At 66.0% G+C, this 114,757-nt stretch carries 102 protein-coding genes, 1 pseudogene and 2 riboswitches (2 of these 105 running past the window's edge); of the genes and pseudogenes, 40 read left to right on the forward strand and 63 right to left on the reverse strand.

Features of this window, described 5'->3' with window-relative positions; all coding sequences use genetic code 11:
- The 10 genes and pseudogenes from WT24_RS28425 to WT24_RS28465 form a co-directional block, all read right to left on the reverse strand.
- Positions 1-745, reverse strand: the beginning of a protein-coding gene (locus tag WT24_RS28425) for a ShlB/FhaC/HecB family hemolysin secretion/activation protein (protein WP_373557250.1). It extends 1,010 nt beyond the left edge of the window; only the first 745 of its 1,755 coding nucleotides appear in the window; it begins with the start codon at positions 743-745; its stop codon lies off the left edge, out of view.
- Between the two features lie 735 nt (positions 746-1,480).
- Complete coding sequence (locus WT24_RS34730; protein WP_156441877.1) at positions 1,481-2,140, reverse strand: hypothetical protein; 660 nt, start codon at positions 2,138-2,140, stop codon at positions 1,481-1,483.
- A 5-nt stretch (positions 2,141-2,145) separates the two neighbouring features.
- The gene (locus WT24_RS28430; RefSeq protein WP_257127575.1) at positions 2,146-11,469 is read right to left on the reverse strand and encodes a hemagglutinin repeat-containing protein; all 9,324 of its coding nucleotides are present in this window, start codon (positions 11,467-11,469) and stop codon (positions 2,146-2,148) included.
- Positions 11,470-12,022: 553 nt separating this feature from the next.
- Positions 12,023-13,422: pseudogene (locus tag WT24_RS28435) on the reverse strand (amidase family protein).
- Between the two features lie 76 nt (positions 13,423-13,498).
- Complete coding sequence (locus WT24_RS28440; protein WP_060036662.1) at positions 13,499-14,290, reverse strand: alpha/beta fold hydrolase; 792 nt, start codon at positions 14,288-14,290, stop codon at positions 13,499-13,501.
- An 84-nt stretch (positions 14,291-14,374) separates the two neighbouring features.
- Positions 14,375-14,722 (reverse strand): DUF4148 domain-containing protein, encoded by a 348-nt coding sequence (locus WT24_RS28445; RefSeq protein WP_060036534.1) that lies wholly within the window; start codon positions 14,720-14,722, stop codon positions 14,375-14,377.
- A 282-nt stretch (positions 14,723-15,004) separates the two neighbouring features.
- On the reverse strand, positions 15,005-15,547 hold the full coding sequence (locus tag WT24_RS28450; RefSeq protein ID WP_059503882.1) for a cytochrome P460 family protein: 543 nt from the start codon (positions 15,545-15,547) through the stop codon (positions 15,005-15,007).
- Positions 15,547-16,590, reverse strand: a complete 1,044-nt coding sequence (locus WT24_RS28455; protein WP_059503884.1) for an alpha/beta fold hydrolase — start codon at positions 16,588-16,590, stop codon at positions 15,547-15,549. Before WT24_RS28455 ends, WT24_RS28450 begins: the two co-directional genes overlap by 1 nt.
- A gap of 280 nt (positions 16,591-16,870) precedes the next feature.
- Positions 16,871-18,148 (reverse strand): epoxide hydrolase family protein, encoded by a 1,278-nt coding sequence (locus WT24_RS28460; protein ID WP_060036536.1) that lies wholly within the window; start codon positions 18,146-18,148, stop codon positions 16,871-16,873.
- A gap of 209 nt (positions 18,149-18,357) precedes the next feature.
- Positions 18,358-19,062: an SDR family oxidoreductase gene (locus WT24_RS28465; protein WP_060036664.1), complete on the reverse strand. Its 705-nt coding sequence runs from the start codon at positions 19,060-19,062 to the stop codon at positions 18,358-18,360.
- 134 nt (positions 19,063-19,196) lie between these two features.
- On the opposite strand from WT24_RS28465, the gene gcvA reads away from it, so the two are divergent.
- Entirely contained in the window at positions 19,197-20,087 is an 891-nt protein-coding gene (gcvA, locus tag WT24_RS28470) for a transcriptional regulator GcvA (RefSeq protein WP_060036538.1), read from the forward strand.
- A 25-nt stretch (positions 20,088-20,112) separates the two neighbouring features.
- On the opposite strand, the gene WT24_RS28475 is transcribed toward gcvA, so the two are convergent.
- The 7 genes from WT24_RS28475 to WT24_RS28505 form a co-directional block, all read right to left on the reverse strand.
- The gene (locus WT24_RS28475) at positions 20,113-20,700 is read right to left on the reverse strand and encodes a pyridoxamine 5'-phosphate oxidase family protein (RefSeq protein ID WP_059503957.1); all 588 of its coding nucleotides are present in this window, start codon (positions 20,698-20,700) and stop codon (positions 20,113-20,115) included.
- A 94-nt stretch (positions 20,701-20,794) separates the two neighbouring features.
- Positions 20,795-20,986: a hypothetical protein gene (locus WT24_RS28480; RefSeq protein ID WP_060036540.1), complete on the reverse strand. Its 192-nt coding sequence runs from the start codon at positions 20,984-20,986 to the stop codon at positions 20,795-20,797.
- A gap of 12 nt (positions 20,987-20,998) precedes the next feature.
- Positions 20,999-22,198: a PLP-dependent aminotransferase family protein gene (locus WT24_RS28485; RefSeq protein ID WP_060036542.1), complete on the reverse strand. Its 1,200-nt coding sequence runs from the start codon at positions 22,196-22,198 to the stop codon at positions 20,999-21,001.
- A gap of 233 nt (positions 22,199-22,431) precedes the next feature.
- Entirely contained in the window at positions 22,432-23,907 is a 1,476-nt protein-coding gene (locus tag WT24_RS28490) for an NAD(P)/FAD-dependent oxidoreductase (RefSeq protein ID WP_060036543.1), read from the reverse strand.
- Positions 23,894-24,421 carry a pyridoxamine 5'-phosphate oxidase family protein gene (locus WT24_RS28495; protein WP_059503895.1) on the reverse strand — a complete coding sequence of 176 codons (528 nt, stop codon included), beginning with the start codon at positions 24,419-24,421 and terminating at the stop codon, positions 23,894-23,896. Before WT24_RS28495 ends, WT24_RS28490 begins: the two co-directional genes overlap by 14 nt.
- Before the next feature lie 84 nt (positions 24,422-24,505).
- The gene (locus WT24_RS28500; protein WP_060036545.1) at positions 24,506-24,913 is read right to left on the reverse strand and encodes a hypothetical protein; all 408 of its coding nucleotides are present in this window, start codon (positions 24,911-24,913) and stop codon (positions 24,506-24,508) included.
- A gap of 502 nt (positions 24,914-25,415) precedes the next feature.
- The gene (locus WT24_RS28505) at positions 25,416-27,716 is read right to left on the reverse strand and encodes an NADP-dependent malic enzyme (protein WP_060036546.1); all 2,301 of its coding nucleotides are present in this window, start codon (positions 27,714-27,716) and stop codon (positions 25,416-25,418) included.
- A 134-nt stretch (positions 27,717-27,850) separates the two neighbouring features.
- On the opposite strand from WT24_RS28505, the gene WT24_RS28510 reads away from it, so the two are divergent.
- Positions 27,851-28,822: a LysR substrate-binding domain-containing protein gene (locus tag WT24_RS28510; protein WP_060036548.1), complete on the forward strand. Its 972-nt coding sequence runs from the start codon at positions 27,851-27,853 to the stop codon at positions 28,820-28,822.
- A 5-nt stretch (positions 28,823-28,827) separates the two neighbouring features.
- On the opposite strand, the gene WT24_RS28515 is transcribed toward WT24_RS28510, so the two are convergent.
- The 5 genes from WT24_RS28515 to WT24_RS28535 form a co-directional block, all read right to left on the reverse strand.
- Positions 28,828-29,505 (reverse strand): hypothetical protein, encoded by a 678-nt coding sequence (locus WT24_RS28515; protein WP_060036550.1) that lies wholly within the window; start codon positions 29,503-29,505, stop codon positions 28,828-28,830.
- Positions 29,505-29,879, reverse strand: coding sequence for a VOC family protein (locus WT24_RS28520; RefSeq protein ID WP_060036552.1), 375 nt, complete (start codon positions 29,877-29,879; stop codon positions 29,505-29,507). The genes WT24_RS28515 and WT24_RS28520 overlap by 1 nt, the downstream gene beginning before the upstream one ends.
- A gap of 159 nt (positions 29,880-30,038) precedes the next feature.
- Complete coding sequence (locus tag WT24_RS28525) at positions 30,039-30,380, reverse strand: DHCW motif cupin fold protein (RefSeq protein ID WP_060036666.1); 342 nt, start codon at positions 30,378-30,380, stop codon at positions 30,039-30,041.
- A 273-nt stretch (positions 30,381-30,653) separates the two neighbouring features.
- Positions 30,654-31,223, reverse strand: coding sequence for a YdeI family protein (locus WT24_RS28530; RefSeq protein ID WP_060036554.1), 570 nt, complete (start codon positions 31,221-31,223; stop codon positions 30,654-30,656).
- A gap of 96 nt (positions 31,224-31,319) precedes the next feature.
- Positions 31,320-32,447 carry an aminotransferase class V-fold PLP-dependent enzyme gene (locus WT24_RS28535; protein WP_060036556.1) on the reverse strand — a complete coding sequence of 376 codons (1,128 nt, stop codon included), beginning with the start codon at positions 32,445-32,447 and terminating at the stop codon, positions 31,320-31,322.
- 277 nt (positions 32,448-32,724) lie between these two features.
- Here WT24_RS28535 and WT24_RS28540 point away from each other — a divergent pair, with 277 nt between their 5' ends.
- Complete coding sequence (locus tag WT24_RS28540) at positions 32,725-33,906, forward strand: serine hydrolase (protein ID WP_060036669.1); 1,182 nt, start codon at positions 32,725-32,727, stop codon at positions 33,904-33,906.
- A gap of 98 nt (positions 33,907-34,004) precedes the next feature.
- Here WT24_RS28540 and WT24_RS28545 read toward each other — a convergent pair whose 3' ends face one another.
- The 4 genes from WT24_RS28545 to WT24_RS28560 all read right to left on the reverse strand — a co-directional run bounded on the left by WT24_RS28545 (position 34,005) and on the right by WT24_RS28560 (position 38,818).
- Positions 34,005-35,177, reverse strand: coding sequence for an FAD-binding oxidoreductase (locus tag WT24_RS28545; protein WP_059503912.1), 1,173 nt, complete (start codon positions 35,175-35,177; stop codon positions 34,005-34,007).
- Between the two features lie 201 nt (positions 35,178-35,378).
- Entirely contained in the window at positions 35,379-36,530 is a 1,152-nt protein-coding gene (locus tag WT24_RS28550) for a branched-chain amino acid ABC transporter substrate-binding protein (RefSeq protein ID WP_059503914.1), read from the reverse strand.
- A 422-nt stretch (positions 36,531-36,952) separates the two neighbouring features.
- Complete coding sequence (locus WT24_RS28555; protein ID WP_027782241.1) at positions 36,953-37,144, reverse strand: CsbD family protein; 192 nt, start codon at positions 37,142-37,144, stop codon at positions 36,953-36,955.
- A gap of 141 nt (positions 37,145-37,285) precedes the next feature.
- Entirely contained in the window at positions 37,286-38,818 is a 1,533-nt protein-coding gene (locus WT24_RS28560) for a helix-turn-helix transcriptional regulator (RefSeq protein ID WP_034205537.1), read from the reverse strand.
- A 383-nt stretch (positions 38,819-39,201) separates the two neighbouring features.
- Between WT24_RS28560 and WT24_RS35030 the strand changes: the two genes are divergently transcribed.
- The 3 genes from WT24_RS35030 (at position 39,202) to WT24_RS28570 (ending at position 40,037) form a co-directional block, all read left to right on the forward strand.
- Complete coding sequence (locus WT24_RS35030; RefSeq protein WP_179949403.1) at positions 39,202-39,366, forward strand: hypothetical protein; 165 nt, start codon at positions 39,202-39,204, stop codon at positions 39,364-39,366.
- A 69-nt stretch (positions 39,367-39,435) separates the two neighbouring features.
- On the forward strand, positions 39,436-39,786 hold the full coding sequence (locus WT24_RS28565) for a BON domain-containing protein (protein ID WP_059794883.1): 351 nt from the start codon (positions 39,436-39,438) through the stop codon (positions 39,784-39,786).
- Positions 39,787-39,839: 53 nt separating this feature from the next.
- Positions 39,840-40,037 (forward strand): CsbD family protein, encoded by a 198-nt coding sequence (locus WT24_RS28570; RefSeq protein WP_034205539.1) that lies wholly within the window; start codon positions 39,840-39,842, stop codon positions 40,035-40,037.
- 242 nt (positions 40,038-40,279) lie between these two features.
- Here WT24_RS28570 and WT24_RS28575 read toward each other — a convergent pair whose 3' ends face one another.
- Positions 40,280-41,308, reverse strand: coding sequence for a DUF1338 domain-containing protein (locus tag WT24_RS28575; protein WP_059503917.1), 1,029 nt, complete (start codon positions 41,306-41,308; stop codon positions 40,280-40,282).
- A gap of 287 nt (positions 41,309-41,595) precedes the next feature.
- Between WT24_RS28575 and WT24_RS28580 the strand changes: the two genes are divergently transcribed.
- The gene (locus tag WT24_RS28580) at positions 41,596-42,543 is read left to right on the forward strand and encodes a LysR family transcriptional regulator (protein ID WP_059503920.1); all 948 of its coding nucleotides are present in this window, start codon (positions 41,596-41,598) and stop codon (positions 42,541-42,543) included.
- A 69-nt stretch (positions 42,544-42,612) separates the two neighbouring features.
- Here WT24_RS28580 and WT24_RS28585 read toward each other — a convergent pair whose 3' ends face one another.
- A complete protein-coding gene (locus WT24_RS28585) occupies positions 42,613-44,742 on the reverse strand; it encodes a TonB-dependent siderophore receptor (RefSeq protein WP_060036558.1) in 2,130 nt (709 codons plus the stop codon).
- A gap of 933 nt (positions 44,743-45,675) precedes the next feature.
- On the opposite strand from WT24_RS28585, the gene WT24_RS28590 reads away from it, so the two are divergent.
- On the forward strand, positions 45,676-47,304 hold the full coding sequence (locus WT24_RS28590; protein ID WP_059503924.1) for an NADP-dependent glyceraldehyde-3-phosphate dehydrogenase: 1,629 nt from the start codon (positions 45,676-45,678) through the stop codon (positions 47,302-47,304).
- A gap of 72 nt (positions 47,305-47,376) precedes the next feature.
- On the opposite strand, the gene WT24_RS28595 is transcribed toward WT24_RS28590, so the two are convergent.
- Complete coding sequence (locus WT24_RS28595; protein WP_059794898.1) at positions 47,377-48,009, reverse strand: LysE family translocator; 633 nt, start codon at positions 48,007-48,009, stop codon at positions 47,377-47,379.
- A gap of 295 nt (positions 48,010-48,304) precedes the next feature.
- Positions 48,305-48,454 (reverse strand): hypothetical protein, encoded by a 150-nt coding sequence (locus tag WT24_RS35035; protein WP_179949404.1) that lies wholly within the window; start codon positions 48,452-48,454, stop codon positions 48,305-48,307.
- 143 nt (positions 48,455-48,597) lie between these two features.
- Here WT24_RS35035 and WT24_RS28600 point away from each other — a divergent pair, with 143 nt between their 5' ends.
- From WT24_RS28600 to WT24_RS28615, 4 genes are all read left to right on the forward strand, one after another.
- Positions 48,598-48,921, forward strand: coding sequence for a hypothetical protein (locus WT24_RS28600; protein ID WP_034205546.1), 324 nt, complete (start codon positions 48,598-48,600; stop codon positions 48,919-48,921).
- Positions 48,922-49,031: 110 nt separating this feature from the next.
- Positions 49,032-49,517, forward strand: a complete 486-nt coding sequence (locus tag WT24_RS28605) for a DUF2946 family protein (RefSeq protein ID WP_060036560.1) — start codon at positions 49,032-49,034, stop codon at positions 49,515-49,517.
- A gap of 242 nt (positions 49,518-49,759) precedes the next feature.
- Entirely contained in the window at positions 49,760-51,229 is a 1,470-nt protein-coding gene (locus WT24_RS28610) for a PepSY domain-containing protein (protein ID WP_060036562.1), read from the forward strand.
- Positions 51,230-51,269: 40 nt separating this feature from the next.
- On the forward strand, positions 51,270-53,393 hold the full coding sequence (locus tag WT24_RS28615) for a TonB-dependent siderophore receptor (protein WP_060036564.1): 2,124 nt from the start codon (positions 51,270-51,272) through the stop codon (positions 53,391-53,393).
- A 93-nt stretch (positions 53,394-53,486) separates the two neighbouring features.
- Here WT24_RS28615 and WT24_RS28620 read toward each other — a convergent pair whose 3' ends face one another.
- On the reverse strand, positions 53,487-54,719 hold the full coding sequence (locus tag WT24_RS28620) for an NADH:flavin oxidoreductase/NADH oxidase family protein (RefSeq protein WP_059794910.1): 1,233 nt from the start codon (positions 54,717-54,719) through the stop codon (positions 53,487-53,489).
- Positions 54,720-54,797: 78 nt separating this feature from the next.
- Here WT24_RS28620 and WT24_RS28625 point away from each other — a divergent pair, with 78 nt between their 5' ends.
- Positions 54,798-55,256 carry a MerR family transcriptional regulator gene (locus WT24_RS28625; protein ID WP_060036567.1) on the forward strand — a complete coding sequence of 153 codons (459 nt, stop codon included), beginning with the start codon at positions 54,798-54,800 and terminating at the stop codon, positions 55,254-55,256.
- A gap of 176 nt (positions 55,257-55,432) precedes the next feature.
- Complete coding sequence (locus WT24_RS28630) at positions 55,433-55,753, forward strand: DUF1330 domain-containing protein (protein WP_059503937.1); 321 nt, start codon at positions 55,433-55,435, stop codon at positions 55,751-55,753.
- Positions 55,754-55,772: 19 nt separating this feature from the next.
- Here WT24_RS28630 and WT24_RS28635 read toward each other — a convergent pair whose 3' ends face one another.
- Positions 55,773-56,609, reverse strand: coding sequence for an NAD(P)-dependent oxidoreductase (locus tag WT24_RS28635; protein ID WP_059503938.1), 837 nt, complete (start codon positions 56,607-56,609; stop codon positions 55,773-55,775).
- A gap of 70 nt (positions 56,610-56,679) precedes the next feature.
- Here WT24_RS28635 and WT24_RS28640 point away from each other — a divergent pair, with 70 nt between their 5' ends.
- The gene (locus tag WT24_RS28640; protein WP_060036568.1) at positions 56,680-57,783 is read left to right on the forward strand and encodes a LacI family DNA-binding transcriptional regulator; all 1,104 of its coding nucleotides are present in this window, start codon (positions 56,680-56,682) and stop codon (positions 57,781-57,783) included.
- Positions 57,784-57,861: 78 nt separating this feature from the next.
- On the opposite strand, the gene WT24_RS28645 is transcribed toward WT24_RS28640, so the two are convergent.
- On the reverse strand, positions 57,862-59,154 hold the full coding sequence (locus tag WT24_RS28645) for an MFS transporter (protein ID WP_060036671.1): 1,293 nt from the start codon (positions 59,152-59,154) through the stop codon (positions 57,862-57,864).
- A 329-nt stretch (positions 59,155-59,483) separates the two neighbouring features.
- Here WT24_RS28645 and WT24_RS28650 point away from each other — a divergent pair, with 329 nt between their 5' ends.
- Positions 59,484-60,956: a DNA-3-methyladenine glycosylase 2 family protein gene (locus WT24_RS28650; RefSeq protein WP_060036569.1), complete on the forward strand. Its 1,473-nt coding sequence runs from the start codon at positions 59,484-59,486 to the stop codon at positions 60,954-60,956.
- Positions 60,953-61,486 carry a methylated-DNA--[protein]-cysteine S-methyltransferase gene (locus tag WT24_RS28655; RefSeq protein ID WP_060036571.1) on the forward strand — a complete coding sequence of 178 codons (534 nt, stop codon included), beginning with the start codon at positions 60,953-60,955 and terminating at the stop codon, positions 61,484-61,486. The genes WT24_RS28650 and WT24_RS28655 overlap by 4 nt, the downstream gene beginning before the upstream one ends.
- Positions 61,487-61,522: 36 nt before the next feature.
- Here WT24_RS28655 and WT24_RS28660 read toward each other — a convergent pair whose 3' ends face one another.
- Positions 61,523-62,020: an Lrp/AsnC family transcriptional regulator gene (locus tag WT24_RS28660; RefSeq protein WP_060036574.1), complete on the reverse strand. Its 498-nt coding sequence runs from the start codon at positions 62,018-62,020 to the stop codon at positions 61,523-61,525.
- 156 nt (positions 62,021-62,176) lie between these two features.
- Between WT24_RS28660 and glmS the strand changes: the two genes are divergently transcribed.
- From glmS to WT24_RS33830, 3 genes are all read left to right on the forward strand, one after another.
- Positions 62,177-64,006 carry a glutamine--fructose-6-phosphate transaminase (isomerizing) gene (glmS, locus tag WT24_RS28665; protein ID WP_060036576.1) on the forward strand — a complete coding sequence of 610 codons (1,830 nt, stop codon included), beginning with the start codon at positions 62,177-62,179 and terminating at the stop codon, positions 64,004-64,006.
- Positions 64,007-64,541: 535 nt separating this feature from the next.
- Positions 64,542-65,171 (forward strand): hypothetical protein, encoded by a 630-nt coding sequence (locus WT24_RS33825; RefSeq protein ID WP_257127576.1) that lies wholly within the window; start codon positions 64,542-64,544, stop codon positions 65,169-65,171.
- Positions 65,172-65,241: 70 nt separating this feature from the next.
- Positions 65,242-65,493: a PAAR domain-containing protein gene (locus tag WT24_RS33830; RefSeq protein WP_082742310.1), complete on the forward strand. Its 252-nt coding sequence runs from the start codon at positions 65,242-65,244 to the stop codon at positions 65,491-65,493.
- 267 nt (positions 65,494-65,760) lie between these two features.
- Here WT24_RS33830 and WT24_RS35865 read toward each other — a convergent pair whose 3' ends face one another.
- From WT24_RS35865 to WT24_RS28695, 5 genes are all read right to left on the reverse strand, one after another.
- Entirely contained in the window at positions 65,761-65,886 is a 126-nt protein-coding gene (locus WT24_RS35865; RefSeq protein ID WP_373557249.1) for an H-NS family nucleoid-associated regulatory protein, read from the reverse strand.
- A gap of 328 nt (positions 65,887-66,214) precedes the next feature.
- The gene (locus tag WT24_RS34735) at positions 66,215-66,547 is read right to left on the reverse strand and encodes a hypothetical protein (RefSeq protein WP_156441878.1); all 333 of its coding nucleotides are present in this window, start codon (positions 66,545-66,547) and stop codon (positions 66,215-66,217) included.
- 42 nt (positions 66,548-66,589) lie between these two features.
- Positions 66,590-66,693: riboswitch (SAM-I-IV-variant riboswitch) on the reverse strand.
- A 174-nt stretch (positions 66,694-66,867) separates the two neighbouring features.
- On the reverse strand, positions 66,868-68,220 hold the full coding sequence (locus WT24_RS28685; RefSeq protein ID WP_060036581.1) for a cell wall metabolism sensor histidine kinase WalK: 1,353 nt from the start codon (positions 68,218-68,220) through the stop codon (positions 66,868-66,870).
- 50 nt (positions 68,221-68,270) lie between these two features.
- A complete protein-coding gene (locus tag WT24_RS28690; RefSeq protein ID WP_059505539.1) occupies positions 68,271-68,945 on the reverse strand; it encodes a response regulator transcription factor in 675 nt (224 codons plus the stop codon).
- A gap of 8 nt (positions 68,946-68,953) precedes the next feature.
- Positions 68,954-69,769, reverse strand: a complete 816-nt coding sequence (locus WT24_RS28695) for a MipA/OmpV family protein (RefSeq protein WP_060036583.1) — start codon at positions 69,767-69,769, stop codon at positions 68,954-68,956.
- Between the two features lie 329 nt (positions 69,770-70,098).
- Here WT24_RS28695 and WT24_RS28700 point away from each other — a divergent pair, with 329 nt between their 5' ends.
- Positions 70,099-71,577, forward strand: coding sequence for an aminotransferase class V-fold PLP-dependent enzyme (locus WT24_RS28700; RefSeq protein WP_060036586.1), 1,479 nt, complete (start codon positions 70,099-70,101; stop codon positions 71,575-71,577).
- 92 nt (positions 71,578-71,669) lie between these two features.
- Here the strand turns inward: WT24_RS28700 and WT24_RS28705 are convergent, their stop codons facing one another.
- Positions 71,670-72,461 (reverse strand): helix-turn-helix transcriptional regulator, encoded by a 792-nt coding sequence (locus WT24_RS28705; RefSeq protein ID WP_059505544.1) that lies wholly within the window; start codon positions 72,459-72,461, stop codon positions 71,670-71,672.
- 109 nt (positions 72,462-72,570) lie between these two features.
- Here WT24_RS28705 and WT24_RS28710 point away from each other — a divergent pair, with 109 nt between their 5' ends.
- Positions 72,571-73,650: a zinc-binding alcohol dehydrogenase family protein gene (locus WT24_RS28710; protein ID WP_060036588.1), complete on the forward strand. Its 1,080-nt coding sequence runs from the start codon at positions 72,571-72,573 to the stop codon at positions 73,648-73,650.
- A 68-nt stretch (positions 73,651-73,718) separates the two neighbouring features.
- Here WT24_RS28710 and WT24_RS28715 read toward each other — a convergent pair whose 3' ends face one another.
- From WT24_RS28715 to WT24_RS28760, 10 genes are all read right to left on the reverse strand, one after another.
- Positions 73,719-74,111 carry a 2-oxoglutarate dehydrogenase gene (locus tag WT24_RS28715; RefSeq protein WP_227789689.1) on the reverse strand — a complete coding sequence of 131 codons (393 nt, stop codon included), beginning with the start codon at positions 74,109-74,111 and terminating at the stop codon, positions 73,719-73,721.
- Positions 74,112-74,193: 82 nt separating this feature from the next.
- Complete coding sequence (locus WT24_RS28720; RefSeq protein WP_060036590.1) at positions 74,194-76,041, reverse strand: peptidase S10; 1,848 nt, start codon at positions 76,039-76,041, stop codon at positions 74,194-74,196.
- Between the two features lie 697 nt (positions 76,042-76,738).
- A complete protein-coding gene (locus tag WT24_RS28725; protein ID WP_060036592.1) occupies positions 76,739-78,553 on the reverse strand; it encodes an ExeM/NucH family extracellular endonuclease in 1,815 nt (604 codons plus the stop codon).
- Between the two features lie 167 nt (positions 78,554-78,720).
- Entirely contained in the window at positions 78,721-79,662 is a 942-nt protein-coding gene (locus WT24_RS28730; protein WP_060036594.1) for a CopD family protein, read from the reverse strand.
- Positions 79,659-80,039: a copper homeostasis periplasmic binding protein CopC gene (gene copC / locus WT24_RS28735; RefSeq protein ID WP_060036672.1), complete on the reverse strand. Its 381-nt coding sequence runs from the start codon at positions 80,037-80,039 to the stop codon at positions 79,659-79,661. The genes WT24_RS28730 and copC overlap by 4 nt, the downstream gene beginning before the upstream one ends.
- 14 nt (positions 80,040-80,053) lie before the next feature.
- The gene (locus WT24_RS28740) at positions 80,054-80,401 is read right to left on the reverse strand and encodes a copper-binding protein (protein ID WP_060036596.1); all 348 of its coding nucleotides are present in this window, start codon (positions 80,399-80,401) and stop codon (positions 80,054-80,056) included.
- A 66-nt stretch (positions 80,402-80,467) separates the two neighbouring features.
- Positions 80,468-81,763 (reverse strand): copper oxidase, encoded by a 1,296-nt coding sequence (locus WT24_RS28745; RefSeq protein ID WP_060036598.1) that lies wholly within the window; start codon positions 81,761-81,763, stop codon positions 80,468-80,470.
- Position 81,764: 1 nt separating this feature from the next.
- Entirely contained in the window at positions 81,765-83,255 is a 1,491-nt protein-coding gene (locus WT24_RS28750; RefSeq protein WP_060036600.1) for a TolC family protein, read from the reverse strand.
- The gene (locus tag WT24_RS28755; protein ID WP_060036674.1) at positions 83,252-83,533 is read right to left on the reverse strand and encodes a hypothetical protein; all 282 of its coding nucleotides are present in this window, start codon (positions 83,531-83,533) and stop codon (positions 83,252-83,254) included. Before WT24_RS28755 ends, WT24_RS28750 begins: the two co-directional genes overlap by 4 nt.
- A gap of 88 nt (positions 83,534-83,621) precedes the next feature.
- Positions 83,622-83,978 (reverse strand): hypothetical protein, encoded by a 357-nt coding sequence (locus WT24_RS28760; RefSeq protein WP_060036602.1) that lies wholly within the window; start codon positions 83,976-83,978, stop codon positions 83,622-83,624.
- 232 nt (positions 83,979-84,210) lie between these two features.
- Here WT24_RS28760 and WT24_RS28765 point away from each other — a divergent pair, with 232 nt between their 5' ends.
- Both WT24_RS28765 and WT24_RS28770 read left to right on the forward strand, forming a co-directional pair.
- Complete coding sequence (locus WT24_RS28765) at positions 84,211-84,882, forward strand: heavy metal response regulator transcription factor (RefSeq protein WP_059505561.1); 672 nt, start codon at positions 84,211-84,213, stop codon at positions 84,880-84,882.
- A complete protein-coding gene (locus tag WT24_RS28770) occupies positions 84,879-86,288 on the forward strand; it encodes a heavy metal sensor histidine kinase (RefSeq protein ID WP_060036603.1) in 1,410 nt (469 codons plus the stop codon). The genes WT24_RS28765 and WT24_RS28770 overlap by 4 nt, the downstream gene beginning before the upstream one ends.
- Before the next feature lie 23 nt (positions 86,289-86,311).
- Here the strand turns inward: WT24_RS28770 and WT24_RS28775 are convergent, their stop codons facing one another.
- From WT24_RS28775 to WT24_RS28790, 4 genes are all read right to left on the reverse strand, one after another.
- On the reverse strand, positions 86,312-87,520 hold the full coding sequence (locus WT24_RS28775; RefSeq protein WP_060036605.1) for an MFS transporter: 1,209 nt from the start codon (positions 87,518-87,520) through the stop codon (positions 86,312-86,314).
- A gap of 98 nt (positions 87,521-87,618) precedes the next feature.
- Positions 87,619-87,804 carry a DUF1289 domain-containing protein gene (locus WT24_RS28780; protein ID WP_027782197.1) on the reverse strand — a complete coding sequence of 62 codons (186 nt, stop codon included), beginning with the start codon at positions 87,802-87,804 and terminating at the stop codon, positions 87,619-87,621.
- 2 nt (positions 87,805-87,806) lie between these two features.
- Positions 87,807-88,844 (reverse strand): CDF family Co(II)/Ni(II) efflux transporter DmeF, encoded by a 1,038-nt coding sequence (gene dmeF, locus WT24_RS28785; protein WP_060036607.1) that lies wholly within the window; start codon positions 88,842-88,844, stop codon positions 87,807-87,809.
- 12 nt (positions 88,845-88,856) lie between these two features.
- Positions 88,857-89,132 (reverse strand): metal/formaldehyde-sensitive transcriptional repressor, encoded by a 276-nt coding sequence (locus WT24_RS28790; RefSeq protein ID WP_012338822.1) that lies wholly within the window; start codon positions 89,130-89,132, stop codon positions 88,857-88,859.
- A 115-nt stretch (positions 89,133-89,247) separates the two neighbouring features.
- Positions 89,248-89,384, forward strand: a riboswitch (yybP-ykoY riboswitch).
- Positions 89,385-89,484: 100 nt separating this feature from the next.
- On the opposite strand from WT24_RS28790, the gene WT24_RS28795 reads away from it, so the two are divergent.
- Positions 89,485-90,495: a sodium:calcium antiporter gene (locus WT24_RS28795; protein WP_060036609.1), complete on the forward strand. Its 1,011-nt coding sequence runs from the start codon at positions 89,485-89,487 to the stop codon at positions 90,493-90,495.
- A gap of 5 nt (positions 90,496-90,500) precedes the next feature.
- Here the strand turns inward: WT24_RS28795 and gstA are convergent, their stop codons facing one another.
- Entirely contained in the window at positions 90,501-91,139 is a 639-nt protein-coding gene (gene gstA, locus WT24_RS28800; RefSeq protein ID WP_060036611.1) for a glutathione transferase GstA, read from the reverse strand.
- Positions 91,140-91,275: 136 nt separating this feature from the next.
- On the opposite strand from gstA, the gene WT24_RS28805 reads away from it, so the two are divergent.
- The 4 genes from WT24_RS28805 (at position 91,276) to WT24_RS28820 (ending at position 95,115) form a co-directional block, all read left to right on the forward strand.
- Positions 91,276-91,662, forward strand: coding sequence for a helix-turn-helix domain-containing protein (locus tag WT24_RS28805; protein ID WP_060036613.1), 387 nt, complete (start codon positions 91,276-91,278; stop codon positions 91,660-91,662).
- Between the two features lie 22 nt (positions 91,663-91,684).
- Positions 91,685-92,053, forward strand: a complete 369-nt coding sequence (locus tag WT24_RS28810; RefSeq protein ID WP_059505583.1) for a hypothetical protein — start codon at positions 91,685-91,687, stop codon at positions 92,051-92,053.
- A 213-nt stretch (positions 92,054-92,266) separates the two neighbouring features.
- A complete protein-coding gene (locus tag WT24_RS28815) occupies positions 92,267-93,658 on the forward strand; it encodes an MFS transporter (RefSeq protein ID WP_060036615.1) in 1,392 nt (463 codons plus the stop codon).
- A gap of 551 nt (positions 93,659-94,209) precedes the next feature.
- Positions 94,210-95,115 (forward strand): helix-turn-helix transcriptional regulator, encoded by a 906-nt coding sequence (locus WT24_RS28820; protein ID WP_059794990.1) that lies wholly within the window; start codon positions 94,210-94,212, stop codon positions 95,113-95,115.
- Here the strand turns inward: WT24_RS28820 and WT24_RS28825 are convergent.
- The 3 genes from WT24_RS28825 to WT24_RS28835 form a co-directional block, all read right to left on the reverse strand.
- The gene (locus tag WT24_RS28825) at positions 95,102-95,536 is read right to left on the reverse strand and encodes a GNAT family N-acetyltransferase (RefSeq protein ID WP_060036617.1); all 435 of its coding nucleotides are present in this window, start codon (positions 95,534-95,536) and stop codon (positions 95,102-95,104) included. The genes WT24_RS28820 and WT24_RS28825 overlap by 14 nt on opposite strands.
- Positions 95,537-95,731: 195 nt before the next feature.
- Entirely contained in the window at positions 95,732-95,932 is a 201-nt protein-coding gene (locus WT24_RS28830; RefSeq protein WP_059501798.1) for a hypothetical protein, read from the reverse strand.
- Between the two features lie 32 nt (positions 95,933-95,964).
- Positions 95,965-97,284: a DUF3422 family protein gene (locus tag WT24_RS28835; RefSeq protein WP_060036619.1), complete on the reverse strand. Its 1,320-nt coding sequence runs from the start codon at positions 97,282-97,284 to the stop codon at positions 95,965-95,967.
- Between the two features lie 161 nt (positions 97,285-97,445).
- On the opposite strand from WT24_RS28835, the gene WT24_RS28840 reads away from it, so the two are divergent.
- Positions 97,446-98,321, forward strand: coding sequence for a LysR family transcriptional regulator (locus WT24_RS28840; RefSeq protein WP_034205597.1), 876 nt, complete (start codon positions 97,446-97,448; stop codon positions 98,319-98,321).
- A gap of 27 nt (positions 98,322-98,348) precedes the next feature.
- Here WT24_RS28840 and WT24_RS28845 read toward each other — a convergent pair whose 3' ends face one another.
- Positions 98,349-98,915 carry a hypothetical protein gene (locus WT24_RS28845; protein WP_060036621.1) on the reverse strand — a complete coding sequence of 189 codons (567 nt, stop codon included), beginning with the start codon at positions 98,913-98,915 and terminating at the stop codon, positions 98,349-98,351.
- A 378-nt stretch (positions 98,916-99,293) separates the two neighbouring features.
- On the reverse strand, positions 99,294-100,307 hold the full coding sequence (locus tag WT24_RS28850) for a LysR family transcriptional regulator (RefSeq protein WP_257127577.1): 1,014 nt from the start codon (positions 100,305-100,307) through the stop codon (positions 99,294-99,296).
- 326 nt (positions 100,308-100,633) lie between these two features.
- On the opposite strand from WT24_RS28850, the gene fae reads away from it, so the two are divergent.
- From fae to WT24_RS28870, 4 genes are all read left to right on the forward strand, one after another.
- Positions 100,634-101,158 (forward strand): formaldehyde-activating enzyme, encoded by a 525-nt coding sequence (fae, locus tag WT24_RS28855; protein ID WP_059501795.1) that lies wholly within the window; start codon positions 100,634-100,636, stop codon positions 101,156-101,158.
- 49 nt (positions 101,159-101,207) lie between these two features.
- Entirely contained in the window at positions 101,208-102,230 is a 1,023-nt protein-coding gene (locus WT24_RS28860) for an aldo/keto reductase (protein WP_059501793.1), read from the forward strand.
- Between the two features lie 22 nt (positions 102,231-102,252).
- Positions 102,253-103,704, forward strand: coding sequence for an NAD-dependent succinate-semialdehyde dehydrogenase (locus tag WT24_RS28865; protein WP_060036623.1), 1,452 nt, complete (start codon positions 102,253-102,255; stop codon positions 103,702-103,704).
- Between the two features lie 109 nt (positions 103,705-103,813).
- Positions 103,814-105,187 (forward strand): MFS transporter, encoded by a 1,374-nt coding sequence (locus WT24_RS28870; protein ID WP_060036626.1) that lies wholly within the window; start codon positions 103,814-103,816, stop codon positions 105,185-105,187.
- A gap of 128 nt (positions 105,188-105,315) precedes the next feature.
- On the opposite strand, the gene WT24_RS35520 is transcribed toward WT24_RS28870, so the two are convergent.
- A complete protein-coding gene (locus WT24_RS35520) occupies positions 105,316-105,522 on the reverse strand; it encodes a hypothetical protein (RefSeq protein ID WP_257127578.1) in 207 nt (68 codons plus the stop codon).
- 58 nt (positions 105,523-105,580) lie between these two features.
- Positions 105,581-106,486 carry a LysR substrate-binding domain-containing protein gene (locus WT24_RS28880; protein ID WP_060036628.1) on the reverse strand — a complete coding sequence of 302 codons (906 nt, stop codon included), beginning with the start codon at positions 106,484-106,486 and terminating at the stop codon, positions 105,581-105,583.
- Positions 106,487-106,769: 283 nt separating this feature from the next.
- On the opposite strand from WT24_RS28880, the gene WT24_RS28890 reads away from it, so the two are divergent.
- The 6 genes from WT24_RS28890 to WT24_RS28915 all read left to right on the forward strand — a co-directional run bounded on the left by WT24_RS28890 (position 106,770) and on the right by WT24_RS28915 (position 114,483).
- Positions 106,770-107,708, forward strand: coding sequence for a LysR substrate-binding domain-containing protein (locus tag WT24_RS28890; protein WP_059501785.1), 939 nt, complete (start codon positions 106,770-106,772; stop codon positions 107,706-107,708).
- Positions 107,709-108,034: 326 nt separating this feature from the next.
- Positions 108,035-109,459: an aldehyde dehydrogenase gene (gene aldA, locus WT24_RS28895; RefSeq protein ID WP_059795004.1), complete on the forward strand. Its 1,425-nt coding sequence runs from the start codon at positions 108,035-108,037 to the stop codon at positions 109,457-109,459.
- 111 nt (positions 109,460-109,570) lie between these two features.
- Complete coding sequence (locus WT24_RS28900; RefSeq protein WP_179949405.1) at positions 109,571-110,893, forward strand: nitrate/nitrite transporter; 1,323 nt, start codon at positions 109,571-109,573, stop codon at positions 110,891-110,893.
- Entirely contained in the window at positions 110,890-112,107 is a 1,218-nt protein-coding gene (locus tag WT24_RS28905; RefSeq protein WP_059830232.1) for a mandelate racemase/muconate lactonizing enzyme family protein, read from the forward strand. Before WT24_RS28900 ends, WT24_RS28905 begins: the two co-directional genes overlap by 4 nt.
- Before the next feature lie 16 nt (positions 112,108-112,123).
- On the forward strand, positions 112,124-113,791 hold the full coding sequence (locus WT24_RS28910; protein ID WP_060036632.1) for a GMC family oxidoreductase: 1,668 nt from the start codon (positions 112,124-112,126) through the stop codon (positions 113,789-113,791).
- A 104-nt stretch (positions 113,792-113,895) separates the two neighbouring features.
- Positions 113,896-114,483: a class I SAM-dependent methyltransferase gene (locus tag WT24_RS28915; protein ID WP_060036634.1), complete on the forward strand. Its 588-nt coding sequence runs from the start codon at positions 113,896-113,898 to the stop codon at positions 114,481-114,483.
- 159 nt (positions 114,484-114,642) lie between these two features.
- Here the strand turns inward: WT24_RS28915 and WT24_RS28920 are convergent, their stop codons facing one another.
- Positions 114,643-114,757 carry the 3' portion of a glycine betaine/L-proline ABC transporter ATP-binding protein gene (locus WT24_RS28920; RefSeq protein WP_059501775.1) on the reverse strand. Its footprint extends 707 nt past the window's final position, so only the last 115 of its 822 coding nucleotides appear in the window; its start codon lies off the right edge, out of view; it ends in the stop codon at positions 114,643-114,645.

The raw sequence follows: 114,757 nt of genomic DNA on the forward strand, positions 1-114,757 counted from the left end.
ACGCCACGACGGTCCATGGTTTGCCGCGCTTCACGTCGAGGACGACGTCGCTTTCGCCCGGCATGTCGCCCGGTGCGATCCGCATCGACACATCCTGACTTGAAACGCGCTTCATCTGCTCGAGCCCTTGCTCGATGTCGCGCAGGTTCAACACGTCGCCGTCGCGGGTCGGGAAAGCGGTCTTCCACGTTCCGCGTAACTTCTCGTCCTCGAAATGCACGTGGCGGATCACGCCCGGAATCAGGGCAAGCTTCAATGTGCCGGTGGACAAATCCTGCTCTGGAACGAGTACGCGGGTCGTGATGTAGCCGCGTGCGAGGATGGCTTGTGATAGTCCTTTTACGATCAGGTCGACGCCTTGCTTGCCGACGCATTGGCCGGCGTAGTGCGCGAGCCAGTCGCGTGCGAAAGCGAAGCGATCCATCGGCAAGGTTGATGCGCCTTGCGCCTTTGACGCGGCCGGTAACGAGTCGGGCACGTCGAGCGCGAAACGATCGATTCGAAAGCATGGTGTTTCAGTCGGCAATACCGGATAGGCTTCCGGGCGTGGTAAGTCCGAACGCACGCCCGGTGCTTGCACCGTGGCGTCGCGCTGCTGGGCGTCACGGCGCTGTTGAACCTGCTGATTCTGCTCGGCATCGGCACGGGCAGCAGCGGTCTGGTCGTTCAGCGTCGGAGGCTGCTGCGCCTGAGCGGACAGCGTAATCAAGACGATGATTGGCAAGACCGCGACCCGCATCGGCATAGTCATTTTTATTCGGACCAGAAAATATTGCTGCTCAAACACTGATGGTGGTGGGCATGCCCGCTCTCGTTATTCCGAAATTCCCAAATTTGATGGGAGGTCCGTTACGAAGCTCGACCGCGAACCGTATTGCGACGCCAATTCTCGAATACTTTTTCGACAAAGATACCCTTTCACAATTCGACATCTTTTGCAACTCGCCACTGATTTGCTCCAGTAACTCTATGGATGCATCCGGATCGACGGCGATCTCACTAGAGCATTCCAAAAACATCGAAACGCCAACAATTATTCTTGCAAAGTGCTCATTTTTCATTTGACGGGACAACCTTCCATGCAATTCCGGCTATTCCAATGATATGAAACATTTCTTTTATCCCGTGCAAATTATTTCTCATATCGCACGCTCCGTCGCCTAGCAGGTCCATCTTTGCGTAGCCACCCGCGACTGACGACCAGCTTGATCGCAAGCTTTATCCGCTTTAATAGCAGGGTTTTAGATCAATCATCACGTTGCCATCGACGCCATCGGATTTTACGAAGCAAGCCAATCCATCAAGCCAAGCTCCTTTCAGCGCAGGCGCAAACCCGACCAGATCTCTGGATCGGATCCCGTACCAGTGACTGAATCATTGTAAGCGCGCGCCGTTAATTCCACCGTAACGTTCTCGTTTACCCAGCTACCTTCCACTCCCGGCGCTATTTTTAACTTACAACCATCCCACTTAAAAAATCTCAATGATAAGTCCCGCCAGACGTCCAGCCACCCAAAATTCTTTGCAAGAATTGATTCTCCGAAGAAGAAATCACTCGATCATGAAATCTTACCTCGATCTTGCCCGCAACATATTTAACAATTGCACCAGATGGCAAGGCCAAAAATGGGACGACCATTGGAGAATTCACCGCCACCTCAAACAGGGAGGAGAATTTGCCCTCGCCGCCATTATTGCCTCGCTCAACAAAAAACCAACCTGAATCACCTTTCTGCGGCGAATCCCGGTTTATAAAAAATTCTCGACGCGATCCAAACCCGGGAGAAACAATTCCCCTTTCCAATAATGATGGGAAGCTCGGCTCAACATTCATCTGAGCGCACATCTCTCTTTGCAAATACAAATCCCTGAAAGTTTTATCTATCGAAAACACCCAATTTATTGGCATACGACGAAAATCTGGCTCCCACAACTCCAAATCGCCATGACCACTTCCTTTTAACATCAATATCATCCAGCCAAACTGGATAGTCTGACCAGCATTGAACGTCACCCCCTTCTGGATCTCGCCCTCAAAATACTCAAACAGATCATTTATCATGAACTCAAAATCGCCATCCAGCGACGCCACAAAATTTGGATGACCATACCTTTTGTCAAAATTCGATCTAAAAATCATGGCAATCACTTTGGAGGATTTAGAAATGACTTAATCTTATTGTCGATATAGTTCCGAATCACCTCGGCTCGCTCGGAACTGCTCAGTATGTATGCAGGGTCCAGCGGTTGACCTTTGTACGTCGTCCACTCTCCCGGCATCTTAGCTCCCTTTGACGAATTGAAGGTCGCGGGGAGACCTTCTGTATTCACCGGGTCGTTGAGAACAGAACTTTGTTGCTCCAAGGTAAGCTGATCGAACCCCGGTCGCTGCTTGATCCATTTTTGCGGAACAACATGATCGGCTGCCAGAGTACCTTCAGCAGGTACTGTTTCGCCCGTAAGCGGATTGGTGTATGTCCCAGTCGCATTTGCGTTTTCACGCATTGCGGCATTCGGAGAGGTGACTGAGCTTTGCTGCTTCCCACCGCTACTTTCAGCTGATGAAGCCCCTCCACCATTGTTCGACAGAATAGCATTCGAGGGCGGAGTGCGATCAGTTGCACCGAGCGCGGCGTTTGCGGCTTGACTCGTGATCGAATCGACCATTGCCATCCCGGGACCGGCCAGCGGAGGCTCGCCGCCCTTCGAACCCAGGACTGTGTTAACCCCGTTCGCTACGCCCTGTGCGATCAGCTTGTCGGGAGATTGCGAAATCTTATCCTGGGCGTCACGCTTCATCAGCGTGCCGAATTGGCTCGCGGCTGAATCGACTGCGGTGCCGATCGCATCACTGACCGGATTTCGGAGTCCGGCCAAGGAGCCCAATGTGCCGAAGGTCGTCGCTAATGCTTGATTAATCAGCCCCTGAATCCCGGCAGCTTTGGCTTGCGCGTCCTTGTTACCTGAGTCGTTACCGGCATTGTAAAGCTGCACATTCGACGCCATCGCCGCGCCCGCGCTACCGCCAATCAGTGCGCCACCAACCGTCGCCGCGACGTTCGCGGCAATATTGCCGACGAGCGACGAGCCGGTCGTATCGCCGACCGATTTACTGATCTTCTCGGCCTGGTTCGCCAGCAGTGACGACATGCCGGCTCCCGCTGCCCCGCCAATCGCCGTGAGCGCGCTGCCGCCGCCGAGCCCGCCGATCAGCGCACCGCCGCCCATCTGCAGTTCCGCGCGCGACGCACCGCCTTCCATCCAGCCCTTGGCCTCGTTCAACGCCGCCTGTGCGCCCGCCAAATCGCCAGCCTTGTAGGCTTTGTCTGCCGCCTCCAATGCTGCGTCGCGCTTGTGGTCGGCATACAAACCAATCGCCTGCGAAACCGTCTGCCCTGCCGCCTGCGCCGCATTCATCGTATCGGCCTGCTGCGACAGCATCTTTTGTACATCGGGCGTCTTCGAAACCGTCCCGTTCAGATCCGTCGCATCGCGGTTCAGGTTCGCGAGATCCTGCGTCTGCTCGCCCGGCTTCGTGATATTGATCGTACCTGCGCTCACCGCGCTCTTCGTCGTCGCGCTCTGATCCCCACTGTCGTTCTGGAACACCATCGGTGTAACGCCGCCCGAGCCCGATACCGACGAGGGGCCAACTGCCTTGTTGCTCGGCCCGACCGATGCGCCGGCGCTGAAGCCCGCACTGTTCGCGCTGTAGTGCGAGTGGTTTTCGATGTCGCTCGTCGTGAGCGTGCCAGTCGTCAGGCTGTTCTTCGACGGATCGGCCGTGCTGCCGATATACGCGCCTTTCAGGTCGGTGTTGCCCTTCACGGTCACGTCGAACCCGCCCGCACCGGCCTGGATGCCGGCCTGTTCGTTCACGCCAGCATAGTTGCCGTCCGCGTGACCGTTCTGCGCACTGAAGCTCCCACCGACACCGCCCGCCTGACTGATCGAGAAGCCGCCACCCGCGCTCGACTGATGCGCGGCGCTCACGGTCGTATCCTGCACGCTCGCCACGTTCAGGTTGCCGCCCACGTCGGCCACGACCTTGTTCGCGTTGACGTTTGCGCCGATCACGTTCGTGTCGCCGCCGCTTACGATGGTCGCGGTCTGGCTCGCGTTGATGTGCGTGTTGTTCTGGATCGCCGCATCAGAATTCCCGTCGCCATGCGCGCGCTGCATCGACGCGGACACGCCGACGCCGTTCGTGCCAATCGACACGCCAACGCTCGACCCAGACGATGAGTTCGAACTTTGCGTCTTGTCCGTGTCGGTCGTGTTGACGAGATTGACCTGGTTGTTCGCGATCAGCGCAACATTGGCGGCGTTCACGTTCGAACCCGCGATCGTGATGTTGCCGTCCTTCGGCGTGCCGTTGCCCGTTGCGATCAACTTTGCGTTCCCGCCCGCATTGATGCTGGAACCTCGCTGAATCGCCTGATCTTCCGACGACTGCATCGAACTATGGCTCGAACCGACACTGACCTGCACACCGATGCTCGGGGCCTGCGTCCCCTTCGCGCCGTCCAGCAGCTTTGCGGCACCCATACCGCCGAATGCCACGTCGCCGGCCGCCGCGATGCTATGCAGCGCCGATGCGCGGCCGTTGCTGTCCTTCGCCGATTCTCGCGCGGCCTGCGTCTCGCTGATCGCATTGTTGATCGCATCACCCACCGAGCCCGACAGGCCGACCGTCAGTCCGCTCTTGCTCGTCTGCTGCTGCTGCGCCTGGTGCGAGGTATCGGTTGCCGAATCGATGACGATGTTCGCCGCCGTGCCGGTCACATCCTTTCCTGCCACAAGATCGCTGCCCTTCACGTGCAGCGTATTGCCCGCGTTGACGGACAAATTACCGTCGACCGAGCCGACCGTGCTGGCGTTGTTCGTGACGCTCGACGATTGATTCTGCTGTGCGAGCTTGCTGTTGCCCACCGAGAAAGACAGGCCGCCGCCCGACATCAAGCCCGAATGCTGTTCCTGATAGGTGGTCGATGATTGGCTGGTGTCCTGCGACGTCGTGATGTTCACGTCGTGCGCCGCGTTCAGCGCCACATCGTGCGTACCGACGACCGTACTACCCTGAACATTGATGTCCTTGCCGCTGCCGATCGACACGCCGTCCGCCGAAATCAGGCTGCCGTTCGCGATCGTCGAGGTTGCATCCTGCGAGCTGGCGATTTTCGTGCCACTCACGACGCCGCTGCGACTGTGCGTCTCGCGCGAGTTGTACACATGCGTTTCAGTAGCCGCACCGACATTCACGTCGCCGGCCGCCAGCAGATTCGCATCGCCTTTCTTCAGGTCGATCGTACTGCCGATGACATTGATGTCCTTGCCCGACACCACATTGAGCGTATCGCCGCCCTTGACGGTCGTGCCTGTCAGCGCCTGATCCGACCCGTGTCGGGTTTCCGCATAGCTGCGATTCCCTTGGTCGCCCGAGCTGTTGGCGTTGATCGTCGACGTGACACTCGCCGCACCGAAGGTCACGTTGCCCTTGGCCGCGATCGTGCCGCCCTGGCCGAAGTCGAGCTGTGCACCCTGTGCCGTCAGGTCACCGCCCACACCGATGGCCGACTTGCCGCCAACGTTCACGGTGCTGCCGGTCGCGCTGTTGAGGTCCGTATCCGACACGCCGTTCGCGCGCTGCACGATCTTGTGCTCGCCGGTCTGCTGCGCGCCGAGATTCCAGTTCCCGCCGATATTGGCGTTCAGATTCCCGCCGACGTTCAGGTTGCCCGCGTTCTGCTGGAAGTCGCCGCCGGTCTTGATCGACGCGTCGCCTGCCACGTTCAGGTTCGCGGCAGGCCCGAGCGTCGTCTTGTCACTCGTCGCGCCGTCGCGGCTGACCTGGTGCGTCGTCTGCGTCGCGGTATTCAGAATCAGCTTGTTACCTGCGTTCAGGTCAAGGCTACCGGCCTTCACGTTGGCCGACGTGAGGTCCACGTTGCCCGTCGTATCGAGCGACATCAGCCCACCGCTTTGCAGCGCACCGAACGCGTTGTCGATCTGCTTGCCCTGAAGCGCGAGCGTCGTGTCCGCCTTCACGGTGCCGCTGTTCGTGAAGACCTGCGTGTTCTTCAAATCGATATTGCCGGCCGTGATCAACGGACCGTTCGCGTTCTGCCGATCGGCCTTCGCCAGATAGACGACCGGTACCAATACCTGCTGGCCGCCGACCGTCTCGGTCTGCATGATGATCACGTTGGTCGTGAGTGCGGCCACCTGCTGCGCCGACAGGCTCATGCCGAGCGGCAGGTTCAGCGACTTCGACAATTCGGCGCCCGCGAGCATCAGCGACTGATACATGCCTTGCAGGTCCGTATACGGCCCCAGTACCGCCTTGCCCGTCAGTTGCGTGACCTGGTTACGCACGAGCTGCTGCTCGTAGAACCCGTCACCGAGACGCTTTTCGGTCGTCAGCGGATTGACGCCAATCTGCCGAAGGTAGTAATCGCTCGACAGGAAATTGTTCATCCGCGTGAACGCAGGGTTCGTCTCGATGAGATAGGTCGGGTTCGGGGCAGGATTCGGCCGGTACAGCCCGCCTTGCGGAATCGTCAGGTTGTTCAACACGTTCACGGCGGTCGCGCTCGCGATCACCGGATCGACCCAGGTCGGCGTACCGCCCTTGATCGCGGCGGCTCCCGATTGCGTGCCGCTCGCATTGCCGCTCACCGTGCCGATCGTCAACCCCGGCACGGCCTGACCGGGCAGCAGGCCGAGCGACGGAATGGTCGCATTGGCCGCCGTGTTGTTCACGCTCACGCCGTTGCCCGAGATCGTGCCGTTTGCGCCCCACGTCGAACGATAGTTGGGCAAGCTGTATTGCCGCACGTCGGCCGGCGCTGCCTGCGTGTAGCCGCCCGGCCCGCCGACGAATGGCTTGTCGCCGAACGGCAAGGTCCAGTTGTGTTCGGTGTTGTCGTAGTTGTTGTAGTGGTAGTACCCGGAATACGTGACCGTCACACCCGGCGCCTGCTGGCCCGTTGCGCCCCAGCCGTCCATGTCGAGGCTCGCTGGCTGCTTGATGTTGCCGGCCGCCGTCACGCTGCTCCAGTAGTTCTGGAACGTCTTGACCGTCGACGCGTCGAGATCGCCGCCCGACGCGATCTGCGCGCCCGGGCTCAGCTTCGTCACGGTGTTGGCGACCGCCTTGCCCTCGTAGGTCGTGTACTGATAACCGCTGTTCCACTGGCCGCCGTTCGGCGGTACCGTGAAGACGCCACCCGGCTGCGCCTTGAGCGCGGCGATGATCGGCGCGGGATCGTAACTGGGATCGTTCGGGTCGTGAAAGATGTTGACCCAGTGAACGTCTTGACCGCTACAGGCTGCCATGAAGTAAGCGGCGCACCCTGACATGCTGATGCCGAGCTGTTGCAGCAGTGCGGGATCGACCTGACTCGTGTTGCCCGAAGTCTGCATCACGCGCCGCGTGTTCGTGACCTTGTCGGCGTGCAGCTCCATCGCAGCACCCGATTGGATCGCCGCCGACGCATTGTTGATCAACGCCGCGTTCGTATAGTTGCCGCTCGCATCCTTGCCGCCAGCCAAAGCCACTTTGCCGAGCCCGAAGATCGTCGTGGTCGGCATCGAGTCGCCCAGTGTCGTGTCGTCGCGGTTCTCGATGTCGTGCGCAAGAATTTCCAGCAGGCCCGACGTGTCCGATGCGCCGATCAGCGCGACCGGGCCGAGGTTCGACGCCGTGCCGCTGGCCTGGATGGCGACGCTGCCGCCAACCATCGCGCCATAGTTCGTCAGGTCGCCCGAATGCGTGCTGAGCAGGCTGCCGGCAGTGATCGCGCCCGTGTTGACGATGTTGCCGGCGTTGACTGTCAGATTGCGGACCGATTGCAGATTCGCGCTGTTGGCGAACGTACCCGGCAACGTAAAAGTCAGGTCGCGACCAATATTGAACTGCGTTTGCGGCGTCGTCGCGAAGTCGCCTTGCAGATTGATCGCCGCGTCGCGCGCCGCACTGTACGTGCCGCCGCCGAGCAGCGTGGAAGCCGCTACCGACAGGTCGCGCGTCGAGGTGATCGCCCCGTTGGTATTCGTCACCGCGCCCGACATCGCGACGTTCACGTCGCCCGTGGCATCCGCGACGTTGCCTATTTGCCCGCCGGAGTTGTCGAGGCTATTGCCCTGAACACGGAGGTTCGCGCCCATCAACTGGCCGCCTTGCGTGTTCGAGATCGAAGCCGCACCGATCGTCACGTCGCCCTGGCCGGTCATCTGCCCCATGCCGTCGACACCGCCCGCGTGGCTGTTCACGATCTGGCTGCCGCCTTGCACGTTCATCGCGCCGCTGCCGAAGTCGTGCACCGCGCCGTCGGTGTTGTCGATCGACGCAGCCTGAATCGACAGCGTGCTCGTGTCGCCCGCCGTGCCAGCCTCGATGTGCCCTTGCCGGTTCGATAGCGCACCGTTGCTGATGATCGACAGCGCCGCGTTCGAGCGCATCAGGCCCTGAGCGTTGTTCATTGCCCCTGCGATCATGGCTGACAGACCCAATTTCGCTGCAATGACGCCGCTACCATTGTCCAGACTGCCGGCCTTCACGATGGCCTGCCCGTTGGTGCCGATCGTGCCGCCGATATTTTGCAGGGCTCCCGCACCGTTGCCCGGTGCGAGCGTCAGCGTGCCGGTGCCACCATGCGTGATGGTGCCTTTCGAGTTGTCTAGTGCGGCCGGCGCGAGCGTCAGGTCAACGCTGTTGGTCTGGATGACACCGCCATTCGAATTGTCGAGCGTGCCGGAAATGCCGAGCGTGGTCGGCCCGCTCTGCCATTGCGAAATGCGGCCACCCTGGTTTTTCAGATTCGCGGCAGTTAACGAAAGCTGATTGGCTTCGATGTCGCCGTTCTGGCTGTTGTCGATCAAGCCAGCGACGGTTGCTGTCAAAGAGGGGGAAACGATCTTGCCGTCGAGGTTCGACAGCGACGCGCTATGAATCGTTGTCGCTGCCGTCTTCGAACCAAGTTCGCCGCCGTCGTTAATGAGTGCGCCGCCCGCGGTCACGTCGACATCGGCGTTCGACGTGAGTTTGCCGCTCGTATTCGTGATCGAGTCGGCGACATTGACGCTCAGGCCCGTTTGGCCGGACGCCGAACCGGCCGAATTGTCGATCGTCTTGCCTTGCAGGACGGTTCGACCGTTGCTGGCGATGGCGCCCGCCTTATTGCTGACGGTGCCCGACGCGTTGCCGACCGTCAGCGTGCCCGTGCCGACATGTGCGATCGTGCCGCCGTTGTCGTTGATCAGGGTAGCGGGCGTGAGCGACAGGTCCGTGCTGCGCGTCTGGATCAGGCCATCGTTCGAGTTGTCCAGCGTGTCGGTGATCGCGACCGTCATCGGGCCGGTGCCGGTCTGCGTGACCGTCCCGCCGTGGTTCAACAGCGTCGAGCCGTTCAGCGAGACCGTCGCCGCATTGATCGTGCCTTGGGAGTTGTCGAGCGTCGCACCGTTCAACACAGCGCTTTGGCCCTCGACCCGGCCGCCTGCATTCGCAAAATGATTGCCGGCGTCGACGGTGGTGGTCTGTCCGGCATGCAGGATACCGTTGCCGTTGTCGATGCTCTGGCCGATCACGTGCAGGTTCGCGTCGGCCGACATCGAGCCGCTGTTCGTGACCGTGTTGCCCTGTACGGTCACATCCCCCTTGCCGCCGATGACGCCGCCCAGGTCGCCGCTCACGTTCGTGCCGGCAGCGTTCGTGATCGCACCGGTTGCTGTCACCGACAGGCCGTCCGCGTTCAGGGAAATCAGCCGGCCCGCGCCATTGTCGATAGACGTACCAGCAATCGTTTGCTTGCCCGCGCTTTGAATCAACCCGGCATTGTTCTGGATAGCACTCCCGCGAACGTCGGCCGTGCTTTGGGAACTCAGCATGCCGTTTTGGTTCGACACGGCGCCGGCCATCTGCACCGACAGTGGGCCTTGCGAACTGGCGCGGCCGCCCTGGTTCGACAGGTTGCCGCCGCCGAGCGTCATACCCGCGCCGCTGGATAGATTGCCCCGGTCGTTGATGACCGTGCCGCTCGCCTGTGCGTTCACGGCGCCCTTGGTGCTGACGGTCGAGCCGGCCAGATTCACATCGCCCGCCGTCGCGGTCAACGCGAGGTTGCCATTGGCGGCCGTCGCGCTGTTCGACAGATCGACGCCGCTGCCGGCAAAGGTCGCGTTGCCGGCGGCGCTGTTGGTCCCCGTCGCGGTCAACTGGCCGCTGGCCGTGACGCTCAGATCACCACTCGTGCCGATCGTGCTGTCGGCATTGACGCCCGCGCCAAGGGTGCCCGTCGAGTTGAGGTTGCCGACGTTGGCAGTCAGGTTCCGTTGGGCAGTCAACGCACCGCTGTTGGTCAGGTCCGCAGCGCCGGTGTTGACCGTGACCGATTGCTTGCCATACGTGACGCCGCTGTTCTGGATGCCGCCCGAGGCCGACAACGACATGTTGCCGGCCGCATTGGTGTGGCCCGACAGTACAAGGCGGCCGTTTGCTTGCAGCGTCAGATCGCCCGCCTGTGCAGCGATGTCGCCCGCGTTCGCAACGCCGACGCCATTCTCGGAACTCACGAGAAACACCCTGTTCGCGTACATACCACCGAGTTGGCTGACATCGATCGCGATGGTGGGCGCGGGGCCGTTGCCCGCGATCGGCGTAGCGTTCAGGGTGGTGTAGTCGACCTGGTTCGAACCAGCCACCACGTTCAGGCTCTTCGCGTAAGCCTTGGCATTGATCTGTACAGCGCGGGCCAACAAATCCACCTGGTCGACATTGGCCGTGTCGAGCCCCGCGCCGACAACCGAAATCAAGCCCTGGTTGATGTTGAAACCCGTGAGCGCCCCGTCAGGCCCGAAGTTCGGATTGCCGGTTGTCAGCGTGGCTCTGCTCGTATTGATGAAGCCGCCGCCATCGACAACCAAACCGGCCTGATTCGCGATCACGAGTTGCGCGGCTGCGCCTCCAATCTCGACTTTGCCGCGAATAAAGCTCGGGTTGTTGCTGTTGACCTGATTGACGATCAGACGCGCCGCGTCGCCGGCCTGGAAATTCGGGTTACCGCCGATAATGCCGCCCAGTTGAGTCTGGACGTTAATCGGGGAGTTGTTGAGAATAATGCCGGGCTTGGGCACGTCGAACTGGTTATAGGTATTCATCGACACGCCGGACGAGCCTGGGCGGTTGATGTTCACCTGTTGAAGTCCGTTCTGTGTCTGGATCACGGACGGAGCATGCGCACCGCCCGCGACAACCTGGGCATGGGCCCATATCGGCATCACGCCGGCCGCAACCAGTACGGCGAGTGCCACGTGACGAAGCGCGAAGCTGGCGAATGCGTGTGGCGGGTGCATGGCGACACCGACCTCGCCCCGCCTCGCGTTGCCCGATGCACTGGCGGTTTCTTCGACTGCAACCAACATACCGCGCACACGGCTGAATACCAGCCGATAATGTTTTTTATTCATGATCCTGGTCTACTCGCGATTCACCCGATCCGCTCTCACGGACATCGAACATCGCACGAAACCAGATCGATCAGCGTCAACAATTGTCAAGCGTCGTCGATATATGACGAGTATTAGTTTTCCGGGAACCTCTTTCGTATCCGTACCAGCGATCAATACCCCGCCCGACAATCCCGCAGCCCAGGCACCCTATTCGGTCAGCCGCAAAGACGATTGGTATGGGTTACAACAATCCGTTTACTGTTGTTCACTCAACCTCTAAAAACGACCTGTTCGAATTACGAGGGCTCGGTATACCGGCCATATTCGGAATACTTTTAAACCTGTACTGCCACGACGACGGCCAGGGGCGGCCGCTGCGCCGCTGAATGTCCGCACCGGCCCGCCTTCCCCGGGAATCCCCGGAATCCGCGTCCCATACGGCCATGCCGATCTGCTTGGCAGGCTCGTGGTCTAGTCGTGAATTCGGAAGTGGAACGCAGAGACAGGATCCGCCGTTGCGACGCACCGGCGAAGCCCCTGCGGTATCGCCGATGCACGCGCTGTCTGCACGTCACACCACCGGATCGACCACCGTAATCGGCCCCCCACGCGCCTCGATATCGCGCCCGGCAAGCAAACACAGATCCTCGCGATGATGCGCGGCCATCACCTGCACGCCCACCGGCACGCCGTTCGCGAGCGACGTCGTGACGGCCAGCCCGGCAGCCCCATCGCAGGCAGCGCACGCAACGTGAGCTGCGCTTCCCACACGCGGTCGAAGCCGTCCGGCCCTTGCCGGTCGAGATCGTCGGGGAACGGGAGTTCCGACGAAACGGGCAGCAGCAACACCGCATATTCGTCGAGAAACAGCCGCCACTGCCGCGTCAGCGTCGTGCGCCGGACCAGCGCGCGGCTGATCACGTCGGCCGGCAGATCGCGCACCTTGCCGTGCACGGCGGCGATCACCGCGGCCGCGCCCGGATCGCCGTCTTGCTCGACCGCGTTCGCCAGTGCGCCAAACCCATCGCCGAGCCACAGCTGTTCCTGCAACAGCGCGGCCTCGCGCATCGGAGGCGTATCGTCGATCTCGTCGACGGTCCAGCCCGCATCGACCAGCCGGCGCGCGGCATCGCGCAACGCAGCCTCGACTTCGGGCACGACCTCCAGCCCGCGCGGACGCACGCACAGCGCCGCGCGCTTCGGCACCTCGCACCCGTCGAACGGCACCGCGACGTGCCACGGATCGCGCGGGTCCGGCGCGGAGAAAGCACGCAGCGCGAGCGAGAGATCGTCGATCGTGCGCGCGATCGGCCCGGCCGTCGACATCAGTTGCGCGCCGATCGCGCGCTCCGGCGACGACGCGTTGAACGCCGGCACACGGCCGAGCGACGGCCGGATTCCGTGGACGCCGCACGCATAGGCCGGGTAGCGCACCGAGCCGCCGATGTCGGTGCCGAGCGCGAGCGGGCCGATCCCGGCGGCCACGGCCGCCGCCGCGCCGCCGCTCGATCCGCCCGGCGTCAGCGACGGATTGCGCGGATTGCGCGTGCGGCCGTGCACGAGATTCGACGTGAACCAGCGCAATGCGAACGTCGGCGAATTGGTGCGGCCGAGCAGCACCCCGCCGGCTTTCCGAATGTTGGCGACCACCGGGCTGTCGGCGGGCGCGATCAGGTTTTCCTGCAGGCGCGTGCCGTTGGTCGTCGCAAAGCCGGCCTGATCGACGTTGATCTTCACGGTGACGGGTACGCCCGCGAGCGGCCCCGGATCGTCGCCGCGCGCGATTGCGCGATCGACTTCGTCGGCCTGCCGCCGCACGTCGTCGGGGCGGTGTTCGACCACCGCGTTGATCGCCGGATTCACGGCATCGAGACGATCGAGCACGGCGTCCGCCACTTCGCGCGCGGATACGTCGCGCTGCCGCACGCGTTTCGCGAGTTCGGTTGCCGACAGTTGCCAGAGTTGCGTCATGACTTCTCCTTGGTGGAAAGACATCGCCATCACTCGCGCACCGCGCCTCCTCACGAAAGCGCGGCGCCGCATTCGCTCACTGCGTATCCTGCTTCGCGCGCTCGGCGGCGGCGATGATCGCGTCGGCCACGGCCTTCGGCCGGCTCAGCATCGCGACGTGGCTGGCGTTCACGCGCGCGACCGTCGCGCCGATTCGCTTCGCCATCGCTTCCTGCAGCGTCGGGTCGATCATCCGGTCCCGCGTCGCGACGACGAACGTCGACGGCTTCGCGTGCCACGCGGCTTGCGCGACCTTCTCGGAGATGCACCCGCTATACCACGGCCCCTGGGTCGCCGCAACGATGCGCTGCTGCGCGGGCGGCAGATCCGGCGCGAAATCCTGCGCGATCGCCTTGTCCGACAGCCGTGCGAAGCCGCCTGCGTCCTTGCGCAGTTCGCCGGCCCATGGCGGTGCCGGCAGCCCTTGCGTGACGTCGGCGATCGACTGGCCGTTGTCGGGCGCGAACGCCGCGACGTACACGAGCGACTTCACCTTGTCGTCGTTGCCCGCGTCGCTGATCACGACGCCGGCCCACGAATGGCCGACCAGCACGACCGGCCCCTTCTGTTCGTCGATCGTGCGCTTCGTCGCGGCCGCATCGTCGGCGAGCGAGCTCAGCGGATTCTGCACCGACACCACGTGCAGCCCGCGCGCCTCGAGCAGCGGAATCACGCGGTTCCAGCTCGACCCGTCGGCGAACGCGCCGTGCACGAGCACGACGTTGGTGCCCTTCAGGTCTTCCTTCGGCGCGGCCTGCGCCGCGATCGCACCGAACAGTCCGCCGATCATCGCGGCGGATACCAGAACGCGTTTCATCAAACCGGCCATCGTCATGCTCCTTTCCTTGTCGTGTCGTTGAAGTGAAGTACTGCGTGAGCGGCCGCGCCTGCCTGTCGCTGGCGCGGCGCTGAATCACGAATGCGCGTACAGGTCGTCGGCGGCGTTGCGTGCGGTACGCGACTGCGCTGCGTCGCGATGGCCGGCCGGCGTCGACGTGTCGGCCACGTTGTCGCCTTGCGACTTCGACGGGCCGTTCTGGTCCGAACGTGCGACTTGCTCGGCAGCCGCGACGGCGTTCTGTGCGGCCGCGATATCGTCCGGGTAATGCGCTTCGCTGCCGGCCGGGTTGTAGCCGGCCTTCTCGAGACGGACGAGGTCCGCGCGCACTTCCGCACGCGTGAGGCCGTGGCCGGTATCGGCGAACGACAACGCGGGTGCGACAGCGAGGACGGCAACGGCGAGGATTCGAGCGGCTTTCATGAGACTTCTCCTTGAAGGAAGTTGGGGGTGTCGATCACTTGGTGTCCGGTGCGAACGTCTGGCACCGAACGTTTGCTGCATGTCGACAGTAGAACCCGCGCACGTATCCGGCATGTTTCCGGAATGGGGGCTTTCTGCATGCCAGTTTTTCAGGGACGGCCGCAGATACAGTGCGATACAAACCCGCTTGCCGATGCGCGCCACCGTTCCCCGCGCACCATGAAAAAAAGGCGTGCCTCGCCGGGGCACGCCTTTCCGTCACCTTCGCACCGCCGTGTCACGTCACGGCGCGAGCCGCGTGAACACGTAATCGTGGTTCTTCACCCGCGCCTGATGGCACGCAAAGCATGTCTGATGCTGGCCGATGTCGGCCGGCACGCCGTTGATGAAGCGCCCGAACCCCCAGCCGCCCGTCGCGGCGTAGCGGCGCGAGTCCTTCACCATCACCTGCACGGTCGTCGCCTGGCCGGGCACCGTCGCCGGCGCGAACTCGTCGGACTGCTTGCGCTTGTACGCAAGCTTCACGAGGATCGTGCCGTCCGGGAACGGCAGCGTCGCCCGTTCGAGCGCGCGGATCGCGACCGGGTTGCCGAGCACCACGCGCAGTTCGTCGAGCGGTGCGGCCTCTTCGGCCGGCGCAACCATCTCCCACTTCCGGTAGCCGGGCGGAATCGTCACGCCGTAGATCGGCGACGCGGCCGCGGCCGGCTTCGGCTGTTCCGCGAACGCGGCCGGGCCGCTCGCCGACCACGCGCCGGCCAGCAGCGCGCCCGCGACGAGCGCACGGCGCGCGCCGCGCCGCCACACCTCCACGCCGGCCCGCATCACAGATGCTCCACTTGCAGGATCGCCTCGGCGAACGCCTGCGGCGCTTCCTGCGGCAGGTTGTGGCCGATGCCGCCGGTGATGGTCCGGTGCTGATACTTGCCGGTGAACTTCTTCGCGTACGCGGCCGGCTCCGGATGCGGCGCGCCGTTCGCATCGCCTTCCATCGTGATCGTCGGCACGCTGATCGCGGGCCCGGCCGCGAGTCGACGCTCGATGTCGTCGTATTGTGCTTCGCCCTTGGCAAGGCCGAGCCGCCAGCGATAGTTGTGGATCACCACGGCCACGTGATCGGGATTCCGGAACGATGCGGCCGAGCGCGCATAAGTCTCGTCGGAGAACTGCCACTTCGGCGACGCGAGCTGCCAGATCAGCTTGTTGAACGCATCGCGGTTCTGCGCGTAGCCGAGTTCGCCGCGCTCGGTCGTGAAGTAGAACTGATACCACCACTGGAATTCGGCCTGCGGCGGCAGCGGCTTGGCGTTCGCCGCCTGGCTGCCGATCAGGTAGCCGCTCACCGATACCAGCGCCTTCACGCGCTGCGGCCACAGCGCCGCGATGACGTCGGCCGTGCGCGCGCCCCAGTCGTAGCCGCCGAACACCGCGCGGTCGATCTTCAGCGCATCCATCAGCGCGACGATGTCGACGGCCGTCACGGCCTGCTGGCCGTTGCGCACCGTGTCGGCCGAGCGGAACGTCGTCGAGCCGTAGCCGCGCAGGTACGGCACGATCACGCGATAGCCGGCCGCGACGAGCAGCGGCGCGACTTCCGCGTAGCTGTAGATGTCGTACGGCCAGCCATGCAGCAGGAACACGACGGGGCCGTCCTTCGGGCCGAGATCCGCATAACCGACGTTGAGCACGCCCGCATCGATCTGGTGGATCGCGCCCAGCGACGCAACGCCGGCCGGGCGCTTTGCCGGGGGCGAATCGGGCGCCGACTGCGCTTGCGCCAGCGCGCTAAAGCCGAGGTCGGCCAGGCTCAGGCTCGCCAGCGTCGAGCCCAGGATCAGGCGGCGGCGGGTGTTCACGGTATCAGGCATGACTCGTTCTCCAGTGTCGATCGCTAAGGAAAGGGCCCGCGGCACGTGCGGGCAATCGGGGTCGCCGTTCGCAGCGGCGGCGCATGGCACCGCGCCGCCGTGCGAATCGCTTCACCGGTTTTATATCCGAACCATCCGGAGGCTTTGTATCCCAACGTATCCGTGTGCGGATCCGACACACGGCGATTCAAAAAACCACGCGCTGGCATTGCAGTCGGTTGCGTAGAAACGAACACGGGCCGCGCAGCAGGCCGGCCCGTGTTCGTCGTGTACCCTCCGCTTACGCGCGCCGCAACGGCCGGAACCCGGCACGCACTTCACGCGCGAACAATTCCGGCTCCTCCCATGCCGCGAAGTGCCCGCCCTTGTCGACTTCGTTGAAGTAGATCAGGTTGCGATAGCTGCGCTCGGCCCAGCTGCGCGGCGCCTGGTAGATCTCGCCCGGAAACACCGTGATCGCCGCCGGCAGCGAGATGTCCACCGCGTTGAAGTTGTTCGAGTGATCCTCCCAGTAGATCTGCGCGGCCGACGTCGCGGTGTTCGTCAGCCAGTACAGCGAAATGTCGTCGAGAATCTCGTCGCGCGGAATCGAGCGTTCGGGCACGCCGCCGCTATACGTCCACTGCGAGATCTTGTCGTACATCCACGCAGCCTGCCCGGACGGCGAATCCGCAAGCGCATAGCCGACCGTCTGAGGCCGCGTGACCATCATCGCCGAGTAGCCGCAGTTGTCGCGATAGAACGTCGCGAGCTTCTCGTACGCTGCCTTCTCCTTCGGCGACAGCGAAGCCGGCGCGGGCGCATCGGTCGCGAGCAGCGTCGCGATGTCCGGCGGCACCGTTGCCGGCATGTTGACGTGAATCCCGGCCAGGCCCTGCACGCGCTGCATCGCCATTCGATGCGAGATCACCGAGCCGCAGTCGCCGCCCTGCGACACGAAGCGCGTATAGCCGAGCCGCGCCATCAGCTCGCCCCACGCACGCGCGATATGGTCGGAACCCCAGCCGGTCTTCGTCGGCCGGCCCGAAAAACCGAACCCAGGCAGCGACGGCACGACGACGTGGAATGCGTCGTCCGCGCTCGCGCCGTGCGCGGTCGGGTCGGTCAGCGGGCCGATCGCTTTCAGCAGCTCGAAGATCGAACCGGGCCAACCGTGCGTCATGATCATCGGCATCGCGTTCTCGTGCCGCGACCGCACGTGAATGAAATGAATGTCGAGCCCGTCGATTTCCGTGATGAACATCGGGAAACCGTTCAGGCGCGCCTCGCCCTTGCGCCAGTCGTAGTCGGTGCCCCAGTAGCGCAGCAGCGCCTGCATGCGCGCGAGCCGCACGCCCTGCGATTCGTCGGCGACGGTCTCAGGGCCCGGCCAGCGCGTCGCGGCGATACGGCGGCGCAGGTCGGCCACGGCTTCGTCGGGAATGTGCGCGGTGAACGGGCGTATGCCGCTCGCGCCGGCGGCGGCATGCAGCGCGGTGGGCAGCATCGCCGAGACCCCGGCGGCCACGGAAGTGGCCAGCAGGTGGCGACGCATCGGGGAAAACGGTGTGGAAGACATCGTTCGGCATCTCCTTTCGTGAAGTGGAAAGTGAACATGCCGCGCGCGGGATCGCGCCTTGGCTTTCAATCCGGCGCGCCCTCGTCACGCGGCGTCGCCCATTTGAAAGGTCCGATGTATCCCGGATTTGTCTGATTTGTACGCGTTTGTAGCTGCTGCGCGGCGAGCGGACACGCTTGCGCGGCCGCTCGCCCGTGTGAGTGTGACGCTCAGAGCGCCTTGACGATCGCGCCGTCGACGCGAATGTTCTGCCCGGTGATGTAGCCCGCGCCGTCGGACAGCAGGAACGCGACCGTCTTCGCGATCTCGCCGGTCTTGCCGAAGCGGCCGGCCGGAATGCGCGCGACGATCTCCGGCGTTTCCGGCCAGCTGTCGATGAAGCCCGGCAGCACCGCGTTCATCCGGATGTTCTCGGCCGCATAGCGTTCCGCGTACAGGCGCGTCCATGCGCTCAGCGCCGCGCGCAACGCCGACGACACCGGCATCGGCTGCTCGGGCGCGTCCGCCGCGAAGCTCGAGATGTTGACCACCGCGCCGCCGCCCTGCTTCTGGAAGATCGGCGTCACGCGGCGCATCACGCGCACCACGTTCAGCAGGATCAGGTCGAGCCCCGCGTGCCAGTTGTCGTCGGTGATGGCCAGCAGTTCGCCCTTCGGCGGATGGCCGGTGTTGTTCACGACCGCGTCGATTCGGCCGTAGCGCGCAACCGCTTCCTGCACGAGCCGGTCGATATCGGCTTCTTCCGTCACCGAGCCCTCGATGCCGAAGCCGCCCAGTTCCTCGCCGAGCGCCACCGCGCTGCCCGACGGCGACATCAGCGCGACGCGATAGCCGGTCGCCGCCAGTTCCCGCGCGATGGCCGCGCCCATGCCCTTGCCCGCCGCCGTGATCAACGCCACTTTTTCTACAGTCACGATCCGCTCCTTGCTCTCATTCCGCCGTCGCGCAGCCGCCATTCGGCGCGCCATGGTGGTAATGTAGGCGCATCCATTCCGACTGTCGAACCAGTATTTCTGCCGCCAGCCGATAGTTTTTCTACAGCCTGACGATGCCGCCACGCCCCTCCCGCCTGCCGCCGCTGAACGCGCTTCGTGCGTTCGAAGTGTCCGCGCGGCACCTCAATTTCCGCGCCGCCGCCGACGAGATCGGCGTCACGCAGGGCGCCGTCGCGCAGCAGGTGCGCCACCTCGAGGACGTGCTCGGCCTGAAGCTGTTCGAGCGCCTGCCGCGCGGCCTCGCGCTCACGCACGACGGCGCCGCGTATTTCTCCGACGTGCAGCGCGCGCTGCACGCGATCGCCGACGCGACCGACAAGCTCGTGAAACGGCGCGCCGCGCTGACGATCAGCACGACGCCGTCGTTCGCGTCGAAGTGGCTGATCCCGCGGCTCGCGCAGTTCACCGACGCGCACCCCGACTACGACGTGCGCGTGATCGCCGACCCGCAGATCGCGACGTTTCGCCACGACGGCGTCGATCTCGCGATCCGCTATGGCAAGCCGCCGTTCGGCAAGCATCTCGCCACCCATGCGCTGTTCCCGCTCGACGTGTATGCGGTATGCAGCCCTTCGGTGCTGACCGCACCGGCTTCGCCGCGTGCGCTCGCCGGCCAGGTGCTGCTGCACGACGCGCACGACCTGTGGCCCGCGTTCCTCGCGGCGATGCCCGAATCGGTCGACGTCGATCCGCACAAGGGGCTGCGCTTCAACCAGACGTCGCTCGCGATCGATGCGGCCGCCGCCGGCCAGGGCATCGCGCTCGCGACCGAGCCGCTCGTCGAGCGCGACATCGCCGCCGGACGGCTGTGCAAGCCGTTCGACTTCGCGTTTCCGCTGTCGATGGGGTTCTATCTCGTGTATCCGGCCGAGCGCCGCGACGACGACGCGATCGCGGTGATGCGCGAATGGATGATCGGGGCCGCGTCGGACGGGCGGCCTTGATGGGCCCGAGCGCGCCGGGTTCGCGTCAGGGCGCGATCCAGCGGGCTTCGTAGCCGCTTTCGTTCAGGTCGAATACCGCTCGACGATGGCCGGCGCGCGCGAGTTCGAGCCAGTCGATGCGCGTGACCGTCATGTGGATCAGGCAGAAGTTTTCGTAGCCGTCGCCGGTGGGTGCGGCGCCGTCGATATGCGCGACTTCGGGCGACGCGACCGGCGTACCGGGCGGCAACGGCGCGCGATACAGCAGCAACGTATGCGGCCGGCTCGCTCGCCAGATCGCACGCCGTTGCGTTTCGTCGTCGCAGATCGCCGCAACGCCTTCCGCGCGAATCTGCACGAGCGCATCGAGATCATCGGCGACGATCGAGATACGTGGATCGCGACGCAACTCCGCCACCTTCGCCGAACGCACGTCGGTATGAAACGACAGCACGCGCTCGGTGCGATTCACCTGACGCAATACGATCGTCCGGACCTTCGGCGCGCCATCGAGGCCGAGCGTCGCCGCCTGCAACATCGTGAACGGCGAGCGCTGCACGCGCACGCCGGATTCGAGGCAGGACCACAGCCGGTCATAGGTTTGCGCGAGCGATTCGGAAGTCGAGTCGGACATGAGGCAGCGGCGATCGTCGGTGTTTCGATCGCGCAAGCTTAACCGTTCGTGTCGGCGACCGCTCGCATGCGATGCGCCGCCGCGCGTGCGCCGCTCAGTTGTAGCCGAGCACGACCGGCGCCGCATCGCCGCCATCGGTCGCCGGCTCCGCGCCGAAGCGGCCGAGCACGTCGGCCACATATCGCGGCCCCGCGCCGATCTGCGTCGAGCGATGCGTGGCCGGCCGCTCGTCGCCGGCGACCGATGCTGCGCCCGTCGATGTCGTTTCGTTGACGGTGATCGTCATGTCGATGTCTCCTCACGCGGCCAGCGCCGCACCATACGCGCGCACGAGGCGCGCGACGCCTTCCCTGATCGCATCGACGTCCGGCGCGGCGAACGACAGGCGCAGCGACGCTGCGTCGACGTCGTCCGCGAAGAACGCCTTGCCGGGCACGAACACGATCCTGTTGGCGATCGCCTGCTGCAGCAGCACGTCCGACGGCACCGCACCGATCCGCGCCCACACGAACATCCCGCCTTCGGGACGATGGAATGCGATTGCATCGCCGAAACCGTCGCGCAGCGCGTCGCACATCGCGTCGCATTTGCGCCGGTACGCGGCCGCGATGCGCGGCAGATGGCGTTCGAGCGCGCCGTCGGCCAGGTATTCGGCGGCGGTCGCCTGCGTCCACGGCGCGCTGCACAGATCGACCGTCTGCTTCGCGATCACGCAGCGCCGCGCGATTTCGGCCGGCGCGATCGTCCAGCCCACGCGAAGCCCCGGCGCGACGATCTTCGACAGGCTCGCGAAATGCACGATCCAGTCGCGCGCGCCGTCCACTTCGCCGGCCAGCGCGAGCATCGACGGCACGGCTTCGCCCGCGAAACGCAGGTCGCCGTACGGATCGTCCTCGACGATCAGGAAACGGTATTGCACCGCGAGACGCAGCAGCTTCAGCCGGCGTTCGCGCGTGAGCGTCGCACCCGTCGGGTTCGCGAAGGTCGGGACCGTGTAGAGCAGCTTCGGCTGCGCGATCGCGCCGGACGCGAGTCGTTCGCCGAGACGATCGACGTCGAGCCCTTCGCCGTCGACCGGAATCGTCACGATGCGCGCCTGTTGCAAACGCATCGCCTGCAGCGTGGCCGGGTACGCCGGCTGTTCGGTCAGCACGACGTCGCCGGGCGACACCATCACGCGCAGCAGCAGGTCGAGCCCTTGCTGCGACCCGGTCGTGACGAGCAGTTCGGCCGGCGTGCAGGCGACGCCGCGCCGCGCCATCAGCGCGATCAGTTGCTGCTTCAGTTCGGCGAGGCCGTCGGTCGGGCCGTATTGCAGACAGCGAACGGGCTGCGCGTATGCGCGTTCGGCGGCCGCATTCAGGCCGTCGACGTCGAACAGGTCGCTGGCCGGGTAACCGCCCGCGAAGGAAATCATGCCCGGTTCGGACAGGTACTTGAACAACTCGCGGATCGGCGAGCCGGCAGGGTTTTGGAATGAGGGCGTGAACGCGTACATGTCGTCGTGAGCGGGTGGGCACGGCCGGCCAGGATAGCCGTCGCGTGCCGCCGCCAAGGCGCTTCTGGCGCCGCGGCGGTGAATTCGAGCCACGATTGTCGATAGTCATTAAGGGCTCGGCAAACGATATCTATGCACTAGGTCTTGCGGTTTGGTCATCAAATGAGGGCGGCGCGCGGAACGTGGGGCCGATGCGGGGTTCGGACATTGCCCACGGTCACGCGACCCGCCGATCACGCATGCCCGCGCATGTCCTGCATCGCGGCTTCCGCCGCCTGGATGCCGGAGAACATGGCCGTGGGTACGCCATACCCCGGGAACGTCGTTTGTCCTCCGAGATAGAGGCCGCGCAGCCCCGCCCGATGCGGAAAGAACTTGTCGGGCGCCGTACCCGGGGCAATGCCGTACAGCGCGCCTTCGTACACATGCCGTTCGCTTGCGAAATCCTGCGGATCCGCCACGCGGACGCTTTCGACGCACAGGCCGGGAAAATGCGCCTGTATCGCGTGGAGATAGTCGTCGACCGCAGCCTGCGTCATCGCGCGCGTCCATTCCGATACGGAGTGGATACCTGTCGCCGGCGCATACAGTTCCAGCACCGCCTTGCCGCTTGGCGCAAGCTCCGGCAACACCAGCGACGGACAGGTATAGGCGAGCCAGTGCGGTACGCCTGGAGTCGATACATGCAGCGCCGCCTGCTGCCGCATCGAGGGCACATGATTGGTAATGAACGCGCGCGGCAGTCTGGCACCCGAGCAGCCGACCTGAATCGAAATCGCCCGATGCGACAGCGGCGCCGTGCGCGCCCTGTGCGCGAGCCGCGGTGGCACCGCGCGGCTGGGCAACAAATGCCGAACCACTTCGAAACCCGAACAGGTCGCCACGACGCAATCGGTCGAAATGCGCTCGCCGTCATCCAGCACGATGCCACGGACCGCCCCGTTCTCCACGACGATTTCGCGTACATGGGCGCCGAACCGGATCGGCACCGAACGCCTGGACAGCTCGCGCGTCATCGCGGAATGGATGGCGCCCATGCCTGCGCGCGGCAGATGGAACCCCTCCTCCAGCATCGCAATCAGGCCGATGATCTGTGTCGCCGGAAGGCAGTCGGGACCTTGCCCGGTGTAGAGCAGGGTCGACGCAACCGCCGACTGCAGGTCTGCATCGGCAAAGTGCGCTTCGATCAGACGGCCGGCATGCCCGCTCATGCGCGGCAGGTAACGCCATAGTTTGCCCAACGTCCGCAGCAACGAAGGCTCGTGCGGCAACACTTCGTCGACCAGCGTTCGGTAAGCGGGCCCCCATTGCTGCCGGAGCCTGCCGAGGCCCTTACGTAGTTGCCGTGTCCGCGAATCCGCGCGATCGCCTTCCACATACGACGTGTCGGCACTGGACAGATGAACGGCCGTTCCATTGTCCAGATGCGTGACGTGCGGGCGCTCGATGGCCACCATCGGCACCTCGCGATCGAAATCGAGACCGAGGCGCCGGAAAGACGCGCGAATCAGCGACGGCACCGCGACATACATCGCGCCGTTGTTGAACGTGAAGCCGTCAGCCGTCGTGGTCGAACAGCAGCCGCCTGCTTCGCCCGATGCTTCCACGATGACGACAGGCTTGTCACCGCGCGCCAGCATCAGCGCAGCGGCCAGGCCGGCCAGCCCTGCACCGATGACGACGACCGGTTGCTTGTCATTGCTCGTCATACGATCCCTCACGCAACGATTCGCGCATGGCTGGAAACGTGTGATTGACGTGCCAGTTGCCGTCCTTCTGGATCAGCCGAACCGAATTGAGGCCCAGCGGATCGGGCGCGATCCCCCGCATGCGCGACCACATCTCGACCCAGACCGGCGTGCAGGTTACGGCGATCACGTATGGATCGTCCGGCCCATCGGGAAACCACGTCAGCAGCGACTCTTTCCAGATGCGTCGTTTCAACGCAGTGTCGGCGGAAACCGCCGGAACGGTTCCGAGCGTCACGTATCCACGGTCGGCCATGCTGAGGAAGGACAGACTGATCGCACTTCCCCGGCTGATCTCCAGCGCTTTACGCGTTCTCGAATCGGTCATGAAACGAATCGTGAGGTCGCTTCCGATTTCCAGGATCTCGACGACCCTGGAGTTGATCTGACCGGTGGCGTCGCTCGAAGACACGAAACAGAGCGCGCAATGACTGACGATTTCATGGGCCTGTTGAAAGAGCTGGTCGGCATTCATGGTGATGTTGGACAGTGTTTCGTTTCGGGAAACTTCTCTAGAAACCGTGACAATCCGGCAATCGGAAGCGCGCCGACGCTGCCTTCACGAAAGCGGTTGAGCGGATGACCATGCCTCGACACCCACTTTCGTGGAATCGACGTATGTGACCGCATGCAGGCCCGCGCCAAGGGCGAACAAAGCCACGAAAATCCAGCTCAAGCGTGTTCCGGCAAACAGCACCGGTTGCGCAATCGCCCTCAGCAACCAGAATCCGGTTCCCGCCAGCGCAAGCGGGCCTAGGGTTCGCGTTTCAGCCAGGACGAGCGACACCGCATAGACAATGAACACGTAACTCAACATCACGTTGAGGGTCTGGGTGATACCCCGATTGAGTCTCCCGCTTTTCTCGAGAGACCTTGGCCAGTTGAACCAGCGCCAGAAGGTCAGATGGAACAACGCGAAGCCAAGGTCATACATCGCGCTGAACAACAGCGATAGCGTGTGATGCATCAACGTCGCTCCAATGGCGGGTGTTGAACATCGAAGGTCCTGCGCGGCGTCGGCCTGTCATGGCAGTCGGCCGGCTATGCAGGAGACCTCAAGATGCACTATGGGCAACTGTATACGTCGTGCATTATTTTGGCAACACGTGTCGGCGATGTTCTCCCGCTTTTCCATGCAAGCCGTTTCGCCGGACATGACGCGGCCTCACGGTCCTTGCGGCCGTGATAGTGGTTGAAGATGCCTATGGGTATGAGTTGCGACGCGCGGGCAACGGCCACGCGCGAATCCAGGATGTGGGCCGCCCCGCATCAACGCGATGACCGCCCCGGCAATGAGAACGTGCTCAGCGAAGCCAAATCGGAATCATGATCCTGCGAAAGCCGATCAGATATCCATGCCCCGTTACAGCCTCTAGCAGCCGCTCGGATTTTATTTTTCCAACGGCGTTTCATGGCCAAATGCCGACAAACCGAGGGGCGGCCGTGGCCGCCCCACAAGCGTCGATCAATCAGCCCGCCACACCCCGATTAGCCTCGATCACGGTCAAAGCGGCCATATTCACGATCCGCCGCACGGTTGCGCTGGAAGTCAGAATGTTCACCGGCGCATTGACGCCGAGCAAGAACGGCCCCACCGCGACATTGCTCCCCGCTTCCGTCTTGAGCAGGTTGTACGCGATATTGCCGGCATCCACGTTCGGACAGACCAGCAAATTCGCCGCCCCCTTCAACGGCGACATCGGCAGCAGCTTCGCCCGCAGTCCTTCGTCGAGCGCACAGTCGCCATGCATCTCGCCATCCGCCTCGATATCCGGCGCCCGTTCGCGAACGATCTCCAGCGCCCGGCGCATCTTCGCGCCGGAAGCCGCACTCCCCGACCCGAAATTCGAGCGCGACAGCAACGCCACCTTCGGCGTCAGATTCAGCCATTCCATCTGCCGCGCCGCCGCGATCGTGAATTCCGCGATCTGCTCCGCATCGGGGTTGTCGTTCACGTGCGTATCCACCAGCGCGACCGTCCGCTGATCGAGCAACAGGATGTTCATCGCCGCGTAGGTCGACGCACCGGGCTTCTTGCCGATCACTTCGTCCACGAACCGCAGGTGATTGTGATACTCGCCCACCGTCCCGCAGATCATCCCGTCCGCGTCGCCGAGCTGCACCATCATCGCGCCGATCAGCGTCAGGCGGCGGCGCATTTCCACGCGCGCCATTTCCTTCGAAATACCGTCGCGGCACCGCAGTTCCCAATACTTCGTCCAGTACTGCGGGAAGCGCTCGTCGTATTCCGGATTGGTCACTTCGACATCCTGACCGAGCCGCAAGCGCAGGCCGAACCGCTCGATGCGCGCGAGCAGCACCTCCGGACGCCCGACCAGAATCGGCCGCGCCAGCTTCTCGTCGACGATCACCTGCACCGCACGCAGCACGCGCTCGTCTTCGCCTTCGGTGAACACGATCCGCGCCTTGCCGCCGTCGCGCACGAGCTGACGCGCGGTCGCGAACAGCGGCTTCATGAACGCGCCCGAGTGATAGACGAATTGCTGCAACTGCTCGACGTACGCATCGAGATTCGCGAGCGGACGCGTCGCCACGCCGCCTTCCATCGCCGCCTTCGCCACGGCCGGCGCGATCCGCACGATCAGGCGCGGGTCGAACGGCTTCGGAATCAGGTATTGCGGGCCGAACGACACGTCGTATGCACCGTAGGCCGCCGCGACGACTTCGTTCTGCTCTTCCTCGGCCAGCCCCGCGATCGCGTGCACCGCGGCGATTTCCATCTCGCGCGTGATCGTCGTCGCACCCACGTCCAGCGCGCCGCGGAAAATGTACGGGAAGCACAGGACGTTGTTGACCTGGTTCGGGTAGTCCGAGCGGCCCGTCGCGATGACGACGTCGTCGCGCGTCTCGTGCGCCAGTTCGGGGAAGATTTCCGGCGTCGGGTTGGCCAGCGCGAGAATCAGCGGGCGCGCCGCCATTTCCTTCAGCATCTCCGCCGTGAGAATGCCGCCCACCGACAGCCCCAGGAACACATCCGCGCCGCCGATCACTTCGGCGAGCTTGCGCGCATCGGTTTCCTGCGCGAAGCGCGACTTGGCCGGATCCATCAGCGTGGTACGGCCGAGATAGACGACGCCTTCGATGTCGGTCACCCAGACGTTTTCCACCGGCAGCCCGAGGTCGACCAGCAGGTCCAGGCACGCGAGCGCGGCCGCACCGGCGCCCGACGTCACGACCTTCACTTCCTTGATCGACTTCCCGACGACCTTCAGCCCGTTGATGAACGCGGCGGAAACGGTAATGGCCGTGCCGTGCTGATCGTCGTGGAAGACGGGAATCTTCATGCGTTCGCGCAGCTTCTGCTCGACGGTGAAGCATTCCGGCGCCTTGATGTCCTCGAGGTTGATGCCGCCGAACGTGGGCTCGAGGCCGGCAATGATGTCGACCAGTTTGTCCGGATCGGTCTCGTTGATCTCGATGTCGAACACGTCGATCCCGGCGAACGTCTTGAACAGGACGGCCTTGCCCTCCATCACCGGCTTCGACGCGAGCGGGCCGATGTTGCCGAGACCGAGCACGGCGGTGCCGTTCGTGATCACGCCGACGAGGTTGCCGCGGCTCGTGAAGCGGTGCGCCTGCAGCGGATCGGCGGCGATCGACTCGCACACGCTCGCTACGCCGGGCGTATAGGCCAGCGCCAGATCGCGCTGGGTCACCAGCGGCTTGCTCGCCACGACCGAGATTTTCCCGGGGGTCGGAAACTCGTGATAGTCGAACGCGGCCTGCTGCTGTGTCTCTGTCTGTTTCATGTCTGGGTCCCGGCGTGGGCGCCAGGCCAGTCCCGGCGCAATCCATGAAGGTGATTCTAGGGATCCGCCATAACGTGATGATTCTGTTTTAATATCGGTCCATCACTTTTTCCTGATGAATGCATGACCAGTCAATGAATTTTGACGCGAACGACGTGGTCAGGCGGCTCGGCGCTCGTCTGAAGATTCGGCATCTGGTGCTGTTGTTGCAGATCCAGCAGCACGGATCGCTGACGCGCGTCGCCGAGCACATGGCGAGCAGCCAGCCGGCCGTGACGAACGCGCTGTCCGAGCTGGAGAGCATGTTCGGCACGCCGCTGTTCGAGCGCTCGTCGCGCGGCATGCGGCCCACCGCGCTCGGCGCGGTCGTGCTCGAACGGGCCAAGGCGATGATCAAGGATCTCGACCACCTCGCCCGCGAGATGGAGGCCGTCGCCGCCGGGCATGCGGCCCATCTGCACATCGGCGTGATTCCGTTCATCTCCGGCCAGATGCTGTCGGCCGCGCTGAAGCGGCTGCAAGCGCGCATGGAGCGACGCCTGACCGTCACGATTCACGAAGGCACCAGCGATCAGTTGCTGCTGCAACTGCGCGATCACAGTGTCGACATCGTGATCGGGCGCGCGTCGTCGGCGATCGATCTCGGGCAGGTTTCGTTCGAAGTGCTGTATCAGCAGCAGCCGCGCATGATCGCGAGCCGGCGGCTGGCGGCGAAGCTCGCCCGCACGCCGCTGGACTGGCACAAGCTGCACGCGCTCGACTGGATTCTCGGCGCGCCGCATACGCCGATGCGCGAACAGGTGACCGACCTGTTCCTGTCGGCCGGCATCACGCCGCCCGTGCCGATCGTCGAAAGCTACTCGTCGAAGCTGATCGGCGAAATGATCGCGTCGAGCGACGAGGCCGTGTCGATCGTGCCGGCCGATATCGCGGAGGAACTCGTGCGAATCGCCGGCGTGGCGATCGTGCCTTATTCGCTGGTATGGACGCTGCCGCCCATCGCGCTGTTCACGCGCTCCGCCGATTCGCAGTCGCCCGCGCGCGATCTGCTCGTCGACGCGCTGCGTGCGGTGTGCAAGGAGACGTACGGGGACGCGCAGCGATAACCGCGTTACTTGCCCGCTGAAAGCCGACGCAGGATTTCCGCGCGCTCGGCGGCCAGCACGTGGTCCGAACCCTCGCCTCTGTCGTAGCGTTTGCTCGTGCGATAAGAAAAGCGCTTCGCGTATTGATTGGCGGCAGGGTCGAACACCCACACGTCGACTTCGAAGAAGTGCTTGTCGAAATGCACTTCGCCCTCTTGCCACTCGGCGTCCGCGCGGACAAACAGCGGATACGGCGACACCTCCGGCAAGTTCCACATCGCGCGATCGGCCATTTCCGTCTGCGTGACCTTCGGCATCAGGTTCTCGATCTTGCCGTCCGCGCCGACACGCAGCACGGCGACGCGCTCCAGCATCCCGCTGCCGCCGCCCGAGAACATCCCCGAGAAGAACACCCACGAGCCGCCGGACGCGATCGGCAACCGCTCGGACCGTGGATTCAGGCCGAACTGGTACAGCTCCTTCGAGGAATGGGGAAGCGGCGCCGGCGGCATCTCGAAGCACGGCGTACGGTCGGGCAGCACGCAGAGCTTCACGCCGGAGAGCGGAAGCCCGTCGCCGTCGAGCTTGCCTTCCGTCTGAGTGAAGCGCGGGAATGCAGTTTCGCGGGGCGCGGCTTGAACGCAGGCAATGCCGACGAGCGCAATGCTCGCGATCGCCGCGAGCGTTTTACCGATCCCGCGCATCACCCCTCCGCCCGATGGCACACCGCCTCGATATTGTGTCCATCCGGACCGATGACGAACGCCGCGTAGTAGTTCGCGTGATAATGCGGCCGCAGCCCGGGCGCGCCATTGTCTTTCCCACCGGCCTCCAGCGCCGCGCGATGGAACGCATCGACTTGCTGCCGCGTGTCGGCCACGAACGCGATGTGGAGATGCGCCGGTTTCTCGTCGGTCGGGAACAGACACAGCGAAGACTTGCTGGGCAGTCCGATCTCGATCCCGCACGACGGCTCGCGTTCCCCGACGATTTCGGCACCCAGCGGTTCGAGTGCCCTGAGGAAAAACGCCTTGCTGGTGGCGTAGTCGCTGACGCCGAATTTGACGTGGTCGAACATGAATTCCCCCGGGTGGATGGATCAATCAGCATGCTGATGCGATGTAGCGATGACCGCAACGGTGTCGCATGCGATGGTAGTGCGTTACCAGCTCAAACGACCCGTATGAGACCTCCGGGCATCTGAAAGCGGACTGACGAAATCACTCCGACACCTGGGTCAATCGACGATGAAAAGTTTCGCACCCGTCCGGGTGTAGGACTGATGTGGCTCCGCGTTGTCGCCAACCTGGTAGCTCATGCCCGCCGTCAAAACGAACTTCCGCCCGTCCTTGAGCGTTGTTTCCAGTTCGCCTTCCATACAGAAAAGAACATGCCCTTTTTGGCACCAGTGGTCGGCGAGGTAGCCGGGCGTGTATTCCACCATCCGCACACGGATCCGATTCGGCTCCTCACCAAAGAACCGCGTGCGCCAATAAGCGACTCCGGTTTCTCCTCGATGTTCCGTTCGTTCGATTTCGGCCCAGTTGGTCGTGCCAAAGGCAAATGCATTCATTTTCATACTGTCGCTTCCTGTATAGGTGGGGCTTTCGTGCCAGGGTCGATCCGCCGTCGCGATCATGCAATCCATTCGCATCTGATCGCCTTGGGACATCAAAGACTATTCCACAATTGCCGATCAGAATTGCGCGAGCCGCCGGACTGCCGGCTGGCGAAGCCAGTGCGCGCCGACTGAACGCGAAATCGAGTTCGACCGGTGCACGCGTCAGCGCATCCTCGACCGGCACTGTCTCGGATTGCATCGCGCCCGGCACGACGCGTCGACGCCGCAGCCCTACGGATGAAAAGTCTCGCCCCGCTTGAGCATGTCGATGAATTCCGCGATCTTTCGCGCCCGTGTTTCCGGCTTCTTCGCGTTCTGTATCCGAAACAGGATCGCATAGCGATTACGGCTGTTCAGTGTCGCGAAGAACTTCCCGGCTTTCGGATTGGCGTCCAATGCCGCCTGCAAGTCGTCCGGCACGGTCGAGTTGCCGGACGACGTATAGGCCGCCTCCCAGCGGCCGTCCTTCCTCGCCTTCTCGATTTCGCCCATGCCGGCCGCGCGCATTCTGCCGGCGGCGATCAGCGCTTCGGCCTTGTCCTTGTTGAGTTTGGACCAGATGCTTTTCGCCGAGCGCGGGGTGAAACGCTGCAACCAGTATTGCTCGCTCTCGGCCTTCTTTTGGCCATCGATCCAGCCGTGGCAGAGGGCGCTTTCCACCGCTTCTTGATAGGTGACGGTTCTCTGCCCCGCGCCTTTTTTCGCGAGCCGCAGCCATGCTTCGGCCGACGTGCCGCCGTTTTTCCCCAACCAGCTTTCCCATTCGGCTTGACTGGCAAATGTCAGAGCGCCTTCGGTCATGTCACGCCTCTGAATGGTTGAGTGTTCAACGACCCGGAAGCCGCCGTTCGACGAACGCGCGGCGGCCACCGGCGCAACCCGTTGCGCACGACCGCCTCAAAGAATCCGGTTCAACGCATCGGCAAACCGCTTCACCGCGCCATCGACATCGTGCAGCTTGTCGAGACCGAACAACCCGAGCCGGAAAGTCTTGAAATCTTCCGGCTCGTCGCATTGCAACGGCACGCCCGCCGCGATCTGCAAACCGACATCGGCGAATTTCTTCCCGGTGCGAATACCGTCATCGTCCGTGTAGCTCACCACGACACCCGGCGCCTCGAACCCTGCCGCGGCCACGCTCCTGAACCCCTTCTCCGTCAGCAGCGCACGAATGCGCTCGCCGAGCTCGAGCTGTTCCGCCTTCACCTTGTCGAAACCGTATGCGTCGGTTTCCTTCATCACGTCGCGCAGCGTCGCGAGGCTATCCGTGGGCATCGTCGCGTGATACGCGAACCCGCCGCCCTCGTACGCTTCCATGATCTGCAGCCACTTGCGCAGATCGCACGCGAAGCTGGTACTGGTCGTCGCATCGATGCGCTCGCGCGCGAGCGCGCTCAACATGACCATCGCGCAACACGGCGATGCACTCCAGCCCTTTTGCGGCGCGCTGATCAGGATGTCGACGCCGCTCGCCTGCATGTCGACCCACACGGTGCCCGACGCGATGCAATCCAGCACGAACATGCCGCCGACCGCATGCACGGCATCGGCCACCGCGCGCAGGTACGCATCGGGCAGCATCATGCCGGACGCGGTTTCGACGTGCGGCGCGAACACGAGATCGGGTTTGTTTTCCCTGATCGCGGCGACCACTTCGTCGATCGGCGCCGGCGCATAGGCGGCCTGCCTGCCGGCTTCGACCGGACGCGCCTTCAGCACCGTCGTTTCGGACGGGATACTGCCCATGTCGAAAATCTGCGACCAGCGGAAGCTGAACCAGCCGTTGCGGATGACGAGGCACTTCCTGTTCGTCGCGAACTGTCGCGCCACGGCTTCCATGCCGAACGTGCCGCTGCCCGGGACGATCGCGACCGACTTCGCGTTGTAGACTTTTTTCAGCGTGGCGGAGATGTCGCGCATGACGCCCTGGAAGCGCTGCGACATGTGATTGACCGAGCGATCGGTGTACACCACCGAATATTCGAGGAGCCCCTCGCGGTCAACATCGGGAAGTAAACCTGGCATGCTCGCCTCCGGTGAAAGATGAACGATGGAATCGGGACAAGCCGCGTCTTCGATTCGATACTGCTCTGCACCAATGCAAATGCGTCATTTCCTCGACGAAAGCAGATTCTAACGAACGCCGCCGGCCGATTGGCGCATATTTTGTCTGCTGCCGGGCCCGGTGTTCGTCGCCGCCGGCCTGCGCCGCCCACATCGCCCCGCTCCGCGTAAGGGTTAACGACGCATGCGGCAAGCGTCCCATAACATGTCGATCAGCCCTTTCACGACGGATATTTCGATGACCTCCTCTCCCGCATCGTCACTGCAGTCGTCAACCGATCCAGCGCTCGCCGAGCGTATCGACGCGGTCCTGTCCCGCCAGCTCGACACGCAGCGCCTCGTCGGCGCGGTCGTCCTCGTCGCCCGCGACGGCGAACTCGTCTATCGCCGCGCGGCCGGGTTCGCGGACCGCGAATCGCGTACGCCGATGCGCGAGGACACGCTGTTCCGGCTCGCGTCGGTGACGAAGCCGATCGTCTCGGCGGCCGCGATGGCGCTCGTCGCACAACGCAAGCTGTCGCTCGACGAAGACGTCACGCGCTGGCTGCCCGAATTCCGCCCGGCGCTGCCCGACGGCCGCGTGCCGACGATCACGGTGCGCCAGTTGCTCGTGTATACCGCCGGTCTCGACTATCGCTTCAACGAAACCGACGCAAACGGCCCCTATGCGCGTGCGGGCGTCTCCGACGGGCTCGACGGCGCATCGATCACGCTCGCCGAAAACCTGCGCCGGATCGCCAGCGTGCCGCTGCTGTTCGCACCCGGCACCAACTGGAACTATTCGCTGTCGATCGACGTCGTCGGCGCGCTGATCGAGGCCGTCTGCGGCGTGCCGCTCGCCGACGCGGTCGATGCGCTCGTGCTGCGCCCGCTCGGCGCACGCGACACGGCCTTCGTCGCACGCGATCCCGCGCGGCTCGCCACGCCGTACGTCAACGATACGCCGCAGCCACACCGGCTCGCCGAGAACGAGACGGTGCCCATCGTCGAAGGGTTCGTCGGCGTCACGTACTCGCCGTCGCGCGCGCTGAATGCACAAGCGTTCGCATCGGGCGGCGCCGGGATGGTCGGCACCGCCGGCGACGTGCTGACGGTGCTGGACACGCTGCGCGCGGGCGGCGGCGCGATCCTGCCCGCCGAGCTCGTCGACGAGATGGGCCGCGTGCAAACCGGCGATTTCGAATTGCCGGACCTGCCGGGCGCGGGTTTCGGAATCGGCTTCTCGGTGCTGCACGATCCGCAGGCAGCCGCGTCGCCGGAATCCGTCGGCACCTGGCGATGGGGCGGCGTCTACGGTCATTCGTGGTTCGTCGACCGCGCACGCGGGCTCACCGTCGTGTCGCTGTCGAACACGCTCTACGAAGGCATGAACGGGCAGTACACGCTCGATCTGCGGGACGCCGTCTACGGCGCGGGGTAACCGGCCCGCGCGGCAAAAAAAGGCCCGACGGAGTCGGGCCAACGGGTTTGAGACACAAGGAGAATCCCGCCCACCCCATACCGGGCGGTCACGCCGTGCTACACGACGTTCTTCTCGACGATCGGCCGGTTTTCGAGCACGCGCGCCCAGCCGAGCGACGACAGGTCGAGCGTGTCGTAACGCCCGCCCAGAATGAGTTCACTGACGCCACGCCCCGTCGCCGGCCCTTGCTGCAGCCCGTGGCCGCTGTAGCCGTTCGCGAACACGACGTTGTCGAGTTCGGGGTGGTAGCCGATGATCGCGTTGTGATCGAACACGTTGTACTCGTAGTAACCGGACCAGCAATTCTCGACGCGCAGCGCCTCGAATTCCGGCACGCGGTGCGCGAGCGTCGGCCAGATCACGTCGTCGAACAGCGCGTGATCGACTTCGTCGAGCGGCAGGTCGTCCGGGTCGCGATCCGGGCTCGGCGACGTGCCGCAGATATACGTCCGCCCTTCCGGCCGGAAATACACGCCGGTCGGGTCGATCAGCAGCGGGCAATCGGCGAGCTTCGCCGGCGACGATACGTTGAAGATGCTGCGCCGCCGCGCATACACGGGAATGTCGATGCCCATCATCGACGACAGCGTGCGCGTCCACGCGCCGGCCGCGTTGACCAGCGTGTCGCATGCGTAGCGCTCGCCGTCGCCCGTCACGACGTGCGTGATCCTGCGGCCGTCGCGCACGACGTCCTTCACGTCGGCGGCCACGTAGCGCGCGCCGAGCGCCTGCGCCTTCTTGCGCAGCGCCTGCACGAGCCCGTAGCCGTCGAACCAGCCTTCGCCGCTCACGCCGTACGCGCCCGACACGAGATCGTCGACGTTGAGCCACGGAAACTTCGCGCGCAGCGCGGCGCCGTCCATCAGCCGGATATCGGCGCCGAGGCGCGTCTGCAGCGCATGATTCTCGCGCAGCGTCGCGTCGCCGGCCGGCGTCGCGAGGAACAGGTAACCGCCTTCGTGCAGATCGATCGACGGCCGGTTGCCGTCCACTTCGAGCCGTTCGCCGATCGTGCGCAGGAAGTCGATGCCGAACAGCGACATCTCGATCGACAGCGGTGTGGAGAACTGCTGGCGAATCGACGCGGCCGACAGCGCCGACGACGATCTCGCATAGGTGGGATCGCGTTCGATGACGGTCACGGCGACCGTGGGATCGGTGGCGCGCAGGAAATACGCGATCGAGCTGCCGATCACACCACCGCCGACGATGACGACTTGAGAACTCACGACTGACTCCGGTTGCACGTAATAGGCTTGGGGCCGCTCACGCTGATGACGGGCTTGGCGCCGCCCTTCGCCGGCCGGCCGCGCCCGTGGGTGGTTCGTGCCGCGACTCGCGCGGCGTCGCGCGGGCAGGCTTCCTCGACGATCGCTCCGGCTATTTCAGCACGTCCGGCATCGCCGCGAAAGCCCGCTCGCCCGTTGCGTTCAGTCCGCCGATTTCGTCGTGACGGGCTGCCACGCGGCGTTCTTCACTTCATACAGCGTCGAGCTCGGGTTCTTCAGGTCGCCCGTGTTCGTGAATGCGATCGTGCCCGTGATGCCGTCGTAGCGCGTGCCCTTGAGCGCGCCGTTGAAATCGGCCGGCTTCGTCGAGTTCGCCTTCTGCATCGCGTTGATCGCGATCCACGTCGCGTCGTACGCGAACGGCGCATATGCGAGCATGTCGACGCCGTATTTCTGCTTGAATTTCGTTTCGAACAGCTTGCCTTTCGCCAGACGCGACAGCGGCTGCCCGTACTCCCACACCGCCGCGCCTTCGGCCGCGTTGCCGGCCAGCCGGATGAAGTTCGCGTTCATCACGCCGCCGCCCGCGAGGAACTGCGCGCGAATGCCGAGCTGGCGCATGCGCTTCACGAGCATCGCGGCCTGCGCGTCGAGGCCGCCGAAGAACACGAGGTCGGCATTCGTGCTCTTGATCTTCGTGAGCTGCGCGCTGAAGTCGACGGCCTTGTCGTTCGTGAATTCGCGCGCGACGATCGTGCCGCCGTTCGCCTTCACGGCCTTCTCGAACTCATCGGCCTCGCCCTGGCCGAACGCGGTGCGATCGTCGATGATCGCGATGCGCTTCGCCTTCGTCACGCTCGCCGCATACGCACCGGCATTGCCGGCGTTCTGCGTGTCGGTCGCGATCACGCGGTACACGGTATCGAGCCCGGCGCGCGTGATGTCGGGATTGGTCGCCGACGGCGTGATCATCGGAATGCCGGCCTTCGCGTAGATCTTCGACGCGGGCAGCGTCGTGCCCGAATTGAAGTGGCCGATCACGACGGCGACCTGCGCGTCGGCAAGCTGCTGCGCGGCCTGCACGCCGGTGCGCGGATCGCTCTGGTCGTCCTGCGACGCGATGACGAATTTCACCGGCTTGCCGCCGACGGTCGTGCGCGCGGCATTCGCTTCGTCGACCGCCATGCGCACGCCGTTCTCGATGTCCTTGCCGTATGCGGCGCCGCCGCCCGTCAGCGGGCCGGCCACGCCGACCTTGACGATCGTCTCCTGCGCCCGGGCCGCGCCCGTCTGGAACACGAGAAGCGCGGCGGTCAGTGCAACGCCGGAAAGCGAACGAATGCGGAACGTCATGGCAGTCCTTCTTCTGGGGGTCGGGATGCAACGCGCGAGGGTCGCGCGCCGGCAACCTCCTGCGCGTCGGTGATGCCTTTCCGTGCCGAGGGCGGGTGCAATGCGCCGATCCGGGCGGACGATTACCGTGGCTCCGTCTCCGAAGAGCCTTTCATCGCGTAAGAGGTGAATGGATTGTGGGTAGCCAATACCCGTGCAGCAAACGAAATATCGGAACTACGTTGTGAGGATTTGTCATCAAGTTCCGTAGTCGTGGCCGATCCGCGGCCCGCCCGTCGGTGGACCGTGCAGGGAAGCCGTCCATGGCGAAGGGCGGCCGCGCCGCTGGATCAAGGCCGGCCATGGTCATGCCGGCAACGCATCATCGTTGCGACGCCGGCCCGGCCGGCCTTCGCGACGCCGGCAAGGCGCCGCGTCATCGATTAGTGCCGATCGGTGCCCTTGTGGTTGCGCACCGCGTCGGCGGCCTCGCCGGCCTTCTCCTGAAGCTTGCCGGCCTGCTGTTCAGCCACGCCTTCCGCTTCGGTCTCGCGGTCGCCCGTCACCTTGCCGAGTGCTTCCTTGACCGAACCCTTGACCTGCTTGAGCTTGCCCTCGATGCGATTCCTGTCCATGGTCGTCTCCTGCGATGGTTGAGGAAAGCCGGCGATGCCGCGCCCCTGCGCGGCGCCGCCGAGTGGACAGGATCGCAAGCACGCGCCGCGGGCGGCAGATGCGGATGCACCAGTGCGCCTGGTGCATTCGTACCGCCGCGGTCAGTCCTTGCCCTTCGCACCGCCCTTGTCGCCGCGCGCGCCGTTCGCCTCGGCCGCGCCGACGATCCCGCGCTCGCGCGCCCAGACGATCGCCTCGCCGCGGCTGTGCACGTCGAGCTTCGCGTAGATCGTCGCGACGTGGTTGCGCACGGTGTTCGGCGCCAGCCCGAGGCGGCCGGCGATCTCCTTGTCGGCCAGGCCGTGGCACAGCAGGTCGAATACGTCGCGCTCGCGCGCGGTCAGGTCGGACAGTTGCGCACCCGCATCCGGCGCATTCGCGCGCCGCACGTTCGCGAGCTTCTCGATCAGCGTGCGGCTGAACCACGACGCATCCTGCATCGCGGTCTCGATCGCATAGACGAGCTCCATCTCGGTACGCTTGCGGTCGCTGATGTCGAGCAGTGCGACGAGCAGGCAGTCGCGCCCGTGGATCGCGACGGGGTCGGCCGACACGACGCAATCGCGCACGTCGCCGTCGCGCGTGCGGATCTGCACGTCGGCGTTGCGCACGTTGCCGTCGCGCGCGAGCCGGCCTTCGACGCGCGACCACACGCCGCGCTCGGCCCACAGCCCGATCTCGTCGGCGGATTTGCCGAGCAGGTCGCCTTGCGCGTGGCCCGTCAGCGCGGCAAACGCGTCGTTCACGTCGAGCAGCTCGAAACGGTCGGCCGTGACGATCGCGGTCGCGACCGGCGCCATCCGGAATGCCGTCGCGAAGCGCTCCTCGCTTTGCATCAGCGCGCGCTCGGCCTGCTTGCGCGGCTCGAGATCCATGAACGTGAACAGCATGCACGCCTCGCCGTTCATGTCGATAGGCTGCCCGGCGACGACCACCGCCTTGGTGTTGCCGTCGGCAAGCTTCAGCACGGCTTCCATCTGCGGGATCGTCGCGCCTTCGCCGAGCCGCTCGATCGCGAGCTCGCGCCGCTCGGCCTGTTCGAGCACGTCGATCTCGTACACCGAACGGCCGAGCACGTCGTCGCGCGCGTACCCCGTCATGTCGAGAAAGCCCTGGTTGACCTTCACGTAGCGCAAGTCGTCGAGCCGGCAGATCACGGCCGGCGCCGGATTCGCGTTGAAGGTGCGCTCGAAGCGCTCCTCGGCGCTCGCCCATTCGGTCGCGTCGTGCAGCACGAGCGCGAGGCAATCGGGTGCGCCGGCCGCGTTCGTCAGCACCAGGCTGCGGATGCGGTGAACCCAGCTCACCGACTCGTCGGCCGCCGATTCGACCTCGACCGTCACGTCGCTGAACTCTTCGCCGGCGATCACGCGATCCATCGGATAGTGGCCGTCGCGCACCGGATGGTTGTTCCGGTAGCGCAGCCGGAATCGCTCGCGGTATTCGGTGACGTCCGCGCCGAGCGCCTTCAGCTCGGTCACGCCGTGCATCGCGAGCGCGGCCTCGTTCGCCCAGACGATCCGCTGGTCGGGCTCGATCAGGATCACGCCCTCGGTGAGCCCGGCGATGATCTGGTGCAGTTGACGCCGGTCGGTATGCGACTTGAGCGCCTGTTCGTCTACTTGTTCGTTCATCGAATCGTTGTCCCTGTCGTCGACATGAGCGCCGGCCGAGCGCCCGTTGCAGTGGCACGCCCCGGCCGGCGCGTGCGGCGATGATCGCGTGCCGCGCAACGGCCCGACAGGCGCGGATGCACTATCTCGAATAGTACATTCGCACGCCGCTCGCGATCGTGCGGTGCCCCGCCGAACGGCACAATGCGGCCCGCGCGCCCGTCGTGCGGCGTTGCCCGGATCATGGTGCACGTCGCGAGCCCGCCCGTTCATTCCGTCCCCGGTGCAAACGCACTAGCCGATCAGGTGAATTTGCGCGATGTCCGCTCGCGTTCGCGTCGGTACGCTGGTACTGCATCGGCGCTCATGCGCTGCCCTTTCATACCGCAGAGGAGGACACCCGGATGAAACAGCATCAGACACCCGATCCGACGCGGCCCGAACCGCCCCCGGACAATCCGCCCGAACCGGCGCCGGGCACCGACCCGCCGGTGCCGCTGCCGCCCGACGTGCCGCGGCCGGACATGCCGCCGCGCGAGCCCGGCTACGACACGCCGATCGCCCGCTAAGGCCCGGGAACGCACGGGAACGATCCGTGCTCGCCCATTGATTCACCCGCCAATCGAAGGAGAACATCAATGAACAAGACCTCGCACCTTTCGACACTGCTCGCCGTCAGCGCGGCCTTCCTGCTTTCCGCTGCCCCGCTCACGAACGCGCACGCCCAGGCCTCGTCGACCGACAGCGGCATGGCGACCGAATCGAGCCAGCCGGTGACAGACACATGGATCACGACCAAGGTGAAGAGTGAGCTCGCGACCACCGACGGCGTGAAGAGCACCGACATTAGCGTGAAGACGGTGGACGGCGTCGTCACGCTCACGGGCGTGCTGCCGACGAAGACCGCCGTGAAGAAGGCCGTCGCCGTGACGCGCGCCATCAAGGGCGTGAAGCACGTCGACGCGTCCGGCCTGAAAGCGAAGGCCTGAACCATCACGCGGCCGCGTGCCGCACTTTTCTCCCCTTACGAAAGGAGCACACCATGAACGAAGACAAGATCAAGGGCCAGTGGAAGCAGCTCACCGGCAAGCTGAAGGCCAAGTGGGGCAAACTGACCGACGACGATCTCGCGGTCGCGGAAGGCAATCGCGATTATCTGGCCGGCAAGATCCAGGAGCGTTACGGCATTGCCCGCGACGAAGCCGAGAAGCAGTTGAAGGAATTCGACCGCGAGCTGTAACGCGCCAGTCGTCTCACCCCGCCGCGACGCGCGCCGCGTCGCGGCCACGAGGAGGACAACGACATGGGCAAGTATCTGATCGCATGGCTGCTCGGCGTACCGATCGGGCTGCTGGTGCTGTTTTATCTGGTCACGCACCTCTTCTGACGCACGCGACGCCCCGTCGACGAACGAAAACGGGCCGGCGGCTGAAACCCAGCCGCCGGCCCGTCTGCTTTTGCATGCGGCGCGCGACGCGGCGCTTACTTCGCCGCGTTCGCCGTCATCTTGAAGATGCCCTGTGCGTTGCCCGCGTCGAAGCGCAGGTCGGTCACCCAGCGGCGCGCCGTCTGGTCGAACGTGCGCTTGCGCGTGATGAACTCGTAGAACGAACCCGGCACGTTGCGTTTCACCGTGCCGCCGTCGCGGGTGCGGAATTCGCGCTCGACGGTATCCGCGCGATAGGCGGTCTGGAACACGCGGCCCGAGCGCGAGCGTTCGACTTCCGGCTTCATCGGCCGACCCTTCGCCTTCTCGGCGTCGGCCAGCTTGAACACGTCGGCGACGCGGTCGGTCGCGTGGTTGAACGCATTGCCTTCGGTCGCGATCCACGCCATTTCCGCCGATTCCATCAGCAGCGTTTCATAGTCGAGCTCGTTCGGCAGGTCGTGCTGGCGCGCGAACGCGCCGACGATTTCCGGCAGCAACGCATGCGCGTCTTCCAGCGACAGCCAGCCTTCGCGCTCGACTTCCCACAGCAGCGCGACGGCCGCCGGCGACAACGGGTCGCGCGACGAGCTGACGACATTCGTCACGGCCTGCTGGAATTCCTTCGAGAAGCGCTCCGGATGCAGTTCGCTGACGAAGAACTGCGCGATTTCGTCCGGCGCGTCCTCATGCGCGTACGCCCGGCCGGTCATGCCGAGCTTGTCGAGCGGGTAACGGCCGTTCAGGCGGAAGCCGAGCGGACGCAGGATGCGCGTGAACGCGGCCTCGCCCGGCGGCAGCGCGCCCGTGTGCGGCCAGCGCACCGTGCGCAGCGCGCCGTGGTCGAAATAGACCGAACCGCCGCTTTCGATCGTGTCGGCCGTGTACGCGCGGCCGTTCGCCGAACGCTCGAGCAGCCCTTCGAACAGCGCCATGTTCATCGCCTGCGCGATTTCCGCGCGCGTCACGACGCCGTCTTCCCATTCTTCGAGGATGGCCGGCATGTTCAGGGTCGAGAACAGGGCGTCGGTCTTCGCCTGTCCCAGCAGCTTCGTCAGCAAGCTGTCGATATTCGGATTGCGCATCAGGATTCTCGTCTCGGAAGGCCCGCCGGCAAACGTGCCGGCCATTCGTCGGCCGGCCGCCCAGCGGGCGCCTGGCCTTGCACGGGAAGCATTATTCAAAGGGTTGCAGCGGGGCGTAAAGCGAGATTAAATTGATATGTGATGAGTTTTTGGAATTATCGGCCGGTTCTTCGCAGGCGTTTCACCCCGACGCCGCGAGGATCCCTTCGTCAGACAAATCAAGGGTCCGTTTAGAGATGGAATACCCCGTTCCCATGACGTTCCATCTCTAAACGGCCCCCGACATCATGCGCAAATTCAAGATCCCCAACATGGGCGCGCTCGTGGCTTTCGAAGCCGCCGCCCGCCACGAGAGCTTCACGCACGCGGCCAAGGAACTGTTCCTGACCGAAAGCGCGGTGTCGCGGCAGATCGCGACGCTGGAGGCGAGCCTCGGCGTGCGGCTGTTCGCGCGCGTGAAGCAGCGCGTCGTGCTGACGCGGGCCGGCAAGCTGTACGGCACGCAAGTGCGGCGCGCGCTGGAAACGCTCGACCGCGACACGCTGTCGATCATCGCGCACGGCAGCGGCGGCGGTTACCTCGAGCTCGCGGTGCTGCCGACCTTCGCGTCGCACTGGCTGATCCCGCGCATCAAGAGCTTCTACGACCGCACGCCCGACGTGCGCGTGAACATGGGCAGCCGCACCGACCTGTTCTCGTTCGAGGACACGCACTTCGAAGCCGCGATCCACTACGGCAAGCCGACCTGGCCCGGCACGTCGTCCGACTACCTGTTCGGCGAGGAAGTCGTGCCGATCTGCTCGCCGGCGCTGCTGGACGGGCCGGTCGAGCGCGTCGAGGATCTGCTCGCGTATCCGCTGCTGCACTCGACGACGCGCCCCGGCGCGTGGGCGCAGTGGTTCGAGACGCACGGCGTCGAGGACATCCGCACGATGCAGGGCGTGCGCTACGAACTGCACACGATGCTGATCAGCGCGGCCGCGGCCGGGCTCGGCGTCGCGCTCGTGCCGAAGTTCTTCGTCGAGGAACAGTTGCAGCAGCTCGGCCTCGTCGTGCCGTGCGATGCGGCAACCGTCGGCGATTCGGCGTACTACCTCGTGTATCCGACCGAGCTCAGCCACAGCAAGCCGCTGGAATCGTTCCGCAGCTGGCTGCTTGAACAGGCGAGCGCGTATGCGGCGCCGGAGCGCGACGCGCACGACGCCGCTGAGGAAGACGACGAGGACGTCGAGTAACGGCGCCGTCGCGCCGGCGTCATCGCGCGGCTGCGCGGCGGGCAGCCGCATTGTCGCGCACCGCGTGCGTCACATGTGCCACTTCACCGTGGCGGTCAGCGTACGCGGATCGCCGGGCATGTTGTACAGGTCCGCGTTGCCGTGCGCGGCGATGAAGTAGCGGCGATTGAACAGGTTGTCGAGCGTGAGCGTCACGTCGACCTTCTTGCTCCGATAGCCGGCGCCCAGATTGAACACCGTAAACGACGGCAGCGTAACGAGATCGCTCGCCGACGTGTAGCGCGCCGACTGGAACTGCATGCCGGCCGCCGCATAGAAGCCGTACGGCAGCTCGCGCTTGAGCCACAGGTTCGCGCTGTGGCGCGGCATCAGCCCCGGCGTGTTGCTCGACACCGCGAGGCCGGCCGCCGTCGACTGCGCGGATCCGTCCACCGTGCCGTTCAGGTACGCGTAACCCGCATACACCGACCACTTCGGCGCGATCTCGCCGGTGAAGCCGAGCTCCATCCCGCGCACGTGCTGCGTGCCGATCGGCAGCGCATAGCCGGGATTCGCCGGATCGCCGATCTGCTGGTTGGTCTGGCGCATGTCGAACAGCGCGACGCTGGCCGTGGCCTTGCCGCCGAGGTCGAAACGCGAGCCAACCTCATACGCGGTAGTCTTTTGCGGCGCGAGCGCGGCGCCGTTCGAGAACGCGCCGGAGCTGATCAGCGTGTCGGCCAGCGGCGAGAACGACTGGCTGAACGACCCGTACAGCGTGAGCCAGTCGAGCGGTTCGTAGATCAGGCCGACGCGCGGGCTCCACGCATGATCGGTGCGCTCGAGATTGACGTTCGACGACGTGTAGTCGTGGCGGGTCTGGTTCAGGTAGTCGAAGCGCAGGCCCGCGAGCACCTTCCAGTGTTCGGTCAGCGAGATCAGATCCTGCGCGTAGACGCCCGCGAGCCCGACGACGGTCGACGCGTTCGTCTTCGCGCGCGCGCCGGTCGGCACGCCGGGCAGCACGACCGGCTGCGGATTGAAGAAATCGTAGGTCGCGACCTTCGTCACGCTGTAGATCGTGTCGAACTTCTGCTGCTGCGACAGCTCGAGCCCGTACAGCAGCTCGTGACGCATGCCGAACAGCGACGTCTTCTGCGTGAGCTCGAACAGTCCGTCGATGCCGTGATCGGTGCGCTGGCGCGTCGACTGGTCGAGCGTGACGACCGGGTGCGCGGCCGTCTTGATCGGCTCGTACGTCACGTAGTTTTTCCGCTCGAGCGAGAAATCGTACGCGCGGATCGCGCCGTGGAACGACAGCGAATCGTCGAAGCGGTGATCGAGCGACACCGTCGCGCTCTTCGCGGAGACGTCGTTGTAAGAACTGTTCCCCCCGTCGGCCGACCCGTAGTACGTGTTGATCGGCACGTCGACCGGCCGGCCGCGATACGCGGGCAGGCCCTGATCGGACGTGCGGCGGTCGTGCAGGTAGTCGAATTCGACGTTCAGCACCGTGTCGCGGTCGAGCTTGAACTGCGCGGACGGCGCGATCGCCTGCCGGTTGAGCTGAAACCGGTCGCGGAAGCTGTTCGAATTCTCGGCCGCGCCGGTCATCCGAAAGCGCGCGGCGTCGTTCGGGTTCCAGCCGAGGTCGAATTCGCCGCGCCGCTCGCCTCGCGTGCCGAGCGTCACGCCCACGTCGTTCACCGGGGTCGCCTGCGGCCGCTTCAGCACGCGATTCACGATGCCGCCCGCCGAGCCGCGCCCGTACAGCACCGCCGCCGGCCCCTTCAGCACCTCGACACGCTCGACGTTCGACAGGTCGCGGTAGTACAGCGCATCGTCACGAATACCGTCGACGTACTGGTCCGTGATGCTGTTGAAGCCGCGGATCGTGATCTGGTCGCGCTGGCCGTCGCCGACCGAGAAGCCGACGCCCGGCACGTTGCGCAATGCGTCCTGCAGCGACGTCGCGTTCTGATCCTCGATCACCGCGTGCGGCACGACGTTCACGGTCTGCGGCACGTCCATCAGCGACATGTCGGTCTTGGTCGCCGCGCGCGAATGGCCGCCGTCGTACGACGCATGCTCGGCGGCCGCGTTGACGGAAATCGCGGGCAGGGTCGCCGCGGCGTCGGCCGCCTGCGCAAACGAAGTGCGGGCGCCGGCCAGCGACGTGGCAATCAGAAGCGCATGGCACGCGCTCGTGTTGAGTTTCATCGTGAACGTAGAAGGTGGTGAAGAAAACGGCGAACGAGAACGCGCCGGCCCGCGCGCACGTCGCGCGTCGAATCGGCCGGCGACGCCCTTTTCGCGAAAACGACGATGCGCGTGGAGGATTGCCCCGTCGCGCAGTCCGTGCGGCGAGCGGCCGGTACGAATCGCTGCCGGCCGGCTCAGCCGGCACGAAAAAAGCCGTGACGCCCCGTCACGGCTCGTAATGCGGCGAAATAATAAACGAGAATGATTCGTGTTTTTAGTTAATTTTCAACGTGTCGCCTGGCCGCAACGTGAGCGCGCATCGCGCTCTGCATTCCTGACGAATGCCTTTCCGTTTCGGGCCCTTGAGCGGCTTGTTTCGTAATAGAAACGAAAGATTCGAATCGGCCGCCTCATGCGGCAACGATCGATAACACGCGGGAATCGGGATACGACGACGGGGAAACTGGAGAGGATCGCGAAGGACCGGATCGAGCAGACGGAACGGATTCAACGGTCCGGTGTGCGCCGGACCGGGCAACCCCGACCCGGCGCTCCGGGCAGCCGACCTCGTATCGGCAACGCGGCGGATCTTCTTCTGTTCTTCACTACGTCTGCTCTCAGGCTCGCTGCATTTTTTTCCTCGCCGCGCTGCGCCATTATCCACGCAATTCGGCAGAAGTAAAACGTTTGCGTCTGCACCGCGGCCGTTATATCCGGGATTCGGACACATTCTTTCGGAATGCTTTCTGTCATTGCGGCACGTTTCGACCCATGTTGCATTCGTTGCGGCGTTCCTTTTAAATGGAACTGGTTCCATTCGCTGAATCGACGCTATTTGCGCGTGACGCGCCGTCGCGTGCGCGTCATGATGCGGATTCAGGATCGAGGACCGTTCAGCTCAGGATTCGCTTCGCCCGTCCCTTCCCGGACACCCCGTCAAACGAGACCGTCATGCCCGATTCCGCCTCCCTGCAGCACCTGTTTCCCGCCTTACAGGACATCCCCGCCGAATTCCGGCTGGCTTCGCCGATTCACCAGCGCGTGTCGCTCGTCGACGGCGAATTGCGGCCGTGGGACGGCGCAACCAAGACCGTGCTGTCGCCCGTGTGCGTGCGACAGGCGGACGGCAGCGTCGAGCAGGTCGAGATCGGCAGCTACCCGGTGATGGGCGAAACGGAAAGCGACGCGGCGCTCGACGCCGCGGTGCGCGCGTACGACGCCGGCCGCGGCGAATGGCCGACGATGAAGGTCGAGCAGCGCATCGCGTGCATGCAGGACTTCATCAAGCGGATGGTCGCGCAGCGCGAACTCGTCGTGAACCTGATCATGTGGGAGATCGGCAAGAGCCTCGCCGATTCGCAGAAGGAATTCGACCGCACCGTCACCTACATGACGCAGACGATCGACGCGCTGAAGGAGCTCGACAACACGAACTCGCGCTTCGTGATCGCGGAAGGCACGATCGGCCAGATCCGCCGCACGCCGCTGGGCGTCGTGCTCTGCATGGGCCCGTACAACTATCCGTTGAACGAGACGTTCGCGACGCTGATCCCGGCGCTGCTGATGGGCAACACCGTGGTGTTCAAGCCACCGCAGTACGGCACGCTGCTGTTCGAGCCGCTGCTCGAGGCGTTCCGTGACGCATTCCCGAAGGGCGTGATCAACACGATCTACGCGCCGGGCGCGGTGGTCGTGCCGCACATGCTCGCGTCGGGCAAGATCAACGTGCTCGCGCTGATCGGGTCGAGCAAGGTGGCCGATCACCTGAAGAAGCAGCACCCGAAGTCGCACCGGCTGCGCGCGATCCTCGGCCTCGACGCGAAGAACGCGGCGATCGTGCTGCCCGACGCCGATCTCGACCTCACCGTGAAGGAGTGCCTGCTCGGCGCGCTGTCGTTCAACGGCCAGCGCTGCACCGCGCTGAAGATGCTGCTCGTGCATCGCTCGATCGTCGACGAATTCCTGAAGCGCTTCACCGCCGCACTCGAACAGCTGAAAATCGGCATGCCGTGGGAAAAAGGCGTCAGCATCACGCCGCTGCCCGGCATGCATCGCACCGTGTACATGACCGACGCGATCGACGACGCGAAGGCGAAGGGCGCGCAGGTCGTCAATCGTTCGGGCGGCGAATTCAGCAAGACGCTGTTCTACCCGGCCGTCGTGTATCCGGTGTCCGAAGGGATGAAGCTGTATCGCGAGGAGCAGTTCGGGCCGATCATTCCGGTCGCACCGTTCGACGACGTGGAAACCGCGCTCGACTACGTGACGACGTCGGATCACGGCCAGCAGGTCAGCATCTTCGGTTCCGATCCGGCGCAGATCGGCGCGCTCGTCGATCCGCTCGTGAACCAGGTGTGCCGCGTGAACATCAACTGCCAGTGCCAGCGCGGGCCGGACGTGTTCCCGTTCGCGGGGCGCAAGGATTCGGCCGAGGGCACGCTGTCGGTGAGCGATGCGCTGCGCGCGTTCTCGATCCGCTCGATGGTCGCGGCGAAGCAGACCGACGCCAGCAAGCAGCTGCTCGACTCGATCGTGTCGGATCACCACTCGAAGTTCATCAATACGGGCTTCATTTTCTGAAGCCATCCTGATCGATGCCGGGCCCCCGTCGCACGCCGGTGCGGCGGGGCGCTTCCGGCATGCGTCGCCCTGCTAGACGTTCGTCACCAGCAGCCGGACGCCCGCCACGCCGAACACGACGGCCAGGCATGCTTCCATCGCGCGACGGCCGCGCACGTAAAGCCGCCGCGCACCGTCCATCGAGAACACCAGCGCATAGCCGCCGAACACCATGCAGCCGATCGCGAGGCAGCCCGGGACGACGGCGCCGTGCGCCCCGCCCGCGCCGTTCGACGACAGCGCGACGATCGACACCCACACGAGAATCGCCTTCGGATTGGTCAGATGCAGCATCGCGCCGCGCACGTAGAAGCGCGACAGCCGCTGCTCGCGCGCCGCATTCGCCGATGCCGCCGGCGGGCCCGACAGCGCCGTGCGCGCCGACTTGAACGCGAGCCACAGCAGGTACAGCCCGCCGAAGACCTTGATCGCGACCAGCAGCTTCGACCACGCGAGCAGCGCGGCCGATATGCCGAGCGCCGCGACCGTCGCCCAGAACATCGACCCTGAAATCACGCCGAGCGCGAACGCGAGCGCCGCCTTGCGGCCCTGGTTCGCGGCGACCGACATGATCGCGAGATTGCTCGGCCCGGGGCTGGCCGTGCCGATGAAATAGGCCGTGTAGGCAAGCAGCAGGTTGGCCGAGAAGAAGGTATGGGCGCTCATGTCGAATCTCGCGGGGACGATCCGGAGATTGTTGGCAAACCTGCGCCGTCTGCCCATGGACAATTGTGCGTCCGATCGGTGGGCCAGTTGGATGGCCACACAACCGATCGCCCGCCGCCGGACCGTCTCTGTTTTGAAACAACCGGCGCGCTCGCCGCCGTTCGCGCGATGCGACAGCGCACGTTCCGCGCAGCGGTTTACCGTCGGCGGACGCACGGCGGGCGCGGCGGAACCGCACGGCACGCGTCGTTCCGGCCGTTCGCAGGGGAAACGCGCGACGCGCCCGAGGCCCGCGTTACGTTACATCCGTGAAGCATTTCGCGTCGTCGCGCCGTTTCGGGCGCCCGACGCCGTCCACCTCGCGCCCGTAGATACCCTCCTCGATCGCCTGCGCAATCCAGTCCCGACGGGACTCGCCGACCGACGGCGGATCGCGGCTCAACATTGCTCAACAATCGTCTGGCGGCGCTGGTACGGAATCTGCATTCCGTTCGGGCAGAAGCCGCGCGCGGGACTGCGCGGACATGATTCACCCTCGGGCGCGTCCGCGGATACGCCCGTACGTATGCACACGCAACGAGGCTCTTCATGGATGCGCAGCCCAACTCGTCCGATTCGTCGTTCCAGCTCTTCCTCGCGAAGGTGCTCGAACAGCCGCTGCCCGACTGGACCGAAAAACAGCAGATGGAACTCGAGATGGCACGCACGCTGTCGACGCAAATGGTCACGCTCGCCGAAGACATGCGCGGCCGCGCGCCCGATCTCGCGCGCTGCCTCGTGCTGCTCCGCTACGCGAAGGTGCTCGACTTCATGCTGACGTCGCTCGCCGCGCACCGCGACATTCATCCGCAGACGCTGCGCACGCTGTTCCGGCTTGCGAACCTGAAGGTCGACGACGCCTATCCGGTGTGACCCGGCGCAACGGATCGCGCGTCGCGCACGGCCGTCGCGGCAACCCAACCCATCCCGCACACGCGCGCCCCGACTGTCCCTCCACGTAAACGGAGGTACAATCGCGCGCCATGAACGCACTTCGCCGCTTCCTGCTCCGGCCAGGCGTCGCGCGACGGTGGCTGTGGGGGTACCTCCTCGTGACGCTGCTGTCCCGCGCGCTGATGTCGGGCGCCGTGATGCTCGATCCGGACGGTCCGGATGCGGGCTCGGTGGTGCTGTGTTCGGGCCGCGGCCCGCTGATCGTCACCGGCGCCGCGCTGGGCACCCGCTTCGATGCGGGCGCGCCGATCACGCCGGCCAACGATGCGCGCGCGCTCGCCGATGCACTGAAGCATGACGCGCACGCCGACCAGGCGGCGTCCTCTGACAACGGCGACAGCCTGTGCGCATTCGGCGCCGCACTGTTCACCGCGCTCGCGTCGTTCGTGCTGCTGGTGCTGCTGTTTCCCGCGGCGCCACCGCGGCGCTTCTTCATTCGCTTCGACGGTCTTCCATTCGTGCGATCGATATTCGACGATCGCCCGCCCTCCCGCGCCCCTCCTCTGTTCTGCTGAACGTTTTGCCCCGTGACGCGCGCACGTCGACGTGCATGCGCGTTCACGCCGTTCGTTTCGCCCTGACCTGATTCACGCGTTCACCCGAATGCCCGCATCGCGCGGGCGACGCCGCCCTGCGCACCGTTGGCGCAGCTGCCGCGCCGCCCGCCGCGGCGATGCACGCATGCGGGTGCGACGCACGTCGACCGCAGCCGGCCCGCGCCGGTCGCGCCGCTCGACGCACCCGAGGAGTTCACACCATGTCGACCACCGTCGATCGGGCCATCTCGCCCGCCCGTTCCGCCAGCGCCGGTTATCGGACGCTCTGGCGCTGGCATTTCTACGCCGGCCTGTTCGTGATGCCGTTCCTCGTGATCCTCGCGATCACGGGCACGCTCTACTGCTTCCAGCCGCAGATCGAACCGCTGCTGTATCCGCACCGGCTGGTCGTCGAACCGCGCGCGACGCCGCGGCTCGATGCCGACACGCTGCTCGCCCGCGCACGCACCGCGATGCCGGCCGGCGCCACGCCGGTGTCCGTGCAGGTCGCCACCGCGCCGGACCGCAGCGCCGAGTACGTATTCCGGCTGCGCGACGGCAGCCGCGAGAGCGTGTACGTGAACCCGTACGACGGCAGCGTGCTCGGCACGCTGAGCGTCGAGAACCGCTTCATGGAGGTCGACCGAATGCTGCATCGCAAGCTGCTGCTCGGCAAGACCGGCGAGTTGCTGATGGAGCTCGCCGCCTGCTGGACCTTCGTGATGATCGGCACCGGCGTCGCGCTGTGGTGGCCGCGCGGTACGGCCCGCGTCGGGCGCGCGCTGCGGCCCGACCTGTCGCTGCGCGGCCGGCCGCTGTGGAAGAGCATTCACGCGTCGGCCGGCATCTGGCTCGCGGCCGGCACGGTCGCGTTCATCCTGACGGGGCTGCCGTGGTCGGGCTCGTGGGGCAAGAATTTCAAGGCGCTCGCGGCGACCGTGAACCTCGGCGCACCGGAAGGCGCGTGGGGCGGCGGGTCGATCCGCTCGACGCGCCCGGGTGCCGCCGTGGCGGCCGGGCAGGCGCCTGCGCAGGCGGCCATGCCGTCCGGCCATCACCACGATTCCGGCGAATCGATGCCGGGAATGGTGATGGACGACCTGCCGTTGCCGCAAACGCCGTGGGCGGTCGGCAACGTGCCCGTGCCGCATTCGCCGTCGGCGCCGGCACCCGCGCCGCTGCCGCTGGCCCGCGCGATCGCGATCGTCGCCGGGCTCGGCGTAACGAGCGGCTACACGCTCGCGTTGCCGGCCGGCGCGGATGGCGTGTTCACCGCGTCGTACTTTCCCGCCGACCCGAAGGCCGAACGCACGATCTATGTCGACCAGTACAGCGGCGCCGTCCTGAAGGACATCCGCTACGAGGACTACGGCGCGGTATCGAAAGCCGTGTCGTACGGCACGTCGCTGCACATGGGCCGTTATTTCGGGCTCGCGAACCAGATCCTTTGCGCGGTGTTGTCGCTCGGGCTGGCCGCGATGGCCGTCACGGGCACCGTGATGTGGTGGAAACGCCGCCCGGCCGGGAAGCTGGGCGCACCGTCGCGCGAACGCGGCACGCCGCCGATGCGCGGCTGGGTCGCCGGGCTCGTGCTGCTCGGCATCGTTTTCCCGTTGATGGGGCTGACGCTCGTCGCGGTCTGGTTGCTCGACCGGCTGCTGTTCGGCCGCGCGGCCCCGGCCGCAGCGTGATCGACGCAAGCGCCTCCCCCATTCGAAGGAAACCGAAACAATGAAGTTCAGATCGATGCTGCCCGCTGCCGTTCTCGCGGCGCTCTCGCCGGCCGGGCACGCACAAGCACAGGAAAGCGGCGGCGACGGCACCAGCGCCACGCTCGCACCGATTCGCGTCGACGCGCAGAAGGCACCCGCACTGACGCAACCGCTCGACACCGGCAGCCATCTCGGGCTGTCGCCGCTCGAAACGCCCGCGAGCGTCGAGCAGATCGGCCGCGCGACCCTCGACACGCGCGGCGACAGTTCGATCGTCGACGCGGTAAGCCGCGCCGCCGGCATCAGCGCGTCGCCGCATCCCGGCAACGGCGACTCGGAGCTCGCCGCGCGCGGCTTCGTCGGCGCGTCGTCGGTCACGCAGCTCTACGACGGCGTGCGCCCGTACGGCGCGATCGGCGTCACGTTCCCGTTCGACACGTGGTCGGTCGACCATATCGACGTGCTGCGCGGCCCCGCTTCGGTGATCTACGGCGAAGGCGCGATCGGCGGCGTGGTCAACATCGTGCCGAAGAAGCCGGCGCGCACGCCGATCCGCAACGAGTTGCAAGTCGGCGGCGGCACCGAAGGCACGGCGCGCGCCGCGTTCGGCAGCGGCGGCGCGATCGGCGACAAGCTGTCGTACCGCTTCGACATCAGCGGCAACCGCTCGTCGAACTGGGTCGATCGCGGCGACTCGCGCAACCTGTCGGTGTCGGGCGCGCTGCGCTACGACGTGACGCCCGACCTGTACGTGACGGCGTCGTACGCGCAGGGCTTCCAGCATCCGATGCGGTATTTCGGCACGCCGCTCGTCGACGGCGCGCGCGATCGCGCGCTCGACGAGAAGAACTACAACGTCGGCGACGCCGACATCGCGTTCCGCGACAGCTGGGCCACCGTATCGGCGAACTGGCAGCCGAGCGACGGCCTGAACGTGACGAGCACGCTGTACCGGATGAAGAGCAATCGTCACTGGAAGGATGCGGAGTACTACACGTACGTGCCGTCGAGCGCGCAAGTGCGGCGCAGCAGCTACACCGAGATCTTTCATGATCAGGAGCAGTACGGCAACGTGACGACGGCCACCGTCGACAGCGCGCTGTTCGGGATGCGCAACACGTTTTCGGCGGGCGTCGAGTTCAACCACACGACGTTCCAGCACGACAACAACTCGCCGTATTCGGGCACGTCGACGGTCGATCCGCTCGACTTCGATCCGGGCGGTTTCATCAATACGGCCGGTACATTTCCGAAGTACCGCAGCCAGTCGAACCAGTACGCGCTGTTCGCGGAGAACCGGCTCGCGATCACGCCGCGCTGGTCGGTGATCGGCGGGCTGCGCTACGACCATGCGAGCGTGAACCGCGACGATCTCGTGAACGGCGGCGCATTCACGAAGGTGTTCGCGAACACGGGCTGGCGCGTCGGCACCGTATACGACGTGCGGCCCGGCCTCGCCGTGTACGGCCAGTATTCGGTCGCGGCCGATCCGGTCAGCTCGCTGCTGTCGCTGAATGCGTCGAAGGCGAACTTCACGCTCGCGACCGGCCGGCAGATCGAGATCGGCGTGAAGCAGTCGTTCCTCGACGGCAACGCGGAATGGACGCTGGCCGCGTACCGGATCGTGAAGAGCAACCTCCTGACGGCCGACCCGGCGAACCCGAACCAGTCGATCCAGGTCGGCCGGCAGTCGTCGCGCGGGCTGGAGGCGACGGTCGGTGCGGAGATCGCGAAGGATTGGCGCGTCGATGCGAACGTATCGATCCTGCGCGCGAAATACGACGATTTCCAGCAGTCGTCCGGCGGCGCGACCGTATCGCGCGCGGGCAACGTGCCGGTGTCGGTGCCGCAGCGTCTGGCGAACCTGTGGGTGAGCTGGCGCTTCGCGCCGGACTGGACGGGCATCGCGGGCGTCAAGTACGTCGGCAAGCGGTTCGCCGATACCGCGAACCGGCTCGCGATGCCGTCGTACACGACCGTCGACCTGGGCCTCGCGTGGCGGCCGCGCAAGGACACGACGATCACCGCCCGCGCGTACAACGTGTTCAACCGTCGCTACGTGCAGTCCGCGTACTACAACGAGGCGCAGTATCTGCTCGGCAACGACCGGCGGTTCGAGGTGCTCGCGAACTACCGGTTCTGATGCGGCGCGCCGCCACGCAACGCGCGCGCCGCCGCGTGCGCGGCGGCGGGTCGGTCAGCCTCCGGTATCGCCGCGGCCAACCGGACGCATCGATCAAGTACGCGGCCCCGCCATCCACTTCCGGTAGCGTCGCGTCTGGCACTGCGCGGCCAGTTGCTGCTTCACCAGCGCGCGCAGCGGCGACACCTGCGGGTGCGTGCGACGCCCTTCGCTGAGCCGCGTGAGCTGGAACTTGACGACGGCCATGTTCGCCAGCGCGCCCAGCGCCTTGTTCTTCCACCGGATCGGCGCCAGCACCGGCGCGCTGTCCTTGCCGGCGCGCCAGTCGCGCGGCAGGTTCGGGTCGATCGACAGCGCGGTCGCGATGCCGACCATCGCCACGCCGCTGTTCACGACCTGCTCGGCCACCGCACGACGCCGGATCCCGCCCGTGACCATCAGCGGCATGCGCGCGACGGCCGTGATGTCGCGCGCGAATTCGAGGAAATACGCTTCGCGCGCGAGCGTGCGCCCGTCGCGCGCCTCGCCCTGCATCGCCGGCACTTCATAGCTGCCGCCCGACAGTTCGACGAGATCGACGCCGAGCGGATTCAGCAATTCGACCACGCGCTTCGCGTCGTCCGCGCTGAAACCGCCGCGCTGGAAATCGGCCGAATTCAGCTTCACCGCGACGGCGAAGGCCGGCGATACCGTCGCGCGCACCGCCTTCACGATATCGAGCAGCAGGCGTGCGCGATTCTCGATGCTGCCGCCCCATCGATCCTGCCGGCGGTTCGTCAGCGGCGACAGAAACTGGCTCAGCAGATAGCCGTGCGCCGCATGCACCTGCACGCCGGTGAAACCGCTTTGCTCCGCGAGCTGCGCGGCACGCACGAAGCGCTGCTGCACGTCGGCGATATCGGCCGCCGTCATTTCCTTCGGCACCGGAAACTGCTTCGACAACGCGCCGAGCGCGAGCGGCACGGCCGACGGCGCGAGCGTCGTCTGGCCGAGCGCCGCCTGCATCTGGCGCCCCGGGTGATTGATCTGCATCCACACGTGCCCGCCGCCCGAGCGGGCGATCCGCGCCCAGCGGCGGAAACGGTCGAGATGCGCGTCGCTTTCGAGCACGACGCCGTTCGGCCCCGTCATCGCGCGGCCGTCCACCATTACGTTGCCGGTCAGGATCAGGCCGGCCTGACCGTCGGCCCACGCCTGGTACAGGCGCAGCAACGCATCGGACGGCGCGTGGTCCGCATCGGCCATGTTTTCTTCCATCGCAGCCTTGGCCAGACGGTTCGGAATCACCGCCCCGTTGGGCAGTGTGAGGGGCGCAAACAGATTCATGGTGGCAGATCCTCGATTGACGATGGCCCACGATAACTTTAAAGTCAACTTTAAGGTCAAGCCTTTTTGGAGCCCCCCATGAAAATCGGCGAACTGGCGAAGGCGAGCGGCCTCGCGGCGTCGCGCATCCGCTTCTACGAAGCGAGCGGCCTGCTCGAACCGGCCCGCCGGCAGGCGAACGGCTATCGGGAATACGGGCCGGAAGCGTTGACGCGGCTCGCGATCATCGATCGCGCGCAGCGCGCGGGCTTCGCGCTCGACGAGATCCGTGCGGTGCTGCCGCCCGATCTCGGCACATGGCCGCGCGACGAACTGCTGGTCGCGCTGCGGCACAAGGTCGGCGAAATCGCGCTGCTCGAACGGCGGCTCGCGCAGAACCGGCAGCATCTGGAAACGCTGATCGACGCGATCGAGAACAAGCCGGCGGGCGAGGATTGCGCGGGCGCCGCGCAACGGATGCTCGACCGGCTGTGCGAGCAGGCCAGCGAGCCGCTGGAGCCGGCGCCCGTGGCGCGGCCGGCGCGCAAGCGGGCGTGATGGATTGTGCCGTGGGATTACGCTGCTCATCCATCGATCGATGCGCACCGCGGCCTGAAACACGATGTGGCGCGGTTGCCGCGCTTTGCTTACGTCGCAGGTAATCGACGCGCGCCGCCCGCGCCACGATCATGGCTCCAACGACTCTCGAACCGCATCCCGCCAAGGAGCCTGCCATGACCGCCTACGCCATCGCCCACCTGCACGACGTCGACATGTGCGACGACATCGTCGAATACCTCGAACGCATCGACGGCACGCTTGCGCCGTACGACGGCCATTTCGTGATTCATGGCGCACGGCCCGAAGTACGCGAAGGTGTATGGCGCGGCGATCTGATCGCGATCGCGTTTCCCGACCTCGACACGGCGCGCGAATGGTACGAATCGGAGGCGTACCGGCAGATCCAGCCGCTACGCGCACGGCACGCGAGCGGCCCGCTGATCCTGATCGACGGCGTCGACGAGCGGCACAAGGCGACCGACATTCTGCGTTGATGCCTGACGCAGGCGACGCTTACGACGCCTTCCGCTCCATCGGCTCGCCCACGACGAAGCCGCCGCCCTGGAACCGCTGCGCGGGATCGTCGTACTCGGCGGTCGGTGCCGTCACCGGAAACAGCCCGGCGAACTGCTCGGAGCTGTCGCGCGGGCGGAAGCCGAGGAAGCCGGCCTTCGTGTTGTCCCACCACTTCACCGGGTTGTCCGACGCGCCGTAGACGATCGCGTGGCCGACACGATTCGTCAGCAGCGAGCAGCGCACGAGCTCGATGAAATCGCGATAGCTGAGGAACGTGACGAGCATGCGCGGGTTCTTCGGCACCTCGAACGACGAGCCGATCCGCAGGCAGACGGTTTCGATCCCGAAGCGATCGAAGTAGTAGCGCGACAGCGATTCGCCGAAGCACTTCGTCACCCCGTACAGGCTGTCGGGGCGCAGCGGCGAATCGGCATCGAGCACTTCGGTGACCGGATGAAAACCGATCGCATGATTCGAGCTCGCGAACACGACGCGCTTCACGCCGTGCTTGCGCGCGGCTTCGTACAGGTTGTACGTGCCAGTGATGTTCGCGCCGACCAGATCGTCGAACGGCGCATCGACCGAAATGCCGCCGAGGTGAACGATCGCGTCCACGCCGTCGACGAGCTGCATCACGGCCGGCCGGTCGGCCAGGTCGACCACGCGGATTTCTTCATGCGCGGCCGCGTCGCCCAGCGCCGCGATATCGCTGACACGCACGACGTCGGCCCAGTCGGCGAGCGCGCCGCGCAACTGGCGGCCGAGGTTGCCGGCCGCGCCCGTCAGCAGCAGGCGGCCGAACGGTTTGCGCGCGGCGGTGGATGAGGCGTTCATCGAATCTCCTTGAATCGATCTCAATCGGAAAACGTTTTCCAACTATACGCGGCCGGGGCGCCGAACGTCAATGGCCGAACCGCTCGCAGCCCATCCGCACTTTCCCGATATCGACCGCTGGCCGCGCGCCGGATTTTTCTGCCACAATCCGGCGTTATCGAACGAAAACGTTACCCTGCGGATGAAAAAAGTTTCCCCGACGATCCGCGACGTGGCCGCGGAAGCCGGCGTGTCGGTCGCGACGGTATCGAAGTACGTGAACGGCACGCAGCGCTTCTCGCCGACCGTCGAGGCACGACTGAAGGAGGCCATCGAGCGGCTCGGCTACCGTTCGAACCCGCTCGCGCGCTCGATGATCACCGGCCGCACGCGCACCATCGGCCTCGTGATCCTCGACATCAGCAACCCGCACTTCACGAACGTGGTGAAAGGCGCGAACCGCGTCGCGCTGCAGCACGACTACACGCTGCTGCTCGTCGATACCGAGGAGAGCCAGGCGCGCGAACGTTCGCTGATCGAGGCGCTCGCGCAGCGCGTCGACGGGCTGATCGTCAGCACGCGGATGCCCGACGAGGAAGCCGGCTGGATGCTCGACCTCAACAAGCCGCTCGTGCTGCTGCGTCGCAGCCCCGGCCTGCCGATTCCGAGCGTCGGCATCGACAACCGGCTGTCGACCTACATGCTCGCGCGCCACCTGCTCAACCTCGGCCATACGCGCATCGCGTATCTCGGCTTCGGCACCGCGCGCGTGAACGACGAACGGATCCAGGGCGCGCGCGACTGCCTCGCCGAAGCCGGGCTCACGCTCGACGTGCACGACGCGCATGCGCCGACCGCCGAGGCCGGCGAGCGCGCGTGCTCGCGCGTGATGCTCGGGCCGCAGCGCCCGCAGGCCGTGATCTGCTACAACGACCTGATCGCGCTCGGCTTCATGAAGGAAGCCGCGTCGCTCGGCTTCCGGCTGCCGCAGGACGTATCCGTCGCCGGCATCGACAACGTGCCGTACGGCGCATACGCGGCGCCCGCGCTGACGACCGTCGACATCCAGAGCGAGAACATGGGCGAGTTCGCGATGCAGAAGCTGATCGACGCGCTCGCCGGGCGCACCGACGCGAGCTATTCGACGTTCGAGCCGCGGCTGATCATGCGCGCGTCGACGGCCGCGGCCGGCTGACGCGGTCGCGCCCCGTCACCGCCCCGAACGCAAAAAACGCGCCGTCCGAGGCGGCGCGTTCGTTTGCAACGACGCGATTCATGCGTCGAGTTTCGCGGGCTTCATCTTCGGCACGAGCACGTGCATCACGGCCAGCGCGATCAGGTAGGCCGACGCGCCGATCGCGAACAGCACCCAATAGTGGCCGGTGCGCTGCAGCACCTGGCCGATCACTTCCGAGAACAGCACGCCGCCGATCGAGCCGGCCATCCCGCCGATGCCGACCACCGACGCGACCGCGCGGCGCGGAAACAGGTCGGACGCGGTCGTGAACAGGTTCGCCGACCAGCCCTGGTGCGCGGCGGCGGCGAGGCCGACGATCAGGACTGCGATCCACAGGCTCTGCACCTGCGACACGAACGCGATCGGCAGCACGCAGCAGGCGCAGATCAGCATCGCCGTCTTGCGCGCACGGTTCACGCTCCAGCCCGCGCGCAGCAGCATCGACGACAGCCAGCCGCCGCCGATGCTGCCGACCGTCGTCAGCGCATAGATGCAGACGAGCGGCAAACCGATGTGCTGCATGTCCATCCCGCGCGACTCGTTGAGCCACTTCGGCAGCCAGAACAGGTAGAACCACCACACCGGGTCGGTCAGGAACTTGCCGACCAGGAATGCCCACGTCTCGCGCTTGCGGATGAGTTCGCCCCAGCGCGGCGCGCCGGCGTTCGCATTCGCCACATCGAGCGCTTCGGCTTCGTCGCGTGGCTCGTCGTACTCCGCCGCGAGTGCGCGCGTGTCGGCCGTGCGATACATCACCAGCCACACCGCGAGCCACACGATGCCGATCGCGCCGATGATCACGAACGCCGCGCGCCAGCCGTAGGCCACGGCGATCGCCGGAATGATCGCCGGCGCGAACACCGCGCCGATGTTCGCGCCCGAGTTGAAGATGCCGGTGGCGAGCGCGCGTTCGCGGCGCGGGAACCATTCGGCCGTCGTCTTGATCGCGGCCGGAAAGTTGCCGCCCTCGCCGATGCCGAGCAGCGCGCGCACGAACGCGAACCCCGTCACCGAGCCGACCGCCGCGTGCAGCATCGCGGCGATGCTCCACACCAGCATCGCCACCGCGTACGACACGCGCGTGCCGAGCCAGTCGACGATGCGCCCGAAACCGAGCAGGCCCAGCGCATAGAACGCCGAAAACGCCATCACGATGCGGCCGTACTGCACCTGGCTCCAGCCGATGTCGTGCTGGAGCATCGGCGCGAGCAGGCCGAGGATCTGCCGATCCATGTAGTTGATGACGGTCGCGAAAAACAGCAGTGCACAGACGGTCCAGCGGTAGCGGCTGGCAACCGCGCGCACGGCGCCGACGACGGCAGTGGGCATGAATGTCTCCGATGCGCGGTCGCGCCCGTCGCGCCGCACGAAGTTCGTTGACCGGCGACCGGCGCCGGGGCGAACGGCGGCGCGCGGCTGCGCACGGCACGTTTCGCCGATCCGTCTGGAAAACGTTTTTCAAAGAATAAGTGTGTGCCGGGGCCGTGTCAGTCGGGGATTTCGATGAGTCATCTCAAATTGGCCGCGGTAAAAGAGACGACTGTTCCGCAGATTGGCATTAACCGTTTTTCCCCTGATTTTCCCGCAGGGCCCGGCGGCCGCGCGGCCGCGCGGCGGCGGAGACACATGTCCGATTCCAGCCAGAATCGACGGCGCGAATGGTTTACAGTCGTCCCATGCGCCTCGATCCCGACACCTGCTACGACGCCCTGCTTTCGCGCAACCGCCGCTTCGACGGCTGGTTCTTCGTCGGCGTGGCGACGACCGGTGTGTACTGCCGCCCCGTCTGCCCGGTGAAGCCGCCGAAGGCGCGCAACTGCAGCTACTACCCGAGCGCCGCGGCCGCCGAGAAAGCCGGCTTCCGGCCCTGCATGCGCTGCCGCCCCGAACTCGCGCCCGGCCACGGGCTGCTCGACCTGTCCGGCAATCTTGCCGACGCGGCCGCGACGCTGATCGACGACGGTTTCCTGAACGCGCATTCCGTCGATGCGCTCGCACGGCGCGTCGGCGTGACCGAACGCCATCTGCGCCGCATCTTCGGTATGCAGTTCGGCGTGTCACCGGTCGAGTTCGCGCAGACGCAGCGGCTGCTGATGGCCAAGCGGCTGCTGACCGATACCGCGCTGCCGGTGGCCGTCGTCGCGTCGACGGCCGGGTTCGGCAGCGTACGGCGCTTCAACGACCTGTTCCGCCAGCGCTACGGCCTCAATCCGCTGCGACTGCGTAAAGGGGCCGGTGCATCGGCCGACGGCGACATGACCTTCCCGCTGCCGTACCGGCCGCCGTTCGCATGGGCCGACCTGATGCGTTTTCTCGCGCAGCGGCAGATCGATGGCGTCGAGCGGATCGACGCGCAGCGTTATGCGCGCGTCGTCGACCTGCCGGCCCGGAACGGCGGCCGCCGCGTGGCCGGCTGGCTGTCCGTCGCGCACGTGCCGCAGCGCTTCGCGCTGGCCGTCACCGTGTCGCCCGCGCTCACGCCGGTCGTGCCGGCCGTGCTCGCACGCGTGCGCCGGCTGTTCGATCTCGACAGCCGCCCCGACGTGATCGATGCGCATCTCGGCGATCTCGCGAGCGGGGCGCCGGGTCTGCGCGCGCCCGGCGCGTTCGACGGCCTCGAGATTGCGATTCGTGCCATCGCGGGCGAACAGCTTGCGGCCGCGCAAGCGGATACGCCGTTGCTCGCACGGATCGCGGCACGCTTCGGTCACCCGGTCGACGGCGCACCGCCGGGCCTCACGCATGCACTGCCCTGCGCCGCGACGCTGGCCATGCTGCCGCCTTCGGCCCTCGAGACGATCGGCATCGAGCGCGACACCGCACGCGCGATCGTGTCGCTCGCCCGCGCCGTCGACGACGGCACGCTCGCGCTCGAACCGATGGCGCCGCTCGATGCGACGCTCGCCGCGCTGCGCGCGCTGCCCGGCTTCGACGAACGCGCGGTGCAGTACGTCGCGATGCGCGCGATGGCATGGCCGAACGCATTTCCCGCCGACGACGCATGGCTGCCCGCCCGCACCGAACCCGCGCGCGGGCCGTCCTCCGCGCCGCACGCGGCGGCGCGCTGGGCGCCGTGGCGCGCGTATGCCGCATTGCATGCATGGCGCCTTCATGGAGAGATGTCACGATGACTCCCGCTCACCTGATTCCGAGCCCGCTGGGCGACATCGCCGTGCGCATCGAGGACGACGTGCTGACCGGCCTGTACTTCGTCGGCCAAAAATACTTCCCGTCGCTGGCGATCGTGCGCGAAGCGGACGCACTCGCCACGTCGCCAATCGCACGCCGGGTCGCGGAAGAAATCGCCGAGTACTTCACCGGCGCACGCGATACGTTCTCGGTGCCGATCCACCTGCGCGGCACTGCGTTTCAGCGACGGGTATGGCAGGAACTGCTGGCGATTCCGTTCGGCGAACTCGTGTCGTACGGCGACATCACCGAGCGCATCGGGCTGCCGATGAGCGGCGCGCGCGCCGTGGGCGGCGCGGTCGGCCGCAATCCGGTGTCGATCATCGTGCCGTGCCATCGCGTGGTCGGCGCATCGGGCAGCCTGACCGGTTATGCGGGCGGCATCGATCGCAAGCGCGCGCTGCTGTCGCTCGAAGGCGCCGGGTTCTCGCGCGGCGCGCACCATCCGGTGCAGCAGGCGCTGGCGTTCTGATATTCCGCGTTTCGAATTCGGCCCGCGTCGTGCGACCTAGCCGCCGCTACGCTTGCGCATCGCATGCGCGACCCGCGCGTTCGCTTCGAATTTCGCGCGATGCGTCGAGAAAAACGTACGCACGTTGCGGACGTTCGACGCGCCGGTGAACAGCCGCCGCGCGAATTCGTCGTATTCGGCGACATCGGCCAGATCCGCGATCACGACGAAATCGGGCCCCGGCGACACGCGATAGCACTGCGTGACGGCCGGCTCCGCGCACACGTACGCTTCGAACGCGTCGTAGTCCTCGGCCGTCTGCCGGTCCAGGCTGATCTCGATCAACGCGGTGACGGCCGTGCCGATCGCGACCGGGTCGAGCACCGCGACGTGCCGACGGATCACGCCGGCCTCCGTCAGCCGCCGCACGCGACGCATGCAGGTGGGCGGCGACGATAGCGCGCGCTCGGAAAGTTGAAGGTTCGAGACCGACGCGTCGTCCTGCAGGATCGCGAGGATGCGCAGGTCGAGCTCGTCGAGGGTGATGCCGGCCATTGGCCACTCCTTCCGGTCAGCGAGTGAAATTTAATTTCAACATGATAGCCGATCAGCTATTCATTTCATTTATCTTCTCTTTTTGAAATTAAATTCCATTCAACTGCTTCTACCATCGCTCTCACTGATCCAGACGGGACATTTACGGAGCGCGATATGTGTGGAATTGTCGGGGCGGTTGCCCAGCGGGACATCCTGCCGAACCTGGTCGACGGCCTGAAGCGGCTCGAATACCGCGGCTACGATTCGTGCGGCGTCGTGGTCTACCGCGACCGCGCGCTGGCGCGCGCCCGCAGCGTCGATCGTGTCGCGAACCTGCAGCGCGAGATCGCCGCGCAGGGGCTGTCCGGTTACACGGGCATCGCGCATACGCGCTGGGCCACGCATGGCGCGCCCGTAACGCTCAACGCACATCCGCACTTCTCGCCGAGCGACGCCAACGCGCGCATCGCGCTGTCGCACAACGGGATCATCGAAAACTGCGATCGGTTGCGTGCGGAACTGCAAGCGCACGGCTATGTGTTCGCGAGCCAGACCGACAGCGAGGCGATCGCGCACCTGATCGATCACCTGTACGACGGCGACCTGTTCGACGCGGTCCGGCGTGCGGTCGCGCGACTGCGCGGCAGCTATGCGATCGCGGTGATGTGCCGCGACGAGCCGCACCGGATCGTCGGTGCGCGCGACGGGATGCCGCTCGTGGTCGGGGTCGGCGAAGGCGAGAATTTTCTGGCGTCCGACGCGATTGCGCTGTCCGGCATCACCGATCGCATTGCCTACCTGGAAAACGGCGACGTCGCCGATATTCAACTGCATCGCTACTGGATCGTCGACGCGGCCGGCCAGCGCGTCGAGCGCACGGTGCAACGCGTCGCCGCGCATAGCGGCGCGGCCGATCTCGGATCGTATCGCTACTACATGCAGAAGGAGATCTTCGAGCAGCCGCAGGCCGTGGCCGATACGCTGCTCGACGTTTCGTCGATCATGCCGGAGCTGTTCGGCGACGGCGCGTGGCGCGTGTTCAACGACGTCGATTCGGTGCTGCTGCTCGCGTGCGGCGGCAGCTATCACGCGGCGCTGACGGCGAAGTACTGGATCGAGAGCATCGCGAAGCTGCCGGCGAGTGTGGAAATCGCAAGCGAGTTTCGTTATCGCGACGGTGTGCCGAATCCGCGCACGTTGGTGGTTGCGGTGTCGCAAAGCGGTGAAACCGCTGACGTGCTCGGCGCGGTGCATGTCGCGAAGCGCAGCGGGATGACGCACACGCTCGCGATCTGCAACGTCGCGACGAGTGCGCTGATGCGCGAATGCGCGCTGCAATTCGTGACGCGCGCAGGAGTCGAGATCGGCGTGGCGTCGACGAAGGCGTTTACGACGCAGCTCGTTGCGCTGTTCCTGCTGACGCTGTCACTGGCGCAGGTGCGCGGGCGATTGAGCGACGATGAAGAAAAGGAGCATCTGCGCGCGCTGCGGCATCTGCCCGATGCGATGTCGAAGGTGCTCGCGCTGGAACCGCAGATCATGGCGTGGTCGGAGTTGCTCGCGCGACGCGACAACATGCTGTTTCTCGGGCGCGGGATGCATTATCCGATCGCGCTCGAAGGGGCGCTGAAGATGAAGGAGATTTCGTATATCCATGCGGAGGCTTATCCGGCGGGGGAGCTGAAGCATGGGCCGCTGGCGCTCGTCAGCAATGAAATGCCGGTGATCGCGGTCGCGCCGAACGACATGTTGCTCGAGAAGCTCAGGTCGAACATGCATGAAGTCAGTGCGCGGAATGGGCGGCTGTTCGTGTTCGCGGATGTGGACTGCGGGATCGTGCCGAGCGAAGGGATCGAGGTGATTCGGCTCAACGAGTATTACGGACCGTTGTCGCCGATCTTGCATACGGTGCCGATGCAACTGCTCGCGTATCACGCGGCGCTGGCGCGGGGGACGGATATCGATAAGCCGAGGAATCTGGCTAAGTCGGTGACGGTGGAGTGAGGGGGATGTTTTCCCCTTGTCAGCTGTTCGTGAGAAATGAAAGCATTCCGTGACCTCTTGGAAAAGCGTTCCGCGGAAGGGGGCAAAATTGCCTCAAGCCCTTGCTGAACAGGGCGCGGAACGCTTTTAATTTGCATCCTCTATCGAGCACAAAATCGGTGCTATCGACTTCCGGTTTCGAGAGAAATTGCAGGGTGGAGCCTCCACGAAACGCCCCTTCTCCCCGGTATAGGTACGCCGCCCCGCCCCCCTCCACACTGCAGATTCGCTCAAAAGATGTGGACTTCGGTTAATCCCATCTATGCTACGTAGGCTAGCAATTCGGGCAATGACCGCGTGCCGGCCCACTGGTCGTGGGCGAGCACGTCAATATTGTGCGTTGCCGTTAGGCATGGAGTTCAAGGCAAGGTACATTGCGCACTATAATGGGAATTACGCTCGATGGCTCTCAATTTATGCAAACGCGCAGGCAATTTACCGAAAAACACTCGAATCAATAATGCCTCGAATTGTAAATTCATTTCAGTGATCCGATATGAAAATATTTGAGAAAATCGCAGCAGCCACCTTTTTAATGGCGATTTCGTGCGGCGCATACGCCTCCGCCGAAGTATGTAAGAACGAATTAAAGGAGTTGGTTGTACCCCCGCTTGAGCATGTTGCAATGAACAAGAAGGACATCCAAGCTGATATCGAGGATGTATCTGATGGAGTCTATAGCGTCAGACTGTATATCGCTGCGGACAGCCCCGACAACCTCGATAAACAAGTGGCCATCGGTTGGGTGAATTTGGATACAAATTCGATGAAGGCGCTGGACGTGACGCGAGACCCAGATCATCCGGACGTGCTAAAGGTAAATGAAGAAAAATACCGAAAATTCATTTCTGACTGTATTCGAAAACCATCGAAGGCGACTTCGAACTGCGAAGAACTCAATAAGAATGCGTCGCAGACTGCTACTGCCATACCTCATTCGGAAGGTGGGATGGTAGTCATAGGAGGCGGTAGGCTTCAGTTTTACTCAGCGCCAGATTACTCGTGCAAATTGCCAGGAGTCTTTATTTTGACTGGACAGTCCGTCGATGCGTACACCAGCTATCACGGATTCACGTCGGTCGCTTATCAGAATTCAAAGAAGGCCCCCCCGTTCGAGGTTGGGTAAGCAGTAACCGACTGCGGGGCAACGGCCTTGGCGTTGGTCTGCGGCAATCCGCTGCTAGCGAGCCCGCGAAATGATGAATCTCATCCGCGTCGGTGACGCCACCGATCACGGCGGCAAGGTTGAAACGGGGTCTAGCACAATGCGCTTCGACGGCCGCTTTGTCGCACGCAAAGGCGATCGCGTGTCGTGCCCCCAACATCCCGACGTGTCGCCAAACCTCATCGAGGAAGGCGACTCGTCGATGACCGATGATAGTGTTCCGATCGCACGGCACGGCCATTGCGCCACGTGTGGCTGCCACCTGATTTCGAGCCTAGTCTGAGCCTTGACCTTGCGACCTCATCTCCTGGATCGACTGAGTGTTGAAGTGGGCAGCGGCGTAGCGCGCACTGCAGTTCCACACTTCGACACCGTCGCGGGTAAAGGTAGCCTATCCAGCCGTGACGATCATCGCCGCGTGCGGGAACGCGTCGCCGTGCCCGTTTGCCCTAGCGGCAAAGACCGTCCGCTCACGACAAATCGCCAGGTAGTTTCCATCCGATAACGTCGGCTTCGTCGTGCTCAATGATTGACGCCGCTCATTGCTCGATCAAAACCGATCGCGATTCTTCGCGCTTGCAATCCATTGCGGAGCCTTGCCACGCCCGCTCCAGATCTTGCCGCCTTTCGGATCGCGATACTTCGGCGCGACCGGCGCACGCTCGCCTGATGCCACGGCACGACGTCGTCCGAAAAGTTGCTCGGCCGTGATGCCGTATTCGGCAAGAACCTCGCTAATTGCATGCAGAACGCGTTGCTAGGGATTTGGAAGCCGCATATTCACGAAGAACCGGCCCTATTACTAGGGTGAACGTAGACGGAAGGCAGAGAAACGCAAGCGCATCAGGCGCGGAGCGCGACCACGGCGAGAAAACACACGATGCGTGGTCATGCTGAGGATGTACACTTTTCCCGAGAAGCCTTGCCTGGCGTGCGTGACGACTGCTGATGCATATTTCCACGACGACGCGAAAGCACCGTCTAACGATCGCTCCCCGCACATATCAGGTCGCCGCTGATCGGCTCCGAACGAAATGATGCTCCACCCGCGCCCGGAGCACCCCCTCCAGCGCGGCAAGCCGCTCACGCAGCCGCACCGCTTGCCCTTCCGTCATCTCACCGAGCACGATCTTTTGTTCGAGAACGTCGCCACAGCGGGTGATGGCCCAACGATCGACCGTCGCCGTTTCACCTTCGAGCACGGCCTCCGCGGTCGAAACGATGCCCGGAAGCCGTCTCGAAACGAGATGAACCGTATGCGTCAACGTGAAACCGGGAAGGAAGTGCGACCAGTCTTCACAGACGGTCGGGCGGGAAGCGGAGGAAACTTGGCTCATGGTTGCTCCGGATGAATGGTGATCGAACCGGTGCCAGCCATGCTGCTCCCGCTTCGTTGCCGTCAATCGGCCGCATCGCCTCGAGGGCGTCCACCTTGCCCGGGAGGGCAGGTTGGCGTCGGATAACCCGACTCTGGATGCTTGAATTCTCACGTTCGTCATTCCGAACGTGAGTTCATTATATCGAAAAATCGACGTCGGACAAGGGGGCGGTGAAAAGCGACACGTCAGCATGACAGGCGCACTCCTCCGCACCCGTCACCAAGGTAACCCACGGACCCGCGCGGCTTGCGTGAGGGGTCGAAATCCCTTCATGCCAACTAAAACCAGACACTGAACCGCGTCCCCGTTGCGAGTACATCGACCGTCAACTTCCATCGATGGGCCTCGGCGATCTCCTTGCAGATCGCCAGCCCGAGCCCAGCGCCGTCATACCGCGAATCCGGCGCCCGCCAGTATCGGTCGAAAAGCAGCGGAAGATGCTCCCGCCGAATGCCCGGCCCTTCATCGTCGACATGAATCGCCGTCTCGAGAACGGTCAGCACGACGACGCCATCCAACGGCGACGCATTGATCGCATTCTCGACAAGGTTCTTGAGCAGGATGAAAAGCGCCCCGCCGTCCGCCCGTATGCGTGACGCGGAATCGCGCGCTTCGATATGGAGCTTCACCTGCTTCGCATCGGCCTTGCCGGCCAGCAAGCTCACGACGTCGCGCGCGACCTCGTCGCCGTTCACGTCGTCGAAGCTGAAGTTCTGCGCTTCGCTGACTTCGGCCAGATGCAGCAGTTGCTTGACCTGCCGGGCCATCAAGTCGATCTCGCGAAGCAGCAGCGCTTTCTGGCTGATGTCGGGCTGCAGCTCGATCTGCCCTCTGACCAGCGTGAGCGGTGTCTGCAACTCGTGCGCGGCGTCGGCCAGAAACTGCTGCTGAACGGCGAAGCCATTCTCGAGCCGGCTCAGCGCGTCGTTGAACGCATCGATCAGCGGCTTGATCTCGCTGGGAATACCGGCCGAAGACAGCCGTGTTTTCAGATTGCGCGGCTCGATTTCCCGCGCGGCACGCGATACTTCCCGCAACGGCTTCAGCACGTGGCCGATCGTCAACGGCAGCGTCAGTCCGAAAATGACGGTCGCGATGGCGAGCACATACGCGACGGTCTTCGGTATCGGATCGATCCTCGTCATGACGAGCGCATCGACGAGTTGCCTGCTTTGCGCCATCTGCACGTAATGGACGACGCTACCGTTCGATGCGCGCTGCGTCGCGACCGCGTACGCCTTGCCGTCGATCGTGACGGGCAATACCTTGCCGGCCGCCGTCGCGAGATCCTCCGTCAGCCACGGCCGATCGCCGTTCGACGGCGTCGACGCCAGCAACACCTTCCCCGTCGCATCGAGCACGCGGTACATCGCGTCGGTTGGCAAGAGCCGGAACATCGCCGCCGGATGCTCGCCCAATCGCACCGATACCGGCCGCCCGGCCGCGTCGAAGCGCATTCCGGCCTCGATATGACGGATGCTCTCCATCTGCTGGCGCCGCCCGAGAAATTCCGGATATCGAGCGAGAAAATACATGGAAAGCGCGGACAGCAGCGCCAGGCTGACGGCGAACGCGACGACGTTGGTCACCCATAGGCGCGTCGACAGGCGCAGGATCCAATGACGGAACATCGCGGTTTTCCTGCGGGGGGCGGCAATCTGGGACACGCGGCGAAGCATCGTCACGCGTCGCGCAGCGCGAAGCCGGCGCCGCGGATATTGGTGAGCCGCGTCGTTGCGCCGATCGCCGTCAGTTTCTTGCGCAAGCGGTGCACGGTCACCTCGAGCGCGTTCGGCGTGACCGCCTCCGCGAACCCCCATGCGGCATGCTCGAGGTTCGAATGCCGGACGGTCCGGCCCGCGGCTTCGATCAGGCAGAGCATGATCTGCAGTTCGGCCGGCGCCAGCAGTACCGTCCGATCGCCACAGCGCATCGCGCGCTGGGGCGGGTCCACGGTCACGTCCGCGAACGACGCGACGAGGGCCGTGAGCAGCGCCGGGCGCCGCATCAGCGTGCGGACGCGGGCGACGAGTTCGCTCATTTCGAACGGCTTGGTCACATAGTCGTCGGCCCCGCTTTCGAGTCCGTCGATGCGGTCATGCAACGCGTCGCGCGCCGTCAGCATCAGGCAAGGCATCATGCGCCCCGCCGCGCGCAGCGTCCGCAAGAACGCCAGGCCGTCTCCGTCGGGCAATCCTCGATCGACGATCAGCAGCGCGTAATCGGCCCGGTCGATACCGTAAGCGGCTTCGCGAGCATTGCCGAACCGGTCGGATTCGATCCCCGCCGCCGCCAGCGCCTGAGCCAGCAGGCCGGCCAGGCGCTCGTGATCCTCGACAATCGCCACCCTTGGCATACTCGCACTCACTTGAACCGATACATGTAGCCGATTCTGGCCTCGGGAACGAACCGTCTTCCGACGAGCGGACTGTCGGTGATGCCGTCGCCGAGTCGGGACACACCCACGTCCACGAAAACCGTCTGCTGCTTCGTCAGCCGGTAGTCGATACGGGTGCCGGCCGACACGTTCACGGCCGAACCCGCGCTGTATGCGGCGCGCCACGCACGTGCCTCGGATGGTCGCACGCCGTAATAGTAGTCGACGTATTTGTTGCTCAACCATTCCGCGCCGACATGTGGCGCGATCGAAAACGCGCCGAGCGCGAACGCCTTCTCGAAGCCGATCTTCGCGCGCTCGCCCTTGTTTCCGCCGAGCAGGAAACTGCCCGACAACGTGCCGAAGCGCGTGTTCCATGACAGTGCAGGGCCGTACCACAACGCGCCCTTGCGATTGTCCATGCCGTTCAGGATCGGTGCGTCCGAGCCCTTGTATCCGTCGAACAGCGAGAACTGGCCACGCAGCGCGAGATGGACGCCGCTCCAGCTGCCGATTTTCAGATCGACCGTGGTGCCGATGGCCTGCACCCATTTGTTGTCGAAGTAGACCAGCGGAAAAGGCAATACGCGGGTGCCGTCGCCGCTGTAGACCGACGGTTCGACGCCGACGCCGGCCCCCAATCCCCAATGCGTGACGTTCGTCGCGTGGTCGAGGATGGTCAGCCCCGAATGATCGGGATCGGGCGGGCTCATGGCGTCGTCCGCCCATGCGGAAGCGGATGACAGTGCGAATGAAGCGGCAATCAGCCATAACGGACGTGCGCGGCGGGCGGCAATTTTCACAATCGTTTTCCTGGAGTCGGCAGTCGAAACGGGGGCTACTGTAGGACCAGTCGACTTACCGCTCACTTACCGAAAAAATCGTCTCGTGCGGAGCTTGCGAGGAATTCGGATGGTGAGAAATATCGATGCAACGCGAGAGGCTCGATACGCGCGAGCCGGCATGCCGGCGCCACCGCACTCGGCTGGCCCAAAAAGAAACGAATTCCCCCATTTCACATATAGAGGAAACGTTATTCCACATCGAGCGGAATCCCCAGCCAACTTTGGATCCTTTTTCCCTTCTGTCCCCCGTATCATTTCCGTCACTACGCAATGAGCAAGAGACGGACATGAGCGAACCCACCCCGCTGCACTACCTCGACTACGCAGCCACGACCCCCGCCGACCCTGCCGTGATCGAGGCGATGACGGCTTGCCTCGGCTTCGACGGCATCTTCGGCAATCCCGCCTCCAGCTCGCACGCCGCCGGCCGGCAGGCGAAGGACAAGGTCGAGCACGCCCGTGCGCAGGTCGCCGCGCTGATCGGCGCGGACGCCGACGAGATCGTCTGGACATCGGGCGCCACCGAATCGAACAACCTCGCGCTGAAGGGTTATGCGGAAAACGCGACCGGCAAGCGCCACCTGATCACGAGCCGCCTCGAGCACAAGGCCGTGCTCGACACGATGGCGAACCTGTCGAAGCGCGGCATGCAGGTCACTTTCCTGACGCCCGACGCCCACGGCGAAATCACCGCCGACGCGGTGGCGGGCGCGCTTGGCCCCGACACCGGCCTCGTGTCGCTGATGCTCGTGAACAACGAGATCGGCACGCTGACCGACATCGGTGCGATCGCCCGCATCGTGCACGCCGCCGGCGCGCTGCTCCACGTCGACGCCGCGCAGGCGCTCGGCAAGACACCGATCGACGTGCGCGCGCTCGGCATCGACATGATGTCGATGTCCGCCCACAAGGTGTACGGCCCCAAGGGGATCGGCGCGCTGTTCGTCCGCCGCGAGATCGCGAGCCGGATCGCGCCGCAGATTCACGGCGGCGGCCACGAGCGCGGGCTGCGTTCGGGCACACTCGCGACGCATCAGATCGTCGGCATGGGCGTCGCGTGCGAACTCGCCGCCGAAAAACTGGACGGCGAAGCCGCGCGGATCGCTGCGCTCGGCGCGCGGCTCACCGACGCGCTGTTCGCGCTCGGCGACGTCACGCAGAACGCGGCCGCCGCCCGCCGCATCCCGCACACGCTGAGCCTGACGGTCGATGCGCCGGGCTTCTTCCCGTTCATGCTCGGCGAAGCGCTCGCCGTGTCGTCCACCTCCGCATGCAATTCGACCAGCGGCGCACCGTCCCACGTGCTGACCGCGATCGGCCTCGATGCGGAAACGGCCGGGCGTACCGTGCGCATCAGCTTCGGGCGCTTCACGACGGAGCAGGACGTCGACTTCGCGATCGGCTGTTTCGCGCGGGCGATCGAGCAATGCCGGGCGACCGCGGCGACCGGCTTCACCGCGTCGCGGCAGATCACGCCGGCCGACCTGAAGGCGATTCGCAATGCGGGCTTTCGTGCGGTGATCTGCAACCGGCCGGATGGCGAAGGCGCGGATCAGCCGTCGTTCGAGGAGATCGCCGCGGCCGCGCGCGAACTGGGAATGGACGCGCGCTACCTGCCGGTCGAGCGCGACCGCATCGGCGACGCGGAAGTCGACGCGTTCGGCGCACTGGTCGACACGCTGCCGAAGCCGGTGCTCGCGTATTGCCGCAGCGGCAGCCGCTCCGGCATGCTGTGGAATCGGCTGTCCGCTCGACGGGCGGCGTGAGCCACCCCCACCCTTACGCCTGACCGCCTGCGGTCGCGCATGAAGCCGATGCTTCGCTGCGTGGCCGTCTGGCGGTGCCGGTCACGACCGCATCAGGTCCGTTCATCGCCGTTCACCGGCGTATAGATCGCCAGCTTCAGCGCGGGATCGTCGTTCGCCTGGAACGTCGCGTACTCGTAGCGCTGCGTGCCGCGTTGCGCATGCACGAGCACCTTCTCGCCCGACACGCCGCTGCGCACGTCATGCGCATCCCACCATTGCGCGAATTCGCTGCTGCCGGCGCGCAATCGCGCAACCAGTGCGACGAACGCCGGATCGCTCGCGTAGAGATCGTGGCTCGTACGAAACAGCGCGATCATCCGCCGCGCCTCGTCGGCCCAGCTCGCGGCGAACAGCGCACGCGCGTGCGGCGTCTCGAACATGTAGACGAGGATGTTGCGATCGGCTTGCGCCAGCCGGTCGAAGCCGAGCACCTCGGCCGCGGCGGCATTCCACGCGAGGATGTCCCAGCGCCGGCCGGTCACGTAGGCAGGCTGCTGAAGGTGCGCGACGAGCCGCGCGAGGGTCGGCGGCACGCGTTCCGGCACGAACGCACGAGGGCCGTCGCGGCGTGCGAGCGTGCGCAGATGGAGGGCCTCGGCCTTGTCGAGCCGCAACGCGCGCGCCAGCGCGTCGAGCGTCGCCTCCGACGGGTTGACGTCGCGCCCCTGCTCGAGCCGTACGTACCAGTCGACGCCGATGCCGGCCAGTTCCGCGACTTCCTCGCGCCGCAGGCCGGGCGTGCGCCGGCGCGGGCCGCCGTGCAGGCCGACGGCCTCCGGTCGCAGCTTCTTGCGCCGCGAGCGCAGGAAATCGCCGAACGGGGTTCGCGTGGTGACGGTCATCGGGTTCGCTCCGGGCAGGGTGGTATCGGCCCATCCTGGGCTCGCGCCGGGCCTTGTTGCAGATTCTAAGCCTGCCAGAATCGACGCATCCCCACCGTCAGGAAGCGTCATGAAAGCTGCGATTCTGAAGTCGTTCGGCAGGCCGCTCACGATCGAAACGATGCCGGACCCCGTGCTCGGCACCGGCGAAGTCGTCGTGGACGTCGTCGCGACGCCGGTTCTACCCTATGCGCGGGAAGTGTTCAGCGGCGAGCGCCGCTATCCGCTCGAGCTGCCGATCGTGCCCGGCTGCGGCGCGATCGGCCGAGTCCGGCAAATCGGCCCCGACGCGACGCAATTGCAGCCGGGCGACTGGGTATTCTGCGACCCGACCGTCCGCTCGCGCGACGACGCGCGAATGCCCGACATCGTGCTGCAGGGCTGGAGCACGCGCGGCGAAGGCGGCAAGCAGTTGCAGCGCTACTTTCACGACGGTCCGTTCGCCGAACGGCTACGCGTGCCGACCGAGAACGCGGTGCGCATCGGCGCGATCGCGTCGGCCGACGCCGCACGCTGGTGCGCGCTCAATACCCTGCTCGTGCCTTACGGCGGGCTGCTGGCATCCGACCTGCGCGCCGGCGAAATCGTGCTCGTCAGCGGCGCAACCGGCCATTTCGGCAGCGCCTGCGTCGCGGTGGCGCTGGCGATGGGCGCGCGCTGCGTGGTCGCGCCCGGCCGCAACGTGCGCGTGCTCGCGAATCTCGAACGCCGCTTCGGCGACCGCGTGCGCACGGTTGAGCTGACCGGCGACGAAACCGGAGACCGCATCCGCATGCAGCAGGCCGCGCCGGGGCCGATCGACTGCGTGATCGACCTGATGCCGCCGTCGGTGCCGGCAACGACGGTGCGGGCGGCCGTGATGGCGGTTCGCCCGTACGGGCGCGTGGTGCTGATGGGCGGCGTCGGCATGCTCGGCGGGGCCGGGCTCGAGCTGCCGTATCCGTGGATCATGCGCAACGACATCACGCTGCGCGGCAAATGGATGTACCCGACGCAAGCCGTGACGCTGATGACCGGGCTCGTTCGCGGCGGGCTGCTCGACCTCGGACAGTTCGACGTGACGGCCTTCGCGCTCGACGACGCGAACGACGCGGTCGCGCATGCGGCGGAGCACGGTGGACCGTTCAGGATGACGGTGATCGCGCCTTAGCCACGCCGCCGACGATTCGGCGGCCGGTGCGCCCGCAAAGCCGCACGGCCGCCGCCCTGCCTGCTACGTCACTCGTCCTGCTGTTCCTGCTGCGCCTGCACCTGCCGCTGCCGGATGAACTGGCGTACGTCGCTCATCGTCACGCGGCCGGTGTGCTTCGCATCGATCTCGTCGAAGTGCTTCGACACGAAGCCGAGCCCGCTGCTCTGCGCCTGCGCCTTCGTCACGGCTGCGCCGTTGCTCAGCACGGTATTGCCGCCGAGCCTCGCGTCGACGCGCTGCTGCGCCTGCTGCTGCAAGGCCGCGCCGGTCGACGGCAACACCGGCGCCGCCCGCGTGGCAGGAAAGAACGGACCGTCGACACCGCGCCCGCCGTGCGGCAGCTTCACCGGCGCCACCGCCTGCGGCGGCAACGCGTAGGCACTGCTCATCACGGCACCGAGCACGATCAACGGGGACATACGCCGCATCAATTGGATTAGGGACATGATCGCTCGCATTCAATGGATGAATAGAGGGTTCCGCCGACAAGGCGTGCGTCGCTCAGGGGGCGGCCGCCAGCGTCGTCGCGGCCGTCGCGCCCGGCACGCTGCCGGTCGGCACGCTGGGCGGGTTCTCGTCCGGCCACGGCGGCGGCAGCATGCGCAGCGTCAGCGCCGTCGGAATCCGCGCGCCCTTGTAGAACGTCTGCAGATCCCGCTTCATCAGCGGACGGGCGACGTCGTCCAGGTAAGTCATGTGGCCGCCCTGGAAGAAGTTCACCTGCAGCTTCGGATTCAGGCCCTTGACCGTCTGCAGCCGCGCGAGCTGCTTCTCCGTGTTGAAGAACGGCGTCGCGAGATCGTGGTAGCCGTTCTCCGCGAGCACGCGAAGCTTCGGGTTGAGCTGCAGCGCACCGAGCAGATCGGGGATCGTGTCGGGCATCGGCTGGCCGTCGTGCGAGAAGTCCCAGACGCCGATGATGTTGTCGTTCAGCGGCAGGTACGTCGCGTTCGGAGCCGTGTAGCCGAGATAGTCCGGCATCTGTGTCGCCAGCGCGTTCGTGAACGGCTGCGAGATCAGGATGTCGGACGGATCGCCGTCGGTCTGCAGCCGCGGATCGGAATTCGGCAACGACACCCGCCCGTCGTACCGGCCGATCGTCGTGCCGGGCAACAGGCTCGTGCCGAACGGATTCGCGTTGAAGTAGCCGCGCAGCGCCTGCTGCGTGAGGCTCGACGGGATCGACCACAGCCTGAGCGTCGCATCGCTCGGGAACACCGGCGTGCCGAGCGCATCCGGAATGCCGAGCTGGCTCAACACCCACGACTGCGAGTACTTCTGCAGCTGGCTGTAGATCAGCGTCGTGAACAGTTCCGTCTGCAGTGCGTACAGATCCTGGTTCACCGGCGCCGGCGAGACCTGGTTGAAGTACGCCGCGACCGCCGCGTAGCCGGGCAGATAGCCGGCCACCGTGTCGGTGTCGAGCAGCAGCCCTTCGGTCGACTGCGTGATCGCCACCGCTTCCACCGCATCCGCAAAGTAGTTCAGGATCGACGACTGCAGCACGATGCCCGTCAAGTGCACGCCGGCCGATTCGAGCGCGAGCGCGAGCATGTCGGTGCGCGGCGTGCCGTACGATTCGCCGTACAGGTAGATCGGCGACGTGCCGCGACCGTTGACGTTCAGGTAGCGCTGGATGAAGTCGCGCATGATGTTCACGTCCGCGTCGGAACCCCAGTACTTCTGGTTGGTGTTCGGCAACACGGCTTCCGACAGCCCGGTGCCGGGCGGGTCGATGAACACGAGGTCGGTGGTGTCGATCAGGCTCTCCGCATTGTCGACGAGCGGATAGTTCGGCCAGTTGTTGCCGAACAGCGGATCGGGCGTGGCCACGCGGGTCGGCGCGAACGAGCCGAGCCGCAGCCAGATCGACGACGAGCCGGGCCCGCCGTTATAGACGAACGTGACCGGGCGCGGCTTGCCGTTCGTGCTGGGCGCCGTGTACGCGACATACGACATCGACGCTTCCGCGTTGCCGTTCGCGTCCTGCGCGGTCAGGTGGCCGGTGGTCGTCGTGTAGTCGATCGTCTTGCCGCCGCCCTTCCACTGGTAATGCATGACGGCCGCTTTCTCGGCCACCTGCGACGGCGCGAGGCCGTCAGTCGCGTTCATCGAATACGCGACCGGGTCGACGTACGGCTGGTTGGCCGCCGGCGCCTGGGTGCCGGCCGCCTGCGCGCTGGCCTGCTGGCTCGCGGTGGCCTGTACGAGGCTCGACGCGCCGACGGACGACGAATCGTCGCCGCCGCATGCCGCGAGCGCCAGTGTCATGGCGGTCAATGCGCCTAGCCCGCCCAGCCGGCCGCGACGAACGCGGCGGCTGCCGGTACTGCTCCTGTCTGGTTTCATCTCTGCCCTTTGATTTCGGATACCGCGTCACAAAGGCCGCCGACGCCCGCGAAACGCGCAGGCATACCCGCCACTCGCGTTGCACGGTCGGCAATCGGCGGTTGGATGGGACTTCTAAGAGACTGAACTTGATACAGACACAGCAAACTGCCGGCGAGAATGATGCACGGACGCGCCCCCTGCAGTTTGGACCACTTTTGTATTACTGAAATTTACGACATGACAAAAATAGGCGGTGCTGCGCCGCGTTGTCAAAGATCATTCGGATATTAAAAATCCCGCAATGATGCGAAGGGCGGACAGTGTCTGGAATTTGAAAGAAAACGGGATTATTCATGCAAGGTGCGCTTCATCGGCAATGCCGCGCCGAATATTTTACTTTTCCCGCACAACGTAGAAGCCTTTCCCGTATTGGCGCAGCGCATTCAAAGCCTTCGGATCGACAGGACCATTCTTTCATTTTTATTATCACCGGATCGATCGGGACGGTGCAGCGACATGCGCACGTCATTCGATAATTCGATTCACCTCAATCGCGCTTCAATTGCAGAAACGATGTGCACTGCGTCATCCATAAAATACCGGTTCGATTGATTTTTCGCGGCATTATTTACCCGGTATTCGAACGGCTTTCCCGGACAGGCGCGGCGCACGGCATTGCCGCGCGTCGCGCCTGTCGCAGGAACTCAAACCACCATTACTTCCCGCCGCCCGGCAACGCGATATCGATCAGCACCGGATCGTGATCCGACGAGCGATATGCATCCGGCGCGTAGAACGTCTTCTGCTGCTCGGCCGACTTGTACGCGAGCGTGTACTGCAGCGCGACCGGCTCGTCCGCGTTGATGTGCCATTCGTGCACGGCCTTCACGTGCGACGCGAGCGGCAGCGTCGCGAGCGCGTGGTCGAGATAGCCGGCTTCGCCGTTGTACACGTAGCTGTACGCGTTCGCGCCGATCCAGCGCGCGACGAGGTTGCGGTAACCGCGCGATTCGAGCGTGCGGATCGGATCTTCGTACGTGTAGCTGTTGAAGTCGCCGATCAGCAGCACGCCCTGGCTCTGGACGCCCGTCGGGTTGCCGGCCAGCCAGTCGGCGACTTTCGCCGCCGCGCGCGTGCGAGTCGGGTTCCAGCAGCCCTGGCCATCGCCTTGGTCGAGATCGTCGTTCGCGGCGTCCGGGCAGTTCTTCGACTTCAGGTGGTTCACGGCCACCGTCAGCGCCTGCTTGTTGCCGCCGATCAGCCGGAACGACTGCGCGAGCGGCTGACGGTTCTTGTCGTCGATCGCGAGCGTCGCCGCGCGGCCGACCGGTTCGACCTTGCGGCTGTCGTAGATCATCGCGACTGCGATCGCGTCGCCGCCGAGCCGCGACGTGCCCGGATCGACCACGCGCCAGTGGTTGCCGAGCTTCGCCGCGAGCTGGCGCACCGCGCTCAGTTCGCCGTAACCGTTGTTCTGGATTTCCATCAGGCCGATCACGTCGGCGTCGATCGCCTTCAGCGCGCTGACGATCTTCGCTTCCTGGCGCTGGAACTCCTGGAAGGTCTTCGCGCCGCGATTGTTCGGATCGTCGAAGCCGCCGCCGAGACCGTTGCCGTTGAAGTAGTTCAGCACGTTGAACGACGCGACGCGCAGGTTTGATTTCGGGTCGCGCGCCGGTGCGTTCGTGCGCGGGTTCGCACGTGCGTCGAACGCCGGCACGGCCGCGCCGGGCAGCGGCTGCACGCGCCATGCGCCGTAACGCACTTCGAGCACGCCTTCGACGTCGCGCACGGTGTAGCCCGCGCGCAGCGTGTTCGCGGCCGACAGGCCCGGCGCCGGGTACGGCACGGTCGCGGGATTCTGCTTGTTCGAGCCGTCGTCGAGGATCAGGCGGTTGCGCGCGTTCGCGTCGATCTGCGTCTGCGCCTGCGCGGGCGGCACGACGCTCGTCGGCGTGCGCAGGCGGCCGTTGCTGAGCATCACGCTGCCGTAACGGCCGAGTTCGTAGTTGTCGGTGACGCTCAGTGTCTGCGGCAGGCGCACGAGCATCCCTTCGTACGCGGCGAACGCGTTCGGGCTGTCGACCGGCAGCATGAGCGTCGCGGGCGTGACCGTCTGGCCGTTCGCGCACACCGCGATCGCGCCCGACAGCGTGAGCTGCGTCTGCCCGTACTTCTCCTCGATCTTGCCCGTCACGTGCACGAGATCGCCGGCCTTCGCGCGCGCTTTCGGCGCATAGACGAACAGGCCTTCGGACACACCCGGCTGGTTGCGGCGCTGCGCATCGGCCTGCTGGACGAAGAAGCCGCCGAAGCCGTCCGTGCCGCCGAAATCGGCGGTGACGACGGCTTCGATCGACGCGTTCTGACCGGCGAGCGGCGACGGCGCGCCCAGCCCCTGGATCTCCGCGATCGGCGTCGTGCTGCCGCCGCAGTTCGGGCTGACGGGCGCGGCGGTCGCGGCGAATACCGGCGCGGCGAGCGTCGGGAGCAGCAATAGCGGGGCAAACAGGCGGATTGTCGAGCGCATGGCGGGAATCCCGGTTGTGAGGGTGACGAAAGCTTAGCGGCGCTCAATGACAGTTTCCGGTAATCGGAAGACAGGCCGATGTAATCGCCGTCATCACGCGCTTTCGCCCTGCGTCGCCCGGTCGAGTCCCGACAAGGCAGCCGATCTTCCGACGAAAACCCGCCGCGCTAGACCGTCCCCGGCAGCGCGCTCGACACGAGCACGGCCGCCGCCATCAGCACGCCGCCGAGCACGACCGCCTCGATCCGCAGCACCGCGCCGAACTGCTTCGACGCGCGTGCCGGCATCGCGGCGGCCGGGTCCTTCAACGCGTCCAGCAGCTTCGGCATCCCGAAGAAGCGGTTGTGCCCGCCGAGCGTCGCGGCAACCAGCACGAGCGCGAGCTTCAGCAGCAGGATCTGCCCGTACGTCGATGCGAGCAGGTTGGCGGGCGTGGCGACGCCGCGCCAGCCGTTGTATGCGCCGGTCGCGAACAGCACGATCAACGCGCGGGTCGACGCATCGGACAGCGACTGCACGAACGCCGCGCCCGTCATGCGCTCGCTCGCCGGCATGCGGGCGAGCCGCGGCATCAGGCCGAACGCCGTCACGAGCACGAGCCCGACCCACGCGCTGATCGCCAGCAGATGCAGCCAGTCGACCCACACCGGCACGCTGAACAGCCCGGCGTCCACCGGATGGCCGCCGTTGCTGCGCGCCAGCGCGACAGCGGCAAGCGCGGCCATCATCGCGAACGGAAACCGCGTGTCGTTCGCGCGCCCGACGAACGACAGCAGCACGACGACGAGCATGAACACCGTGCCGGCCAGCCACGCATGACCGAACCCGGTGCGCGCAAGCATCGAACACACCGCCGGCCCCGCGTCGAGCAGCGGCACTTCGCTCATCAGCGCGCAGTGCGCCCAGAACGCGGTGACGCTCGCGAGCAGCGATACGACGGATGCGATGCGCAGCGTCGCGACGAGCCGCCGGCCGACGTCGTGCTGCCATGCGGACGCGCCGCGCGCGAGCCAGCGGCGACCGAGCACCGCACCGACGGCCACCGCGAACCCGGCGTTCTGGATCGCCACCGCCACGAGCCGCAACAGGCCGACGATGCCGTCGTTCATTCCTTCACCCGGAACGTATAGGTGCCCTTCGTGCGATGCGCATCGGCCGTCATCGCCGCCCACTGCACGGTGTACGCGCCTGCTGCCAGCTTCGGCATCGCGACGGTCATCACGCGCGGGTTCGATGCATCGACCTTCGCCTTGTCCTGCGTGACGGCGTTGCCGCTCGCATCCGACACCTTCACCGAGCTGAACGCCGGTTCGAGGTCTTCGTTGAACGTGAGCCGCACCGTATCGGGCGCCGCGTCGACCGTGCTGCCGGCCGCCGGTGCGGCGCTTTCCAGCTTGCCGTGCGCCGACGCCGCGACCGGTGCGACCGCAAGGATGGCGGCAGCCGCGGTGAAACCGGCCAGCCGCTTGCATGTCGAGATCGTCATGTTCGCGCTCCGCGTCACGGCTTCTTCAGTTCGACGACGGTCAGCGCGCCGTCCACGTCCTCGGCGACGAAGTCGATCGTATCGCCCGCCTTCACTTGCGACAGCATCGCCGGGTCCTTCACCTTGAATACCATCGTCATCGCGTCCATCCCGAGGTTCTCCAGCGGGCCGTGCTTGATCGTCAGCTTGCCGGCCGCCGTGTCGACCTTGCGGATCTCGCCGTGCGACATGCGCGACGCCGCCGCAACGCCCTGCTTCGCGCCGTCGCTCATGTCCATGCCGGCCATGTCGCCGGCGGCGTACGACGCAGCGGAGAACGCCAGCGCGCAACCCGTCGCCATCAAAACCAGTCCCTTCTTCATCGTGTCGACTCCCGTGTGAGTGAATGGAAACCGGCGGCCGCATCGGCGCGGCCGCCGCGTGCTGCTTCAACCGTCCGGCATTTCGCCGGTGTATTCGTATGCGACGGTGCCCTTCGGATGCCGGAACCAGCCCGGATCGCGATAGTCGTTGCGGCCGAGCCCGTGCCGCACCTTGAGCACCGTGAACATGCCGCCCATTTCCAGCGGCCCGAACGGGCCCGTGCCGGTCATCATCGGCAGCGTGTTGTCGGGCAGCGGCATCTCCATGCCGCCCATCGCGCCGCCCGTGCTGCCCATCGCCATGTAGTCGGGCACGAGCTTGCCGATCCGCTTCGCGAGATCCTTCTGCGGTACGCCGATCAGGTTCGGCACCTGGTGGCCCATCGCATTCATCGTGTGGTGCGACTTGTGGCAATGGAACGCCCAGTCGCCCGGGCGATCGGCGGTGAACTCGATCGCGCGCATCTGGCCCACCGCGACATCGGCCGTCACTTCCGGCCAGCGCGCGGCCGGCGGAATCCAGCCGCCGTCGGTGCCCGCGACCTCGAAGCTGTAGCCGTGCAGGTGGATCGGGTGATTCGTCATCGTCAGGTTGCCGAAACGAATCCGCACGCGGTCGCCGGCGCGCACCGGCAGCGGATCGATGCCCGGGAACACGCGCGAGTTGAAGGTCCACATGTTGAAGTCGGTCATCTCGTTCACGCGTGGCGTGTAGCTGCCCGGATCGATGTCGTACGCGGCGAGCAGGAACACGAAATCGCGATCGACCGGCATCGTGCCGCGGTCCTTCGGATGCACGATGAACATGCCCATCATCCCCATTGCCATCTGCACCATCTCGTCGGCGTGCGGGTGATACATGAACGTGCCGTGCGCTTCGAGCTGGAACTCGTAGACGAAGGTCTTGCCGGGCGGGATATGCGGCTGCGTCAGGCCGCCCACGCCGTCCATCCCGTTCGGCAGCCGCAGCCCGTGCCAGTGGATCGTCGTGTGCTCGGGCAGCCGGTTGGTCACGAAGATGCGGACCTTGTCGCCTTCGACCGCCTCGATCGTCGGGCCCGGCGACTGCCCGTTGTAACCCCACAGGTTCGCGTTCATGCCGGGCGCCATCTCGCGCACGACGGGCTCGGCCGTCAGGTGGAATTCCTTCCAGCCGTTCTTCATCCGCCACGGCAGCGACCAGCCGTTCAGCGTCGCGACGGGCGTATACGGGCGGCCGTTGGGCGGCACGAGCGGCGGCTGCGTGCCGGTCTTCGCCATCGTCGGCGCTTCGGGCAGCGATGCGGCGCCGGCCTTGCCGACCATCGCCGCACCGAGCAGCGCGGCGCCCGAGCCGCTGAGAAATTGTCGACGGGACACCATGTCAATGACCTTCCGGATACGGTTGCGTCGCGGGCGCCGACGGTGCCGCGGGCGTGGATGCCGGCTGCGGCGCAGCGTCGGCGGCTGGGGTGGATTCAGATGCCGAATGGGCGGAATGCGTCGCGCCCGGCGACGGCAACCGGCCGCCGACGGCCATCTGCAGATCGGTTTCGGCGAGCCAGTAGTCCTTCAGCGCGTCGATGTAGCCGTTGACCGCGCCGACCTGTTCGCGCGCATCGGCCAGCAGCTCGAATACGCTCGCGAGCATCCCGTTGTAGCGCAGCAGCAGTTCGTCGGAGATCGTCTTGCGCAGCGGCACGACTTCGTCGCGATAGTGCGTCGCGACGTCGTAGCTCGTCACGTACGCCGCGTACGATTCGCGTACTTCGGAGCGCGCATCGATGGCCGTTTTCGCGAGCCGATTCGCCGACTGCATGTAGATGGCCTCGGCGCGCGCGACCTTGGCGCCGCCCCAGTCGAACAGCGGAATCTCGACGCCGATCTCGTAGCCGTGCTCGTGGCCCTTGCCGGTTTCGTAGTCGTTCACGTAGCCGAGCTCGACCGCATTGACGAAGCGCGTGGCCTTGCTCAGGCCGAGCGACGACGCGACACCCTGCGTCTGCAGCTTCGCCGCCTGGATGTCGAGGCGGTTGCTCATCGCGAAACGTTCGAGATCGTGCAGGTCCGGGCGCGCCTTCGGCACATCCGGCAAGCGCTCGGGCAGCGCGTACCGCGCGCGTTCGCCCCACAGCCCCATCGCACGCGTGAGCTTCTCGCGTGCGGCGACGGCCCGCTGGCGCGCCTTCGCGTGCTGCGCGACCGCATCGGCATGAAACGCCTGTTCGCGGGCGTAGTCGAGCCGGCTGAAGTTGCCGGCCTGCCGCATGCGCAACGCCAGTTCGGCGGCCGCGCTCGCGGCGTCGCGCACCTGCTGCGCATAGTTCGCGGCCTGCTCGGCGGCGACGGCCTCGACATACGCGCGGCGCGCCTCGGCCGCGACCTTCAGCATCGCATCGGCCGTTTCCAGCTTGGTCTGCTCGAAACGACGGCGCTCGATCTTCGTTGCAAGCGGCATCGTCAGCAGCGCGAACACGTTCGCCGAGAACGTGCGGCCGAGCGTGAGCTCGCCGTCGCCGGCACGCGTGCGGCTGAATGCGAAGCGCGGATTCGGCAGCCGGCCCGCCTGGACGAGATCGGCCTCCGACAGCCCAAGCTCCGCGTACGACGCCTGCAAGCCGCGGTTGTTCAGCAGCGCGACCTGCACCGCGTCGTCGATCGACAGCGGCTTGTCGAGCAGTTCCTTCGTCCGCCGGTCGACGGCTTCGCGGTCGGCGTCGGTCCTGACCACCACCGCGTCCTTGCCGATGCGTTCCGATGCGGCGGACGACACGGCGTCGAACCCGCCGTCCTTCGAAAACGTCGTGCAGCCCGCGAGGAACGCCAGCGCGACTGCGGCCACACCGATCCTCGGCGATATCGCGAACGTCGTCATCGCGCGGCCCCTCCGTGCGTCGAATGGGCGGCGCCGTTGCCGGCCGCGCCGCCGGTCGTGCGTGCTTTCGCGGGCCGCTCCGTCACGTCCCGGTTCAGTTGCTGCCAGCCCGGGCCTGCGTCGTCCCGATACGGCCGGTAGCCGTCGAACGCGGACGTCACGGTGACGTCCGGCACCGACGCGGCGGCGTCCGCCGGATCGGGCAACGGGGTTTGCGCGGGCGCGAGCGTCGGCACGAGGGTCGCCGCGCCCAATAGCGCCGCAATGATCAATCGCATGAACATGTCTCGTCGTAAGTCGTCCGGCGCGCCCGATACGGCGCCCGGTGCACATGGCGGATCGCGGCGCGTCGGCCGCGGGCAGGGACTAGGCGGGCATCCGGCGCGGCGGCCGGTCGATGCCGCCGGTCAGGAAAGACACGCCCCCGGCCGAAGGCGGCGGCGCGACGATCGTGACGCCGACGCTCGCCGGGGCGGGCACCGCGAGCGCCCCCGACATGCTCGTGCCGAAGCAGCAGGACACGCACGCGGCACACGACGGCGCGTGCCGCGCGTGGTCGTCGCGATCGCGATGACCGTCCTGCGCGGCCGGCATCGCGTACGACGCGTTGTCCCCATGCCGCGCAGCGGCGCCCGAGCACGGCATCGAAACGGCCGCGAACGACTGGATCGGCAGGCTCAGCGCGAGCAATACGACGACGAGGAAGGTGCGCCAGTACGACATGGAGCGAAATCGGGCAGACAGCGATCGTTCGGGCCGTCGCGGCGCCGTGACGGCGCGCGCCGGGGACAAGACGACCGCAGCTTATCGCCGCCACGGTGACGACGGCATGGCCGAAACATGACCGGCTTTTCATGACAATTCCGTCATCCGCCGGTCATCCTTCGCGCACGCGCGATGCCGTACGCTCCGGCGTTACACTGACCGGCTGGAATCACGGACAGCCTGCCCGACCATGCGGATACTGATAGTCGAAGACGAACCCAAGATGGCGTCATACCTCCGGAAGGGGTTGACGGAGGCGAGCTACACGGTCGACGTCGCGGAAAACGGCAAGGACGGGCTGTTTCTCGCCTTGCACGAGGATTTCGACCTCGTCGTGCTCGACGTGATGCTGCCGGAGCTGGACGGCTTCGAGGTGCTCAGGCGGCTGCGCGCGCAGAAGCAGACCCCCGTGCTGCTGCTCACGGCCCGCGAGGCGATCGAGGACAAGGTCGCCGGGCTCGAACTCGGCGCCGACGATTACCTGCTCAAGCCGTTCGCGTATGCCGAATTCCTGGCGCGCATCCGCTCGCTGCTGCGCCGCGCGCCGCGCAACGTGCGCGACGTCCTGCACGTCGCCGATCTCGAGATCGACCTGCTCAAGCGCCGCGTACGGCGCGCCGACACCCGCATCGACCTGACCGCGCAGGAATTCGCGCTACTGCAACTGCTCGCGGAACGCGAAGGCGAGGTGCTGACGCGCACCTTCATCACGTCGCAGATCTGGGACATGAATTTCGACAGCGACACGAACGTCGTCGATGCGGCAATCAAGCGCCTGCGCGCGAAGGTCGACAACGCGTACGAGAAGAAACTGATCCACACGATTCGCGGCATGGGCTACGTGCTCGAGGATCGTTCGTGACCGCGCGCCCCGCGCCGTATTCGCTGCTGCGGCGCCTGACGCTCGCGTTCGCCGCCGTCGCGGCGCTCGTGTTCGCACTGACCGGCGCGTATCTCTATCGTTCGCTGTCTGCCGAACTGACGCGGCGCGACGACATCGAGATCGCCGCCAAGCTCAACCAGTTCCTGCAACTCGCACGCGCCAGCGGCTCGACGGCCGCGCTGCGCGCCGATCCCGCCGTGTTCCATGACGTGCTGCTGTCGCATCCGGGCGTCTATCTCGGCATCTACGACGCGCAACGTCATCCGCTCGTCGAGCATTCCGACGAAGCCGGCAATACGCTCGCGTCGGTGATCGCTGCGCCGCATCCGGCTGGCAGCGCCGGCAGCCCGTTCACGTGCGCGCCGCCCGGCATCGGCACGTCGCGCTGCGTGCATGCACGCGAAACGCTGCCGTCCGGCGAAGCGATCCAGGTCGCGCTCGCGCGCACCGCAACCGATCGCCAGTCGCTACTCGAAAGCTATCGCGTCGACATCTGGCTCGCGGCGGCCGTCGGCGCGCTGCTGGTCGGCGCACTCGGCTACGCGGTCGCGTCGCGCGGCCTGCGCCCGGTCGAAAGCCTCGGCCGGCAGACGTCGCGCATCGAGGCGCACAACCTGAACGCACGCCTCGACGCGCGCGGCGGCCCGGTCGAACTGCGCGAGCTCGCCACGTCGGTGAACCGGATGCTCGACCGCCTCGAACGCGCGTTCGTGCGACTGTCGCAATTCTCGTCCGATCTCGCGCACGACATGCGCACGCCGCTCGCGAACGTGATCAGCTCGTCGCAGATCACGCTATCGCGCGCCCGCACCGCCGACGAATACGAAGCGCTGATCGAATCGAACATCGAGGAATGCGAACGGCTGCAGCGGATGATCGAGAACATGCTGTTTCTCGCCCGTACCGACAATGCGCGGCAGCACCTGAAGACCGCCGAACTCGACGCGGGCGGCGAACTGCGCCGGCTCGCGTCGTACTTCCAGGCGTTGGCCGACGAGGCCGGCGTGCGCATCGACGTGCATGGCGAAGCGCCGGTCGTCGCGGACGCCACGCTGTTCCGGCGCGCGGTGAGCAACCTCGCGTCGAATGCGCTCGAACACGCGGAAGCTGCGTCGACGATCGAGCTGGCCGTGTCCGTACAAGGCGGTTACGCGGTCGTCGAAGTCACGAATCGCGGCGCCGCGATTCCGCCCGAACAGGTCGAGCGGATCTTCGAACGCTTCTACCGGATCGATTCGTCGCGGCACGGCGCGGCGCGCAACGCGGGGCTCGGGCTCGCGATCGTGAAATCGATCATGGAACTGCATCGCGGCAAGGTGGAGGTCGCGAGCCGCGACGGTCACACGACGTTCGCGCTCTACTTTCCGCGCGGCACGGACGGTTAGCCCGCGCCTCTCCGCGTTCGGCGCTAACGATCCTGCACCGCGCCGAACGACGTGCGAACACGCACGAGCAGCACGATGGTCGCCGCGCTGAACACGGCGCCCGCGTAGAACGTGGCAGCGGCGCCAACCCGGTCCCACAGGACACCCGCGACGACGCTCGATACGAGCGTCACGATGCCGCTGATCAGGTTGAATACGCCGAACGCCGTCCCTCTCAATTCGACCGGCGCGGCATGCGCGACCATCGTCGCGAGCAGCCCTTGCGTCATCCCCATGTGGAGGCCCCATAGCGCGACGCCGACGAGCACGGTCGGCCAGTACGCGCCGTGTGCCAACACGATATCGGCGGCGATCAGCAGGACGAGCCCGACCACCATCAGTTTCGTGTGGCTCGTCGTATCGGCGAGCTTGCCGAACGGGTAAGCGGACAACGCGTATACGACGTTCATCGCGACCATCACGAGGGGCACGAGTGCGACGGGCACGCCGCTGCCCATCGCGCGCAGCACCAGAAACGCCTCGCTGAAACGCGCCAGCGCGAACACGCCGCCGACGGCCGCCACCCACCAGTAGCGGGCGCCGAGTCGAGCGACGACCTCGCGGCGGATCGGGTTCACGCGCCGCTCTCCCGGCGCATGCGCCGGCTCGTCGATGCCGAACGCGAGCAGCACCACGGCCAGCACGCCGGGAATCACGGCCAGCCAGAATGCGAAGCGGAAATCGTCGCGCCACGCCAGCATGATGACGACGGCCAGCAGCGGCCCGAGGAACGCCCCCACCGTGTCGAGCGACTGGCGCAACCCGTACGCGGCGCCGCGCAGGTGAACGGGCGTGACGTCGGCGACGAGCGCATCGCGCGGCGCGCCGCGAATCCCCTTGCCGACGCGGTCGACGATCCGCGCGGTCACGACGACGCCGATCGTCGGCGCGATCGCGAACAGCGGCTTGCTGAGCGCGCCGAGCGCGTAACCGGTTACCGCGAGCCATTTGCGATTGCGCAGGTAGTCGCTCAGCGTGCCGGAGAACACCTTGACGACCGGCGACGTCGCCTCGGCGATCCCCTCGATCAGGCCGATCGCCGTCGCGCTCGCGCCAAGCCCCGTCATCAGGAACATCGGCAACAGGCTGTGGATGATTTCGGACGACACGTCCATCAGCAGGCTGACACAGCCGAGCACCCACACGCTGCGCGGAATCTGGCGAAGAATGCCGGTCGACGAGTCGGTCTGCATGGGTCGCTCCCGGTTCAGGAATCCCGATACTGGATGCCAGCGATACTACCGCAGGCCGGCGACGCCGATTGCCGGCTTCGGCAGTGCGTGCGCCCTTGCTATTGCGCGTCGTCGCGCCGGAGTTTCGCCTGCCGGCGCGTACGGTCGTTGAGTATCTGGTGGCGGCGATGGTCGGTCAGCTTCTTCCAGTCGCGCGCCTCGTCGCGCGTGCGCAGGCAGCCGACACAAAAACCCGTGCGGCCGTCGAATGCGCACAGGTCGATACACGGCGATTTCACGGCCACGATCAGGCCGCCTTCGCAGGCGTCGTCACTTCGACGGTCACGTGCGACACGCCGTCGAAGCGCGCGACCAACGCATGGTAGAAACGTGCATCGCGTGCGGCGTCGCCCGATTCGACCGACACGATCGCGCTCATGTGCCCGGGGCCCACGCGCCACACGTGGAGATCGTTGACCTTGTCGCCAAGCGCCTCGATCGCGCGGCGGACGTTGTCCGTCAGCTTGCGATCGACGTTGACGTCGAGCAGGACACCGCCCGTATCGCGTATCAGCCCGTACGCCCAGTTGGCGATCACCAGCGCGCCGACGATGCCTGCAAGCGGGTCCATCCAGACCCATCCGAACGCGCGCGCAAGCAGCAGGCCGACGATCGCCAGCACCGACACGGCCGCGTCGGCGATCACGTGAACGTAGGCCGACCGGATGTTGTGGTCGCGATGCGCAGCCGGGTGCGAAGCGTGACCATGATGCGCGTGGTGCGCGTCGTCATGGTCGTGGTCGTGGTCGTGGTCGTGGTCGTGGTCGTGGTCGTGGTCGTGGTCGTGCGGATGATCGTGACCATGACGATGCCCGTGATGGTGATCGCCGCTCAGCAGCCACACGCTGGCGAGGTTCACGGCGAGCCCCAGCACGGCGATCGGAATCGCTTCGTCGAAGCGAATCGGCACCGGCGCCAGCAGCCGCGCGATCGCCTCATAGCCGATCAGCAACGCAATCATCGCCAGCACGATCGCGCTCGTGAAACCGGCCAGGTCGCCGAGCTTGCCGGTGCCGAACACGAAGCGCGGATCGTCGGCGTACCGGCGCGCATAGGTATAGGCCAGCGCCGCGATCAGCATCGCGCCCGCGTGCGTCGACATGTGCAGCCCGTCGGCGACCAGCGCGAGCGAACCGAACAGCGTGCCGCCGACGATCTCGGCGATCATCATCGCCGAGCACAGGCCGATGACCATCCACGTCTTCCGCTCGTTCTGCGCATGGGCGGTGCCCAGAAACGCGTGACTGTGCACGCCGCCGGTCGCCGGGCTCTTGAATTCGTTCATGTTCCGATCCGCTTACTTGAAATAGCTGTGGACGACATCGATGAGCTGCTCGGTCGCGCTGCCTTCGTGTGCGTCGGGCGTGTCCGCATCGACGAGATGCGACCGGATGTGGTCTTCCAGCACGACGGCCAGCAGGCCGTTCATCGCGCCGCGGCAGCTCGTGATCAGTTGCAGCACGTCGTTGCAGCCGCGCTCGTCTTCCAGCGCCCGCTCGATCGCTTCGACCTGTCCCTTGATACGGCGCACGCGGTTCAGCAGCTTCTGTTTTTCGCGAACGGTATGACTCATCGATGGCTCCTGTATAGGGTAGGGGAGTATATCTCCTAAAGGCAGCCCTTATAAGATGGAGGGGTATCTTTTTCGAGACGAAGGCTTGTCGAAAGAAAACCGCTCGGCTAGACTGCTTTCCGTCTTTGGGGAGTAGCCTGCTTTCCGTCCCCCGGAAAGCGAACGCGTCAACACACTCGGCCTGCGGCCGTGGCGCGTTCGGCCGATCGGCTTGGCGAGACCATCGGCACATCGCGTCGTTCCTGGTCGGACGGCGGCGGATGTGCCATGGTTCGTCAGCGTCCGACCACGGAGTCCCCATGTTCCTCCCCGTTCGCTTCCCTCACGCCACCGCTGCCTGCGGAGGTGCCGCATGATCTTCATGTTTGTCGAACTGGCGTTCATGCTGGTCGTCATCCTCGTCGCGGCCGAGGTCTTCACCAATGCGCTCGAACATCTCGGCGAACGCCTGAAGATTTCCGAAGGCGTGACCGGCTCGCTGTTCGCGGCCGTCGGCACCGCGCTGCCCGAAACGATGGTGCCGCTGCTCGCGCTGGCCGGCGGCACGTCGAACCAGGCCGTGAACGAGGAGATCGGCGTCGGCGCGATTCTCGGCGCGCCGCTGATGCTGGTGACGCTCACCACGTTCCTGATGACGCTCGCCGTGATCCGCTCGCGCGGGCTGCGCGGCACGATCGCACCCGAACGCACGGGCTTCGTGCGCGACATGAACACCTTCCTCGCCGCGTTCTCGCTGGCAACCGTCGCGATGTTCGTTCCGCATCACAACTGGGCCGTGCGCGCGCTGCTCGCCGCGATGCTGGTCGGCCTCTACGCGATGTACGTCGCGATGACGTTCCGCGCGTCGACCGGGCTCGTCGATGCCGGGCACGGCACCGAGGCGCCGCACGCGATGTTCCTGTCGCGCGTCGGCCTGCCGACCAACCTGGCGACGATCGTGCTGCAACTGCTGATCGGCGTCGCGCTGCTGGTCGGCGGAGCGAAGGGCTTCATTCACGGCGTGGAAGGCGTATCGCACGTGCTCGGCGTGTCGGCGCTGCTGCTGTCGCTGATCATCGTGCCGATCGCGACGGAACTGCCCGAGAAGGTCAATAGCGTGCTGTGGATCCGCCGCGGGAAGGACACGCTCGCGTTCGGCAACATCACCGGCGCGATGGTGTTCCAGGGCACGCTGCTGCCGGCGATCGGCATCATGCTGACGCCGTGGGAGCCGCGCCCCGAAGTGCTGACCGGCGTGATCATCACGCTCGCGGCCGCGGCCTGGTTGCGCGTCAACGCGCACACGCGCGGGCTTGCAACCTGGGCGTTGCTCGCGAACGGCGCGGGTTATGCCGGGTATCTGGCGTTGACGCTGGCGCGCTGAACGCGTCAGGCCGCGTTCGGCCGTGCATCGGCCTGCAACGCCTGCTGCACGGCCGGCCGCTCGCGCATCCGCTCGTACCATGCGCGCAGATGCGCATGCCGGCTCAGGTCGATATCCGCGTGGTACACCGAGCGCATCCAGTCCGCCTTGCCCCAACCGGTCAGCGCGAACAGGTACGCATCGGCGACCGTGAACGTGTCGCCGGTAACGAACGTCCTGCAGTCGAGCTGGCGGTCGATCCATGCGAAGCGGCCGTCGAGCTTCTGCCGCACGGGCTCCACGTACTTCCCCGCCTGCACCGCATACAGCAGCGGGATGAAGCCCTTGTGGATCTCGGTGGCGAGAAAGTTGAGCCATTCCATCAGCCGGTAGCGCGCGAGCGTGCCGTAAGCGGGCGCAAGCGCGGCTTCCGGGCGCTGGTCGGCGAGATACTGGGCGATCACTGGCCCTTCGCGCAGCATCGTGCCGTCGTCGAGTTCGAGCAGCGGCACGTAGCCGAGTTCGGTCACGTCGTAGTAGTTGCGGCCGTCTTCGACGACATGCTTGCGCGCGTCGACCTTGACGATCTCGGCGTCGAATCCGCCTTCGCGCAGCACGATGCAGATCGCCTGCGAACAGCTGCCGGGAGCGTGATAGAGCTTCATGCGGTTCCTTGGTGAGTGGTCCATGTATCGATTCGCCGCGACGCGGGCGCTAATATCTCGCATCGGCGCAGCGCCGGGAAGACGGCAGTCGTTTGTGCCGTAGTCACAAAAAATTTACCGACCAGGATTCGGCACGATGAAAACGAGTGCGACAGGATGTTCCGTTGAAGAAGCGATGCGCCTGCTCGGCGGCCGCTGGCGGCTGCTGCTGGTGTCGTATCTGCTCGACGGGCCGCGCCGCTTCAGCGACCTGCGGCGCAACATGCCGGGCATCTCGCAGCGCATGCTGACGCTCGACCTGCGCGCGCTGGAAGACGCGGGGCTCGTGCGGCGGACCGTCTATCCGGAAGTGCCGGTGCGCGTCGAGTACGATCTCACCGCGGACGGCGACCGGCTGCGGCCGGTGGTCGACGTCATGCGCGAATTCGGGCTGTGGCTGAAGGCGCGCAACGCGCACGCCGATGCGATGCCCGGCGGCGCGGCTGCGGTCGACACGACGACGCACGCTCGCACTCATACCTAACCCTTCGGCAGGAACTTCGTTCATGGAACTTCACGCTACCGTCGGCGCGGCCACGTCCGACCTCGACGACGACGAAAGCTTCGCCAACATCTACTGCCACGATGCGGAGCAGGACTATTGCTTCGCGCTGTCGCGCTTTCCGGACGACACGCTGATCGAAGTGATGGTGCGCGACCAGTTGAACCTGCGCGTCAAGGATTTGTCGGTCCGGCTGACGGACGATACGATCGACGTCGAGATCGAGCCGGGCATCGCCGCACGTCTCGACGGCCACACGCGTTACGTGATTCATCTCGCGCCAGGCCAATACGATCCGGTTACGCTGCGCGCCGCGTTGAAGGAAATCTTCGTCGGCAAGAACGGCTATCGCGACGACGGCACGCGCGGCTGAACGGTCGCCTGGCCGCTCTCGTTCGTGACGACGCCGACACATGCCTGTCGGCGTCCGTTCCCACATATTGAGCGCCAAACGTCCCATTAATAGGGATGCCTGCCCAAATGTTGACGCACGCCGCACCACGGTTCTAACGTTCGCCCCAACGCCATTCGATTCGGCCGCCTCGTTCGCGAGCGCCGGCCGGCGCATAGAACACAGGAGACGACCGTGGCCCAATCCGCGTCACGCACCCATGCCACCCCGAACGCGCGGCCGTCCGCGCACACCGGCGCCTCATCCGAATCCGCCGCCCGCGCAACCGTGGGCGCGGCTCCCACCGCGCCGCCGAGCCGCAAGCGGCTGCTGATCCTCGCGCTGCTGTTCGTCACCGTCGTGACCAACTATCTCGACCGCAGCAACCTGTCGATCGCGGCGCCCGAGCTGTTCAAGGCGCTGAACATCGATCCGGTCCGCGCGGGCCTCGTGTTCTCCGCGTTCGGCTGGACCTATGCGCTGATGCAGATTCCGGGCGGTTGGCTCGTCGACAAGGTATCGCCGCGCGTACTGTATGCGGGTGCGCTCGCGCTGTGGTCCGCCGCGACGCTGCTGCTCGGTTTCGCCGGTTCGTTCGTCGGGCTGATCGTGCTGCGTCTCGCGGTCGGTGCGCTGGAAGCGCCGGCCTACCCGATCAACAACCGCGTGGTGACGACGTGGTTCCCGACCCGCGAGCGCGCAAGCGCGATCGGCGGCTACACGTCGGGGCAATTCGTCGGCCTCGCGTTCCTCACACCGGTGCTCGCATGGCTGCAAGCGCGTCTCGGCTGGCACATGGTGTTCGTCGCGACCGGCCTCGCCGGCATCGCGTGGGCCGCGATCTGGTACGCGGTGTATCGCGAGCCGCGCGCGTTTCGCGGCGTCAATGCGGCCGAAATCGCGCTGATCCGCGACGGCGGCGGGCTCGTCGATCTCGAGGACCGCGTCGCGGCGCGCAGCGAACGCACGCCGTCGACGTGGCGCGACCTCGGCGTCGTGCTCGGCCGGCGCAAGCTGTGGGGCATCTACGTCGGCCAGTTCGCGCTGAATTCGACGCTGTGGTTCTTCCTCACGTGGTTTCCGACCTATCTCGTCAAGTATCGCGGGATGGACTTCATCAAGTCGGGCTTCCTCGCGTCGCTGCCGTTCCTCGCCGCGTTCGTCGGCGTGCTCTGCTCGGGCGTGCTGTCGGACTGGCTGATGCGGCGTGGCGCCTCGCAAGGCTTCGCGCGCAAGCTGCCGATCATCTCGGGGCTGCTGATCTCGACCTGCATCATCGGCGCGAACTACGTGAGCTCTACCGGCTGGGTGATCGCGTTCATGACGATCGCCTTTTTCGGCAACGGCTTCGCGTCGATCACGTGGTCGCTCGTGTCGGGGCTCGCGCCCGCGCGGCTGCTCGGCCTCACGGGCGGCGTATTCAACCTGATCGGCAACCTGTCCGCGATCGCGACGCCGATCGTGATCGGGCTGCTGGTCGACGGCGCTGACTTCTCGCGCGCGATCACCTACATCGCCGCGATGGCGCTCGCGGGCAGCCTGTCGTACGGGCTGCTCGTCGGCAAGGTGGAGCGCATCGACGCATGAACGCACAAGGGCGGCGCATGTGCGCCGCCCTGCTCGATCGCTGCTTCCGTGCGGCGCTGCAACCGCCGAAACCCATCGCGTGCGATGGTCGTGAGGATAGCCGACTGCACAGTCGGCGACGCGCATGTATCGGTATCGATGCCGACGATCCGCACGTTGCCCGCCGGCCGCTTGCGCTCCTCCGAAGTCGCGCGTCTCGACTTGGCCCATGCATGCGCGCGGCGGCAGGTCGTCCGTGCTCGGGGCAGTCGTCGGAACCGTATGTCGCTCGATTGAAAACGGCAGGGGCACGGTTCCTCGCTTACACTGCTCCCGCATGCCCGCTTCGGAATGACCCGCGACGTCTTACGGGGCGAGCGGATCGGCAGACGCCTGCCGGTATTTCCCCCTGATGACGTCCGTCGCGGCAAGCGCTAGAATCCAGCCGCTTCAAGGCCCTGCTCCCGCCAACGACGGGCTTGCGGGCGGCCGTTCCGATGCCCGGCCCCACACAGACTTTTTTCGTATCGGCGGAACGTGCATCATGGGCGGAACAGGCCCTCGGTAACCGCATGCTGCTCAACGTGAACGCCTCCCACCGCGACGACGATCGCTTCAACGTATCGTTCAAGACATTGGGCGAGCTGATCGAGACGGTCGGCACGCCGCATTTCGTGCCGCGCCTCACGCAACTGCTGAACGATATCGTGCCGCTCGACGTCGCGCACGTCGAACGTTCGCGCGTCGACGGCACGATGCCCACCGGCTACCGTTGCGAATGGATCGGCAGCAGCGGCATCGGCGCCGCGTCCGCCGACATCTCCGACGTGATGACGCTCTACTACGAGCGCTTTCTCGACAGCGACCCGCTGTTCGCGGGGCTGCGCGGCAAGACGGGCACGATGCTCGTCGTGCGCGACATCGCGGCGATTCCGCCCGGCGAATTCCGCCAGCGGCTGTTCGACGACGTGCATATCGGGCATGAATGCGTGCTCGCGCGCGGCACGCGTTATTCGCAGCATTCGATCGCACTGGAGCGCGGCCGCGATCGTCCGCCGTTCACGCTCGCCGAGATGAACCGCTTCCGCAGCATCAGCGACATGCTGTTTCCGCTGCTCGAACTGCATGCGTCGACCACCGCCGCGCGGCGCATCGCGCACGCGACGCCCGACGTCCATCCGCTCGCGCAATTCGATGCGCGGCTCGCGGCCGACGGCGTGAAGCTGTCGAAACGCGAATACGAAACCTGCAAGCACCTGCTCTCCGGCAAGACCGTGCCGGAAACCGCCGGGATTCTCGGCGTGCGCGTCGCGTCGGCCGAGTCGTACGTGAAGCGCGCATTCGCGAAGCTCGGCGTGCGCACGAAGCGCGAACTCGCCGCGTGGGGCTCGGCTACCGCCGTACTCCCCGTCGCCGGCGCGCGTACCGGGTCGCATAGCGATCGGGCGGGCTGCCCGCTGCCGCTCAAAGCACCTTGACCATGAACACGCGCGCCGCGCCTTCCGGCTCGCACGGCACTTCGCCGAACGTCTCGTAACCGTGCTTCCGGTAGAAATCCGGCGCCTGGAACGAGATCGTGTACAGCACCGCACGCGCGCAACCGCGCCGCTTCGCTTCCGCTTCCGCCTCGCGCAGCAGCCGGCTGCCGAAGCCGCCGCCGCGCAGCGAGTCGGGCAGATAGAACAGGTCGATGAAGAACAGGCCAAGCGATGTCCGGCCGGTGAGGCCGCCCAATACCTCGCCGGTCGCGGAGTCGGTCACGTAGATGTCGAGCGCGGATGCATCGACGCGCCCCGTCATCGCATGGTTGAATTCGCCGAGCTTGCGGCTGATGAAGTCTCGGGCAGCCGGTTGACCGGTATCGGTCAATTGCAGGGTGACGTCGGGATGGGGTGTCATCGGGCGAACGCGTGAGTGAATGGATCGCCGGGCGTGCGGCACCCGCGGCGGGCATCGCACGACTATAGCGCGACGTCGTGCACTCACGCCACCGCGAACGCCATCGCCAGCGCCGTCGTCAGGCCGGGACGACCACACCGTTTCACTCGAACGCAACGCCCGCGCTACGTCGATACGACGCGCAGGAAACGCGCGTCAGTTGTACCCGAGGATCGCCACCGCCGCGACCTCCGGCCGATCGATCGTCCCGCCGACGAGCGACGTCGTCGGCTCCTGCAGCACGGCCTGATACGAGCTCACGCGCACGTCTTCCGGTGCGCCGGTTTCATCCTGGGCCGGTTCGTCGAAGGCATCGATACCGCTGAAGCATGCGTGTTGCGTTTGCACGAAAGTCATCTCCACTCCTTTGCTTTGATATGTCGTCTGTTCTAGCCGGCCCGCTTCAACGCGACCGCATGCACGGGCTCCCCGCCATGCGCCGCCTCGGACCGCGCAAGCTGCGCACGCGTGCGCCGCGTGATGTGGATCACCGCGAACACGACCGGCGCGATCAGCAGCCCTTCCGCCAGCTCCGGATCGACCGGCAGGTTCATCACGTGCAGCGCCTTGAACGCCGCCGTCGCGAGCGACAGCACGTAGTACGAAATGGCGGCCACCGACAGCCCTTCGACCGCGTGCTGCAAATGAAGCTGATTGCGAGCGGTGCGCTCCATGCCGGCCAGCAGCCGCGTGACGTCCTTTTCCTGCGCGAGATTCACGCGGGTGCGCAGCAGGTCGACCGCACGCGCGATCCGCGCGGCGATCTGTTCGTGGCGCGCCCATACGCTGCGGCACGTTTCCATTGCCGGCGCGAAGCGCCGTTCCATGAATTCGGCGATCGTCGGCATTCCTTCGATACGCTCTTCGCGCAGCTCGTGGATGCGCGCCAGCACGAGCTTTTCGTATGCGCGCGACGCGCTGAAGCGCGCCCCCGATCCCGACAACGATTCGACCCGCACCGCGAGATGCGTGAGCTTGACCAGCAGCGCCGCGTCGTCGCCGTCGGCGCCGCTCGCGTCCATCCGCTGCATCAACGCATGCAGCGCCGCGTGAATCTCGTCGAGCTCGCGGCTCATCCGGCGCGCGACCGGCAGCGCAAGCAGCGCCATCATCCGGTACGTCTCGATTTCGTACAGACGCTGCAACAGCCGGCCGCCCTGCTCCTCGCGGAAATCCTCGTCGACGACGAGAAAGCGCATGAAGCCGTCGTCGCGCACGTGCCAGTCGCAGAACACCTTGCCGCCGCCGAGCACGCGGCTGCCGACGAGCACAGGCCCGTCGATCCAGCGCCGCAGATCGCCGCACGCGAGCCGCGCGGCGTCGCCCGACAGCAGTTCCATCCGCACCGCGACGAAGCGGATGCCGGCCAGCCGCGCGAACCACACGGCCGGAATGCCGGCGATCGCGACATCGTCGAAATAGCCGGTGTCGCGACGCGGCGCGACGAACGTGAAGGTCGAGAATTCGGTATGGCGCTCCCACTTCAGGTGCCAGCCGCACGGCGAGCGCACCGCGTAGTGCGTCGCGCCTTCATGCGGCGCGTCGATGCCCGTGTCGCGGCACAGCGCGTGCAGCAGCGTTTCGTGGATGTCGGGCTGGCCGTCCGCATAGATCGCGTAATGCGTGAGCGACACCGCTTCGGCGAGCCGCAGGAACGGCCGGGCATGCAATTCCGCGGCCAGTGCGGCGCGCAACGGATGGTCCATCATCGATTCACCACGCTTTCCTGTTCAGTCCCGCACGCCGGATCGTCCGGCCCGAGCGCCGCGCCACGCTCGGGCGATGCGCAAACGTGATGGCACTATGGCAGACACGCAGCAACAATAAAAACGCATAATGCTGATCGTTACGTTCAGTTTTCCTGATACCCATGAAGATGCTCGATCACGACGTACTGGCCACCGTCGTCGCCGTCGCGGAAACCGGCAACATGACCCGCGCGGCCGAGGCCGTGAACCGCTCGCAGTCGGCAGTGAGCATGCAGATCAAGAGCCTGGAAGATGCAATCGGCCGGCCGCTGTTCGTGCGCAAGCCGCGCAGCATCGTGCTGACGCGCGAGGGCGAGGTGCTGTTGGGATTCGCCAGACGAATGCTGGCGCTGCGCGACGAGGCATGGGCGGCCGTCGTGCGGCCGGAGGTGACCGGCAAGGTCGTGATCGGCGTGCCGGACGACTATGCCTCGTCGCTGCTGCCGTCGGTGCTGAAGAAATTCTCCGCGACCTATCCGAAGGTCGAGATCCAGGTGATGGGGCTGCCGAGCAGCGCGCTTGCGCCGCTGATCAAGGAGGGCACCGTCGATCTCGTATGCGGGACGCGCATCAAGGGGCTCACCGGCGACTTCATCCGCCACGAGCCGATGGCATGGGCGGCGATGACGAACGGGCCGCGCGTCTGGGAGGAACGGCCGTTGCCGATCGCGGTGTTCATGCCGGGCAGCGTCGCGCGCGAGAACGCGATCCGCAGCCTCGAACGCGCGAAAGTGCCGTACCGCACGTCGTATGAAAGCCCGAGCCTGCTCGGCCTGCTCAGCATGGTCGAAGCCGGCCTCGCGGTCGCGCCGCTCGCGCGCTGCGCGATTCCCGCGCAACTGTCGATGCTCGGCCGCTCGCACGGGTTGCCCGACCTGCCGCCGCTCGAGCTGATCCTCGCGCGCAGCACCAAGTCGAAACGGCCACCGTGCGACTTCCTCGCGGAACAATTGATGGAAGACCTGCAACGGCAGACCGGACAGGCCGGCGACGCCTGAGCCCGGCGGCGCCCGCTCGCCGCGGCGTCACCCATGGCCGCTCGCGCCATGCGCGGCCACGCCCAGCGCCGCATTGACGATGCCGGCCACCGTATCGACGAGCGCTTCCAGCGTGTCGCCGTGCACGTGCCGCCCTGCCGGCGGAACGCGCTCGCTGCGCCGGCCGCCCCACTGCGAACCGGCCGTGACCGACAGCGTCGCGCTGAAGCGTTGGCCGTGCCGCCGGCCGAAGATGCCGATGCGCCGCTCGGCGACGTAAGCCTGTTCGGGAAGAAACAATCGGATTTCGACCGCCACTTGATCGGGGTCGGCCGCGCACGCGTGCGCATCGAGCGCCGGCGCGAATACTTTGACGATGCGGAACGTCACGTGGGAATCCCACGCGGCGAGCGGCCCGCCGGCCGCATCGACGCGCTCGGCGTCGACCGACCATTGATGGCGATCGGGCACGCGAATCGCCTGGCGCAGCAGCACGTCCGCCGCGCGAACCGTCACCATCAACTGCCGGGCAAGCTGCCTGCCCGACGGCAACGCCGCGGCATGCGCGCGACGGGCAGCCGGGCGCGCAATACGCACTTCTTCCGTAAGGTACATGGGCCCTCCCTGTTCGGGGTAGCGCCGCGTTCGACGCAGCGCACAAACGGCCACCGTCGCCGGCCGGCGGACAGCACGGCGGCCGGCAAATCGGCGGCGGATTAACCGAGCAATCGCCGTTCCCGGCTCGGCGAGCGCGAGCTGCGACCCGCAACCGGCGCGCGAACGGCCATCGGCGACATCGGGCGGGGAAAGGGATGAGCGAAGGTCATCGGCACCGACGGAAGCCGTCCCCGCTGTTCGACACGTCCCCAGCTTAGAAAAGACCGTATCAACGCCGTGCAAAAAAACGGGGTAGCCGTGCAAAAAACGGCATGCGCGCCGGGATGGCGCCCCGCGCGCCATGCCGGCGGCATCGCCCGCGTCGCGGGCGCCGCGTTACGCGAACGCCGCGAGCGACGCGCGCCGCCGCTCGTCGACCATCGATTCGATCAGCGAGACGAGATCGTCGGTCAGCGGATCGCAGATGCCGGGCGAGCGATGCAGTTCGAGATCGGCCGCCGGCAGCGGCGGCAGCCCGTCCGCCTCGTCGAGCACGCGCCAGTTCTCGGGCAGCGTGCAGCGATCGATCATCGTCACGGCCGCGCCGTGGTTCACCGCGATCTTGATGCCGGTCGGGCTCTGGCTCGTATAGACGACGTGATACGGCCGCTCAGCCGTCGCGAGCGCCTGCAGCCCGCGTTGCCGGTAGCAGCACGTCTCGGGAAACAGCGCGAGCGGCACTGACGCATCCGGCTCGAGCGCGAAATCGCGATGCGCGGCCCACACGACGTCGTGACGGCCGAGCAGCCGCCCACCGGCGTTCGGTCCGTGCCGCACGACGAGCGCGACGTCGAGCTCGCCGGCCTGCAGCCGCTCGATCAGTTCGAGCGACGTGCGGCAATGCACGTGCAGGCGTGCGCCCGGCCGCAGCGCATAGAACGACTTCAGCAGGTCGGGCAGCCACAGCTCCGCGTAGTCCTCCGGCAGCCCGAAGCGCACGATGCCGCGATCGCTGCTCGCCTGCTTCAGCGCACGGATCGCGTCGTTCTGCACCTGGATGATCCGCCGCGCGTGGATCAGGAAATTCTCGCCGTCGCGCGACAGTTCGAGCCGCCGGCTGTTGCGCATGAACAGGTGCGTGTCGAGCCGCTCCTCCAGCGTGCGGATGCGCAGGCTGATCGTCGACTGCGTGCGATGCAGTTGCCGGGCCGCCGCGGTGAAGCCGCCGCTTTCGACGACCGCGACGAACGCGCGGATCAGCTCCGGGTCGAGCGACGTCAGTTTCGACCAGTCGGGCTTCGAGAAAACGCCGGGCCGCCCCGGGCTCTCCACTCCGGACGAGGCGCCCAGGAGCGCGGGCTCCACCCGGGGAGACTGGCGCAGCGCGCCAGATTTCTCAATGGCAGCCATCGGAATTACTCGCTTTCGAAAATGGAAGGGAACACGAAAGATAGGGCTCGGAGTACGCCGATTGTTGTCCGGATGCACGCGGCCCTCCAACCCCTGCCCGGGTATGACAAACCCGGAGCCGGTACGCGGGCGCCCGTTCGCCGCCGGTGCGCCGCCGCTCGTCGCGACGGCCGCCGCGGGCCGCCCGGCGGGCGGCCGCGTGCCGGGCTCGGGGCTTTCCCGGAGACGACGAAAACTCATACCTCGATCAGGAAACATCGATTCACCGGCCGCATCGCGGCCCACCACAATCGCCTCACCCCCAACCTCATGGACGAGACATTGCAATGACCGCATCCCAATCCAGGCAGCTTTACATCGGCGAAGGTTTCGAAGGCCCCGGCGTCAACCTCGCGCACATCAACGTGCTGGTCGGCCCGCGCAACGGCCCGGCGGGCCAGGCGTTCGCGACCGCGCTCGCGACGCCGTCGGCCGGCCATGCGCCGTTCGTCGTGATCGCGCAGCCGGGCGTGCCGACCAAGCCGCTCACGCTGTACGTGAACAAGGCGCAAATCGCCGGCGACTTCCACGGCAATGCCACGTGGGGCGCGTCGCAGGCCGGCATCGCGAAGGCCGTGGCCGAAGCGCTCGAGAACGGCACGCTGCCGCCCGAAGCGGAGAACGACTGGGTCGTCGTGTCGGCGAACTGGGTGAACCCGCAGACCGACGATCTCGATGCCGTGTTCGAGAACAACTACCGTGCATGCCGCAACGCGATCGTCGCGGCGATGGAAGGATTGCCGCATCGCGACGCGGTGTTCGCCGCCGCACGCGACGTGTCGAACCCGTTCTACACGCCGAAAAAGAACTGACGGAACCGACCGACAACGCGCGGCCGGCCAGGCCGCATCAGGAGGAAGCATGGAATACGTCCGCCTCGGCCAGTCCGGCCTGAAGGTGTCCCGCCTGTGTCTGGGCACGATGAACATGGGCACGCCCGAGTGGAAGCCGTGGATCTTCGACGAAGCGCAGAGCGAGCCAATCGTGCGCCGCGCGCTCGATGCCGGCGTCAACTTCATCGATCTCGCGGATTTCTATTCGACGGGCGTCGGCGAGGAAGTGGTGGGCCGCATCCTGAAGCGCAACGCGCGCCGCGAGGAGCTCGTCGTGACGACCAAGGTCGGCTACGACATGGGCAGCGACCCGAATGCCGGCGGCCATTCGCGCAAGCACGTGCTCGACGGCATCGACGGGTCGCTCAAGCGTCTCGGGATGGATTACGTCGACATCTTCATGCTGCATTTCTTCGACGTGAACACGCCCGTCGAGGAAACGATGAGCACGCTGCACGACATCGTGCGCGCGGGCAAGGCACGCTACATCGGCGTGTCGACGATGTACACGTGGCAGTTCGCGAAGATCATGCAGGCCTGCGAACGAAACGGCTGGGACAAGCCGATCAACATGCAGCTGCAGCTCAATCTCGCGTATCGCGAGGAAGAGCGCGAGATGGTGCCGTACTGCATCGACCAGGGTGTCGGCGTCTCGGTGTTCAGCCCGCTTGCGCGCGGCCTGCTGACCTGCGAGCCGCAATCGACGCGCAACCAGACCGACTTCTTCACCGCGCAGATGTACGGCGACGCGTCGTCGCTCGCGATCGCCGCGTCGGTCGCGAAAGTCGCGAAGCGGCGCGGCGTGCCGCCCGCGCAGATCGCGCAGGCCTGGGTGCTGAGCCGTCCCGGCGTCGCGAGCATGCTGGTCGGCGCGGATTCCGTCGCGCAGTTCGACAGCGCGCTCGGCGCGCTCGAAACACGGCTCACCGAAGAGGAACTGCACGAACTGGAACGCAACTACACGCCGTGCGACCTGATCAACGACTACACGGCCGGCAAGCGCATCGCGCGCGAGCCGCGCCCGGCGCAGGGCAGCTTCGCGGCAGACTGAGGCACTGAAGGAACGACATACGATGAACGAATTTCTGAGGACCGGCCATTACATCGGCGGCGAATGGCACGAATCGCATGGCGCGAGCGATGCGACCTATCCGGTGCTGAACCCGGCGACCGGCGAGACGATCGCGAAGGTCGCGAAAGGCGGCGCCGACGACACGCAGCGCGCGATCGACGCGGCCGCCCGCGCGTTTCCCGCATGGCGCGCACTGACCGCGAAGGAGCGCGGCGCACGCGTGAAGCGCTGGGGCGAGCTGATGCTCGAACACCGCGATGCGCTCGCCGAGCTGCTGACGCGCGAACAGGGCAAGCCGCTCGCGGAAGCGCGCGGCGAAGTGGCCTACGCGGCCAGCTTTCTCGAATGGTTCGCGGAAGAAGCGAAGCGCATGTACGGCGACGTGATCCCGAGCCCGAAGCCGAATGCGCAGATCGTCGTCACGCGCGAGCCGGTCGGCGTCGTCGCGGCGATCACGCCGTGGAATTTCCCGCTCGCGATGATCACGCGCAAGGCCGGCCCGGCGCTCGCGGCCGGCTGCACGATGGTGCTCAAGCCGTCCGAGGAAACGCCGCTGTCGGCGTTCGCGCTCGCGGTGCTCGCCGAGCGGGCGGGCGTGCCGGCCGGCGTGTTCAACGTGGTGTCGGGCGACGCGGTCGCGATCGGCGAGACGCTGACGAGCTCACCCGTCGTACGCAAGCTGTCGTTCACGGGCTCGACGCGGGTCGGCAAGCTGCTCGCGAAGCAGTCGGCCGACACGCTAAAGAAGCTGTCGCTCGAACTCGGCGGCAACGCGCCGTTCATCGTGTTCGACGACGCCGATCTCGATGCGGCGGTCGACGGCGCGATCGCGTCGAAGTTCCGCAACACCGGCCAGACCTGCGTGTGCGTGAACCGCTTCCTCGTGCAGGACGGCGTGTACGACGCGTTCACGCACAAGCTCGCGGACGCCGTGCGCAAGCTGCGGGTCGGCAACGCGCTCGCGGGCGAAGTCGACCAGGGCCCGCTGATCAACGAAGCGGCGCTCGGCAAGGTCGAGCGGCACGTCGCCGACGCCACCGCGAAAGGCGCGAACGTGCTCACCGGCGGCAAGCGCCACGCGCTCGGCGGCACTTTCTATGAGCCCACCGTGCTGACCGGCATGACGCCCGACATGCTGATCGCCGAAGAGGAAACCTTCGGCCCCGTCGCCGGCTGCTTCCGCTTCACGACCGAGGATGAAGCCGTCGCCGCGGCCAACGACACGCCGTTCGGGCTGTCCGCGTATTTCTACACGCGCGACCTCGGCCGTGCATGGCGTGTGGCGGGCGCGCTGGAAAGCGGGATGGTCGGCGTCAACGACGGGATCATCTCGACCGAAGTCGCGCCGTTCGGCGGCGTCAAGCAATCGGGGCTCGGTCGCGAAGGCTCGAAGTACGGCCTCGACGAATACGTGGAGCTCAAGTACACGCTGATGGCCGGCCTCGGCCGCTGAGCGCTGTCCGGCCGCCGCCCGGCGGACGGCTCGCGCCGCACGGTCGCGCGACGACGTCGGTTCGTCGCGCACCGCTTGCGACGACACACATAACAATCCAGGAGGCTGCTTGAATCAAGCCAACGTTCAATCCGGCACCGCACGCGCGCTGCCGCTGTCGCGCGGCGCCGATGTGCCGCACCGTCCCATCGCGCTCGACGACGTGCCGCTCAACCGCTTCCACGTGAAGATCGCGGGCCTGACGTTCGGCGCGCATTTCACCGAGGGCTACACGCTCGGCACGATCGGCTATGCGCTCGCCGCGCTCGGCAAGCAGATGCCGATCGACGCGTTCTGGATGGGGATGATCGGCAGCTCCGCACTGATCGGCATCTTCTTCGGCAGCCTCGTATTCGGCTGGCTGTCCGACCGGATGGGCCGGCAGAAGATCTTCCTGACGAGCTTCGTGATCATCACCGCGGCTGCGTTTGCGCAGTTCTTCGTGAGCTCGCCGCTCGAACTGTGCGTGCTGCGCATGCTGATCGGCTTCGGGATGGGCGGCGACTTCACGGTCGGCCACGCGATTCTCGCCGAATTTTCGCCGCGCAAGCATCGCGGCGCGTTGCTCGGTTCGTTCAGCGTGATCTGGACGATCGGCTATGTCGCCGCGAACGTGCTCGGCCTCGCGTACAGCGATGCCGCGCCCGATGCATGGCGCTGGCTGCTCGCGTCGGCCGCGCTGCCTGCGCTGGTCGTGCTGGTGTTGCGCATCGGCACGCCCGAATCGCCGCGCTGGCTGCTCGGCAAGGGCCGCGAGCGCGAGGCGCGCGCGATCGTCGCGAAGCATTTCGGGCCGCACGTGGTGCTCGACGGCTCGGCCGAACCGCATGCGAATACGGGCTTTGCGCGCTTGTTCCGGCGCGACCTGATCCGCCGGACGGTCTTCAACTGCGCGTTCTTCGTGTGTCTCGTGATTCCGTACTTCGCGATCTACACGTTCCTGCCGACGATCCTGAAGACGATCGGTCTCGCCGAAGGTTTCGGCGCCGATCTCCTGCTGAACGGCTTCCTCGTGCTCGGCGCGCTGATCGGCATCTGGCTGACGATCCGGTTGTCGCGCCGCGGCTTCCTGATCGGCTCGTTCGCGGTGACGTGCGCGTCGCTCGTCGCGCTGGCGGTGCTGCCGTCGTCGGCGGCCGTCGCGATGATCGTCGCGTTCGCGATCTTCACGCTGACGATGTCGGCGTTCAGCAATCTCGTCGGCGTGTTTCCGCCCGAGTGCTTCCCGACCGAGGTGCGTGCGAGCGGCGTGGGCCTCGCGATCGCATGCAGCCGGCTCGGTTCGGCGATCGGCACGTTCCTGCTGCCGGTCGGCATCGCGACGCTCGGCTTTCACGCGACGATGTTCGCGCTGGCCGGTGTGCTGCTGGTCGGGATGATCGTGTCGATCGCGTGGGCGCCGGAGACCAAGCACCTGACGCTGGAGGAGGCGGCGGGGCATTGAGGCGAGCGACGCGCCGACGGCAGGAGGCGCGGCATCGCGCATGCAACGAAGAACCCGGCCATGGCCGGGTTCTTCGTTTGTAACGCGTACTTTGCCACTGACGAAAAAGCTGGAAACCGCCGCTCGGCTCAGAACAGACTGCTCGTGCAGTCCCGCGCGCCGTGCAGCACGTGAAGCGCGTCGATCTGCACGGGGGGATCGCCTTTGACCCGATAGAAGATCTGAAAATTGCCGTATCCGCGATGCCGCACGCCGTGGGCTGTGGTGCACCGGCCGATTCGGATGTTCGGGCTTATCTCGATAGTTCGGGCAGGCTGACCTTCGCCGTCACTCATCCGAGGTTGATTCGATCCGAAAACCGGATATCCGTCGTCAACCTTTCGTACCCGCCCGTCAGCTGCGTCTCAACGGCGACGTCGTCCCCTCCCCCTTCCTCGCCGCCTGCTCCCGCAGCCACGCGGCAAACGCGATCACCGGCTCGACCGCGACGCTCTCCGGCGCGATATCGAGCCAATAGCCGAACGGCCCGATCGGCTGCACAGGCGACAGCCGCACGAGGCTGCCTTCGGCGATCTCCTCCTCGATCATCGTGAGGTCGACCACGGCAAGCCCAGCGCCCTTGCGCGCCGCCCGGATCGCCTGTTCGAGCGTCGAGAACTCGATGCCGTCGCCGATTCGTTCGGGCGCGATGCCGGCCTGCTCGCACCAGTCGGCCCACAGCGTCAGGCGCCGGCCCTCGTGCAGCACGTGCAGCGACGGCAGCCGGCCGAGCAGCGCATCGAGCGCGTCGCCTCGGTAGCGCGGCGCGCCGACCAGCGCATGCCGCTCCATCATCAGCAGCTCCGAATGCATGCCCGGCCGCGCCGCACGCCCGAAGCGGACATGACAATCGCAATCGTCGGCCGGCTCGGTGCGAATCGACAGCTCGACGTCGGGCAGCGCCTCCGCGAGCGTGCCGAGCCGCGGCGAGAACCACTGCGTGGCGAACGTCGGCGGCAGCGATATCGTCAGGCGCCGCTTCGCGCCCGGCCGCGTCGCGGCGATTTCGCCGACGCCGCGCTCGATCGTGTCGAACGCCTGCCCGATGAACGGCAGCAACCGCTGGCCGGCGTCGGTCAGGCGCACGCCCTTGTGATCGCGCTCGAACAGGCGTGCGCCGAGCGCTTCCTCGAGCAGCCGGATCTGCCGGCTCACCGCGCCTTGCGTCACGCACAGCGACACCGCCGCGCGATTGAAGCTCAGGTGACGCGCGGTCTCCTCGAAAAATCGCAGCGCGATCAACGATGGCAGGCGTCGCATGATGTGTGTCCCCTTCGTTCGTATCGTTCGTATCGTTCGTATCGTTCGTATCGTTCGTATCGTTCGTATCGTTCGTATCGTTCGTATCGTTCGTATGGTTGCCGGCCGGCGCCGCCGGCCGCTCCGCGGGCAGCTTTATCGCAGAAAAGCGCGCCGGCCGTCATGCCGTGAAAACCCCGAGGCCCGGCGCCTTTCACCCCGTCATTCATCGCCCCGCCGTGCCGGGCTCCCGCCTACAATAAGCATCCCGCACCAAACACGACATTGCCCCGTGAGACGCAAGATGCCGGCGCTGAACGCGCTGAAAGCCTTCGAGATGGCCGGCCGCACCGGCAGCTTCACGCGCGCGGCCGAACTGCTCAACGTGACGCAGAGCGCGGTGAGCCGGCAGGTCCGCCAGCTCGAAGGCCAGCTCGGCGAAACCCTGCTCGAGCGCCGCCATCACCAGCTCGAACTGACGGCGGCCGGCCGCGTGCTGCTGCGCGCGCTGCAGCAATCGTTCGACAAGATCGAGTTGACGGTGCGCAGCCTGCAGGAAAAAACCCACCTGAACCGCCTGCGCGCGAACGTGCCGCCCACCTTCGCCGCGCGCTGGCTGATGCCGCGCCTCGGCCGGCTGCGCGATGCGCATCCCGAGTTCGAGCTGAGCCTCACGACGCGCATCCACGACAGCCTCGGCGAATCCCGCGTGCTCGACTGCGCGATCCGGTTCGGCGACGGCGAATGGGACGGCTTCGACAACGCGCTGCTGATGCAGGAGCAGCATATCGCCGTCTGTGCGCCCGCGCTGTATGCGCGGCTGCGGCAGGAAGGCGCGCCGATCGACTTGAACCGCTTCACGCTGCTGCACGTGCTCGCGACCGACGACCAGCGCTACCTGACCTGGCAGCACTGGCTGAAGGCCGCCGGCATCGCCGACGTCGACACGCGCGGCGGCTACGAATTCGACCTGCTCGACCATGCGATCCGCGCGGCGATCGACGGCCTCGGGATCACCATCGCCGACCGTCACATGGTCGCGCGCGAACTCGCGGCCGGGCAGTTGATGCAGGTGCTCAACGTGCACGTCGACGGCCACCAGTCGTACTGGTTCGTCACGCGACCCGAGCAGACGAATCTGCCGCACATCGTGCAGTTCCGCGACTGGCTGCAGCAGGAAGTATGGCTCGCGAAACGCCACCTCGAACCGTCGTCGCCGCTGCCGCAAGTGCCGCTGGCCTGAGATCGGCCTGGGCCGCCGTCCGCGGTCCGCCCTCCGCCCTCCGCCTCCGGGCGGCGATACCTTACCGCTCCCGAGCCCGTCCGCATTCGGACCAGTCGGAAAATACCCGAAGGCCCACGCCCGCGCCACGCATCGCACCAGCCGTCATCGCCTTGCCCGACGGGCGATTCCGGCCGATTCGTCGAGTAACGTGCGTTTTTCTCATGGTCGACGCAAAAATAAGTCGTTTGTCGTGCGCTAAACGCATGAACAGAATGACTCCGTCCCGTGCCACGCGTGTCGCCACCCGAAGCGATCCGCCGGGCATCCATCGGAGGAGTCACTTCATGCGCACCGAACGCAACTACGTGAACGGCCGTTTCGTCGCCCCGGAAAGCGACACGTTCATCGTCGTCCACAATCCCGCCACCGAAGCGCCGTTCGCGCGCGTGCCGGCCGCGACGCCGGCCGACGCGCTCGCCGCCGTCGACGCCGCGGCCGCCGCGCAAAGGGCGTGGCGCACGCTGCCGAGCGCCGAGCGCGCCGCATACCTGCACCGCTTCGCCGACGCGCTGACCGCGCGCGCGCCCGAGATCGGCGCGGCGCTCGCACAGGAATCCGGCAAGAGCGTCGAGGACGCATCGAACGAAGCCGTCTACGCCGGGCAGATCACGCGTTACCACGCCGAGTGGGCACGCCGGATCGAGGGCGAGATCATTCCGAGCGATACGCCCGACGAGAACCTGTTCCTGCAGCGCGAGCCGATCGGCGTCGTCGCGTGCCTGATTCCGTTCAACTATCCCGTGTATACGCTGCTGCGCAAGGTCGCGCCCGCGCTGATCGCCGGCAACACCGTGGTCGTGCGGCCGAGCAATCACACGCCGGTGTCGGCGTTCGAAATCGCGAAGGCCGTCGACGAGGCCGGCTTCCCGCCGGGCGTCGTCAACATCCTGACGATGGACCATGCGACGGCCGAAGCGCTGTGCACGCATCCGGCGGTCGGGATGATCACGCTGACCGGCAGCGTGAACGCGGGCCGCAAGGTGCTCGACTACTGCAAGGCGAACATCGCGAAGCCGTCGCTCGAACTCGGCGGCAAGACGCCCGCGATCATCGAGCCCGATGCCGATCTCGAACGCGCGGCCGCCGCGCTCGTCGCATCGAAGACGACGCATTGCGGCCAGCTGTGCACGGCGATCGAACGCGTGTACGTGCACGACAGCGTGCACGACCGCTTCGTCGCGTTGCTGAAGGACAAGATGGCCGCCGTGCGCAGCGGCGACCGCGCGCAAGACGCCACGCGGATGGGCCCGCTCGTCAGTGCGGCCGCGCGCGCACACATCCACGGGATGGTCGAACGCGCGGTCGCGGCAGGTGCGACGCTCGAAACCGGCGGCACGATCCCCGACGGGCCCGGTTTCTTCTACCCGGCCACGCTGCTGACGAACTGCCGGCAGGACATGGAGATCGTGCAGGAGGAAACCTTCGGCCCGGTCATGCCGGTGCTGCGCTACACGACGCTCGACGAGGCCATCGGCTTCGCGAACGATCACCAGTTCGGCCTGTCGTCGGTGCTCTACACCGAGCGCTATCGCACCGCGATGACCGTCGCGAACGCGATCGAGGCGGGCGAGCTGTACGTGAACCGCACGCCGGCCGATCCGTATCAGGGCTTCCATGCCGGCTGGAAGCGCTCGGGCCTCGGCGGCGACGACGGCAAGCACGGCATGCTCGAATTCACGCAGACGCGCCTCGTCGTCATGAAGTATTGACGCCGCCGCGCCGGCGCACCGTCGCCGGCGCGCGCACCGCCCCTGATCCGATCCGACACAAAACAAATCTGCAGACCTCCGAACCGCGGAAGTCTGATGGAGGAAGACATCATGCCGACCCAACCGTCGACGCCCGCCGCGTCGCTCGCGTTGCACGACGACGCCCACGCGTCACAACATTCGCGCTCGCAACGCTACCTGCAACTGCTGCTGCTCGTGATTGCCGCGGGCGCGATCTATCCAATGCTGTATCTGCGGCAGGTGTATCAGCCGACGATGCTGCAGTTCTTCCGGATCGACGACGTGCAGCTCGGCTACCTGTATTCGTCGCTCGGCACGATCTTTCTCGTCAGCTACCTGCCGAGCGGCTGGCTCGCCGACCGGCTGTCGCCGCGCTGGCTGATCTGCTTCTCGCTGCTCGCGACGGGCGCGCTCGGGCTGATCTACGCGACCGGGCCGTCGTTCGACACGCTCGTGGCGATCTTCGCCGGCTGGGGGCTGACGACCGGCCTCACGTTCTGGGCGGCCGTGATCAAGCGCGTGAACATGATCGCGGGCCGCGACGAACAGGGCCGCTTCTTCGGGTTGCTCGACGGCGGCCGCGGGCTCGTCGAGGCGCTGCTCGCGACGATCGCGATCACGCTGTTCGCCTACGTGACGCACACGCACGGCGGCACCGATGCGGCCGGCTTCAAGCTCGTGGTGCACCTGTACGCGTTCTGCTGCATCGGGCTCGGCGTGGTGCTCGCGCTGGTGAAGGATCCGGCACGCACCGACGACCGTGCCGCCGCCATCAAGCGCGCCAGGGGCAACGTCCTGAGCGACCTGAAAACGCTCGCGGCGATCCCCGAGCTGTGGCTCGTCGCCGCGATCGTGTTCTGCGGCTACCAGGTGTTCTGGGCGACCTACAGCTTCTCGGCGTACCTGCACGAAGGCAATTTCGGGCTCAGCGCGACGGCGGCCGGCTTCATCACGACGCTCAAGCTGTGGATGCGCCCCGTCGGCGGCATCGGCGGCGGCTTCCTCGGCGACCGCGTGTCGAAAGTGTCCGTGCTGTTCTGGGCGCTCGTGCTCGCCGCGCTGTCGCTGGTCGGGCTGATCGCGGCGCCCGCGCACAGCCCGCAGGCGATGCTCGTCGTGCTCGTGCTGTTCATCGGCATCCTCACTTACGCGATCCGAGGCCTGTACTGGTCGCTGCTCGACGACTGCAAGGTGCCGACGCACTGCGCGGGCCTCGCGATCGGCCTGATCTCGGTACTCGGCTATTCGCCCGACGTGTTCGTGCCGCTGATCAACGGCTACGTGACGCAGACCTGGCCGGGCGCGCACGGCTACCAGCTCTATTTCGGCTATATCGCGGCCGTGGCGCTCTGCGGAGCGGGCGCCGCCGCGTTCCTCAAAATCCGCCTCAACCGCATTCAGGAGTCCGCATGAAGATCGTCTCGCTCGAAACCCATATCGTCGCCGTGCCGCCGCCGCACATCGGCGGCATGTACTGGATCTTCGTGAAACTGAAGACCGACGACGGCATCGAAGGCGTCGGCGAGATCTATTCGGCGACGTTCCACCCGAAGGCGATGGGCCCGATCATCGACGACGTGTTCGACCGCTACCTGCTGAACCACGACCCGCACCACGTCGAGCGGCTGTTCCGCCAGGCGTATTCGAGCGGCTTCACGCAGCGGCCGGACCTGACGATGATGGGCGTGGTCAGCGGCCTCGAAATGGCGTGCTGGGACATCGTCGGCAAGGCGGCCGGCAAGCCCGTGTACGAACTGCTCGGCGGCAGGATCCACGAACGGCTGCGCTCGTACACGTATCTGTATCCGAAGAACGCGCGCGGCGAATACGACTACGACGATCCCGACCTTGCCGCCGAATGCGCCGCCGAGAACGTGAAGCTCGGCTTCACGGCCGTCAAGTTCGATCCGGCCGGCCCGTACACCGCCTATTCCGGCCACCAGTTGTCGCTCGAAGTCCTCGACCGCTGCGAACTGTTCTGCCGGCGCGTACGCGAAGCCGTCGGCAGCAAGGCCGACCTGCTGTTCGGCACGCACGGGCAGATGGTGCCGTCGTCGGCGATCCGGCTCGCGAAGCGGCTCGAAAAGTACGACCCGCTGTGGTTCGAGGAGCCCGTGCCGCCCGGGCAGGAAGAAGCGATCGCCGAAGTCGCGAAGCACACGTCGATTCCGATCGCGACCGGCGAGCGCCTGACGACCAAGTACGAATTCCACAAGCTGCTGCAGGCGGGCGGCGCATCGATCCTGCAACTGAACGTCGCGCGCGTGGGCGGCCTGCTCGAAGCGAAGAAGATCGCGACGCTCGCGGAAGTGCACTACGCGCAGATCGCGCCGCACCTGTACAACGGGCCGGTGGGGGCGGCCGCAAGCATCCAGCTCGCGACCTGCACGCCGAACTTCCTGATCCAGGAAAGCATCATGACGTGGGGCGGTTTCCATTCGGAAGTCGTGAAGACGCCGATCCGCTGGGAAGACGGCTACATCGTTCCGTCGAACGAGCCGGGCCTCGGCATCGAACTGAACATGGACGTCGTGAAGCGCCACACGCCGTACACGGGCGAGCGACTGCACCTGCAGATGGGGGAAAAGCCCGTCGACGTGAAGGACCTCGCCCCGGCGAAGGGCTGAGCGCAGAGGAAACGACATGACCTACGACTACATCATCGTCGGCGCGGGCTCGGCCGGCTGCATCCTCGCGAATCGCCTGAGCGAATCGGGCCGGCACTCGGTGCTGCTGCTCGAAGCGGGCGAGCGCGACGCGTCGTTCTGGTTCAAGGTACCGGTCGGCTTCACGAAAACCTACTACAACCGCCGCTACAACTGGATGTACTACAGCGAGCCCGAAGCGCAGCTCGCCGACCGCAAGCTGTACTGCCCGCGCGGCAAGGTGGTCGGCGGATCGGGCTCGATCAACGCGATGGTCTACGTGCGCGGCCAGCGCAGCGACTACGACGACTGGGCGAGGGCCGGCAATCCGGGCTGGGCGTACGACGACGTGCTGCCGTACTTCCGCAAGCTCGAAACCCACGCGGCCGGCGCGACCGATCCGCAGCATCACGGCGCGACGGGGCCGATCCACATCACGTCGATGAAGGCCGACGTGCATCCGATCGTCCACGAGTTCCTGAAAGGCTGCGGGCAGCTGAACCTGCCGCGCACCGACGATTTCAACGGCGCGCAGTTCGAAGGCGCGGGCATCTACGACCTGAACACGAAGCACGGCGAACGCTGTTCGAGCAGCTTCGCGTACCTGCGGCCCGCGCTGGGTCGTGCGAACCTCACGCTGCGTGCCGGCGTGCTCGTGCGGCGCGTGACGTTCGACGGCACGCGTGCAACCGGCGTGGTCGTCGCCGGCGAGCACGGCGACGAAACGCTCGTCGCCGCGCGCGAGGTGATTCTCGCCGCCGGCGCGGTCGATACGCCGAAGCTGCTGCAACTGTCGGGGGTCGGCGATCCGGCGCTGCTCGCGCGCCGGCGCGTGCCGCTCGTGCATGCGCTGCCGGCCGTCGGCCGCAACCTGCAGGATCACCTGTGCGTGAGCTTCTACTTCAAGGCGAACCGGCCGACGCTGAACGACGAGATGGGCACGCTGCTCGGCAAGATGAGGATCGGGCTGCGCTACCTGCTGACGAAGCGCGGCCCGCTCGCGATGAGCGTGAACCAGGCCGGCGGCTTCTTCCGCGGGTCGGGCGACGCGCACGAACCGAACCTGCAGCTCTACTTCAACCCGCTGTCGTACCGGATCCCGAAGAGCGAGCGCGCGAGCATCAAGCCCGAGCCGTATTCGGGCTTCCTGATCGCGTTCAACCCGTGCCGGCCGACGAGCCGCGGCACGATCGAGATCGCGTCGAACCGCGCGGAGGATGCCGCGAGAATTCACATCAACGCACTGACCACGCAGAAGGATCTCGACGAAGCCGTGCAGGGCAGCAAGCTGATCCGTGCGCTGATGCGCGCGCCGGCGTTGAAATCGATGACCGTCGAGGAAATCTCGCCGGGCCCGCAAGTCGATTCCGATGAAGCGATGCTGCAATACTTCCGCGAGCAGTCGGGCTCGATCTACCACCTGTGCGGCTCGTGCGCGATGGGTCCCGATGCGGCGACATCCGTCGTCGATGCGTCGCTGCGCGTGCACGGGCTGCAGGCGCTGCGGATCGTCGATGCGTCGGTGTTTCCGAACATCACGTCGGGCAACATCAACGCGCCGACGATGATGGTCGCGGAGAAAGCTGCCGACCTGATTCTGGCCGACGCGCGGCGCGGCGAGACGACCGGCGCGCGCGAAGGCGAACGGGAAACCGTCGCGCCCTGATCCCGCGAACGGGGCCCGCGCGGTCCCCTGCTCTCCCCGGCCGCCGCGGCGGCCCTGCCGGCGGCACGCCGCTTGCTCGCCCGGGCCGGAAAGGAGAGCACATCATGGCGACTCATCTCGGCCAACCCGGACGGCCGCGCGGCCTCGCCGGGCGCATCGCCGGCCGCATCATGCGCCGGCACAACCGGCTGGACAACGTGTGGACCCTGTCGTTGCTGGCAATCGGCGACAGCGACCGGGTACTCGAAGTCGGGTTCGGCCCCGGCGACGCGATCCGGCTCGCGACCGAAGCGGCGCCGTCCTGCCACGTTGCCGGCGTCGATCACTCACTGACCATGCTGGCCGCCGCGAAACGCTTGAACCGCGTACCCATCGAACAAGGGCGCGTGAACCTCGCGCTCGGCTCCGTCGACGCGCTGCCATTCCCGGACGACGCGTTCGACAAGGCGTTCTCGATCAACTGCATCTACTTCTGGCCCGCGCCCGCACACGGCCTGCGCGAATTGCGGCGCGTCGTCCGGCGCGGCGGAATCGTCGCGATCACCGTCCGCGACATCGACCGCGCACCCTACGATGCCCATCGGCCCGACAAGCTCGCGCGGCTGATGAGCGACGCGGGCTTCGTGTCGGTCGCCGTGCAGCGCAACGGCACGACGTCGCATCCGCTTGCCTGTGTACTCGGCACCAAATAGGCGGGCGTGGCATGAAGACAACTGCCGACGAGTCCACTGCATCGGCAACTGACCGGAAACGCCCGCTCGTCGCACGGATCCCGTCGGCGGAACCCTGTAAAAAACGGCGCATCGCTCATCGCGATGCGCCGTATTTCATTCACGCAGCCATCCGGCCGCTCAAGCCACGCTCGTGCGCTTCTCCACGAACCGTCTCACATAGTCGTCCGCCGGCCGCGACAGGATGTCGTCCGGCGTCCCGACCTGCACGAGCGTGCCGTCGCGCAGGATCGCG

Source organism: Burkholderia sp. MSMB1078WGS, from assembly GCF_001528895.1.
Lineage (GTDB): Bacteria > Pseudomonadota > Gammaproteobacteria > Burkholderiales > Burkholderiaceae > Burkholderia.

Excerpts from the sequence above, each read along its gene's own strand:
- WT24_RS28745 (WP_060036598.1), bottom strand. The coding sequence starts at position 81,763 with ATGGTGTCCCGTCGACAATTTCTCAGCGGCTCGGGCGCCGCGCTGCTC.
- WT24_RS28880 (WP_060036628.1), bottom strand. The coding sequence starts at position 106,486 with ATGCGACGCCTGCCATCGTTGATCGCGCTGCGATTTTTCGAGGAGACC.
- WT24_RS28820 (WP_059794990.1), top strand. The coding sequence starts at position 94,210 with ATGCTGCTCAACGTGAACGCCTCCCACCGCGACGACGATCGCTTCAAC.
- WT24_RS28845 (WP_060036621.1), bottom strand. The coding sequence starts at position 98,915 with ATGTACCTTACGGAAGAAGTGCGTATTGCGCGCCCGGCTGCCCGTCGC.
- WT24_RS28795 (WP_060036609.1), top strand. The coding sequence starts at position 89,485 with ATGATCTTCATGTTTGTCGAACTGGCGTTCATGCTGGTCGTCATCCTC.
- WT24_RS28605 (WP_060036560.1), top strand. The coding sequence starts at position 49,032 with ATGAACGCACTTCGCCGCTTCCTGCTCCGGCCAGGCGTCGCGCGACGG.
- WT24_RS28650 (WP_060036569.1), top strand. The coding sequence starts at position 59,484 with ATGGTTTACAGTCGTCCCATGCGCCTCGATCCCGACACCTGCTACGAC.
- gstA (WP_060036611.1), bottom strand. The coding sequence starts at position 91,139 with ATGAAGCTCTATCACGCTCCCGGCAGCTGTTCGCAGGCGATCTGCATC.
- WT24_RS28495 (WP_059503895.1), bottom strand. The coding sequence starts at position 24,421 with ATGAATGCCGACCAGCTCTTTCAACAGGCCCATGAAATCGTCAGTCAT.
- WT24_RS33830 (WP_082742310.1), top strand. The coding sequence starts at position 65,242 with ATGATGAATCTCATCCGCGTCGGTGACGCCACCGATCACGGCGGCAAG.
- WT24_RS28620 (WP_059794910.1), bottom strand. The coding sequence starts at position 54,719 with ATGAATCTGTTTGCGCCCCTCACACTGCCCAACGGGGCGGTGATTCCG.
- WT24_RS28515 (WP_060036550.1), bottom strand. The coding sequence starts at position 29,505 with ATGCGCGGGATCGGTAAAACGCTCGCGGCGATCGCGAGCATTGCGCTC.
- WT24_RS28715 (WP_227789689.1), bottom strand. The coding sequence starts at position 74,111 with ATGTCCCCGTTGATCGTGCTCGGTGCCGTGATGAGCAGTGCCTACGCG.
- WT24_RS28810 (WP_059505583.1), top strand. The coding sequence starts at position 91,685 with ATGGAACTTCACGCTACCGTCGGCGCGGCCACGTCCGACCTCGACGAC.
- WT24_RS28640 (WP_060036568.1), top strand. The coding sequence starts at position 56,680 with ATGGCCGAACCGCTCGCAGCCCATCCGCACTTTCCCGATATCGACCGC.
- WT24_RS28635 (WP_059503938.1), bottom strand. The coding sequence starts at position 56,609 with ATGAACGCCTCATCCACCGCCGCGCGCAAACCGTTCGGCCGCCTGCTG.
- WT24_RS28760 (WP_060036602.1), bottom strand. The coding sequence starts at position 83,978 with ATGTCGTACTGGCGCACCTTCCTCGTCGTCGTATTGCTCGCGCTGAGC.
- WT24_RS28740 (WP_060036596.1), bottom strand. The coding sequence starts at position 80,401 with ATGAAGAAGGGACTGGTTTTGATGGCGACGGGTTGCGCGCTGGCGTTC.
- WT24_RS28890 (WP_059501785.1), top strand. The coding sequence starts at position 106,770 with ATGCCGGCGCTGAACGCGCTGAAAGCCTTCGAGATGGCCGGCCGCACC.
- WT24_RS28600 (WP_034205546.1), top strand. The coding sequence starts at position 48,598 with ATGGATGCGCAGCCCAACTCGTCCGATTCGTCGTTCCAGCTCTTCCTC.
- WT24_RS28790 (WP_012338822.1), bottom strand. The coding sequence starts at position 89,132 with ATGAGTCATACCGTTCGCGAAAAACAGAAGCTGCTGAACCGCGTGCGC.
- WT24_RS28705 (WP_059505544.1), bottom strand. The coding sequence starts at position 72,461 with ATGACCGTCACCACGCGAACCCCGTTCGGCGATTTCCTGCGCTCGCGG.
- WT24_RS28445 (WP_060036534.1), bottom strand. The coding sequence starts at position 14,722 with ATGAAAGCCGCTCGAATCCTCGCCGTTGCCGTCCTCGCTGTCGCACCC.
- WT24_RS28615 (WP_060036564.1), top strand. The coding sequence starts at position 51,270 with ATGAAGTTCAGATCGATGCTGCCCGCTGCCGTTCTCGCGGCGCTCTCG.
- WT24_RS28530 (WP_060036554.1), bottom strand. The coding sequence starts at position 31,223 with ATGACCGAAGGCGCTCTGACATTTGCCAGTCAAGCCGAATGGGAAAGC.
- WT24_RS35520 (WP_257127578.1), bottom strand. The coding sequence starts at position 105,522 with ATGAGTGACGGCGAAGGTCAGCCTGCCCGAACTATCGAGATAAGCCCG.
- copC (WP_060036672.1), bottom strand. The coding sequence starts at position 80,039 with ATGACGATCTCGACATGCAAGCGGCTGGCCGGTTTCACCGCGGCTGCC.
- WT24_RS28630 (WP_059503937.1), top strand. The coding sequence starts at position 55,433 with ATGACCGCCTACGCCATCGCCCACCTGCACGACGTCGACATGTGCGAC.
- WT24_RS28565 (WP_059794883.1), top strand. The coding sequence starts at position 39,436 with ATGAACAAGACCTCGCACCTTTCGACACTGCTCGCCGTCAGCGCGGCC.
- WT24_RS28775 (WP_060036605.1), bottom strand. The coding sequence starts at position 87,520 with ATGCAGACCGACTCGTCGACCGGCATTCTTCGCCAGATTCCGCGCAGC.
- WT24_RS28430 (WP_257127575.1), bottom strand. The coding sequence starts at position 11,469 with ATGAATAAAAAACATTATCGGCTGGTATTCAGCCGTGTGCGCGGTATG.
- WT24_RS28520 (WP_060036552.1), bottom strand. The coding sequence starts at position 29,879 with ATGTTCGACCACGTCAAATTCGGCGTCAGCGACTACGCCACCAGCAAG.
- WT24_RS28645 (WP_060036671.1), bottom strand. The coding sequence starts at position 59,154 with ATGCCCACTGCCGTCGTCGGCGCCGTGCGCGCGGTTGCCAGCCGCTAC.
- WT24_RS28900 (WP_179949405.1), top strand. The coding sequence starts at position 109,571 with ATGCCGACCCAACCGTCGACGCCCGCCGCGTCGCTCGCGTTGCACGAC.
- WT24_RS28700 (WP_060036586.1), top strand. The coding sequence starts at position 70,099 with ATGAGCGAACCCACCCCGCTGCACTACCTCGACTACGCAGCCACGACC.
- fae (WP_059501795.1), top strand. The coding sequence starts at position 100,634 with ATGACCGCATCCCAATCCAGGCAGCTTTACATCGGCGAAGGTTTCGAA.
- WT24_RS28485 (WP_060036542.1), bottom strand. The coding sequence starts at position 22,198 with ATGTACGCGTTCACGCCCTCATTCCAAAACCCTGCCGGCTCGCCGATC.
- WT24_RS28805 (WP_060036613.1), top strand. The coding sequence starts at position 91,276 with ATGAAAACGAGTGCGACAGGATGTTCCGTTGAAGAAGCGATGCGCCTG.
- WT24_RS28610 (WP_060036562.1), top strand. The coding sequence starts at position 49,760 with ATGTCGACCACCGTCGATCGGGCCATCTCGCCCGCCCGTTCCGCCAGC.
- WT24_RS28550 (WP_059503914.1), bottom strand. The coding sequence starts at position 36,530 with ATGACGTTCCGCATTCGTTCGCTTTCCGGCGTTGCACTGACCGCCGCG.
- WT24_RS28585 (WP_060036558.1), bottom strand. The coding sequence starts at position 44,742 with ATGAAACTCAACACGAGCGCGTGCCATGCGCTTCTGATTGCCACGTCG.
- WT24_RS28910 (WP_060036632.1), top strand. The coding sequence starts at position 112,124 with ATGACCTACGACTACATCATCGTCGGCGCGGGCTCGGCCGGCTGCATC.
- WT24_RS28540 (WP_060036669.1), top strand. The coding sequence starts at position 32,725 with ATGACCTCCTCTCCCGCATCGTCACTGCAGTCGTCAACCGATCCAGCG.
- WT24_RS34735 (WP_156441878.1), bottom strand. The coding sequence starts at position 66,547 with ATGAGCCAAGTTTCCTCCGCTTCCCGCCCGACCGTCTGTGAAGACTGG.
- WT24_RS28655 (WP_060036571.1), top strand. The coding sequence starts at position 60,953 with ATGACTCCCGCTCACCTGATTCCGAGCCCGCTGGGCGACATCGCCGTG.
- dmeF (WP_060036607.1), bottom strand. The coding sequence starts at position 88,844 with ATGAACGAATTCAAGAGCCCGGCGACCGGCGGCGTGCACAGTCACGCG.
- WT24_RS28555 (WP_027782241.1), bottom strand. The coding sequence starts at position 37,144 with ATGGACAGGAATCGCATCGAGGGCAAGCTCAAGCAGGTCAAGGGTTCG.
- WT24_RS28710 (WP_060036588.1), top strand. The coding sequence starts at position 72,571 with ATGAAAGCTGCGATTCTGAAGTCGTTCGGCAGGCCGCTCACGATCGAA.
- WT24_RS28625 (WP_060036567.1), top strand. The coding sequence starts at position 54,798 with ATGAAAATCGGCGAACTGGCGAAGGCGAGCGGCCTCGCGGCGTCGCGC.
- WT24_RS28860 (WP_059501793.1), top strand. The coding sequence starts at position 101,208 with ATGGAATACGTCCGCCTCGGCCAGTCCGGCCTGAAGGTGTCCCGCCTG.
- WT24_RS28575 (WP_059503917.1), bottom strand. The coding sequence starts at position 41,308 with ATGCGCAATCCGAATATCGACAGCTTGCTGACGAAGCTGCTGGGACAG.
- WT24_RS28905 (WP_059830232.1), top strand. The coding sequence starts at position 110,890 with ATGAAGATCGTCTCGCTCGAAACCCATATCGTCGCCGTGCCGCCGCCG.
- WT24_RS28720 (WP_060036590.1), bottom strand. The coding sequence starts at position 76,041 with ATGAAACCAGACAGGAGCAGTACCGGCAGCCGCCGCGTTCGTCGCGGC.
- WT24_RS28440 (WP_060036662.1), bottom strand. The coding sequence starts at position 14,290 with ATGGCCGGTTTGATGAAACGCGTTCTGGTATCCGCCGCGATGATCGGC.
- WT24_RS28560 (WP_034205537.1), bottom strand. The coding sequence starts at position 38,818 with ATGAACGAACAAGTAGACGAACAGGCGCTCAAGTCGCATACCGACCGG.
- WT24_RS28730 (WP_060036594.1), bottom strand. The coding sequence starts at position 79,662 with ATGAACGACGGCATCGTCGGCCTGTTGCGGCTCGTGGCGGTGGCGATC.
- WT24_RS28475 (WP_059503957.1), bottom strand. The coding sequence starts at position 20,700 with ATGTCCGACTCGACTTCCGAATCGCTCGCGCAAACCTATGACCGGCTG.
- WT24_RS34730 (WP_156441877.1), bottom strand. The coding sequence starts at position 2,140 with ATGATTTTTAGATCGAATTTTGACAAAAGGTATGGTCATCCAAATTTT.
- WT24_RS35035 (WP_179949404.1), bottom strand. The coding sequence starts at position 48,454 with ATGTTGAGCCGCGATCCGCCGTCGGTCGGCGAGTCCCGTCGGGACTGG.
- WT24_RS28500 (WP_060036545.1), bottom strand. The coding sequence starts at position 24,913 with ATGCATCACACGCTATCGCTGTTGTTCAGCGCGATGTATGACCTTGGC.
- WT24_RS28915 (WP_060036634.1), top strand. The coding sequence starts at position 113,896 with ATGGCGACTCATCTCGGCCAACCCGGACGGCCGCGCGGCCTCGCCGGG.
- WT24_RS28850 (WP_257127577.1), bottom strand. The coding sequence starts at position 100,307 with ATGGCTGCCATTGAGAAATCTGGCGCGCTGCGCCAGTCTCCCCGGGTG.
- glmS (WP_060036576.1), top strand. The coding sequence starts at position 62,177 with ATGTGTGGAATTGTCGGGGCGGTTGCCCAGCGGGACATCCTGCCGAAC.
- WT24_RS28535 (WP_060036556.1), bottom strand. The coding sequence starts at position 32,447 with ATGCCAGGTTTACTTCCCGATGTTGACCGCGAGGGGCTCCTCGAATAT.
- aldA (WP_059795004.1), top strand. The coding sequence starts at position 108,035 with ATGCGCACCGAACGCAACTACGTGAACGGCCGTTTCGTCGCCCCGGAA.
- WT24_RS28590 (WP_059503924.1), top strand. The coding sequence starts at position 45,676 with ATGCCCGATTCCGCCTCCCTGCAGCACCTGTTTCCCGCCTTACAGGAC.
- WT24_RS35030 (WP_179949403.1), top strand. The coding sequence starts at position 39,202 with ATGAAACAGCATCAGACACCCGATCCGACGCGGCCCGAACCGCCCCCG.
- WT24_RS28570 (WP_034205539.1), top strand. The coding sequence starts at position 39,840 with ATGAACGAAGACAAGATCAAGGGCCAGTGGAAGCAGCTCACCGGCAAG.
- WT24_RS28660 (WP_060036574.1), bottom strand. The coding sequence starts at position 62,020 with ATGGCCGGCATCACCCTCGACGAGCTCGACCTGCGCATCCTCGCGATC.
- WT24_RS28460 (WP_060036536.1), bottom strand. The coding sequence starts at position 18,148 with ATGTCTTCCACACCGTTTTCCCCGATGCGTCGCCACCTGCTGGCCACT.
- WT24_RS28690 (WP_059505539.1), bottom strand. The coding sequence starts at position 68,945 with ATGCCAAGGGTGGCGATTGTCGAGGATCACGAGCGCCTGGCCGGCCTG.
- WT24_RS33825 (WP_257127576.1), top strand. The coding sequence starts at position 64,542 with ATGAAAATATTTGAGAAAATCGCAGCAGCCACCTTTTTAATGGCGATT.
- WT24_RS28840 (WP_034205597.1), top strand. The coding sequence starts at position 97,446 with ATGAAGATGCTCGATCACGACGTACTGGCCACCGTCGTCGCCGTCGCG.
- WT24_RS28755 (WP_060036674.1), bottom strand. The coding sequence starts at position 83,533 with ATGCGATTGATCATTGCGGCGCTATTGGGCGCGGCGACCCTCGTGCCG.
- WT24_RS28765 (WP_059505561.1), top strand. The coding sequence starts at position 84,211 with ATGCGGATACTGATAGTCGAAGACGAACCCAAGATGGCGTCATACCTC.
- WT24_RS28450 (WP_059503882.1), bottom strand. The coding sequence starts at position 15,547 with ATGCGGGCCGGCGTGGAGGTGTGGCGGCGCGGCGCGCGCCGTGCGCTC.
- WT24_RS28455 (WP_059503884.1), bottom strand. The coding sequence starts at position 16,590 with ATGCCTGATACCGTGAACACCCGCCGCCGCCTGATCCTGGGCTCGACG.
- WT24_RS28750 (WP_060036600.1), bottom strand. The coding sequence starts at position 83,255 with ATGACGACGTTCGCGATATCGCCGAGGATCGGTGTGGCCGCAGTCGCG.
- WT24_RS28510 (WP_060036548.1), top strand. The coding sequence starts at position 27,851 with ATGAATTTTGACGCGAACGACGTGGTCAGGCGGCTCGGCGCTCGTCTG.
- WT24_RS28685 (WP_060036581.1), bottom strand. The coding sequence starts at position 68,220 with ATGTTCCGTCATTGGATCCTGCGCCTGTCGACGCGCCTATGGGTGACC.
- WT24_RS28865 (WP_060036623.1), top strand. The coding sequence starts at position 102,253 with ATGAACGAATTTCTGAGGACCGGCCATTACATCGGCGGCGAATGGCAC.
- WT24_RS28725 (WP_060036592.1), bottom strand. The coding sequence starts at position 78,553 with ATGCGCTCGACAATCCGCCTGTTTGCCCCGCTATTGCTGCTCCCGACG.
- WT24_RS28490 (WP_060036543.1), bottom strand. The coding sequence starts at position 23,907 with ATGACGAGCAATGACAAGCAACCGGTCGTCGTCATCGGTGCAGGGCTG.
- WT24_RS28580 (WP_059503920.1), top strand. The coding sequence starts at position 41,596 with ATGCGCAAATTCAAGATCCCCAACATGGGCGCGCTCGTGGCTTTCGAA.
- WT24_RS28595 (WP_059794898.1), bottom strand. The coding sequence starts at position 48,009 with ATGAGCGCCCATACCTTCTTCTCGGCCAACCTGCTGCTTGCCTACACG.
- WT24_RS28480 (WP_060036540.1), bottom strand. The coding sequence starts at position 20,986 with ATGACGATCACCGTCAACGAAACGACATCGACGGGCGCAGCATCGGTC.
- WT24_RS28505 (WP_060036546.1), bottom strand. The coding sequence starts at position 27,716 with ATGAAACAGACAGAGACACAGCAGCAGGCCGCGTTCGACTATCACGAG.
- WT24_RS28525 (WP_060036666.1), bottom strand. The coding sequence starts at position 30,380 with ATGAAAATGAATGCATTTGCCTTTGGCACGACCAACTGGGCCGAAATC.
- WT24_RS28825 (WP_060036617.1), bottom strand. The coding sequence starts at position 95,536 with ATGACACCCCATCCCGACGTCACCCTGCAATTGACCGATACCGGTCAA.
- gcvA (WP_060036538.1), top strand. The coding sequence starts at position 19,197 with ATGCCGCCACGCCCCTCCCGCCTGCCGCCGCTGAACGCGCTTCGTGCG.
- WT24_RS28835 (WP_060036619.1), bottom strand. The coding sequence starts at position 97,284 with ATGATGGACCATCCGTTGCGCGCCGCACTGGCCGCGGAATTGCATGCC.
- WT24_RS28830 (WP_059501798.1), bottom strand. The coding sequence starts at position 95,932 with ATGACTTTCGTGCAAACGCAACACGCATGCTTCAGCGGTATCGATGCC.